Source organism: Halomicrococcus gelatinilyticus, from assembly GCA_024227995.1.
Taxonomy (GTDB): domain Archaea; phylum Halobacteriota; class Halobacteria; order Halobacteriales; family Haladaptataceae; genus Halomicrococcus; species Halomicrococcus gelatinilyticus.
Map to the genome: position 1 here is coordinate 1,371,644 of CP100465.1, position 109,707 is coordinate 1,481,350.

General features: G+C 69.4%; 119 protein-coding genes (1 of these 119 running past the window's edge). 63 read left to right on the plus strand and 56 right to left on the minus strand.

Annotated features, from left to right (window positions below):
• Window positions 1-66: 66 nt before the first annotated feature.
• On the minus strand, window positions 67-294 hold the full coding sequence (locus NKT36_RS07310) for a hypothetical protein (protein ID WP_327053300.1): 228 nt from the start codon (window positions 292-294) through the stop codon (window positions 67-69).
• 119 nt (window positions 295-413) lie between these two features.
• Between NKT36_RS07310 and NKT36_RS07315 the strand changes: the two genes are divergently transcribed.
• On the plus strand, window positions 414-623 hold the full coding sequence (locus tag NKT36_RS07315) for a hypothetical protein (protein ID WP_327053301.1): 210 nt from the start codon (window positions 414-416) through the stop codon (window positions 621-623).
• 14 nt (window positions 624-637) lie between these two features.
• Here NKT36_RS07315 and NKT36_RS07320 read toward each other — a convergent pair whose 3' ends face one another.
• The 3 genes from NKT36_RS07320 to NKT36_RS07330 all read right to left on the minus strand — a co-directional run bounded on the left by NKT36_RS07320 (window position 638) and on the right by NKT36_RS07330 (window position 2,379).
• Window positions 638-1,066, minus strand: coding sequence for a universal stress protein (locus NKT36_RS07320; RefSeq protein ID WP_327053302.1), 429 nt, complete (start codon window positions 1,064-1,066; stop codon window positions 638-640).
• A gap of 107 nt (window positions 1,067-1,173) precedes the next feature.
• Window positions 1,174-1,587 (minus strand): hypothetical protein, encoded by a 414-nt coding sequence (locus tag NKT36_RS07325; RefSeq protein ID WP_327053303.1) that lies wholly within the window; start codon window positions 1,585-1,587, stop codon window positions 1,174-1,176.
• A 114-nt stretch (window positions 1,588-1,701) separates the two neighbouring features.
• Window positions 1,702-2,379, minus strand: coding sequence for a TIGR00266 family protein (locus NKT36_RS07330; protein ID WP_327053304.1), 678 nt, complete (start codon window positions 2,377-2,379; stop codon window positions 1,702-1,704).
• 102 nt (window positions 2,380-2,481) lie between these two features.
• Here NKT36_RS07330 and NKT36_RS07335 point away from each other — a divergent pair, with 102 nt between their 5' ends.
• Entirely contained in the window at window positions 2,482-3,339 is an 858-nt protein-coding gene (locus tag NKT36_RS07335) for a YkgJ family cysteine cluster protein (RefSeq protein WP_327053305.1), read from the plus strand.
• A 203-nt stretch (window positions 3,340-3,542) separates the two neighbouring features.
• Here the strand turns inward: NKT36_RS07335 and NKT36_RS07340 are convergent, their stop codons facing one another.
• Window positions 3,543-3,716 (minus strand): DUF5786 family protein, encoded by a 174-nt coding sequence (locus tag NKT36_RS07340; RefSeq protein ID WP_327053372.1) that lies wholly within the window; start codon window positions 3,714-3,716, stop codon window positions 3,543-3,545.
• A gap of 160 nt (window positions 3,717-3,876) precedes the next feature.
• On the opposite strand from NKT36_RS07340, the gene NKT36_RS07345 reads away from it, so the two are divergent.
• The 5 genes from NKT36_RS07345 to NKT36_RS07365 all read left to right on the plus strand — a co-directional run bounded on the left by NKT36_RS07345 (window position 3,877) and on the right by NKT36_RS07365 (window position 9,000).
• Window positions 3,877-4,896, plus strand: coding sequence for a DUF5784 family protein (locus NKT36_RS07345; protein ID WP_327053306.1), 1,020 nt, complete (start codon window positions 3,877-3,879; stop codon window positions 4,894-4,896).
• 78 nt (window positions 4,897-4,974) lie between these two features.
• Window positions 4,975-5,286: a hypothetical protein gene (locus tag NKT36_RS07350; RefSeq protein WP_327053307.1), complete on the plus strand. Its 312-nt coding sequence runs from the start codon at window positions 4,975-4,977 to the stop codon at window positions 5,284-5,286.
• 67 nt (window positions 5,287-5,353) lie between these two features.
• Window positions 5,354-5,575, plus strand: a complete 222-nt coding sequence (locus tag NKT36_RS07355; protein WP_327053308.1) for a DUF7561 family protein — start codon at window positions 5,354-5,356, stop codon at window positions 5,573-5,575.
• A gap of 97 nt (window positions 5,576-5,672) precedes the next feature.
• Window positions 5,673-7,481, plus strand: coding sequence for an ATP-dependent DNA helicase (locus NKT36_RS07360; protein ID WP_327053309.1), 1,809 nt, complete (start codon window positions 5,673-5,675; stop codon window positions 7,479-7,481).
• A gap of 790 nt (window positions 7,482-8,271) precedes the next feature.
• Window positions 8,272-9,000, plus strand: a complete 729-nt coding sequence (locus NKT36_RS07365; protein WP_327053310.1) for a SagB/ThcOx family dehydrogenase — start codon at window positions 8,272-8,274, stop codon at window positions 8,998-9,000.
• A 15-nt stretch (window positions 9,001-9,015) separates the two neighbouring features.
• On the opposite strand, the gene NKT36_RS07370 is transcribed toward NKT36_RS07365, so the two are convergent.
• The 3 genes from NKT36_RS07370 to NKT36_RS07380 all read right to left on the minus strand — a co-directional run bounded on the left by NKT36_RS07370 (window position 9,016) and on the right by NKT36_RS07380 (window position 12,531).
• Entirely contained in the window at window positions 9,016-10,245 is a 1,230-nt protein-coding gene (locus NKT36_RS07370) for a mechanosensitive ion channel family protein (protein ID WP_327053311.1), read from the minus strand.
• Between the two features lie 154 nt (window positions 10,246-10,399).
• Complete coding sequence (locus NKT36_RS07375) at window positions 10,400-11,404, minus strand: class I SAM-dependent methyltransferase (RefSeq protein WP_327053312.1); 1,005 nt, start codon at window positions 11,402-11,404, stop codon at window positions 10,400-10,402.
• Entirely contained in the window at window positions 11,401-12,531 is a 1,131-nt protein-coding gene (locus NKT36_RS07380; RefSeq protein WP_327053313.1) for a 60S ribosomal export protein NMD3, read from the minus strand. Before NKT36_RS07380 ends, NKT36_RS07375 begins: the two co-directional genes overlap by 4 nt.
• Before the next feature lie 83 nt (window positions 12,532-12,614).
• Here NKT36_RS07380 and NKT36_RS07385 point away from each other — a divergent pair, with 83 nt between their 5' ends.
• Together NKT36_RS07385 and NKT36_RS07390 are read left to right on the plus strand one after the other, a co-directional pair.
• A complete protein-coding gene (locus NKT36_RS07385) occupies window positions 12,615-13,613 on the plus strand; it encodes a mannose-1-phosphate guanylyltransferase (RefSeq protein ID WP_327053314.1) in 999 nt (332 codons plus the stop codon).
• A 54-nt stretch (window positions 13,614-13,667) separates the two neighbouring features.
• The gene (locus tag NKT36_RS07390) at window positions 13,668-13,937 is read left to right on the plus strand and encodes a hypothetical protein (protein ID WP_327053315.1); all 270 of its coding nucleotides are present in this window, start codon (window positions 13,668-13,670) and stop codon (window positions 13,935-13,937) included.
• Here the strand turns inward: NKT36_RS07390 and NKT36_RS07395 are convergent.
• Window positions 13,934-14,605 (minus strand): Dph6-related ATP pyrophosphatase, encoded by a 672-nt coding sequence (locus tag NKT36_RS07395; protein WP_327053316.1) that lies wholly within the window; start codon window positions 14,603-14,605, stop codon window positions 13,934-13,936. The genes NKT36_RS07390 and NKT36_RS07395 overlap by 4 nt on opposite strands.
• A complete protein-coding gene (locus NKT36_RS07400) occupies window positions 14,605-15,390 on the minus strand; it encodes an SDR family oxidoreductase (protein ID WP_327053317.1) in 786 nt (261 codons plus the stop codon). The genes NKT36_RS07395 and NKT36_RS07400 overlap by 1 nt, the downstream gene beginning before the upstream one ends.
• 107 nt (window positions 15,391-15,497) lie before the next feature.
• Between NKT36_RS07400 and NKT36_RS07405 the strand changes: the two genes are divergently transcribed.
• A complete protein-coding gene (locus tag NKT36_RS07405) occupies window positions 15,498-15,737 on the plus strand; it encodes a hypothetical protein (protein WP_327053318.1) in 240 nt (79 codons plus the stop codon).
• 85 nt (window positions 15,738-15,822) lie between these two features.
• Here NKT36_RS07405 and NKT36_RS07410 read toward each other — a convergent pair whose 3' ends face one another.
• The gene (locus tag NKT36_RS07410; RefSeq protein ID WP_327053319.1) at window positions 15,823-17,814 is read right to left on the minus strand and encodes a DUF460 domain-containing protein; all 1,992 of its coding nucleotides are present in this window, start codon (window positions 17,812-17,814) and stop codon (window positions 15,823-15,825) included.
• A gap of 230 nt (window positions 17,815-18,044) precedes the next feature.
• Entirely contained in the window at window positions 18,045-19,715 is a 1,671-nt protein-coding gene (locus NKT36_RS07415) for a class I adenylate-forming enzyme family protein (RefSeq protein WP_327053320.1), read from the minus strand.
• Between the two features lie 276 nt (window positions 19,716-19,991).
• On the opposite strand from NKT36_RS07415, the gene NKT36_RS07420 reads away from it, so the two are divergent.
• From NKT36_RS07420 to NKT36_RS07430, 3 genes are all read left to right on the plus strand, one after another.
• Complete coding sequence (locus NKT36_RS07420) at window positions 19,992-21,149, plus strand: GNAT family N-acetyltransferase (protein ID WP_327053321.1); 1,158 nt, start codon at window positions 19,992-19,994, stop codon at window positions 21,147-21,149.
• 85 nt (window positions 21,150-21,234) lie between these two features.
• A complete protein-coding gene (locus NKT36_RS07425) occupies window positions 21,235-21,975 on the plus strand; it encodes an MBL fold metallo-hydrolase (RefSeq protein WP_327053322.1) in 741 nt (246 codons plus the stop codon).
• Between the two features lie 48 nt (window positions 21,976-22,023).
• Window positions 22,024-22,323 (plus strand): hypothetical protein, encoded by a 300-nt coding sequence (locus NKT36_RS07430; RefSeq protein WP_327053323.1) that lies wholly within the window; start codon window positions 22,024-22,026, stop codon window positions 22,321-22,323.
• Window positions 22,324-22,371: 48 nt separating this feature from the next.
• Here the strand turns inward: NKT36_RS07430 and NKT36_RS07435 are convergent, their stop codons facing one another.
• Complete coding sequence (locus NKT36_RS07435; RefSeq protein WP_327053324.1) at window positions 22,372-23,655, minus strand: adenosylhomocysteinase; 1,284 nt, start codon at window positions 23,653-23,655, stop codon at window positions 22,372-22,374.
• Between the two features lie 132 nt (window positions 23,656-23,787).
• Between NKT36_RS07435 and NKT36_RS07440 the strand changes: the two genes are divergently transcribed.
• Entirely contained in the window at window positions 23,788-24,948 is a 1,161-nt protein-coding gene (locus tag NKT36_RS07440; protein WP_327053325.1) for an SPFH domain-containing protein, read from the plus strand.
• Between the two features lie 22 nt (window positions 24,949-24,970).
• Here NKT36_RS07440 and NKT36_RS07445 read toward each other — a convergent pair whose 3' ends face one another.
• Window positions 24,971-25,411 carry a DUF2267 domain-containing protein gene (locus NKT36_RS07445; protein WP_327053326.1) on the minus strand — a complete coding sequence of 147 codons (441 nt, stop codon included), beginning with the start codon at window positions 25,409-25,411 and terminating at the stop codon, window positions 24,971-24,973.
• 109 nt (window positions 25,412-25,520) lie between these two features.
• On the opposite strand from NKT36_RS07445, the gene NKT36_RS07450 reads away from it, so the two are divergent.
• The 3 genes from NKT36_RS07450 (at window position 25,521) to NKT36_RS07460 (ending at window position 27,767) form a co-directional block, all read left to right on the plus strand.
• On the plus strand, window positions 25,521-26,507 hold the full coding sequence (locus NKT36_RS07450) for a tyrosine--tRNA ligase (protein ID WP_327053327.1): 987 nt from the start codon (window positions 25,521-25,523) through the stop codon (window positions 26,505-26,507).
• A 143-nt stretch (window positions 26,508-26,650) separates the two neighbouring features.
• Complete coding sequence (locus tag NKT36_RS07455) at window positions 26,651-26,935, plus strand: hypothetical protein (protein ID WP_327053328.1); 285 nt, start codon at window positions 26,651-26,653, stop codon at window positions 26,933-26,935.
• Window positions 26,936-26,939: 4 nt separating this feature from the next.
• Window positions 26,940-27,767, plus strand: a complete 828-nt coding sequence (locus NKT36_RS07460; protein WP_327053329.1) for an endonuclease/exonuclease/phosphatase family protein — start codon at window positions 26,940-26,942, stop codon at window positions 27,765-27,767.
• Window positions 27,768-27,862: 95 nt separating this feature from the next.
• Here NKT36_RS07460 and NKT36_RS07465 read toward each other — a convergent pair whose 3' ends face one another.
• A complete protein-coding gene (locus NKT36_RS07465) occupies window positions 27,863-28,066 on the minus strand; it encodes a DUF7470 family protein (protein WP_327053330.1) in 204 nt (67 codons plus the stop codon).
• An 80-nt stretch (window positions 28,067-28,146) separates the two neighbouring features.
• Entirely contained in the window at window positions 28,147-29,073 is a 927-nt protein-coding gene (rnz, locus tag NKT36_RS07470) for a ribonuclease Z (RefSeq protein ID WP_327053331.1), read from the minus strand.
• 220 nt (window positions 29,074-29,293) lie between these two features.
• Here rnz and NKT36_RS07475 point away from each other — a divergent pair, with 220 nt between their 5' ends.
• The 3 genes from NKT36_RS07475 (at window position 29,294) to NKT36_RS07485 (ending at window position 33,733) form a co-directional block, all read left to right on the plus strand.
• Window positions 29,294-31,495, plus strand: a complete 2,202-nt coding sequence (locus tag NKT36_RS07475) for a DUF7282 domain-containing protein (protein ID WP_327053332.1) — start codon at window positions 29,294-29,296, stop codon at window positions 31,493-31,495.
• Between the two features lie 132 nt (window positions 31,496-31,627).
• Window positions 31,628-32,641, plus strand: a complete 1,014-nt coding sequence (locus NKT36_RS07480; RefSeq protein ID WP_327053333.1) for an AAA family ATPase — start codon at window positions 31,628-31,630, stop codon at window positions 32,639-32,641.
• A gap of 93 nt (window positions 32,642-32,734) precedes the next feature.
• Entirely contained in the window at window positions 32,735-33,733 is a 999-nt protein-coding gene (locus tag NKT36_RS07485; protein ID WP_327053334.1) for a methyltransferase domain-containing protein, read from the plus strand.
• A 90-nt stretch (window positions 33,734-33,823) separates the two neighbouring features.
• Here NKT36_RS07485 and NKT36_RS07490 read toward each other — a convergent pair whose 3' ends face one another.
• From NKT36_RS07490 to thpR, 4 genes are all read right to left on the minus strand, one after another.
• Window positions 33,824-34,489 carry a translation initiation factor IF-6 gene (locus tag NKT36_RS07490; RefSeq protein ID WP_327053335.1) on the minus strand — a complete coding sequence of 222 codons (666 nt, stop codon included), beginning with the start codon at window positions 34,487-34,489 and terminating at the stop codon, window positions 33,824-33,826.
• A 4-nt stretch (window positions 34,490-34,493) separates the two neighbouring features.
• Window positions 34,494-34,772, minus strand: a complete 279-nt coding sequence (locus tag NKT36_RS07495; RefSeq protein WP_327053336.1) for a 50S ribosomal protein L31e — start codon at window positions 34,770-34,772, stop codon at window positions 34,494-34,496.
• A complete protein-coding gene (locus NKT36_RS07500; protein ID WP_266079873.1) occupies window positions 34,772-34,924 on the minus strand; it encodes a 50S ribosomal protein L39e in 153 nt (50 codons plus the stop codon). Before NKT36_RS07500 ends, NKT36_RS07495 begins: the two co-directional genes overlap by 1 nt.
• A 175-nt stretch (window positions 34,925-35,099) precedes the next feature.
• The gene (gene thpR / locus NKT36_RS07505) at window positions 35,100-35,654 is read right to left on the minus strand and encodes an RNA 2',3'-cyclic phosphodiesterase (protein ID WP_327053337.1); all 555 of its coding nucleotides are present in this window, start codon (window positions 35,652-35,654) and stop codon (window positions 35,100-35,102) included.
• A gap of 123 nt (window positions 35,655-35,777) precedes the next feature.
• Here thpR and NKT36_RS07510 point away from each other — a divergent pair, with 123 nt between their 5' ends.
• Window positions 35,778-36,161 (plus strand): hypothetical protein, encoded by a 384-nt coding sequence (locus NKT36_RS07510; RefSeq protein WP_327053338.1) that lies wholly within the window; start codon window positions 35,778-35,780, stop codon window positions 36,159-36,161.
• A gap of 27 nt (window positions 36,162-36,188) precedes the next feature.
• Here the strand turns inward: NKT36_RS07510 and NKT36_RS07515 are convergent, their stop codons facing one another.
• From NKT36_RS07515 to NKT36_RS07535, 5 genes are all read right to left on the minus strand, one after another.
• Complete coding sequence (locus NKT36_RS07515) at window positions 36,189-36,701, minus strand: dihydrofolate reductase (protein WP_327053339.1); 513 nt, start codon at window positions 36,699-36,701, stop codon at window positions 36,189-36,191.
• Complete coding sequence (thyA, locus tag NKT36_RS07520) at window positions 36,701-37,696, minus strand: thymidylate synthase (RefSeq protein WP_327053340.1); 996 nt, start codon at window positions 37,694-37,696, stop codon at window positions 36,701-36,703. The genes NKT36_RS07515 and thyA overlap by 1 nt, the downstream gene beginning before the upstream one ends.
• Before the next feature lie 51 nt (window positions 37,697-37,747).
• Window positions 37,748-38,704 carry a DUF5787 family protein gene (locus NKT36_RS07525; protein ID WP_327053341.1) on the minus strand — a complete coding sequence of 319 codons (957 nt, stop codon included), beginning with the start codon at window positions 38,702-38,704 and terminating at the stop codon, window positions 37,748-37,750.
• 46 nt (window positions 38,705-38,750) lie between these two features.
• Window positions 38,751-39,026 (minus strand): hypothetical protein, encoded by a 276-nt coding sequence (locus NKT36_RS07530; RefSeq protein ID WP_327053342.1) that lies wholly within the window; start codon window positions 39,024-39,026, stop codon window positions 38,751-38,753.
• Between the two features lie 134 nt (window positions 39,027-39,160).
• Window positions 39,161-40,093: a winged helix-turn-helix domain-containing protein gene (locus NKT36_RS07535; RefSeq protein ID WP_327053343.1), complete on the minus strand. Its 933-nt coding sequence runs from the start codon at window positions 40,091-40,093 to the stop codon at window positions 39,161-39,163.
• 314 nt (window positions 40,094-40,407) lie between these two features.
• On the opposite strand from NKT36_RS07535, the gene NKT36_RS07540 reads away from it, so the two are divergent.
• The 18 genes from NKT36_RS07540 (at window position 40,408) to NKT36_RS07625 (ending at window position 54,262) form a co-directional block, all read left to right on the plus strand.
• Window positions 40,408-41,640: a translation initiation factor IF-2 subunit gamma gene (locus NKT36_RS07540; protein WP_327053344.1), complete on the plus strand. Its 1,233-nt coding sequence runs from the start codon at window positions 40,408-40,410 to the stop codon at window positions 41,638-41,640.
• Window positions 41,641-41,658: 18 nt separating this feature from the next.
• Complete coding sequence (locus NKT36_RS07545) at window positions 41,659-42,018, plus strand: DUF188 domain-containing protein (RefSeq protein WP_407652210.1); 360 nt, start codon at window positions 41,659-41,661, stop codon at window positions 42,016-42,018.
• A 1-nt stretch (window position 42,019) separates the two neighbouring features.
• On the plus strand, window positions 42,020-42,592 hold the full coding sequence (locus NKT36_RS07550) for a DNA-directed RNA polymerase (RefSeq protein ID WP_327053346.1): 573 nt from the start codon (window positions 42,020-42,022) through the stop codon (window positions 42,590-42,592).
• Between the two features lie 2 nt (window positions 42,593-42,594).
• Complete coding sequence (gene spt4, locus NKT36_RS07555; protein ID WP_327053347.1) at window positions 42,595-42,792, plus strand: transcription elongation factor subunit Spt4; 198 nt, start codon at window positions 42,595-42,597, stop codon at window positions 42,790-42,792.
• A gap of 46 nt (window positions 42,793-42,838) precedes the next feature.
• Entirely contained in the window at window positions 42,839-43,345 is a 507-nt protein-coding gene (locus NKT36_RS07560) for a GTP-dependent dephospho-CoA kinase family protein (RefSeq protein WP_327053373.1), read from the plus strand.
• Between the two features lie 135 nt (window positions 43,346-43,480).
• Complete coding sequence (locus tag NKT36_RS07565) at window positions 43,481-44,134, plus strand: DUF7504 family protein (protein WP_327053348.1); 654 nt, start codon at window positions 43,481-43,483, stop codon at window positions 44,132-44,134.
• Between the two features lie 145 nt (window positions 44,135-44,279).
• Window positions 44,280-44,603 (plus strand): 30S ribosomal protein S24e, encoded by a 324-nt coding sequence (locus NKT36_RS07570; RefSeq protein ID WP_327053349.1) that lies wholly within the window; start codon window positions 44,280-44,282, stop codon window positions 44,601-44,603.
• Window positions 44,603-44,737, plus strand: coding sequence for a 30S ribosomal protein S27ae (locus NKT36_RS07575; protein ID WP_327053350.1), 135 nt, complete (start codon window positions 44,603-44,605; stop codon window positions 44,735-44,737). Before NKT36_RS07570 ends, NKT36_RS07575 begins: the two co-directional genes overlap by 1 nt.
• Window positions 44,738-46,360, plus strand: a complete 1,623-nt coding sequence (locus NKT36_RS07580; protein ID WP_327053351.1) for a bifunctional N(6)-L-threonylcarbamoyladenine synthase/serine/threonine protein kinase — start codon at window positions 44,738-44,740, stop codon at window positions 46,358-46,360.
• A gap of 44 nt (window positions 46,361-46,404) precedes the next feature.
• On the plus strand, window positions 46,405-47,841 hold the full coding sequence (locus tag NKT36_RS07585; RefSeq protein WP_327053352.1) for a class I adenylate-forming enzyme family protein: 1,437 nt from the start codon (window positions 46,405-46,407) through the stop codon (window positions 47,839-47,841).
• 22 nt (window positions 47,842-47,863) lie between these two features.
• On the plus strand, window positions 47,864-48,118 hold the full coding sequence (locus tag NKT36_RS07590; protein ID WP_327053353.1) for a hypothetical protein: 255 nt from the start codon (window positions 47,864-47,866) through the stop codon (window positions 48,116-48,118).
• Between the two features lie 99 nt (window positions 48,119-48,217).
• Window positions 48,218-48,586, plus strand: coding sequence for a hypothetical protein (locus NKT36_RS07595; protein WP_327053354.1), 369 nt, complete (start codon window positions 48,218-48,220; stop codon window positions 48,584-48,586).
• Window positions 48,587-48,654: 68 nt separating this feature from the next.
• Window positions 48,655-49,344, plus strand: a complete 690-nt coding sequence (locus NKT36_RS07600) for a type 1 glutamine amidotransferase (protein ID WP_327053355.1) — start codon at window positions 48,655-48,657, stop codon at window positions 49,342-49,344.
• A 116-nt stretch (window positions 49,345-49,460) separates the two neighbouring features.
• A complete protein-coding gene (locus tag NKT36_RS07605; RefSeq protein WP_327053356.1) occupies window positions 49,461-49,889 on the plus strand; it encodes a DUF7344 domain-containing protein in 429 nt (142 codons plus the stop codon).
• A 199-nt stretch (window positions 49,890-50,088) separates the two neighbouring features.
• Window positions 50,089-51,252 carry an acyl-CoA dehydrogenase family protein gene (locus NKT36_RS07610; protein ID WP_327053357.1) on the plus strand — a complete coding sequence of 388 codons (1,164 nt, stop codon included), beginning with the start codon at window positions 50,089-50,091 and terminating at the stop codon, window positions 51,250-51,252.
• Window positions 51,253-51,788: 536 nt separating this feature from the next.
• Window positions 51,789-52,757 carry a phosphotransferase family protein gene (locus NKT36_RS07615; protein ID WP_327053358.1) on the plus strand — a complete coding sequence of 323 codons (969 nt, stop codon included), beginning with the start codon at window positions 51,789-51,791 and terminating at the stop codon, window positions 52,755-52,757.
• A gap of 98 nt (window positions 52,758-52,855) precedes the next feature.
• Complete coding sequence (locus NKT36_RS07620) at window positions 52,856-53,956, plus strand: S1C family serine protease (RefSeq protein WP_327053359.1); 1,101 nt, start codon at window positions 52,856-52,858, stop codon at window positions 53,954-53,956.
• A gap of 171 nt (window positions 53,957-54,127) precedes the next feature.
• Window positions 54,128-54,262 carry a DUF7503 family protein gene (locus NKT36_RS07625; protein WP_327053360.1) on the plus strand — a complete coding sequence of 45 codons (135 nt, stop codon included), beginning with the start codon at window positions 54,128-54,130 and terminating at the stop codon, window positions 54,260-54,262.
• Here NKT36_RS07625 and NKT36_RS07630 read toward each other — a convergent pair whose 3' ends face one another.
• The 3 genes from NKT36_RS07630 to serB all read right to left on the minus strand — a co-directional run bounded on the left by NKT36_RS07630 (window position 54,263) and on the right by serB (window position 57,867).
• Window positions 54,263-56,341 (minus strand): hypothetical protein, encoded by a 2,079-nt coding sequence (locus tag NKT36_RS07630; RefSeq protein ID WP_327053361.1) that lies wholly within the window; start codon window positions 56,339-56,341, stop codon window positions 54,263-54,265.
• Window positions 56,342-56,346: 5 nt separating this feature from the next.
• Entirely contained in the window at window positions 56,347-57,045 is a 699-nt protein-coding gene (locus tag NKT36_RS07635) for a DUF7504 family protein (protein WP_327053362.1), read from the minus strand.
• A gap of 186 nt (window positions 57,046-57,231) precedes the next feature.
• The gene (gene serB / locus NKT36_RS07640; protein ID WP_407652209.1) at window positions 57,232-57,867 is read right to left on the minus strand and encodes a phosphoserine phosphatase SerB; all 636 of its coding nucleotides are present in this window, start codon (window positions 57,865-57,867) and stop codon (window positions 57,232-57,234) included.
• A gap of 249 nt (window positions 57,868-58,116) precedes the next feature.
• On the opposite strand from serB, the gene NKT36_RS07645 reads away from it, so the two are divergent.
• Together NKT36_RS07645 and serA are read left to right on the plus strand one after the other, a co-directional pair.
• Window positions 58,117-58,752: a hypothetical protein gene (locus tag NKT36_RS07645; protein WP_327053363.1), complete on the plus strand. Its 636-nt coding sequence runs from the start codon at window positions 58,117-58,119 to the stop codon at window positions 58,750-58,752.
• A gap of 413 nt (window positions 58,753-59,165) precedes the next feature.
• On the plus strand, window positions 59,166-60,749 hold the full coding sequence (gene serA, locus NKT36_RS07650; protein WP_327053364.1) for a phosphoglycerate dehydrogenase: 1,584 nt from the start codon (window positions 59,166-59,168) through the stop codon (window positions 60,747-60,749).
• 62 nt (window positions 60,750-60,811) lie between these two features.
• Here the strand turns inward: serA and NKT36_RS07655 are convergent, their stop codons facing one another.
• Window positions 60,812-61,444 (minus strand): SWIM zinc finger family protein, encoded by a 633-nt coding sequence (locus NKT36_RS07655; protein ID WP_327053365.1) that lies wholly within the window; start codon window positions 61,442-61,444, stop codon window positions 60,812-60,814.
• A 318-nt stretch (window positions 61,445-61,762) separates the two neighbouring features.
• Between NKT36_RS07655 and NKT36_RS07660 the strand changes: the two genes are divergently transcribed.
• A complete protein-coding gene (locus NKT36_RS07660; protein WP_327053366.1) occupies window positions 61,763-61,966 on the plus strand; it encodes a DUF7472 family protein in 204 nt (67 codons plus the stop codon).
• Here the strand turns inward: NKT36_RS07660 and NKT36_RS07665 are convergent.
• Window positions 61,963-63,018 carry a DNA primase large subunit PriL gene (locus tag NKT36_RS07665; protein ID WP_327053367.1) on the minus strand — a complete coding sequence of 352 codons (1,056 nt, stop codon included), beginning with the start codon at window positions 63,016-63,018 and terminating at the stop codon, window positions 61,963-61,965. The genes NKT36_RS07660 and NKT36_RS07665 overlap by 4 nt on opposite strands.
• A 134-nt stretch (window positions 63,019-63,152) precedes the next feature.
• Between NKT36_RS07665 and NKT36_RS07670 the strand changes: the two genes are divergently transcribed.
• Entirely contained in the window at window positions 63,153-63,740 is a 588-nt protein-coding gene (locus NKT36_RS07670; RefSeq protein ID WP_327053368.1) for a DUF7474 family protein, read from the plus strand.
• A gap of 125 nt (window positions 63,741-63,865) precedes the next feature.
• Here NKT36_RS07670 and NKT36_RS07675 read toward each other — a convergent pair whose 3' ends face one another.
• A complete protein-coding gene (locus NKT36_RS07675; RefSeq protein WP_327050459.1) occupies window positions 63,866-64,609 on the minus strand; it encodes a DNA polymerase sliding clamp in 744 nt (247 codons plus the stop codon).
• 510 nt (window positions 64,610-65,119) lie between these two features.
• Between NKT36_RS07675 and NKT36_RS07680 the strand changes: the two genes are divergently transcribed.
• The 3 genes from NKT36_RS07680 to NKT36_RS07690 all read left to right on the plus strand — a co-directional run bounded on the left by NKT36_RS07680 (window position 65,120) and on the right by NKT36_RS07690 (window position 68,774).
• Window positions 65,120-65,596 (plus strand): NAD-binding protein, encoded by a 477-nt coding sequence (locus NKT36_RS07680; protein ID WP_327050460.1) that lies wholly within the window; start codon window positions 65,120-65,122, stop codon window positions 65,594-65,596.
• Entirely contained in the window at window positions 65,596-67,752 is a 2,157-nt protein-coding gene (locus NKT36_RS07685; protein WP_327050461.1) for an amino acid permease, read from the plus strand. Before NKT36_RS07680 ends, NKT36_RS07685 begins: the two co-directional genes overlap by 1 nt.
• A gap of 263 nt (window positions 67,753-68,015) precedes the next feature.
• Window positions 68,016-68,774 (plus strand): 23S rRNA (uridine(2552)-2'-O)-methyltransferase, encoded by a 759-nt coding sequence (locus NKT36_RS07690; RefSeq protein ID WP_327050462.1) that lies wholly within the window; start codon window positions 68,016-68,018, stop codon window positions 68,772-68,774.
• Window positions 68,775-68,801: 27 nt separating this feature from the next.
• On the opposite strand, the gene NKT36_RS07695 is transcribed toward NKT36_RS07690, so the two are convergent.
• The 4 genes from NKT36_RS07695 to NKT36_RS07710 form a co-directional block, all read right to left on the minus strand.
• Window positions 68,802-69,005, minus strand: coding sequence for a hypothetical protein (locus tag NKT36_RS07695; protein WP_327050463.1), 204 nt, complete (start codon window positions 69,003-69,005; stop codon window positions 68,802-68,804).
• Between the two features lie 82 nt (window positions 69,006-69,087).
• Window positions 69,088-69,804, minus strand: a complete 717-nt coding sequence (locus NKT36_RS07700; RefSeq protein WP_327050464.1) for a queuosine precursor transporter — start codon at window positions 69,802-69,804, stop codon at window positions 69,088-69,090.
• Entirely contained in the window at window positions 69,797-69,970 is a 174-nt protein-coding gene (locus NKT36_RS07705; RefSeq protein WP_113274720.1) for a ribbon-helix-helix domain-containing protein, read from the minus strand. Before NKT36_RS07705 ends, NKT36_RS07700 begins: the two co-directional genes overlap by 8 nt.
• Window positions 69,971-70,082: 112 nt before the next feature.
• Window positions 70,083-73,118, minus strand: a complete 3,036-nt coding sequence (locus NKT36_RS07710) for a twin-arginine translocase subunit TatC (protein WP_327050465.1) — start codon at window positions 73,116-73,118, stop codon at window positions 70,083-70,085.
• Between the two features lie 93 nt (window positions 73,119-73,211).
• Here NKT36_RS07710 and tatC point away from each other — a divergent pair, with 93 nt between their 5' ends.
• Complete coding sequence (tatC, locus tag NKT36_RS07715) at window positions 73,212-74,069, plus strand: twin-arginine translocase subunit TatC (protein ID WP_327050466.1); 858 nt, start codon at window positions 73,212-73,214, stop codon at window positions 74,067-74,069.
• Between the two features lie 257 nt (window positions 74,070-74,326).
• Here the strand turns inward: tatC and larE are convergent, their stop codons facing one another.
• Window positions 74,327-75,202 (minus strand): ATP-dependent sacrificial sulfur transferase LarE, encoded by an 876-nt coding sequence (larE, locus tag NKT36_RS07720; RefSeq protein WP_327050467.1) that lies wholly within the window; start codon window positions 75,200-75,202, stop codon window positions 74,327-74,329.
• A gap of 524 nt (window positions 75,203-75,726) precedes the next feature.
• Here larE and NKT36_RS07725 point away from each other — a divergent pair.
• The gene (locus NKT36_RS07725; RefSeq protein WP_327050468.1) at window positions 75,727-77,703 is read left to right on the plus strand and encodes a MutS-related protein; all 1,977 of its coding nucleotides are present in this window, start codon (window positions 75,727-75,729) and stop codon (window positions 77,701-77,703) included.
• A gap of 111 nt (window positions 77,704-77,814) precedes the next feature.
• Window positions 77,815-78,342 (plus strand): DsrE family protein, encoded by a 528-nt coding sequence (locus tag NKT36_RS07730; protein WP_327050469.1) that lies wholly within the window; start codon window positions 77,815-77,817, stop codon window positions 78,340-78,342.
• An 18-nt stretch (window positions 78,343-78,360) separates the two neighbouring features.
• On the opposite strand, the gene NKT36_RS07735 is transcribed toward NKT36_RS07730, so the two are convergent.
• The 7 genes from NKT36_RS07735 to hflX all read right to left on the minus strand — a co-directional run bounded on the left by NKT36_RS07735 (window position 78,361) and on the right by hflX (window position 84,213).
• Window positions 78,361-79,245: a ubiquinol-cytochrome c reductase iron-sulfur subunit gene (locus NKT36_RS07735; protein ID WP_327050470.1), complete on the minus strand. Its 885-nt coding sequence runs from the start codon at window positions 79,243-79,245 to the stop codon at window positions 78,361-78,363.
• 106 nt (window positions 79,246-79,351) lie between these two features.
• Window positions 79,352-80,233 carry a zinc metalloprotease HtpX gene (gene htpX / locus NKT36_RS07740; protein ID WP_327050471.1) on the minus strand — a complete coding sequence of 294 codons (882 nt, stop codon included), beginning with the start codon at window positions 80,231-80,233 and terminating at the stop codon, window positions 79,352-79,354.
• Window positions 80,234-80,330: 97 nt separating this feature from the next.
• Window positions 80,331-80,930 (minus strand): DUF7411 family protein, encoded by a 600-nt coding sequence (locus NKT36_RS07745; protein WP_327050472.1) that lies wholly within the window; start codon window positions 80,928-80,930, stop codon window positions 80,331-80,333.
• Window position 80,931: 1 nt separating this feature from the next.
• Complete coding sequence (locus NKT36_RS07750; RefSeq protein WP_327050473.1) at window positions 80,932-81,273, minus strand: DNA-binding protein; 342 nt, start codon at window positions 81,271-81,273, stop codon at window positions 80,932-80,934.
• Window positions 81,274-81,378: 105 nt separating this feature from the next.
• On the minus strand, window positions 81,379-81,834 hold the full coding sequence (locus tag NKT36_RS07755; RefSeq protein WP_327050474.1) for a 30S ribosomal protein S19e: 456 nt from the start codon (window positions 81,832-81,834) through the stop codon (window positions 81,379-81,381).
• Window positions 81,835-82,042: 208 nt separating this feature from the next.
• On the minus strand, window positions 82,043-82,852 hold the full coding sequence (locus NKT36_RS07760; protein WP_327050475.1) for an alpha/beta fold hydrolase: 810 nt from the start codon (window positions 82,850-82,852) through the stop codon (window positions 82,043-82,045).
• 74 nt (window positions 82,853-82,926) lie between these two features.
• Window positions 82,927-84,213, minus strand: coding sequence for a GTPase HflX (hflX, locus tag NKT36_RS07765; RefSeq protein ID WP_327050476.1), 1,287 nt, complete (start codon window positions 84,211-84,213; stop codon window positions 82,927-82,929).
• A 346-nt stretch (window positions 84,214-84,559) separates the two neighbouring features.
• Between hflX and NKT36_RS07770 the strand changes: the two genes are divergently transcribed.
• Window positions 84,560-85,993 carry an APC family permease gene (locus tag NKT36_RS07770; RefSeq protein ID WP_407652158.1) on the plus strand — a complete coding sequence of 478 codons (1,434 nt, stop codon included), beginning with the start codon at window positions 84,560-84,562 and terminating at the stop codon, window positions 85,991-85,993.
• A gap of 2 nt (window positions 85,994-85,995) precedes the next feature.
• Window positions 85,996-86,763, plus strand: coding sequence for a universal stress protein (locus NKT36_RS07775; protein WP_327050477.1), 768 nt, complete (start codon window positions 85,996-85,998; stop codon window positions 86,761-86,763).
• A 281-nt stretch (window positions 86,764-87,044) separates the two neighbouring features.
• Here the strand turns inward: NKT36_RS07775 and NKT36_RS07780 are convergent, their stop codons facing one another.
• From NKT36_RS07780 to NKT36_RS07810, 7 genes are all read right to left on the minus strand, one after another.
• Window positions 87,045-87,590 (minus strand): alpha/beta fold hydrolase, encoded by a 546-nt coding sequence (locus NKT36_RS07780; protein WP_327050478.1) that lies wholly within the window; start codon window positions 87,588-87,590, stop codon window positions 87,045-87,047.
• 9 nt (window positions 87,591-87,599) lie between these two features.
• The gene (locus NKT36_RS07785) at window positions 87,600-87,815 is read right to left on the minus strand and encodes an alpha/beta fold hydrolase (protein ID WP_327050479.1); all 216 of its coding nucleotides are present in this window, start codon (window positions 87,813-87,815) and stop codon (window positions 87,600-87,602) included.
• A 423-nt stretch (window positions 87,816-88,238) separates the two neighbouring features.
• Window positions 88,239-88,832 (minus strand): DJ-1/PfpI family protein, encoded by a 594-nt coding sequence (locus tag NKT36_RS07790; protein WP_327050480.1) that lies wholly within the window; start codon window positions 88,830-88,832, stop codon window positions 88,239-88,241.
• A 531-nt stretch (window positions 88,833-89,363) separates the two neighbouring features.
• Window positions 89,364-92,135: an alanine--tRNA ligase gene (gene alaS / locus NKT36_RS07795; RefSeq protein ID WP_327050481.1), complete on the minus strand. Its 2,772-nt coding sequence runs from the start codon at window positions 92,133-92,135 to the stop codon at window positions 89,364-89,366.
• 151 nt (window positions 92,136-92,286) lie between these two features.
• Window positions 92,287-93,972, minus strand: coding sequence for a hypothetical protein (locus tag NKT36_RS07800; RefSeq protein ID WP_327050482.1), 1,686 nt, complete (start codon window positions 93,970-93,972; stop codon window positions 92,287-92,289).
• On the minus strand, window positions 93,969-94,718 hold the full coding sequence (locus tag NKT36_RS07805; protein WP_327050483.1) for an ABC transporter ATP-binding protein: 750 nt from the start codon (window positions 94,716-94,718) through the stop codon (window positions 93,969-93,971). The genes NKT36_RS07800 and NKT36_RS07805 overlap by 4 nt, the downstream gene beginning before the upstream one ends.
• 159 nt (window positions 94,719-94,877) lie before the next feature.
• Window positions 94,878-95,900 carry a replication factor C small subunit gene (locus NKT36_RS07810; RefSeq protein WP_327050484.1) on the minus strand — a complete coding sequence of 341 codons (1,023 nt, stop codon included), beginning with the start codon at window positions 95,898-95,900 and terminating at the stop codon, window positions 94,878-94,880.
• Window positions 95,901-96,177: 277 nt separating this feature from the next.
• Between NKT36_RS07810 and NKT36_RS07815 the strand changes: the two genes are divergently transcribed.
• The 3 genes from NKT36_RS07815 (at window position 96,178) to NKT36_RS07825 (ending at window position 97,919) form a co-directional block, all read left to right on the plus strand.
• Entirely contained in the window at window positions 96,178-97,245 is a 1,068-nt protein-coding gene (locus NKT36_RS07815) for a polymer-forming cytoskeletal protein (protein ID WP_327050485.1), read from the plus strand.
• A gap of 93 nt (window positions 97,246-97,338) precedes the next feature.
• Window positions 97,339-97,536 carry a ubiquitin-like small modifier protein SAMP2 gene (samp2, locus tag NKT36_RS07820; protein WP_327050486.1) on the plus strand — a complete coding sequence of 66 codons (198 nt, stop codon included), beginning with the start codon at window positions 97,339-97,341 and terminating at the stop codon, window positions 97,534-97,536.
• Entirely contained in the window at window positions 97,533-97,919 is a 387-nt protein-coding gene (locus NKT36_RS07825; protein WP_327050487.1) for a GNAT family N-acetyltransferase, read from the plus strand. Before samp2 ends, NKT36_RS07825 begins: the two co-directional genes overlap by 4 nt.
• On the opposite strand, the gene NKT36_RS07830 is transcribed toward NKT36_RS07825, so the two are convergent.
• Window positions 97,841-98,404 carry a universal stress protein gene (locus tag NKT36_RS07830; protein ID WP_327050488.1) on the minus strand — a complete coding sequence of 188 codons (564 nt, stop codon included), beginning with the start codon at window positions 98,402-98,404 and terminating at the stop codon, window positions 97,841-97,843. The genes NKT36_RS07825 and NKT36_RS07830 overlap by 79 nt on opposite strands.
• Before the next feature lie 162 nt (window positions 98,405-98,566).
• Here NKT36_RS07830 and NKT36_RS07835 point away from each other — a divergent pair, with 162 nt between their 5' ends.
• Both NKT36_RS07835 and NKT36_RS07840 read left to right on the plus strand, forming a co-directional pair.
• On the plus strand, window positions 98,567-98,755 hold the full coding sequence (locus NKT36_RS07835; RefSeq protein ID WP_327050489.1) for a hypothetical protein: 189 nt from the start codon (window positions 98,567-98,569) through the stop codon (window positions 98,753-98,755).
• A gap of 272 nt (window positions 98,756-99,027) precedes the next feature.
• The gene (locus NKT36_RS07840; protein ID WP_327050490.1) at window positions 99,028-99,759 is read left to right on the plus strand and encodes a Type 1 glutamine amidotransferase-like domain-containing protein; all 732 of its coding nucleotides are present in this window, start codon (window positions 99,028-99,030) and stop codon (window positions 99,757-99,759) included.
• On the opposite strand, the gene NKT36_RS07845 is transcribed toward NKT36_RS07840, so the two are convergent.
• Window positions 99,756-101,159 carry a phosphoglucomutase/phosphomannomutase family protein gene (locus NKT36_RS07845; protein ID WP_327050491.1) on the minus strand — a complete coding sequence of 468 codons (1,404 nt, stop codon included), beginning with the start codon at window positions 101,157-101,159 and terminating at the stop codon, window positions 99,756-99,758. The genes NKT36_RS07840 and NKT36_RS07845 overlap by 4 nt on opposite strands.
• Before the next feature lie 215 nt (window positions 101,160-101,374).
• Between NKT36_RS07845 and NKT36_RS07850 the strand changes: the two genes are divergently transcribed.
• The 5 genes from NKT36_RS07850 to NKT36_RS07870 all read left to right on the plus strand — a co-directional run bounded on the left by NKT36_RS07850 (window position 101,375) and on the right by NKT36_RS07870 (window position 104,444).
• A complete protein-coding gene (locus tag NKT36_RS07850) occupies window positions 101,375-102,370 on the plus strand; it encodes a radical SAM protein (protein WP_327050492.1) in 996 nt (331 codons plus the stop codon).
• On the plus strand, window positions 102,367-102,567 hold the full coding sequence (locus NKT36_RS07855; RefSeq protein WP_327050493.1) for a hypothetical protein: 201 nt from the start codon (window positions 102,367-102,369) through the stop codon (window positions 102,565-102,567). The genes NKT36_RS07850 and NKT36_RS07855 overlap by 4 nt, the downstream gene beginning before the upstream one ends.
• Window positions 102,568-102,671: 104 nt before the next feature.
• Entirely contained in the window at window positions 102,672-103,139 is a 468-nt protein-coding gene (locus NKT36_RS07860; RefSeq protein WP_327050494.1) for a TRAM domain-containing protein, read from the plus strand.
• Window positions 103,140-103,198: 59 nt separating this feature from the next.
• Window positions 103,199-103,678 (plus strand): Tfx family DNA-binding protein, encoded by a 480-nt coding sequence (locus NKT36_RS07865; protein ID WP_327050495.1) that lies wholly within the window; start codon window positions 103,199-103,201, stop codon window positions 103,676-103,678.
• A gap of 139 nt (window positions 103,679-103,817) precedes the next feature.
• Window positions 103,818-104,444 carry a methyltransferase domain-containing protein gene (locus NKT36_RS07870; RefSeq protein WP_327050496.1) on the plus strand — a complete coding sequence of 209 codons (627 nt, stop codon included), beginning with the start codon at window positions 103,818-103,820 and terminating at the stop codon, window positions 104,442-104,444.
• 45 nt (window positions 104,445-104,489) lie between these two features.
• On the opposite strand, the gene NKT36_RS07875 is transcribed toward NKT36_RS07870, so the two are convergent.
• Both NKT36_RS07875 and NKT36_RS07880 read right to left on the minus strand, forming a co-directional pair.
• Window positions 104,490-104,954 carry a type IV pilin gene (locus NKT36_RS07875; RefSeq protein WP_327050497.1) on the minus strand — a complete coding sequence of 155 codons (465 nt, stop codon included), beginning with the start codon at window positions 104,952-104,954 and terminating at the stop codon, window positions 104,490-104,492.
• 27 nt (window positions 104,955-104,981) lie between these two features.
• The gene (locus tag NKT36_RS07880; RefSeq protein WP_327050498.1) at window positions 104,982-106,220 is read right to left on the minus strand and encodes a DUF7094 domain-containing protein; all 1,239 of its coding nucleotides are present in this window, start codon (window positions 106,218-106,220) and stop codon (window positions 104,982-104,984) included.
• A 154-nt stretch (window positions 106,221-106,374) separates the two neighbouring features.
• Between NKT36_RS07880 and NKT36_RS07885 the strand changes: the two genes are divergently transcribed.
• The gene (locus NKT36_RS07885) at window positions 106,375-107,496 is read left to right on the plus strand and encodes a helix-turn-helix transcriptional regulator (RefSeq protein ID WP_327050499.1); all 1,122 of its coding nucleotides are present in this window, start codon (window positions 106,375-106,377) and stop codon (window positions 107,494-107,496) included.
• Window positions 107,497-107,596: 100 nt separating this feature from the next.
• Window positions 107,597-108,853 carry an AI-2E family transporter gene (locus NKT36_RS07890; protein WP_327050500.1) on the plus strand — a complete coding sequence of 419 codons (1,257 nt, stop codon included), beginning with the start codon at window positions 107,597-107,599 and terminating at the stop codon, window positions 108,851-108,853.
• 36 nt (window positions 108,854-108,889) lie between these two features.
• On the opposite strand, the gene NKT36_RS07895 is transcribed toward NKT36_RS07890, so the two are convergent.
• Both NKT36_RS07895 and NKT36_RS07900 read right to left on the minus strand, forming a co-directional pair.
• Entirely contained in the window at window positions 108,890-109,495 is a 606-nt protein-coding gene (locus NKT36_RS07895) for an HdeD family acid-resistance protein (RefSeq protein WP_327050501.1), read from the minus strand.
• Between the two features lie 174 nt (window positions 109,496-109,669).
• A protein-coding gene (locus NKT36_RS07900; protein ID WP_327050502.1) for a DUF7091 family protein crosses the window boundary here: on the minus strand, window positions 109,670-109,707 show its 3' portion. 274 nt of this gene lie beyond the right edge of the window; the window shows 38 of its 312 coding nt (coding positions 275-312); its start codon lies beyond the right edge, outside the window — the gene reads right to left on this strand; it ends in the stop codon at window positions 109,670-109,672.

A 109,707-nucleotide genomic window follows, 5' to 3' on the forward strand; every position in this document is an offset into this window, starting at 1 on the left:
AGGTGGTAACACCTGGCATGGAAACGGTACGGACCCGGCCGGAACCGCCGCGGAACGGTACGGCGCTCACGCCGTCAGCGTCGCGAGCAGGAACGTGACCACGAGGACGCCGACGCCGAACAGCGCGACGAGGACGGTGCTGTCGACGGCGGCACCGGCGAAGACGGCGCCGAGCAGGCGGAGGAGTTCGAGCGAGACGAGCACGAAGACGACGACCCGCAGTCGGGTCACCGTGCGGCGGAGGTCGTCCACCGTCCCGTCCAGGTCGGCGACGTCGGGGGCAGGGTCGGCCATCGGGCGGCGGTTCGCACCGCCACCCCGTCAATCCTGTGACACGCGTCGGGCGTGCCTCTCTCGCTCGCCGCGCGCGGTGAACGACACCACTATGCCACTCCGGCGACTCGAATCGGTCGATGCGACAGCGGACGTTCACGCTCGCCGGCCTCGCGGCGTTGGCGCTCACGCTCGTCAGCTTCGTCCTCCTCGGGTTCGGCCGCCTCGTCCTCCCCTACCGGACGGCCCGCTACCTCTCCGCGCCGACGCTGTTCCTCGCGTTCGCGCTCGTCCTCGGCCTGCTCGGCTACTCGGCGCTGGTCGTCCTCGGCGTCGCGGACCTCGACTGACCTCACTCCCCCTGCTACGCTTCGCTGCCGCCTACCGGGACGAGCAGGACGGGAACCGGGCTCTTGCGCACGACCCGCGCGGAGACGCTCCCGAGCAGGACGCGGTCGACGCCCCGGCGGCCGTGGGTCCCCATCACGACGAGGTCGGCGTCCCCGGCGGCGTCCAGTATCGCCTTCGCGGGCTTGCCGTGGACGACATCGCCGTCTGCGTCGATACCGCGGTCCTCGGCGGCGTCGACCCCCTCGTCGACGGTCTCGGTCGCGACCGCGTCGAGACTGTCGAACAGGATGTCTTCGGCGACGTCGCGGGGCAGCACCTTCTCGTCGACGACCGAGAGGAGGTGGACGGTGGCGTCGGCGGCGTCCGCGAAGTCGAGCGCGTGGTCGAGGACGCGTTCGGACTCCTCGCTTTCGTCCAGCGGGACGAGGATGCGATCGTACATCACGTCCCTACTCGCCCGCGGCGGAGAAAGGGATGTCGGCGGGGACGGTCGGTCGGTGGACGTAGCTCCGGTAGCCGTCACGCGTCGCTGGCACGTCCCACCGCGGTTCACCCGCACCCGGCAGCGCTTTCGTCGTACGGCATGGTGAGCGCCCCGCCCTCCGTGATCTGGATCGCCACCACGTAGCAATCGCCGGGGCGCGCCTCGTTCGGGAACGTCTTCACGTACCAGTCGCCGCCCGTCAACCTCGCTTTGACCGTGAACGTCGACGGGTCGTCCATCCAGTCCTCGTCGATCACGGGCGCAGGGTTCTCGCTCGTCCCGAACTCCGAGCTGCGTCGAACCCTGATCTCGTCGTCGTACACCGCCGTCCCGTCCGAGAGGACCCGTATCGCCAGGGTGTGTGGGGCGTCGTCGAGGTTCGACACGGAAATATACTCGAGTCGCGCCCTGGAAGCGGAGAGAACCTGACAGCCCCCCAGCGCAGCGATGGCGAGCGAGAGGAACTTCCGTCGGTCCATACGCCGGACTCGACGCTCCGGAAGTAAATGGTATCGGAGACCAGGGTGAAAGATACGCGGTTCGTCATCCGTCGGGTAACTGACCGACACCTCGCCGACGGAACGCGCCGAGAGTCACTCGCGGTCCGGGAGGTTCGGACCGAGCCACGCGAGGAAGGCGTCGGGGCTGCGCGACTGTCGCCAGATGTTGCCAGGGCCCTCGAACTCGCAGACCAGCCCCTCGTCGTCCATCGCCGACGTCAGCCCGTCGACGCGCTGGACCTCGACGTCGACGCTGTCCTCGAAGGCGACGACGTGGCCGGTGTCGACGACGTGGCGCTCGCCCGAGTCGAGGCTCACCACCGAGACGGCACCGTAACTGGAGAGGAAGGTGAGGCCGGCCCCGACCAGTTCGAGCAGGAACGTGTCCCGTCCGCCGAAGAAGGTCCGCTCGCCGTCGAACGCCACGTCGAGGTCGACCGCCGCCTCCGCGGCGAGGAACGACGTCGACTGGACGTACAGCGACTCGCCGCGGAGTTCGTAGGGGGAGATGTCACCCGGGAACGGCGGCGCGAGCGTCAGCGTCGCCGGACCGTCCGCCTCGAACGTGTTCACGACGAACGAGTCGCTCAGCGCCGCGCGTTCCAGCCCCTCGAAGGGACCACGGTCCGCGTCCTCCTCGTCCCCGGACGCGACGCTCATCGACCCGGAGTAGCTGACCATCGACCCCGCCTCGGTCCGGACGGCGTCGCCGGCGTCGAGCATCAGTTCGAACTCCGCGAACGACGGCTGGTGGACCTTCTCGTAATCCATGCCGGCGTCCGGCACGCGACCCAGTCGCATATAGCTGGTCGCCGTGCCGGACGACCGCCGCCCACACGATTTAATCGACCGCGCGGCGTAGCGTGGCGGGTCATGGAGGTGAACTGCGAGGGCTGTGCGGGGTGCTGTATCGACTGGCGCGCCGTCGGCGACGGAGCGTCGGATCACGAACGTCGAGGAGCGCGACGGCCGCTCGACGACGCGTACAACCTCGTGCCGCTCACGCGCGACGACGCTCGCGCGTTCCTCGACGCGGGGCTGGCCGACGCGCTCACGCCGCGCCTCTGGCGGGCCGACGACGGCGCCGCCGTCGACGGCGTCGAGCTGGCCGCCATCGACGGGCAGCCGGTCTTCTTCCTCGGACTGCGGCAGACGGCGAAGCCGGTCGAGCCGTTCGGCACCGACGCGCACTGGCTGCCGACCTGCGTCTTCCTCGACCCGACGACGCTGCAGTGTCGCATCCACGACCGCGAGGAGTACCCGACCGAGTGCGCGGAGTACCCCGGCCACAACCTGGAACTCGACGCGGAGACGGAGTGTGAGCGCGTGGAGTCGGCGTTCGGCGGCGAACGACTGCTCGACGGCGACCCGCCGACGTCGCTCTCGGGACTGTTGCTCGGACCGCAGGCGGTCGGCCAGAAGGTGTTCGTCTACCCCGACCCGGACGACCTCGACGGGGTGGTCGACCGCGCACGCGCCGACGAACTCACGGCCGACGACCGGGCCCGGTTCGTCGCTGCCGCCGTCGCCGCGCGCCCCGGGACGACGGACGTCGACCGCGAGCGGTTCGAGACGGCGCTTGAGCGAGCGGCCGCCGCCGACTCGTGGGCGGGTCGTGCCGTCGCCGAGTGGGAAGCGACCGCCGGGACGACCGGCGACGAGGCTCCCGACCCCGACGTCGCCGAGCGGATCGAGGACGACCGCGGCGCGCCGTCGACCCCCGGCTGGTGACGGGCCACTGCCCTGGTTGGGAACGGTCTGCTCGCCGCACTCCAGCCACTCACCGCTCCCCGGTCGCTACGCTACGACGAAATCCTCGGTACGCGTCCGCAGTGCATAAAAGAGAAGCGGGGTCGCTGGCGGCGATAGCTGACCTGGTTCGAACGGAATCGGCGAGAAGCGAGCAATCCGGCGCTCTCCACTGGGGAGCCGACCTACTGCGACTTGATCTCCTCGAACTGCTCGAGCAGGTCCTCGGCAGACGTGCCGGAGTCGTACTCTACAGTCCCGTGATAGCTGGATCGCTCGTCGTCGAAGCTGGCGTCCACGGAACTGTTTTTCCGTTCACGGCGCTCGTGTTCGTCTTCGTCATAGGCACCCATTGACATGGCAACCACACCCATACTTGGCGGCTGTGCAGTATTAATGTAACGGATAATAACTGGTTTCCACGGAGCGGTTAAATCGTCAGACGCAAGGGGAGAACGCGCCGTACACACCCTCCCGGGTAGCACAAGGCGTAAAGCCCTCGAACGGATATCTGACGGTGTGGCAAGTCCGCTCCGGTTTCGCCGCTCCACGGAGCGGTGGAACGACGACCGAATCGACCGCGACATCTACGCACCCCTCGACGACAACCTCGGCGCAGAGCGCGTGACGCCCCACTACGTCGGCCCGAACGGCTACCGGACCCGGCGGTTCGAGATGGACAACGGGGACGTCGCGCTGTTTGCCTGGCGCGACGGCGACGACCCGGTGGCGTTCTGGCTCGGCAACACCGAGACGCCGTCGGCGCTGTGGAAGACGACGAAGTACACGTTCGACGAGGTACCCTATCCGGTCGCCCGGTGGGGCCAGCGCGAACTGCTGGGCGACCTCGAGGCCGAGACGCCGTGGCTCGCGGAGTACGACCACCTCTCGTGGTTCTTCCTCCCGGTACTGTTCTCGAAGGACGGCCGCGACAGCTCCCGGAAGTTCTTCCGGAACCACGGCGTCGGATTCCCGGACGCGACGCGCGACGAGGCGCTCGCGTTCTACGAGCGGTTCCTCTCGACGGGCGCGCTCGACGACTACCGCTACACGATGGCGTCGAAGCTCGGGACGAGCGAGCACGTCGACGCCGGCCGGATGAGTTCCGCGATGAGCGAGTTCACCGCCGCGAAGGTGCTCACCGACGCCGGCTACGACCTGACGCCCGAGATCGAGGTGACGACGGGGCACTCGCTGGACTTCCGGGCCGACCCCCCGGACGGCGACGGGACCACCCTCGTCGAGGTCACGCGACCGCGGCCGCCCAAGCGCCGCGACGCCGACCACCCCGTCACCGCCCTCCGGGAGACGGCGGCGACCAAGACCAACGGCCAGTTGCAGGAGCACGGCGGCGGCGCGGTCCTGTTCGTCGACTGCTCGGGCTTCCGCGACGACGAGTGGACCGCCATCGTCGGCGAGAAACCGGAGGTTCGCCACCGGCCCGCCGTGGTGTTCCGGGCGCGCCCGGACGGCAGCGTCGAGGGGTACGCCAAGGGGTCGGTCCCCCTCTCGCTCGACGGCGCGGTAACCTGGGTCTGAGCGGCGAGAAAGACGGGCGACTCTTCGATTCCGGAAACCGGAGAACGAGTTTTACGTCGCGAACGCCTACCGTCGGGTATGAGCGAGACGACCACCGACGGCGAGGCGGCGACCGAAACGGCGGAGACCCGGGTCTGGCTGGTCGAGCGGACCTACTCCGACGACGAGCAGAACCTCATCATCCTCGTGTACGCGACGCCGGACGGCGAGCGCTACTTCCGGAAGGAGCGCGCGCTGACCAGTTTCACCGGTGCGGCCCGCGAGACGCTGGCCGCCCTCGACGTCGCACCCGGGCAACTGGGGGCCGTCGACGACCCGGAGACCCGCGAGCGATACGCCGCGGAGGCGACCCGGATGGCCGAGAAGTACGACCCCGACGACCCCATCTGAGCGCGGTCGCCCGGTGGGATTCGACCCGCGACGCGGTCCTTTTTGACGCGCCACCCGTAGCGGGCGTATGACGACCGACCAGTGCGACGGGTGTGGCGCCGACGTGCCCATCGCGGGCGGCATCGCCAACCTCTGGAACACGGACCCGCAGGCGTCCGGCGGGATGACGCTGGAGTTCGAGGACGGCAGCGAACACTTCCTCTGCTACGCCTGCATCGACCGGTTGCCGGACTACCCGACAGCGGAGGACGTGGCGGCGCTGGACGAGGAAGCGCGGGACGAGGAGTGATCGCCGGCCGGTTCGCTCGCGTCCGCTCGGTGCGTCGCCGACGCGCCGTCGCCCCGGACCGTCAGGTTTTTCGCTCCCGGCTTTCGTCGAAGAAATCGTGAACCCCGAGCGGATTTTCGAGGAGTTCCCCGCTCCCTCCTACCGCGGCAACCAGCGCGACGCGCTCGCCGACGTCCGCGACGCCTTCGAAGACGGCAACGACGTGGTGCTGGTGCGCGCGCCCACGGGGAGCGGGAAGTCGCTGCTCGCCCGCGCCATCGCGGGCTGTGCCCGGCGGCCGGACGAGGCCGCACCGAGCGACGCCATCGGGGCGTACTACACGACGCCGCAGGTCTCCCAGCTCGACGACGTGGCGGCCGACGACCTGCTGGACGACCTGAAGATCATCCGCGGGAAGCGCAACTACACGTGCATCCTGCCGGGCGAGGGCGACACCCCCGTCGACCGCGCGCCCTGTGCCCGGGAGAAGGGATACGACTGCTCGGTGAAACACCGCTGTCCGTACTTCTCCGACCGCGCCATCGCCAGTAACCGCGAGATCGCCGCGATGACGCTCGCGTACTTCATGCGCACCGCCGGCTCGGAGGTGTTCCGCAAGCGCGACGTCGTCGTCGTCGACGAGGCCCACGGCCTCGCCGAGTGGGCGGAGATGTACGCCGCCATCGACCTGAACCCCCGGACCGTCCCCATCTGGGAGGACCTGCAAGTGCCCGAGGTCGACCGCGTCGAGCGCGCCGTCCAGTACGCCGAGCGGCTCTCGAACGTCTGCTCGCGCCACAAGGACGAACTCCTGGCGCAGAAGGAGCTCTCGCCAGCCGAGGCTGCGCGCCGGGACCGTCTCCAGGAGCTCATCTCCGAACTCGACTGGTTCGTCGACGACTACCGCGACCCCGACAGCGCGACGGAGTGGGTCGTCGACCAGGACGGCGCTGGCGGGTCGGGAGACGGCGGAGGTCCCATGACCATCAAACCGATGAACCCCGAGCGGTACCTCGCCCACACCGTCTGGGACCGGGGGAACCGGTTCGCGCTGCTGTCGGCGACCATCCTGAACAAGGAGGCCTTCTGTCGGCAGGTCGGCCTCGACCCGTCGAACGTCGCGCTCGTCGACGTCGGCCACACGTTCCCCGTCGAGAACCGGCCGCTGTACGACGTCACGCAGGGGAAGATGACCTACGAGCACCGCGACGACACCCTGCCGGACATCGCCCGCACCGTCGTCCGCGTCATGCAGGCCCACCCCGACGAGAAGGGCATCGTCCACGCCCACTCCTACGCAATCCAGGAGAAACTCGCCGACATGCTCGACGACTTCGGCGTCGGCGGCCGGGTGCGCGCCCACGACCGCGAGACCCGCGACGCCGACCTCGAAGCGTGGAAGGCCACCGACGACCCGGACGTGTTCCTCTCGGTGAAGATGGAGGAGGCGCTGGACCTGCGCGGCGACCTCGCGCGCTGGCAGGTGCTCTGCAAGGCGCCGTTCCAGAACACCGGCGACTCCCGGGTCGCCCACCGCCTGGAGGACGGCCAGTGGGCGTGGTACTACCGGGCCGCGCTCCGCACCGTCATCCAGGCCTGTGGGCGCGTCGTCCGCGCGCCCGACGACCACGGCGCGACCTACCTCGCCGACTCCAGTCTCCTCCAGCTGTTCGACCGCGCCCGCACGGACATGCCGGCCTGGTTCGAGGAGCAGGTCGACCGGATGTCGGTCCCCGACCTCCCCGACTTCGACCCCGGCGACGCCGGCGGCGGCCCCGGCGGGCGGACCCGTCGCTCACGGCGCGGTCGACGGACGAGCGGCGGGGGAACCAGCGGAAGCGGCGGGACGTCCGACGCCGGCGGGTCCAGCGGCTCCAGCACCCGCGAGCGCAAGAGCCCGATGGCCGACGTGTGGGACACCGAGTAGTCAGAAGAACGATATCGAGTACGCTATCCCCGACCCGAGCATCAACAGGACGAAGAACAGCGATATCAGTTTCTGTCGAAGGTTCTCCATGTCTGTTCCGGAGGCGGCGACCGACATAACCGTTAGGGTCACGACGGCGGGGGGTTCGACCTGGAATGGGTTCACCTCGAAAGCCCCCATCCGCTCGCCGCCTGCGACTCGCTGCGCTCCTCACTGCGTTGCGGTGGTTGCGTCGTCTCGGCAGCCGAGCGGACGGCCCCTTCCAGTCCCGCCCAGCGGTAGTCGGTCGGGTAGCCGAAACGGACGGACTGAACGGGACGAGTCGCTGAGAGACGGTGACCCACCGTCGGCGCGTTCGTCACCGGCGCGCGCGAGCAACGCGCGCGAGGGACGAGCATCGCAGGCGGGAGCCCAGCGAGCGCCGAGACGCGCAGGCGGCTGGGGAGGGCGAGGCGCGGTGCGGGGCGGGGCGGACCGTGGCGGATGAAGGGCGAGCGAGCACCGCAGGTGCGAGCGAGGGCTTCTCTACTCAGAGGCTCAAGCGGTAGCTAGCCGCGTGGAACGCACGCAGTCACTGGCCGTGCGGAGTACCCCGCAGCAGGTCGTCACGAGCGACGAACGCGGAGCGAGCACCGCAGGTGCGAGCGAGGGCTTCTCTACTCACAGGCTCGAGCAGTAGCTAGCCGCGTGGAACCGCAGTTAGTCGTCGCAGAAGGCGAACGGGAACGCGCATCAGAGACAGGGAGGGACGGCCGCAATCCTGAACCTGGCGCACAGCGAAGCGCGTTCGATGACGGCTCGCAAGCGACTGTCACGGCGGATGCTCGTCTCGGCTGCCGGCGCGTCGTTGCTCGCGGGGTACGTCGCCGAAGCGCGCGGTCGCGGCGTCGGACGACAGGAGGACGAGGGGGAGACGGTCGCCCTGCCGTCGCCCGACCGGGAGGGCGACCTCGCCGTCGAGGCGGCCATCGCGAACCGGCGGTCGCGGCGCGAGTACGCCGACGAACCGCTCTCGACCGCCGAACTGGGGCAACTGCTCTGGGCCGCCCAGGGCGTCACGGAGCCGTCGACCGGCCACCGCGCCGCGCCGAGCGCGGGGGCGACCTACCCGCTCGAACTCTACGCCGTCGTCGGCGAGGGCGGCGTGGCGGACCTGCCGGCGGGCGTCTACCACTACCGGCCGAAGTCCCACAGCGTCGAGCGGACGCGACGCGGGGACGTCCAGGCCGAGTTGCGGGACGCGGCCGTCGACCAGGAGTGGGTCGGCGCGGGCGCGGTGGACGTGGTCGTCACGGGCGTCGACCGGCGGACGGTGCAGCGCTACGGCGCGCGCGGCCGGCGGCGGTACGTGCCGATGGAGGCCGGCCACGCCGCGGAGAACCTCTACCTGCAGGCGGAGGCGCTCGACCTCGCGATGGTGACCATCGGCGCGTTCGCGGACGACCAGGTGGTCTCGCTGCTCGACGCGCCCGAGCGGAACCGGCCGCTGTCCATCAATCCCATCGGCAAGCGGCCGTAGAAGGAGAACCCAGCGTCACTCGGGTTCGACGCGGCGTTTCGACTCCATCGGGTCGGGGGCGTCGCGGGCGTCCGGGCCGTCGCGGGACCCCTCGCTGACGCGCAGGCCGCCGGCTTCCTCGCGGCCGCCGAGTTCGCGCTGCGGGAACGGAATCTTGACGCCGGCGTCGTCGTAGGTCGCCTTGACCGCCCCGATGACGTTCGCGAGGGCGCGGGCGCGGCGGCGGGCGCTGGGCTTCTCGATCCAGAACCGGAGTTCGAGCACGACCGCCGAGTCGCCGAAGCGCTTGGGGTAGGCCTCCGGCGCCGGAACGCGCATCACCTCGTCGACGTCCGTCATGGCCGACTCCGCGAGGTCGACCGCACGGTCGACGTCCGCGTCGTAGTCGACGCCGACGTCGAGCCGCAGGCGGATGCGCCCCTTCTTCGTCCGGTTGATGAGCGTGCTGTCGCCGACCCGGTCGTTGGGGATGACGACGAACTCGCCGTCGAAGTTCTCGATGCGGGTGTTGGTGATGGTGATGTCGGTGACGATGCCCTCGTGGTCGCCGATCTCGATCCAGTCGCCGATCTCGAAGGGTCGGGAGAACATCAGCACGAACCCGGCGATGAGCGAGCCGAGCGTCTGTCGCGCCGCCATACCGACGACGATGCCGAGGAACCCCGCGCCGACGAGCAGGCCGCTCAGGTCCACGTTCCAGATGGAGAGGACGACCAGGCCGGCCGACGCGAAGATGACGAGCTGGAGGACGCGGATGGAGATCTCCTCCTGATGTTTCGTCAGCCGGTCGGAGGTCTCGCCGAACCGCTTGAGCCAGTCCTCGAGGATGCCTGTACCGACGTAGGTCCCGCCCAGCAGGCCGACGGTCAGCCCCACCTGCACGAGCCGCGGGACCGACTGGTCGAACAGCGCCAGGATGGTGGCGAGCAAGCCGAACCGCCCCCAGACGGCCAGCACCGCCAGCCCCGTCAGCGCGACGATGACGGTCTGCAGCGTTCGGACGAACAGCCAAACGGGGACGCGCAAGGGGACGTACTCTGCAATCAGGTCGGCCAGCTCCTCGACGTGACCGGTGACGACCCGCTCGGCGACGAGGTCCCGGAGCGACCGCACGAGGAACGGCGCGACCACGTGGCTGGCGACGACGCCGCCGATGACGAGCGCCGCGCTGGCGACCAGTTGCATCTCGGTCGTCGAGATGTCCTCCAGCAACGCCAGCGTCCGCTGCGGCCACGGGAGTCCCATTTCCCTTGGATTCCCAGACCAGCGACTATTGAAACTTCCGCATGCTGTAACGTTCGTCACGCTCCGTAACCACGGGACACAGCGGCATCTATCGCCAGAACCCGACGCCAGCAACCAGTTCGCTGATAGCTCCGGGGGCGACGAGCGGCCACCGTCAGTCGACGCGCGCGTCGACGACGACGTGGAAGACGCCCTCGCTGTGGCTCTTGACGCGCCGGCGGTCGAGCACCTCGACCGTCCGGTCGCGCTCGCTCGCCGCGTCGCGCAGTCGTCCGACGGGGCGGTCCCAGAGGCGCGCCTCGGGCGTCGCTTCGTGGAAGTGGACGACGCCGCCTGGGTCGAGCGCGGCGAGCGCGGCGTCGAGGTACTCGTAGGCGTCGTAGTAGCCCATGACGACGCGGTCGACCGACGCCTCGACGTCCCGGCAGTCGGCGCGGTAGGCGTCGACGCGGTCCTGGACGCCGTTCATCACGGCGTTCTCCAGCAGGAACTGGAACGCGGTCGGGTTGCGCTCGACCGCCGTGACCCGGGCCCCGGCACGGGCCATCGGGAGCGTGAAGTAGCCGATACCGGCGAACATGTCGAGGACGCGCTCGCCCTCGGCGACGACCTCGCCCATGCGGGCGCGCTCGCGCTTGTTGCCGGGCGAGAACATCACGGACGCGAAGTCGAGGGCGTACTGCGTGCCGTGCTCGGTGTGGACCGTCTCGGTGTCGCCCGCGCCGGCGACGACGGTCACGTCGGGTTCGCGGTGCTCGCCGGCGACGCCACCGCGGGCGAGCACCGTGTCGGCCTCGCCGTGGAGGTCGAGCAGCGCCCGGCCGACCGCCTCGCGGCGGCGACACTCCCCGAAGTCGACGAGCACGACGGTCCCGACGACCGCCCACGACCCCGGCGCGCGCTCGATCTCCTCGTCGGTGAAGCCGCGGTCGCGGAGGTGGGCGTCGAGGTCCGGCAGGCGACGCTCGGGGTCGTCCTGTTCGACCACGTCGAGAACGTCCGTCTCCTCCGGGCGGGCCGTGACGGGGAGTTCGACCGTCTCGTCGTCGCGTTCGCGCACCGCTCGCGCGTCGTCGTAGACGCCCTCGGCGTCGAGCGCCGCGATGGCGTCCTCGGCGCGCGGCTTTGCGACCACGGCGGCGAGCGCGTCACTGCTCACGCCTCGCCACGTGGCGACCCGTCGGGCACCACGTGCAGTCCCGCGCGACTCTTGAGTACCCGAACGGTGTCGGCGTCCGGGTCGAGGTAGTCCGGGCGGGATATCGTCTTCGTCTGGTAGGTCTCGGGGTCGAGCACCTGGACGGCGTGCTCGTCCTCGACCGAGACGAGCGTCGTCTCCTCGGCGTCGTCGACGGTCCCGAGTTTGCGCGCGTCCGGCGCGTCGCCGTCCTCGGGGCTCGCCTCGTACTGCTCGCCGGTGGTGAGCCGGCGGCCCTTGAGGTTGCCGCGGACGCTCCGGACGAGGACGGGGCCCTCGCCGTCGTCGAGGTCGACGACGTCGCCGGGCGTGAACGGTGGCAGGCGGACGGAGTAGGTGACGCGGTACACCTCGTCGCCGTCCTCGTCCTCGGTGACGAGCGTCTCGGAGTCGTCGAAGTCGCCGCCGAACTCCTCGACCAGCTTGCTCGCGATCTTCTTGCCGATGTTCGTCGTCGAGACCTTGATGTTGAGGCCGCCGTCGGTCTCGCCGACGTCGGTGACGAAGGCGTCGCGGTCGCCGGTCGCCTCCATCGCCTCGACGGTCTCGGTCGCTATCTCGCGGGCGCGGTCGGTCTCCTCGGCGGTGGGCACGCGGTCGACCGCCCGCACCTGGACGGTGCTCGCGTAGTAGTCGCCCGCGATGCGACCGCAGCGCGTGCAGGTCTCGCGGGAGATCTTCACCGGGACCGTCACCGTCTCCTCGACGAGGGTGTCCCGGACGACGCCGGAGAAGTGACAGTGCATCCGGATGGTGTTCTGGTCGACCTGCTCGGGGTCGACCTGCCAGGAGACGTCGCGGGCGTCGACGTGGACGCCGAGTGCCTCGCTGACCTCCTCGATGGCGACGTCGGTGTAGTCTTGCGCGCCGACGTCGACCCATCGCTTGCCGCGGTGGATGGCACCGCACTGCGCGCAGACCCGCACCTCGATGCGGTCGGGGGCGTCGACCAGGTCGAAGCGGTCGAAGTAACAGGAGTCACAGAGCTTCCGCTCGCGCCGGGTGGCGGCCCCCGGGTACTGCCGTTGCTCGCGGTCGACCGCTATCGGGTCGCCGCACCTGGGGCAGAACTCGCCAGACTCGGTCATCGGCGGATGTAGGGCGCTCTCGCTTTTAAACCTGTAGAACCGGAACCCGAGACGACTTTAGGCACCGCCCCGTTGCGGCGGGCATGGACCGCCCGCTCGTCGCGCTCGTGATGGCCGGCGGCACGGGGACGCGCCTCTACCCCGCGAGCCGGAGCGACCGCCCCAAGCAGTTCCTCCCGCTCGGCGACGGCGACGACTCTCTCCTCGCCGAGACCGTCTCCCGCGCCGGGTTCGCCGACGAGGTCTTCGTCGTCACCGGCCCGGAGCACGCCGACCGCGTCCGCGAGCACGTCCCGGAGGCCGGCGTGCTGGTCGAACCCGACCCGAAGGACACCGGCCCCGCGCTCGTCTACGCCGCCCACCGCGTCCGCGAGCAGGTCGGCGACTGCGTCCTGCTCGTGCTCCCCAGCGACCACCACGTCGCGGGCGACTTCGCCGCGACCGCCCGCCGCGCCGCCGCGGTTGCAGTGGAAACCGGGGGGCTCGTCACGGTCGGCGTCGAACCGACGCGCCCGGCGACCGGCTACGGCTACGTCGAACCGGGAACCGACCACGGCGACCACTTCGACGTCGCGCAGTTCCGCGAGAAGCCGGACCGCGGGACGGCCGAGCGGTTCGTCGACGAGGGGTTCTACTGGAACGCCGGGATGTTCGCGTGGACGCCGGAGACGTTGCTCCGGGAGGCCCGCGATTCACCACTCGCGCCGCTGGTCGACGCGCTCGACGACGGCGACCCCGAGCGCGGATTCGACGCCGTCGACCCGGTGAGCGTCGACTACGCCGTGCTGGAGCGCACCGACGACGCCGTCGTCGTGCCCGCGACCTTCGAGTGGGACGACCTCGGGTCGTGGGACGCGCTCGAACGCATCGCGGACGGGGCGGACGGGAACACCGTCGTCGGCGACGCGCTGACCGTCGACGCCACGGGGAACGTCGTCGCGACCGACGGCCACGTCAGCCTCGTCGGCGTGGACGACCTCGTCGTGGCGGCCTACGACGACCGCGTGCTCGTCGTCCCGAAAGCGGAGGCCCAGCGCGTGCGCGAGGTCGTCGCCGAGCTCCGCGAGACGGACGACTTCTGACGGTCGCGAGCGCTGGCCATCAGCTTTCTCACCGTCCCTGACGGCCATTCGACCATGGGAGACACACCGACCGTCGACAGCGTCGAGACGGAGGACGAGTACATCCACGTCCGGTTCCGCGACCCGGACGAGTTCGACACCATCCGGACGCCCGACTGGGCGGCCCACGCCGCCCAGGACGTCTCAGAAGGGGCGGAGGTCAGGACCGGCAAGCGCAAGGACGGCGACGACTGGGAGGTCCAGAGCGTCCTCATCGACAAGTACGCCGGCGAGGACACGACCCGCGACGAGGCGAAGGAGATCGTCGAGAAGATCGAGTCCTAGTCCTGCGCGCGCCGCAGGTCGCAGTAGTGGAAGACGCCGTCGCCCATCTCGCGAGCGACGACGTCGCCGGTCGTCACCGGGACCGGTTCCTCGAAGACGGGCCCGTCGTGGACGAACGTGTGGAACGCGCCGTGCTCGCCGCAGGGGTCGACGTCGTCGGGGAGCGCCGCCAGGAACTCGGTGTCGAACGCGCGGCCGGCGAACGACGGGTCGAGCGCGGCGCCGTCCACCGCGACGACCGTCGCCCGGAAGCCGGCGTCGAGGAACGCCCGCGCCTGTTCGGCGGTGTCACGCCCCCAGAGCGGGAAGGCGGCGTCCACGTCGGCGTCGGCGAGGCGCTCCTCGCGGTACGCCCGGACGTCGTCGAGGAAGATGTCCGCGAACGCCAGCCGGTCGACGCCGCGCGCCTCGTAGTCGGCGACGACGGCCGCCATCCGTTCCTCGTACTCGTCGTTCGACGGCGCCTCGGGGAGGTCGACGAATCGGATGGGGACGCCGAGCGCCGCGGCTTGCGCGGCGTACAGGTCGCGATGCACGCCGTGCATGCTGGAGCGGTCGTTCACGCCCAGCGTCGTCAGCAGTTCCACGGGGTCGTCGCCGGCCCGCCGGAGTACCCACAGCGCGAACGCGGCGTCCTTGCCGCCGCTCCACGAGAGGACCGTCGCCATCAGCTCCGGAGCCGGCCGCCGTCGACGGGGACGGCGGCGCCGTTGACGAAGCTCGCGCGGTCGCTGGAGAGGAAGGCGACGGCGTCGCCCAGCTCCATCGGGTCGCCGACGCGGTCGAGCGGGATGTCGCTCGCCCAGTCGGCCAGCCCGTCCTCGTAGGAGTCGTACTGGCCGCGGTCGAGCGCGTCCTCGACGAGTTCCTGGATGCGCGGCGTCTCGTGCGCCCCGGGCAGTACCGCGTTGGCCCGCACCTCGGGGGCGAACTCGCGGGCCTGCGTCTTCATCAGGCCGATGACGGCCCGCCGGACGGCGTTCGAGAGGACGAGGCCGTCGATGGCCTCGCGCACGCTCGTCGACGTGATGGTGACGAGGGTGCCGGCGTCGCTCTCGACGAGGTGGGGGCGCGCCGCCTTCGTCGCCCAGACGACGCTCATCACGAGCAGGTCGTAGGCCTGGTACCACTCGCGCTCGGTCGTGTCGACGAACCGCCCGCTCGGCGGCCCACCCGCCGAGGTGACGAGGTGGTCCAGACCGCCGAACGTCTCGACCGTCTCGTCGACCAGCGCCGCCACCTCGTCCGGGTCGGTGATGTCGGCCGGCACCGCGAGCACGTCGCCGTCGCCCATCTCGTCCACTTCGGCTTCGGCGTCGGCGAGAGCGTCCTCGCCGCGCGCACAGATGGCCACGTCTGCGCCCTCGCGAGCCAGTGCCTTCGCGCTGGCGAGGCCGAGCCCGCTGGAACTCGCCGTCACCAGCGCCGCGTTGCCTTCGAGTCCAAGGTCCATGTTACAGGGTTCGCGGGCGACGATAAAACGTCTAGGGGACGCGACGGCTCCCGAGGCGCGGAGACGTAGCCCGGAACGAACAAGTCCCCCTGCAGAAAAGAAGGGATATGAACGCGACGCGCGTCGGCCTCTGGCTGTTCGTGGTCGGCCTGCTGCTGTTCGTCGGCGCGGCGGCGACGGCCCCGACGGGGGCCTGTCCGGCCGTCGAGTCGGCGAACGACGTGGTGGACTGCGCGGGTGAACCCGGACTCGAACTGGTCTACGGCGGCCTGGGTCTCGCGGCCGTCGGCGGCCTCGTCTGGACGGCCGGCGTCGTGGCGACGCTCGTCATCGACTTCTCGATCTAGCTCGACTTTTCTCGGAACGAACGGGTAGCGATACTGGAGTTCGACGCGACGGGACTGCTGGCGGAGCGGTGGGTCGAGAAGCGACTCAGGGGCTCGAACTCCGGCTGTCGTGGCGGCGCTCGGCGCGGTGTTCGCTGATGAGGCGGTCGAGCTGGTCGGACTTCCGTTCGAGCCGGCGCTGTTCGGCGCGGTCGTGCCAGTCGTCGACGACCGCCTCGACCTCGCTCTCGCGGGCGACGGCGAGCTCGTCGACTTCCTGCAGCGTCACGTCGTCGGCCGGGCCGACGGGGATCTCGTGCTCGAACAGCACGTCGTCGGCGACGTCGGAGATGCCGCCCTCCTTGAGCACGACGCGGGGATTCACCTCGGCGAGACGCTCGGCGGTCGAGCGGCCGGCGCCGCTGGCGTCCCGGAGGTAGACCACGTCGTCCTCGGCCAGCCCGTAGTCGTCGTGGGCGCGCCGGATGGCGTCCTTCGTGAACTTGTCGACCGGTTTGACCGGGACGAGGTCCTTCTTCTGGGCGGCGACGTCGGTGAAGTTCGAGTGGTCGAGCTTCCAGAGCTGCTTGAGCCGCGCGAGCTTGTCCTCCAGTTCCGCGATGCGCTCGTCGCGCTCGTCGACCTCGCGTTCGAGGCGGTCGGTCTCGCGTTCGAGCCGCGACACCTGGCGGCGCTCGCGGGCGTCGCGGCGCTCCTCGCGGCGCGCCTCGGTGAGTTCGTCCTCCAGCTCCGCGATGCGGTCGTCCTTCTCCGAGACGGTCTCCCGGAGGTCCTCGACGTGCGACTGCAGGCGGTCGACCTGCGATTCGAGCTGCCTGATGCGCTTCTCCTCGTCGGTGAGCTCCCGGGGCGCGTGCTCGGTCTCCTCGTCCTCCTCGTCCGGTTCCTCCGTCAGGTCGGCGAGCGCCGCCTCGACGCTCTCCTCGCCGGCGACGACGCGGGCGGTCACCTCGCCGCGCGAGACGCCCGCCGGCACCTTCCGGGCGATGCGCCGGAACTGGTCCTCGTGGCGGTCGAACGCGTACAGCGCGGCGGCCATCGCGTCGCGCTGGTGGTCGTTGTCGTAGTCGTGGTCGCGCGTGCGGTGCTGCTTCTCGTCGACGGGAAGGTCGCGCTCGGGCGTCCATCCGGCGGCGTCGAAGCTGCGCCGTATCTTCTCGACGGTCTCGGGCATCGGCGTCACGTCGGCCGCGACGACGACCGGCCGGCCGCGCGAGATGATCCACTCGATGACCTCGGCGGTGTCGGCCGTCCGGGTGCTCCAGACGTCGAGCAGGGTGCCGTCGAGGTCGACGAGCGCGACCGCCGTCGTCGTCCCGGGGTCGATGCCGACGAGGACGTGGTCGCGGCGCTTGGCCAGCGGTTCGAACTCGATGCCGTCCCGCTGGAGACGCTCGACCTCGATGCGGACGTCGCCGGAGCGCCGCGCGGAGACGGGGATGTCCTCCGGGCGCGCTTCGACCTCGAACACGGCGTTGGCGTAGCCGCCGTACTTCTCGGTCACCTCGCGTTCGTAGTCGAGGTTCGCGCCGTCGAGGCTCGACTCGACGTCCCGGGCGGCCTCCTTGACGGAGCCGTGGATGCGGCGCGTGTAGCGGTCCTCGCTCCAGCCGCCCTTGCCGGTCGAGCGACCGCGGGCGACCTTGACGCGAGTCGTGTCGGTGAACGCCGACACCTCCTGGCCGACGTTCGTCGCGGCCAGCCGGGCCGCCGCCTCGGCCTCCTGCATCGGGTCCTTGCCGTACGGGACCCCGTGCCGGGAGGCGACGCGGGAGAGCGGTTCCGGTCGCTCGTCGCCGGTCACCTGGACCAGTCGCGTCCCGTCCGGCAACTCGCGCAGGAAGTGGACGAGCGCGTCCTTGTCCGCGGCGAGTTCGTACATGTTGTCCGTCGCCACGAGCGCCGGTTTCTCGCGCTCGATGCGGCGCAGGAGCTTCCGGTGGGTGACCACGTCGCGTTCCAGTTGCTCCCCGTCGTAGACGACGAGCGCGTAGGAAGGAGCGTCGCCCCGCACGTCCCCGCTCTGTACGTCGACGCCGAAGACCAGCGCGTCGAGGGCGCTCGTTCGCTCGCTCACGGGACGGAGTAGGGCCCTCCGAAATATAAATCCGGCGCGCAGTTCGCTCTGCCGAACCGTTCGCCGGTGGCCATGCCAGCCGATGGCGGACGTCGTACTGTCGCGCCGGTGACCGGTCGCGGGTGTTCTCCGGCGCGATGACGAAGGGCGTCGGCGCGACTCGCGCATCGTCGTGCGACCGGGCGCGGCCGACGGCCGGCCACGGCGCGTTTTCCACCGGTTCGCTCCCGTCAGTCGTCGCCGCCGCTCGCCAGCTTGAACCGCTGGACCTTGCCGCTGGTCGTCCGGGGGAGCCGCTGGACGAACTCGACCTCGCGCGGATGCTTGTACGCCGCCATGTGCTCCAGGCAGTGCTGCCGGAGGCGCTCGGCGTCCGGGTCGGTCCCGTCGGCCGGGACGACGAACGCCTTCACCGTCTCGCCGCGGCGGTCGTCGGGGACGCCGGCGACGCTCGCGTCCTCGACGCTCGGGTGTTCGTGGAGCACCTCCTCGACCTCGTTCGGGTAGACGTTGTACCCGGCGGTGAGGATGACGTCCGACTTGCGGCCGAGCACCTCGTAGTAGTTGTCTTCGTCCCGGCGGACGACGTCGCCGGTCCGGAGGTAGCCGTCGTCGGTGAACGCGTCGGCCGTCTCGTCCGGCCGGTCGTGGTAGCCGGCCATGACGTGCGGGCCGCGAACGAGCAGTTCGCCGGACTCGCCGGGCGACACCTCCTCGCCGTCCTCGTCGACGACCTTGCAGTCGGTCGCGCGGAACGGCTGGCCGACGGTGCCCGGCCGCGGGCCGAAGGTGGCGTTGATGCCGGCGTGGGTGCCGCCGCCGGTCTCGGTCAGGCCGTACGCCTCGAACAGGTCGACCTCGGCCTCCGCCTCGAACCGCTCCTGGACGGCGACCGGCATGTCCGTGCCGCCCTCCATCGCCTCCGCAAGGCTGGAGAGGTCGTACTCGCCGAACGACTCGTGGTTGATGATGTCGACGTACATCGCGGCGACTGCGCCGAACTTGGTGATGGACTCGGCCTCGATGGTCGCCATCGCGGCCCCGGGGTCCCACTCCTGGGGGTCCCGGAGGTACACCGACGCGCCGCGCACCAGCGGTTGCCACGTCCGGTTGACGAACCCGGCGATGTGCGACAGCGGCAGCACCGAGAGGAACCGCTCTTCCTCGGCGTCGAGCGTCGTGCGCTCGAACCCGACGAACGACTGCGCGCGGAGGTTGCGGTGCGTGAGCAGGACGCCCTTCGGCTCGCCGGTCGTGCCGCTGGTGTACGGCTGCATGGCGACGTCGTCGCCGTCCCGGCCGGCGACGAACGGTTCGCCGTCGACGTCGACGAACCGAACGTCGGCCGCGGTGCGGTCGTCGCCGGCGGAACCGTCGAGAACGCCCCGCGCGTCGTCGCCGGTCTCGCTCCGCGGCGCGCCGTCCGCGTGGACCACGACGGTCGGGTCGGCGTCGAGCCCGTCGAGCGCAGTCTCGAGGGTTCCGAGCAGCGATTCGTGGACGACGACCGCGGCGGCGTCCGCGTCGTCGAGCCGGTAGGCGACCTCTCGCGGGCGGAACTGGGGATTGAGCGGGACGAACGGGGTGCCGGCCTTGATCGCGCCGAGCGCGGCGACGACGAACGCCGGGCGGTTCGGGAGGAACACGCCGACGCGGTCGCCGGGCGTCAGACCGAGGTCGCGCAGTCCACCGGCGAACCGCGCCGACCGGTCGCGCAGGTCTGCGTGCGTGTACGTCGTCCCTGAACGGCCACCAGTTGCACCGTCCGCCTCCCCTGTCCGCTCGCCGGTCGCACTGTTCGTCTCGATAGCGAGCCTGTTCGGATGGGTCGCGGCCGTCTCGTCGTACAGTCTCCCGACGTTCCCCGACCGGGCCGTCGCCGAGAACGCAGCGGATTCCATGCCTCGCACGCCGACGACTGCGGGAAAAAAGCAGGGGAACCGTTCACTGACGTAGACGTGGCGTATCCGGACGGCGACGGGTCGGATGGAAGCGGCTATGCGGTGTTCAGGGCGAGCGACTTCGACGGACGGAACGGACTAACCACCGGTACAGACGGCCTACGACCGCGGTCCACGGCACCTAACGGCGACGACTCCACGACCGCGCGGTTTCCCCGACCGTTACGCGGCGAACGGTCGAGCCGATTTAACCGTCGCGTCGGCGAAGCCGCGACGATGGCTGACCGAGCGACGCGACCGGGCTCGCGGTCGACGGACGACGCGTACACGATCCGCCGGTACGTATCCGGCGACCGCGACGGCGTGCTCTCGCTGTACGAGACGGTGTTCGGCGACAGCCGCGGCGGAGGGGAGTGGTTCGACTGGAAGTTCGTCGACAATCCCTACCATCCCGACGTCCCCATATTCGTCGCGGAGCGCGACGGCGAGGTCGTCGGCGCGCGGCCGAGCCTGCCGCTCCCGCTGTCCGTCGGCGGCGAGCGGGAACTCGCGCTCGTGCAGGTGGACCCGATGGTCCACCCCGACCACCGCCGACGGGGGCTGTTCACCCGCCTGGCGGCGGCGGTCTACGACCACTACGGACCGCGGGAGCCGTCCGTCGTCGTCGGGTTCCCGAACGAGGCGGTGAAGGGCGGACTGGAGAAGCTCACCGAGGAACTGTCGCTCGACGAGGGGATACTCGAACGGTTCCCCGAGTACTACCGGGTCCAGAACCCCGCTGCACTGGTCGACGCGGCGGAGACGGACCTGCTGAAGCGCCTCGCGACCCGGCTCGGGGCGGGCGTCGAGGGGTACCTCGCCGCCCGCGACCGGCTCGGGAACGCGACGGCGGAGGGACGCGTCGAGCGCTACGCGGGGACCCCCGCGGCGCTGCTCGCCGAGGTCGCGGCGCACCGCCCCACGCCGCACGCGACCGCGGTGCGGAACCGACAGTTCGTCGAGTGGCGGTTCCGGAACCCACGGTACTCCTACGCGACGTACGTCCTGCGACGCAGCGGCGTCCCGGTCGCTGCACTGGTCGTGGGCGAGCAGCGCGACGTCGGACCCGACGTCGCCCACGTCTCGGACGCGCTGCCGGTCGGCGGCGGTCGGCGTCGCAGCGACCGGCTCTCGACGCTGCTCGGTCGGGTCGTCAGCGACTACGCCGACGCCGACCTCCTCGCCGCGGCCGGCCGGACGATTCCCCGGTCGGTGCTCGCGTCGCACGGGTTCGTCGGGAACGACCGCTTCCCGCTCTCGCGATTCACCGCGACCTACTGGTTCAGCGCACGCCCGATCACCGACCGCGGCGTCGACGAGTGGGTCCTCAACGGTCACCACCTCGCCGACTCGGACGCCTGGCGGCTCTCGTTCTGCGAACTGGAGGTCGGGTGACCGGGGAGCAGGGTGCCGACGGCGGCGTGCCGGACGCCGGGAATCGGCACGTCCGCTTATCACCGGCGCGCCACGTTGGTCGACCGTGGGAACGAGATTCACCCGCCTCGATTCCGGGACGACGAACTGCTACCTCCTGGAGGCCGACGAGGGATACCTCCTGATAGATACGGGGTACGAGGAAGACTACGACGGCTTCCGCGAGGAACTGCGCGAGCGCGACGTCGCGGTGTCCGAGGTCGAGCACCTGCTGTTGACCCACCACCACGACGACCACGCGGGGTTCGTCGCCGACCTGCTGGCCGACACGGACCTGGAGATCATCGCCCACGAGGCCGCCGAGGAACTGCTCAGGACGGGCGAGAACGACAGGCAGCACGGCGGCGGCTACCTGAACCGGCGCATCTACTACCTGGCGAAGCTGCGCAAGCTGCTGAACCCCGGCTGGGACCTGACGTTCCCGCCCGTCGAACTTCGGCCGGACGACGTCCGGGTCGCGGGCGACGACGACGAGGTGCTGCGCGAGCGCGGCATCGAGGGGCAGGTACTGTACACGCCGGGCCACACCATCGACTCCATCTCGGTGGTGCTCGACGACGGGACGACGTTCCCCGGCGACGCGGCGATGAGCTGGCCGCTGTGGGCGGGCATCCGGTACTGTCCCGTCTTCGTGACCGACGTCGACGAGCTGTACAGGAGCTGGGAGCGACTGCTGGACGCCGGCGCGCGGACGCTCTACCCGGCGCACGGCGACCCGTTCGACGCCGAGAGGCTCCGGGAGAACCTCGGGGCGTACGACGACGACTCGCTGGTCGAGTTCTTCTGACCGTTCGGGTCAGAACATTGAAATGGCCCCCGGCCGTCAGCACGTGGTATGTCATCAGACACCACGTCCGCGCGGATGGCGGGCGACAAGGTGCGCCGGTTCGCGGGCGGCGTACTCGTGCTCGTCGGGTTACACTTCGTCGCCGAACTGGCGCTCGGGGCGGTCCATGCAGTCCCCGGGAACGGACTCGTGAGCCAGGCGTACGCGCTGCTCGCGGCCGCGCTGTTCGTCGGCGTCGGCGGGACGATGCTGGCGAAGGGACGGCTGGCCGACCGGCGACTCGAATGGGTCGGCGCGGCGCTGGCCGTCGTGGTGGCCGCGCTGGTGCTCGCCCCGTACCTGCTGTAGCTCGCCGGCGCGCAGAAGAGAGATTCGGACGGGACCGTCGACCCGGGTCTACGTCCCGTGCTGCCAGCTGTCCATGTACTCCGCCTGCTCGTCGGTGAGGTCGTCGTACTCGACGCCCTCGGCGTCCAGCTTTATCTCGGCGATCTCTCGGTCGAGGTCGTCGGGGACGTCGTGGACGCCCGCCTCGTACTCGTCGCCGTTCTCGACGAGTTCGCGGACGCAGGCGGCCTGCACGCCGAAGCTCTGGTCCATGACCTCGACGGGGTGGCCCAGCGCGACGGGCGCGGCGAGGTTGACGAGGCGGCCCTCGGCGACGACGTTGAGCCGGCGGCCGTCCGCCATCTCGTACTCGCGGACGCCCTCGCGGGCCTCGCGCTCGGCGACGGCCATGTCGGAGAGTTCGTCGAGGTTGACCTCGACGTCGAAGTGGCCGGCGTTGGCCAGCAGGACGCCGTCCTTCATCCGCTCGAAGTGCTCGCGCGTGACGACGTCGCGGTTGCCCGTCGTCGTGATGAACACGTCGCCCTCGGCGGCGGCCTCGTCCATCGGCATCACGTCGTAGCCCTCCATGTGGGCCTCGAGCGCACGCCGGGGTTCGACCTCCGTGACGACGACGTTGGCGTTCTGGCCCGCCGCCTTCTTCGCGACGCCCTTGCCGCAGTAGCCGTAGCCGCCGACGACGACGGTCTTGCCGGCCCACGAGAGGTTCGTCGTCATCGCGATGCTGGCGAGCGACGACTCGCCGGTGCCGTGGACGTTGTCGAACAGGCGCTTCATCGGCGTGTCGTTGACGGCGAAGACGGGGTACTCCAGTGCGCCGTCCTCGTCCATCGCGCGCAGGCGGTGGACGCCGGTCGTCGTCTCCTCGGCACCGCCGACGATGGAGTCGATGAGTTCGGGGTAGTCCTCGTGGATGGCGGCGACGAGGTCCATCCCGTCGTCGACGGTGACGGTCGGTTCCAGGTCGATGACGGCCTCGATGGCCGCGTAGTACTCGTCGTCGTCGACGCCGCGCTTGGCGTAGGAGGTGATGTTCTCGTGCTCGTCCAGTGCGGCACTCACGTCGTCGTGGGTCGAGAGCGGGTTGCAGCCCGTGACCGCGACCTCCGCGCCGCCGTCCGCGAGCGTCTCGACGAGGACGGCCGTCTTCGCCTCGACGTGCATCGCCATGCCGATGCGCTCGCCGGCGAGGGGCTGGTCGTCCTCGAACTCCTCGCCGATGGCGGTCATGATCGGCATGTGCTCGCGCGCCCAGTCCATCTTCCGGTGGCCCTCTTCGCGAGCGCTCTCGACGTCGTCGAGTTGCTCGCTGATGGCCGGATACTCCGTCATACCTCGGAGGTTGGCGACCGCGCCCAAAACGGTACCGAAGTCGGCCATCGCGACGACGGCCACCGCGGAGGACGACCAATCGAGGGTCACCCCCGCAGAAGCGTTAAGCGACTGGTACCACTCTGTACGAGTATGCAGCACCCGTTCTACGCCCTGGGGAAGTTCTCCCGGCGGGTGGGTCTCGGGAGAGCCCTCCTCGCCCTCGTGTTCGTGGCGGTCGCGCTGTTCGCCCTCCCGGCACTCGACCCCCTGACAGTTGCGGGCCTGCTCGTGCTCGCAGTGGTCGTCGCGGGAGTCAACAGCGCCGTGGAGATCGTCGACGCGACGGAGAAGCGGGCGCTGACGGTGTTCGGCGAGTACCGCGGCCTGCTCGAACCGGGGCTGCACTTCGTCCCGCCGTTCGTCAGCCGCACCCACACCTTCGACATGCGGACGCGGACGCTGGACGTGCCGCGCCAGGAGGCCATCACCCGCGACAACTCGCCGGTCAGCGCGAACGCCGTGCTCTACGTCCGGGTGATGGACGCCGAGCGGGCCTACCTCGACGTCGACGACTACGAGCGCGCCGTCGCATTCCTCGGGCAGACGACGCTCCGGGCCGTGCTGGGCGACATGAAGCTGGACGAGACGCTGAGCCGGCGCGACCGCATCAACGCCCGCATCCGCGAGGAGATCGACGAGCCGACCGACGGCTGGGGCGTCCGCGTCGAGGCCGTCGAGGTCCAGGAGGTGATGCCCAGCGGCGGCGTCGTGGCGGCGATGGAGCGCCAGACCAGCGCCGAGCGCAAGCGCCGCGCGATGATCCTCGAAGCGCAGGGCGAGCGCCGCAGCGCCGTCGAACGCGCCGAGGGGAAGAAGCGCGCGAACGTCATCAGGGCGCAGGGCGAGAAGCAGAGCCGGGTGCTCGAAGCGCAGGGTGGTGCCGTCTCGACCGTCCTCGGCGCACGGGCCGCGGAGTCGATGGGCGAGCGCGCCGTCGTCGACCGCGGGATGGAGACGCTGTCGGCCGTCGGCGAGGGCGAGGCGACGACGTTCGTCCTGCCCCAGGAGCTGTCGTCGATGCTCGGCCGTTACGGCCGTCACCTCACCGGCAGCGACGTCGCGACGGACGGACCGACGCTCGACGCCCAGGAGTTCGACCCCGAGACGGAGGCGCTGCTCGGTCTGGACGACGTCGAGGCGATGCTGTCGGGGTCGGAGGCGTCGGCCACCGAGTTCGAGGACGACGCGGCGCGCTGGGAGAAAGAAGAAGACGACGACCGGGAACTCGAACCGGTCGAGGAACAGGAGTAAGCGGGCGGTCCGCGACCGTTCGTCAGCCCGCCTCGCCGAGACGCTCGCGCCAGCCCGGCCCCCACACCTCCTCCGGGTCCACGCCTTCGAAGAGGCGTTCGTAGTCTCTCGTCAGGTACGACAGCACGTCGTCGCTCTCCCGGGAGGTCACGGCGTCGAGCAGGACGGCGATCACCGCCTGCGCGTGCTCGACGGCGGCGTCGCGCTCGTCGATCTCGGTGACGGTCTCGCGTTCGAGGACGCGAGCGACGAACTCGTCGAAGCCGAACGAGGTCGATCCGTCGGCGATTGTGAGGTATGAGCCGACCTCGGTCGGGAGTTGGGAGGCGAGGTCCTGGGCCTCCTGGTCGGGAATCCGCTCGCTCAGCGTCACCAGCGTCGCGCCGACGGCGTCGTCGGCCTCGTCGGCAGTCGACAGGTCGGTGCGCTCCTCGACCGCCCGGATGAAAGCCTGGTACTCCATGGTTCCCGCCGACGACGGCCAGCGTCTTAACCGGAACGGCGGCGGGGTCAGCGACCGGACGGCGACCCATGACGTAACGCTAAAGCACGCGAGGAGTCTTTTTGCGCGCATGGACGCCTACGAGCTAATCGCTCGCAACGCCGCGGAACTCGTGACCGAAGAGGAGGTGCGGGAGCTCGCCGAGTCGCCCGAGGGGAAGCGGGCGTACGTCGGGTACGAGCCCTCCGGCGTGCTCCACATCGGCCACATGCTCGGCGCGAACAAGCTCATCGACCTCCAGGAGGCGGGCTTCGAGGTCGTCATCCTGCTGGCGGACGTGCACGCCTACCTGAACGACAAGGGGACGTTCGAGGAGATCCGGGAGACGGCCGAGCGGATGAAAGAACAGTTCATCGCCTACGGCCTCGACGAGGCGAACACCGAGTTCCGCATGGGCTCGGAGTTCCAGCTGGACGACGACTACGTCCTCGACCTCCACGCGCTCGAACTGGAGACGACGCTCAACCGCGCGAGTCGCGCGATGGCCGAGATCCAGAGCGGCGAGTCGACGAAGGTCTCGCAGGCGGTCTACCCCCTGATGCAGGCGCTCGACATCGAGTACCTCGACATCGACCTCGCCATCGGCGGGATGGAACAGCGCAAGGTCCACATGCTCGCCCGCGACACGCTGCCGAGCATCGGCTACGACGCGCCGACCTGCCTCCACACCCCGCTCATCGCCGAACTCTCCTCCGGCGAGGGGAAGATGTCCTCCAGCGAGGGCGTCACCATCTCGATGCAGGACTCGACCGGGGACGTCGAGGAGAAGGTCAACGGGGCGTTCTGTCCGCCGACCCGCGACCCCGAGGGTGACCTGGAGAACCCCGTCCTCCAGGTCTTCGAGTACCACGTCTTCCCGCGCTTCGACCGCGTCGTCGTCGAGCGCCCCGAGCAGTACGGCGGGGACCTCGAGTACGACGACTACGAAACGCTGGCCGAGGACCTCGAGAGCGGCGAACTCCACCCCGCGGACGCCAAGTCCGCGCTGGCGGAGTACCTCGACCGCCTCATCGAACCCGGCCGCGAGAAGCTCGCAGAGTTCGACGGCGAGAGCTGATCGGCTGGCCCTCGTCCGACCGACCGACCGCTCTCCTGCGGAGCTCCATCCGATCTATTCGACGAACACCCGCCGTCTCCGCCGCTCGCGACCGCCTGCGAGCGGCCGGTAACGGCATTGCCGTCGCCGCCCTGGAGTGGCGTATGAAAGAGCACGAGCGGAAGTTCCTGGAGGACACGGTCACCCACCTCGCGACGAGTATCGCCAACAACCTGCGAGAGGAGTACAGGACCGACGAGATAATCGAGGACAAGAACACCCTCACCGACTACGGCGAGATGTGGGTGCGGGGATACCTGATGGGCCGACTCACGCTCATCCGCGGCTGCTCCACGGGGAATCCGAACGTCTCTCCCGACGACATCACCGAGATCGGAAGGCTGGTCGACGAGCACGAGGGACGGATAGCGAGCACGGTGTACTCGTAGTCTCATGGCGGTCGACCTCCGCGTGATGTCGTACAACATCCGGTACGACAATCCCAACGACGGCGAGAACGTGTGGCGCGAGCGACGGGACAAGATCGCCAACGCGATCCGCTTCCACAAGCCGGGCGTCGTCGGGCTCCAGGAGGCGCTGCACGCCCAGCTACAGGACCTGAGCGAGCGGCTACCGGGATACGAGTGGCTGCCGGCCGGCCGGAAGGAGGTCGAGAACGCCGGCGAGTACGCCGCCATCGGTTACGACCGCGACCGGTTCAATCTGGAGAGGGAAGGGATATTTTGGCTGTCGGAGACCCCCGACGAACCGGGAAGCGTCGGCTGGGATGCCAACCTGCCGCGACTCGCCCACTACGTCGAACTCCGCGAGCAGTTCACCGACGTGACGTTCTGGCACTTCAACACCCACTTCGACCACGCGGGCGAGGAGTCGCGGCTGAACGCCGCGAAACTGCTGTTGCATCGCATCGACGGACTGGTCCCCGACGACCCCGTCGTCATCACCGGCGATTTCAACTGCCGCGCGGGGTCGCCGCCCTACGTCCGACTGACCGGTCGCACCCAGTCCAGTCGGGGGCGCACCCTGCGCGACAGCCACCGCTACTCGAAGTACGGCCACCATGGCCCCGAGACGTCGATGACCGACTTCTCCAACCTCATCCCGGACAAGAAGATCGACCACGTCTTCGTCAGCAGCGACGTGGAGGTCGTCCTCCACGGCATCCTGAGCGACGCCTACGCGAGCGGGCGGTACGCGTCCGACCACCTCCCGGTCGTCGCGGACGTCTCGCTCCCGGAGCTGAACGACACGTCGAGGTGAGAGAATCGGCCGTCGGCCCTCGTCGACGAGAGTCCGAGCAGGACGTCAGTGGTGGTCGGTGTTCGGCAAGGCGATACGAACCGGACGGACGCGGCTTACTCGAACCCGCCGCCCATCATCGCGCCCATGCCGAAGCTCTCCATCAGGCCCGAGACGAGGCCCCACGCCACCAGCACGACGCCGACGACGACGAGACCGATGCCGGCCGCGATGAGGATGTTCTCCAGCGCGATGACGGCGACGCCAGCGACGAGCACGAGCAGGCCGACCAGCCCTTTCGCGCCGAGTTTGTCGAACATGGTCCGGTCTGCGTCCGGGCGTGACTTAAACCTGCCACTTGCGTTCGAGGCGAGGTCACCCGGCCGGAAGGCCGACCGCGTCACTCGTCGGGGTACGGCACCTCGACGACCTGACCGTCGTCGGGGACCAGCACCTCACCGTCGAACGCTTCGTTGGCCTCGCGGCGGTGGGCGGACGTGTCGTTGGCGTAGCGTGAGGAGACGTGGGTGAGCGCGAGGCGAGCCGCGCCGGCGCGGCGGGCGACGTCGCCGGCCTGTGCCGCCGTCGAGTGGGCGGTCTTGGCGGCGCGGTCGGCCCGGTCGCTCGCGAAGGTGGCGTCGTGGACGAGCAGGTCGGCGTCCTCGGCGACGGCGACGACGTTCTCCGACGGACGCGTGTCGCCGGTGTAGACGAACCGCCGGCCGGGGCGGGGGTCGCCGACGACCTGCTCCGGGCGGACGACGGTGCCGTCGTCCAGTTCGACGGGCTCGCCCTCGTGGAGCTTCGAGAACTTCGGGCCGACGGGGACGCCGAGCTCCTCGGCGCGCTCGCGATCGAAGCGCCCCTTGCGTTCGTCCTCGACGAGCGCGTAGCCGACGGCGTTGGCGTCGTGGTCGACGCGGAACGCGCGCACCTCGTAGTCCTCGCGGCGGACCGCCGTCTCGCCGGGCGTGACCTCGGTGACGCGGACGGGGAACGAGGGCCGGTTGCCGACGGCGTGCACGAGGGCCTCGATCTCGTCGCCCGTTCCGCGGGGCGCGTGGATCGTCAGCGGGTCCTCGCGCTCGTTGAACTCCATGGTCTGGACGAGACCGGGGATGCCGAGCACGTGGTCGCCGTGGATGTGGGTGACGAACAGGTCGGAGACGGCGAACCCGGTGCCGAAGCGCATCATCTGGCGCTGGGTCCCCTCCCCAGCGTCGAACAGCAGGCGGTCGCCCTCGCGGTTGACGAAGATGGCGCTCGGGTTGCGGCTCGTCGTCGGCACTGCCCCGCTCGTTCCCAGGAAGGTGACGCGCATCGACATCGGTCGTCCAACGTTGTGGTCCGGACGGCTAAACCGGCTTCGAAACCGCGTCCCGGTCTCCCGAGGGGGACGAAATCCGAACCTAACGCACCGAGTAGGTGAAGGCGGACCGGCCGAAGGACCGGCCTAACTGCACCTTCCTCGACAGTTGGTCGTGAACGGTCTGGCGCGTTTATCCGGAAACTCGTCGTTCGCTTCCTCTGCGGTTCAGGAGGGAGATATGACACGCAATCAGAGAAAGATAAGCAGTGCCGTCATGGCCGTTCTCCTGGTGCTCGCCAGCGGAACAGCAGTATCACTGGCAGCACCGGGGGCGTCCAGCGCGGCAACAGATGCGCAACCGTCGAGTCTGACACAGGAGGAGATTCCTAACGAGACAAGCATCACGTTCGACGAACAGGAAACGACCGGAGAACAAATCGTCGTCGAAGAGGTGACGATGTCCGAGGGTGGGTTCGTCGCCATCCACAACGAGAGCCTGCTCGAGGGTGACGCCGTCGGAAGCGTCATCGGCGCCTCGGTGTACCTCGAACCGGGTACGTACGAGAACCTGAGCATCACGCTCGCCGAACCCATCAACGAGAGCCAGACGCTCATCGCGATGCCGCACGAGGACACCAACGACAACCTGGTGTACGACTTCGTGATGGGCGGGGGCGACGTTGACGACCCGTACACCGAGAACGGTGAGGCGATCACCGACGAGGCGAACGTCACCGTCGTCGAAGAAGAGGAGATAGCGCCCGAAGAGCCGGCCGAGAACGAGTTCACGTTCCGCGTCGAGCAGATGACCATCGACCAGTGGTCGTTCGTCATCGGTGACGGCGAGCCGGAGCGCACCGTCTCGGTCAGTGGCTTCGACCTGCAGGACGAGCAGGTCGACGTGAACCTGACCAAGCTGCTCGGCGGCGCAAGCGTCGAAGACGCCGTGAGCCGGACCGACGAGGAGGACGTCCAGGCAGCCGCCGAGGAGGCCGAAGAAGCCGCCGAGGACGCCGACGTCACGATGGACGGGCAGCTCCAGACGACCCAGATCGTCGTGAGCGACGTGACGGTCGAGAACGTCACGTTCAACGTCGAACTGCCGCCGGACGCACAGCTGCCGGCGATGCCCGGGATGACCGACGGTCCCGTCCAGAACGAGACGGGTGAGCCAAGCGACGCACCGCTGGCGGCGAACGTCACCTTCGAGAACCAGACGACCACGGGCGAGACGGTCACCATCGACTCGGTGAACATGTCCCGTGGCGGCTTCGTCGTCGTCCACGACCGGAGCCTGCTCCAGGGTGACGCACTCGGGAGCGTCGTCGGCGCTTCCCAGTACCTCGAGCCTGGGGTGCACACCGACGTGACGGTGACGCTGGACGAGCCGCTCGACGAGACCCAGACGCTCATCGCGATGCCGCACCTGGACAGCAACGACAACCAGGTGTACGACTTCTCGACCTCGAACGGGACCGAAGACATCCCGTACGTGGTCGACAACCGGGTCGTCATCGACCCCGCGCTGGTGACCGTCGAGGCGGGCGAGACGACGGCCGCAGAGACGACCACCGCTGCCGAGGAGAACACCACGGTCGAAGAGACGACGACCGCCGCAGAGACGACCACCGCAGTCTCTGAGGAGACCACCACCGCCGCAGAGACGACGACCGCGGTCTCTGAGGAGACCACCACCGCGGTCGCTGCAGAGACCACGACCGCTGCCGAAGAGACGACGACGCCGATTGAAGAAGAGACCACGACGCCGGTCGAAGAGACGACCACGACGGCTGAGGAGACCACCACGACGGCCGCGGAGACGACGACCGCTGCAGAGACCACCACGGCCGCAGGTGAGGTCGAGGACGTGACCGACCTGGGTCCGTCGCTCGACGTCACCGATCTCGAGGCGCCGCTGAACGCCACGGTCGGTGAGACGCTGCTGGTCAACGCGACCATCACCAACCCGACCGACCAGACGCTCACCCAGCCCGTGGACTTCCGGCTCCAGGGTGACGTCATCCAGCGCAAGAACGTCTCGCTCGGTCCCGGCGAGAACACGTCGATCACGTACGAGATCGACACGTCGGCAGTCGGTCCGGGGACGTACACGCACGGCGTCTACGCGCGCAACTTCGGCGAGATAGCGGCGATCACGCTGGAAGCTGCCGAGACGACGACGCCCGCCGAAGAGACCACGACGGCGGTCGCCAACGAGACGACCACCGTCGCCAACGAGACGACCGCTGTCGAGACGACGACCGCAGTCGCTGAGGAGACGACCACTGCCGCCGTCGATGAGACGACCGCCGCGGTCGCTGACGAGACTACCACCGCAGTCGCTGAGGAGACGACCACTGCCGCCGTCGATGAGACGACCGCCGCGGTCGCTGACGAGACTACCACCGCCGCCGACCAGGGAACTACGACGGCAGCGTAATCGGTCCCCCGACTGACGCTCGGTAGCCATCCTTTTTCGTGGTGCACGACCGGGAGTCGAATCGCCGCCCCGGCGGCCCGGCACGTCCAGCAACCGACCGATTCATACCCGGCGACTTCGTAGACGCGCCCGATGGACGCGCCGCTGTGGACCGAGACGCACGCGCCCGAGCTGTCCGACCTGCCCCAGCCGGAGGTGCGCGAGTACCTCCAGAAGGCGGTCGAGGAGCCGATCAACCTCGTGCTCTACGGCCCACGGGGGAGCGGCAAGACGGCTGCCGTGCGGGCGCTGGCGCGCGAGGCCCACGAGGACCCGGACAACGACCTCGTGGAGATCAACGTCGCCGACTTCTTCCAGATGACAAAGAAGGAGATCAGCGAGGACCCACGTTTCGCCTCCTTCATCGACTCCAAGCGGCGGCGCAACTCCTCGAAGGCCGACCTCATCAACCACGTCCTCAAGGAGTCGGCCAGCTACTCGCCCGTCTCGGGCGGGTACAAGACCATCGTCCTCGACAACGCCGAGGCCATCCGCGAGGACTTCCAGCAGGCGCTGCGCCGCGTGATGGAGCGCCACCACGAGACGACGCAGTTCGTCGTGACGACGCGCCAGCCGACGAAGCTCATCCCGCCGATCAAGTCGCGCTGTTTCCCCGTCGCGATGCGGGAGCCGACCGAGGAGGAGATCGTCGCGGTGCTCGAACCAATCCTCGACGCGGAGGGCGCGGAGTACGACGACATGGGCCTGCAGTTCGTCGCGGGGTACGCCCGCGGCGACCTCCGGAAGGCCATCCTCGGCGCGCAACTGCTGTACGAGCAGGAGGGCGCGGTGTCGACCGACGCCTACGAGGTGCTCCGGGAGTTCGGCGTCCGCGGCCGCGTCGAGGAGATGCTCGAGGCCGCCGAGGACGGCGAGTTCACCGACGCGCGCAAGACGCTCGACGACCTCCTCATCGACGAGGGGTACAGCGGCGGGGAGGTACTGGAGGAGATGCTCGACGCCATCTCGCGCTCGAACCGCTACACCGGCGACCGCCTCGCGAAGGCCTACCGGCTCGCCGGCGAGGTCGACATGGACCTCGCGGAGGGCACCAGCGACCGCATCCACATCTCCCACATGCTCGCGGAACTCGGCGCGAGCGAGTAGCCTTCTATCGAGTGGCAATCGCTGCTACCACCGACCAGAGAGCGACGCGTTCCGGAACGCAAAAGAGCGGCCGAGCCAACCCGGAAACAGGACGTGTACGTACTGGAACTCGGCGGAGAGGACGATGCGTTCGCCGCCCGCGAGGCCGCTAGCGCCGCGACCGACGTGGAGCGGGTCGCGCCCGGTCTCGCGCGAGCGACGGCGTTGACCGACCGCGTGCGCCACCTCGCGTACACCCACCGCGCCAGCGAACTGGTCGGCGAGACCGACGCCGACCCGGCGAGCGCCCGCGCGCTGCTGGAGGCCGCACCGATAGAGCGGGAGGGCACCGTCGCCGTGCGGGCCCGGGACGTGCGCAACACCACCGGCGTCGACACCCAGCAGGTCGAGCGCGACCTCGGGCAGGTGCTCGTCGACCGCGGGTTCGCCGTCGACCTCGACGACCCCGACCACGAACTGCGGGCGCTGTTCAGTCGCGAGCCGCCACGCGGCTCGGACGACGACGTCTGCGTGCTCGGCTGGCTGACTGCCGAGAGCCGCCGCGACTTCGGCGAGCGCAAGCCGACAGACCGTCCGTTCTTCCAGCCCGGGAGCATGGACCCGCTGCTCGCCCGCGCGCTGGCGAACGTGGCCGGTGCGCGCTCCGGCGCGACGGTGCTCGACCCGATGTGCGGCACGGGCGGCGTGCTCGTCGAGGCCGCGCTCGTCGGCGCGCGCGCCCTCGGCGTGGACGCGCAACGGAAGATGGCCCGCGGCGCGGCGGAGAACCTGGCGGCGTACGTGCCGGACGCCGACTGGGCGACGGTTCGGGGCGACGCGACCCACCTCCCGTTCGGCGACGACGCGGTCGACGGCGTCGTCTTCGACGCGCCGTACGGCCGCCAGTCGAAGATCGCGAACCTCGACCTGGACGACCTCGTGGCTGGCGCGCTGGCAGAAGCGCGACGGGTCGCCCCCCGGGCCGTGGTCGTCGGCGACCGCTCGTGGGCCGACGCGGCCCGCGACGGCGGCTGGACGGTTACCGACACCTTCGAGCGGCGGGTCCACCGGTCGCTGACGCGGTACGTCGTCGTCCTCGAAGGGGACGACTGAGAGTATCGCTCGCTGGTGACGCCGGTCGCTAGCGGTGACTTTCGCTGGCGGCGCTAGGGCAGGGTGACAGCGTCGCAGAAGGGAGAGTGGTCAGTCGATGTAGCCGAGCGCGTCCTCGATGCGGCCGAGTTCCGGACCGGTCGTGTCCTGCCCGACGACGTAGCCGTGGGCGTTCGCGATGAGGCCGGAGCCGACCAGCGGCGCGCCGTAGTTGATGGTGCCGATGTCGGCGGGCACGTCGAGGACGTCCTCCAGCGCGTCGAGTTCGTCGTCCGTCGCCTTCGGGTGACAGAGGACGCCCGAGTTCGTCGCGACGGCGGCGGTGCCGACGGTCCGGACGCCGGCGAGCGCACCGCGTTCCACGGGCACGTCGAGCGCGTCCGAGACGGTCCGGACCGCCTCGTGCGAGAGGTCCGAGTGGACGTACGCACCGCTGTCGTTGGCGAGCACGACGTTCCCGGCGGCGTTGATGCGTCCGGGCAGTTCGGTCACCTCGACGTCGGTGGCGTCCTCGATGCGGTCGCGCTCGCGGTCGGAGACGCGACTGCTGACGAGCAGGCCGTTCTCGTTACCGACGGCGAGCGCACCGACGGTCGACGACCCGCCGACGGTGGTCCTGACGGCGTCGACGCCGAGTTCGTCAGCTACGTCGGTGACGAGGTCGTCGTCGGTGTCGGGACGGACGAGGAGATACTCGTCAGTGCTGCGAGCGTAAACGCCGACGTACGACGAACCGTTGAAGGCGGCGCGGAGCAACGCTCTACTCTTCGTACTCTGCTTCGACGACCGCTTCGCCCTCCTCCTCGAAGCGGGCGGCGTGCACGCGAAGCTTGCTCGGCGGGTTCTTGCGCCCCTGCGACCAGATGGCCTCGTTGATGGAGGGGTCGAGACGGACGTCCACCTCGTCCACCTTGAAGTGCTGGGCGAGGTGCTCGCGCACGATGGTCATCGCCTTGTCGGCGCGCTTGTGCTTCGGTTCCGCCTTGGCGTCGCGGAGCGGGACGGTGACGACACGCTCCTCGAAGTCACTCGCGCTCATTATTCGTCGGTGTCGCTACGCCGCCAGCTACGGCGCTTCGGGTTTCGCATCACGTCACGGTCGGTCTTCATGATGACCCACGCCGGGACGCGGCTGTTCTGACGCTCCAGCTTGGAGAGTCGCTTCTTTTTGGCCTTCGACTTCTTGCCCATAGTGGTAGGCTCTTCCCCGTCGTCGCATAAAATCTTGTTCTTTTGGTGGAGCGGTAGGTTCCGGCGGCGCTCCCCGGCCGCACTACCGCCAGACGGCCGCGCTGGGGGCGAGCGGCCGCGTTCGCCGTCCGTGTGATCCGCCCACGTACGGCCGGCCGGTCCGTCGTCGCCGTCGTCAGAGGTCGAACGTCTCGACCGTCGAGTACACCGGCCCGTCCGCGGTCAGTTCGCTCTCGGTCAGCCTGACCTGGTCGACCGCCATCGGGCCGACCGTGGGGTCGCTCTCGCGGACGACCTCCTGGACGAGCTCCTTCCCGCCGGCGTGCTCCATCCGGGCGAGGGTGACGTGGGGCGTGAAGTCGTGCTCCTCGGGCTCGAACCCGAGGTCGTAGACCCGCGGTTCGATCGCCTCGTGCAGCAGCGTCATCGCCTGGCTGCCGTCCCGGACCCCGAGCCACACCACGCTGATGTAGTCGAGGCTGGGGAAGACGCCGAGGCCGCCGAACTCGGCCTCGAACGGCCCGAAGTCGACGTCGTCGACGGCCTCAGCGATGGCGTCGGTGATTTCGGGGACGCGCTCGGAGTCGGTGTCGCCGAGGAACTTCAGCGTGACGTGCGCCTGCGCGGGGTCGGTGAAGCTGAGCCCGCTCGCGTCCGCGAACCGCTCCTGGATGCCCGCGACGGCCTCGGTCAGGTCGTCGTCGAGGTCGATGCTGACGAACAGTCGCATGTCGGAACAGTGGCCGGCCGGCGGCTTGTAGGTTGGCGCTCCGCGGGACGAAGTTCGACGTTCGTGGGGTCGCGGCGTGCGAACCGGGAGAAAGCGTATACCGCTGGCCGGGAACGAACGAACATGGTCTCCCCGAACACACTCGAACGAGCCGGCATCGTGGTCGGCAGCGCCCTCCTGGTCGGGCTGCCGACCAGCGTACTCGTCTCTCCCTTCGTCAGCGGCATCACCGACTGGCAGGCCGTCCTCCTGTGGCTGCTCCCCGGCATCGTCGTCGGGACGCTGGTCGCTACCGGCCGGCTGTCGGTCGCCTACCGGCAGGTGTGGCTGTTCAGCCTCGTGAGCTGGCTCGCAGCGCTCGCGTTCTGGGCGGTGCTCGACGTCGACCCGATCGACGGAACGACGGTCACGCCGACCACGCTCGGCGCGGGCGTCCTCGCACTCCTCGTCGGCGCGCTCGTCGCGTGGGCGAACCCGGCGATTCAGTGGCGCGGTAACGCGAGCTAGAATAGCAGGGTCGGCGCGGCCGGCGAACTATCGGCGCTCGTAGCGCACGAACGAGAGTTCCTCGCGGTCGTCGCGCGCCACTTCCTCCCACCCGTCGGCGGTCCAGCCCGCGCCGTCCTCCCACTCCGGGAAGCAGGTGTCGCCCGCGTAGGAGTCGTGGATCTCCGTGAGCACGAGCGCGTCGGCGCGCGGGAGGAACTGCTCGTAGACGGACGCGCCGCCGACGACGTAGGCGGTGTCGACGCCCAGTTCGTCGGCTGCGTCGGCGGCCGCGTCGACCGCATCGTCGACGCTCTCGACGACGGCGACCGCCTCGTGCACGTCGGGGTCGCTCGTCGAGAGGACGACGTTCGCGCGGTCGGGCAGCGGGCCGTCGAGTTGCGCCGCGATGCTCTCGTAGGTCGTCCGCCCCATGACGACCGGGTGGCCGGTCGTCGTCTCCTTGAAATGCGCCAGGTCCTCGGGGTAGTGCCACGGCATCTCGCCGTCCCGACCGATGACGCCGTTCGCCGCGACGGCGGCGACGAGGACGAGGTCCATCACTCCGCCACCCCGAAGCTGAGCCCGGGATGGGGGTCGTACCCCTCGACACCGACGTCCTCGTAGGTGAGGTCCGCGAGCGAGTCGGCGTCGACGCGGAGTTCGGGCCGCTCGTTCGGCTCGCGGGAGAGCTGGGTCAACAGGTTGGGGACGTGGTCCATGTCCCCCTCGTTGTCGCCCGGTGCCTCGCGGGTGAGCCAGTCGCGAACCGCGAGGAAGCCGTCGCGGTCGTCGACGGCGGCGACGCGCTCCTGGAGTTCGTCGAGGGTGTCGCGGTACCACTCGCCGCGCTCGCCGTCGCCGCAGTAGACGTGTGCGTCGACGACGGTGTGGGCGAACGACCCCACCTCGAGGCCGGTCTGGCGCGCGATCACGGTCGCGAGGAGGGCGTACGCCGCGACGTTGAACGGGATGCCGAGCGCGACGTCGCCGGAGCGCTGGGTGAGGTGGAGATTGAGGCGGTCGCCCTGGACGTTCAGGACGAACGTGTAGTGACAGGGCGGCAGGGTGCTCACCGCCGCGTTGGCGGGGTGCCAGGCGTTGACGACGATGCGGCGCGACTGGGGGTTCTCCTGCAACTGGTCGACGGCGTACTGCACCTGGTCGAACGTGCGCTCGTCGTCGTTCATCCAGCGGTGGTCGTCGTCGGGCCACGACTCGCCGGGCAGCCCCTCCTCTGGGACGGGATAGCGCCGCCAGAAGCGCCCGTACGCGGTGTCGAGGTGACCCTCCTCGTCGGCCCACTCGTCCCAGATGCCGGTCTTCTCGCGCAGGTTCCGGACGTGCTCCTCGCCGGAGAGGTACCACAGCAGTTCGTGGATCATCGAGTCCCAGCGGAAGCCGTCCATCTTCTTCGTCGTCAGGAGGGGAAAGCCCTCCTGGAGGTCCACCTCGTAGTGCTGGCTGAACGTCGAGAGGGTGTCGACGCCGGTCCGGTTGGGCTTGTACGTCCCCTCCCGGAGCACGGATTCGACGAGTCCGAGATACTGCTCCATGCGCGACCGTTCTCGCTGCACCTCAAAGGAGTATCGGATATCCGAACGGCCCTATCCGAACCGGTCGAGTCCCGCCTGCCGTCGCGCCCGACCCTCGGGGTCGGCGACCCAGGGCGAGCGCGCGTCTCGCTCTGCCTCGCGGTCGAGGGCGGGCGGGTCCGCGGGGTCGTGGCCCGGGCAGTCCGGCCCGCAGTTCCGGGGGTCGACGACGCGGTCCTTCCACGTGCAGTGGGGGAGGCCGCCGTCGCGCACCGCGGCCTCGGCACACGCCGGGAGGTCGTCGGGCCGCCAGCCCTTGCCGTAGGCGCGCTCGGCCATCCGGCGACGCTGGCGGGCCTTCGCCGCGGCAGAGGCGACGCGGACGTCCGCCCGACCGGGGTGGACGTCGAGCAGTTCGAGACCCGACTCGTCGGCCGCCAGCGGTGAGGGCTCGCGGACGACCTCGCGCTCGCCCGTCTCGGGGTCGAACCGCCAGATGCCGACCGCGTCGGGGACGCGGTTGCGGTGGGCGCGGGTGACGTAGCTCTCGGTCGCCAGCACCACACTGTCGACGAGCGCGAGGCTCACGTCCTTGCGGAGCTGGGTGCGGAGGTCGCCCGGGTTGCCGAGGTCGGGCTTGTTCTCGACGCCGACGAGGCGGCCGACCCAGTCGGGGTAGCGGGCGGTCTGGCGGACGAACTCCCGCCCGCCGCGGCGCTCGCGCTCGAAGAAGCCGACCTCGACCGCCCGGTCGACGACGCGGCGAGCGTGCTCCGGCGAGGCGTCGACGGCGTCGCGCCAGTGGCGCGCCCGGCCGACGCCGACGTCGGCCTCGATGGCGGCGTCGGGGATGGTCCCGCTCGCCAGCGCGGCGCGCTCGTCGAACTCGGGACCGGGAGCGACGCAGAGCACGTCGAGCACCCGGTTCGACGGCGCGTGGACGCCCGCGCCGACCTGCCGCGCGACGACGTGGTCGGTCGACGCCTCCAGGTGCGCACACAGCGCCAGTTCGAACGGGTACTCTCGCACGGCCGGAGCGAGGGAGTCGCCGGCAAAAAAGCGTTCGTCGTTCGTCTCAGCGACCGAGTGCAACGAACAGCGTGGCGACGACGCGGACGACGGCGAACGGAGCGACGACGACGCCAGCGACGCCGATCGCCCACGCGCCGAGGATGACGGCGACGTCGAGCGGGATGGCCGCGACGACGGCGACGAGTTCGCCGACGACGACGACCGTGCCGACGAGCAGCAGTGCGGCCAGCACGGCCGCGAGCGCGATACGGAGCGGAAACGCGTGGTCCGTTACCGGCGTCGGCCGCGTCCGGTCGGACCGGATCGGTTCGAAGTTCATGGTGGCTCTCCTCGTCTGAACGGAGGGCCGCCACCCCGTTAAGTGTTAGCTGAAGAACATTTGTGTTGGACGAGATACCGGAATCGATTCTGGTGAACTGGATGTCACGTCGACGCTGGTGGACTCGACGGTTCTCACGTCGACGGTTCGGCGGTCGCGTCCGCCGCTGCCGTCCCGGCGACGCGCTCGGTGTCGAGCACTGCCAGGTCGCCGTCGAGGGTCACCCGCAGTCGCTCGTCGTCGAGCGGGATGGTCACCTGGATCTTCCACGGGTCCTCCGAGAGGACGGTCGTGAACTCGTCGCTGACGCACCAGCCGAGCGCCCAGTACGGCTTCGTGCAGAGGTCGACGCCGTGGTCGCGGTGGAAGGTGACGACCTCGGACTCGTCGAGCAGCGAGAGGCCGACGGCGGAGTAGAGCTGGTGGTGGCACTGCTGGCAGCGGTGGTCGACGCGCACCTGCAGTTCGAGCAGGTCCTCCGCGTCGTGGGTGATGGTCGTGTCCATCTTCCCGTTGCACTCGTGGCAGACGCCGTCCGCCGCGAGGCAGTGGAGGTGGCGCACGCGCTGGTTGAACGCCTCCATCACCTCGTCGTCGGTCCGGTCGTTGAGTCCGCCCGGCGGGAACGGGTAGCGGCCGTGGGACTTGCCACAGTCGAGGCACTCCACGCCGAGCGTCTCGTCGCGGTAGCTTGCGCGGAGCGTCGCTCCGCAGGCGGTGCACTCCTCGTCCAGGTCGATGGGGTCGACGTGCGGCCGCTGGTTGAACGACCCGGCGAGGACGGCCTGGACCACGTTCTTGCCGGCCTGCCGGAAGTCGTAGCCCGCGTCCGTCTGGACGACGAAGTGGTCGGTCAACTGCTGGAGGTGGTAGTTGAACTGCGCGCTGTCGCGCATGTCCACCTCGCGACGGAGGTCCGAGAAGCTGACCGGCCGCTCGGGTGCCTGCCAGAGGGCCTCGAGGATGGCCAGTCTCGTCTCGTTGGCCACGACCGAGAACGCCTCGGCCGGGGCCAGACAGTCCTCGCAGTCGTTGATGCTCGCGTTCGGCCCGCTGGTCTCGCTCATGTCCGAATGTCAGCACCTCGACCAGCTAAAGCGTTCGCTTAAGCGCGGTTTGGTAGGACGTTTGTCACGTTTGCCGCTCACCGCCGCGTACCGCGTCACCGCCGTCTGTAGCGCCACCGCCGTCTGCAGCGCCACCGCGGTGAGACGGAAGTGGATCGGCGCATGATCCGGACTGATACTCGTCCGGGCGCGACCAGCGCTCGATGCGGCGACTGCCGGGAGAAGAATGCGGTGGGAACCGTCCCGAACGAGAACAGCAACTTTATCAGTCGTTCGGAGCGAATCTACACCAAATTACTCTCAGGAGGTCAACGTTGACTGAAAAACACAATCAACCGGAGGTGAACATCGGACTCGTCGGCCACGTCGACCACGGAAAGACGACGCTGGTCCAGGCGCTGTCTGGCGAGTGGACCGACCAGCACTCCGAGGAGATGAAGCGTGGTATCTCTATCCGTCTCGGCTACGCCGACGCGACGTTCCGACGCTGTCCCGACCAGGACGAGCCGGAATGCTACACCGTCGAGGACTCGTGTCCCGACGGCGGCGACAGCGAGCCGATTCGAACGGTGTCGTTCGTGGACGCGCCCGGCCACGAGACGCTGATGGCGACGATGCTGTCCGGTGCGGCCATCATGGACGGCGCGGTGCTCGTCGTGAGCGCCAACGAGCCGGTGCCCCAGGCACAGACCGAGGAGCACCTGATGGCGCTCGACATCATCGGCATCGACAACATCGTCGTCGCCCAGAACAAGATCGACCTGGTCGACCGCGACCAGGCCGAGCGCAACTACGAGCAGATCAAGGAGTTCGTCGAGGGGACCGTCGCGGAGGACGCGCCCATCGTCCCGATCAGCGCCCAGCAGGAGGTCAACGTCGACCTCCTCATCCAGGCGGTCGAGGAGGAGATCCCGACGCCGGACCGCGACCCCGACGCCGACCCGCAGATGTACGTCGCGCGGAGCTTCGACATCAACCGGCCAGGCACGACGTGGGACGGCCTCGTCGGCGGCGTCCTCGGTGGCAGCCTCGTCCAGGGCGAACTCACCGCGGACGACGAACTCCAGCTTCGACCCGGGCGCGAGGTCGAGGAGGGCGGCCAGACCGAGTGGGAACCCATCGAGACCGACGTGCGCTCGCTTCAGGCGGGCGGCGAGACGGTCGACGAGGTCACGCCGGGCGGTCTGCTCGGCGTCGGCACTGGCCTCGACCCGAGCCTGACGAAGGGCGACGCGCTCGCCGGCCAGGTCGCCGGGACGCCCGGAACGCTCCCGCCGACGTGGCGGCAGTTCACGATGGAGGTCGACCTGCTCGACCGCCTCGTCGGCCTCGACGACGAGGACGTCGACGAGATATCCACGGGCGAACCGCTGATGCTGACCGTCGGCACGGCGACGACCGTGGGGTCGGTCACCAGCGCGCGACAGGGCGAGTGCGAGGTCGCGCTCAAGCGGCCCGTCTGCGCACCGGAAGGCGCGAAGATCGCCATCAACCGGCGCGTCGGCGCGCGCTGGCGGCTCATCGGCATCGGCACGCTCAAAGAGTAGATGGTCCGGACAGTCGCCATGGACACCAGCGCGCTCATGATGCCGGTCGAGAGCGGCGTCCGGGTGTTCGACGAACTCGACCGCGTCGTCGGCGAGTACGAGTGCGTCGTCCCCCGGGCCGTCGTCGACGAACTCGGCAAGCTCTCGCAGGGCGGTGGCGCGGAAGCCACCGCGGCGAGCGTGGGCGCTGACCTGGCGACGCGATGCCGGACCGTCGACCACGAGGAATCGTACGCCGACGACGCGATCGTCGAACTCGGTCCCGAGTTCGACCTCGTCGTCACGAACGACGCACCCCTCCGCGAACGCCTGCTCGACGCTGGCGTACCGGTAATCCATATAAGGGGTCGGAACAAACTGGCAATCACTCAACCATAGCATGTACAAACGGGTTAGACTGAAAGATACGGTCGAGGTACCGCCCCAGTTCCTGGCGGACGTCACGCCGGGACTGGTGCAGCGACTCCTCCAGGACAAACTGGAAGGCAGGATGGACGAGGACGTGGGGAGCGTCGTCAGCGTCACCGAGGTCCACGACATCGGCGAGGGCGCAGTGCTCCCGAACCGTCCCGGCGTCTACTACGAGGCGGAGTTCGACGCGGTCACGTTCGACCCCAAGATGCAGGAGGTCGTCGACGGGGAGGTCGTCGAGGTCGTCAACTTCGGCGCATTCGTCGGCATCGGCCCGGTGGACGGCCTGCTGCACGTCTCCCAGATCTCGGACGAGTACCTCGCGTTCGACGAGGAGAACCAGCAGCTCGCCTCCCGGGAGTCGAACCGCACCCTCGGCGTCGGCGACAGCGTCCGGGCGCGCATCGTCACCAAGAGCATCGACGAGCGCAACCCGCGCGAGAGCAAGATCGGTCTCACGGCCAAGCAGGTGGGGCTCGGCAAACACGGCTGGCTGAAAGAGGACCGCGAGAAACGCCAGGCGACCACCGAAGGTGAGTGAGTATGGCCGGTGACCGTCTCGCGTGCCGGGAGTGCCACGCCGTCGTCGACCCCGACGAGGAAGTGTGCACCATCTGTGGCTCGTCCAGCCTCACCGAGGACTGGAGCGGCTACGTCGTCATCGAGCACCCCGAGGAGAGCGATATCGCCGACGAGATGGAAGTGGACACGGCGGGCAGCTACGCACTGAAGGTCCGGTAGCGTGACCGGGGAGGAAGACGACGTCGTCGTCACGCTCCCGACCGCGATGCGCGGGGAGCTGAAGGAGCCGCTCGGCCCTGTTTTCACCGACGCCGAGCGACTGCTCGACGTCGCGGGCAGCCCGCTCGTCGCGGTCGGGGACGTGGTCACGTACCACCTCGAGGAAGCCGGCGTGACGCCGGACGTGGCGCTCGTCGACGGGTTGACGAAGCGCGAGACGGTCGACGAGGAGATACAGGCCGCCGTCAGCGACGACGTGCGGCGCGTCACCGTCACGAACCCGGCCGGGACGCTCACCGCGGACCTGCTCGACGCGCTCGTCGAAGCAATCGACGCGCCGGAGGAGACCGTCCTCGTCGTCGAGGGCGAGGAGGACCTCGCGGCGCTGCCGGCGGTGGTGGCCGCGCCCGACGGCGCTAGCGTCGTCTACGGCCAGCCGAACGAGGGGATGGTCCACGTGGCCGTCGACGACGACGTCCGGGCGGAGGCGCGCGACCTGCTCGAGCGGATGGACGGCGACGTCGACCGCCTCGACGCACTGGACCGGACGTGACGGCGTCCGGGGACGAACGGGCTGACCGTCGTGGCGCTCCTCGACGCCGCTGAGCCACGGGGGATACGACCGCGAGTAAATACCTGTATCCGAACTAGAAAAATTTATGTCGGGCTGGATGCCGTCCTTTGGGTAATGGGCGACCCGAGCGTCGAGGCGGAGTTCACGCGGACCCTCCAGCGTCTGAAGCGGCGGGGCTGCAACCTGCTGCTCGTCGGGGGCGTCTCCGACGGCGTGTTGACGGCGGCCAGCCGGAAGCTGCTCGGCGACGCGAGCGAGCGTCGCTACCGGCTGGTGGTGCTCGCGGGGATGGCGCGCGCTGACGGCAGTCGTCTCCCGGGTGACGACGCGGAAGGCGCAGCCCGGGTCGTCACGCACGGGACGCAGCCGCGCGGAGCCGACGACGTCACGGCCGACCTCGCGAAGCGCCACGTCGACGACGACATCGGCGAGCTCGGGTCCGCCATCTCCGAGACGATAACCACGTTCGGGGACGAGGGCGACGGGTTGAATCCGGGCGAGTTGCGCGTCTGCCTGGACTCGCTCGACTCCCTGCTGTCGCGGTACGACGGGCCGGTCGTCCGGCAGTTCCTCGGCATCGTGACCGGTCAGATCCGCGGCGCGAACGGGATGGGCCACGTCGTGCTCCCCTACGACTACGAGCACGAGACGGTCCAGGAGTTCGCGCCGCTGTTCGACGCCGTCATCGAGTACCGCGTCGACGGCGGCGGCCAGGAGCGGTGGCACTTCACCCGGCGCGACCTGCAGTCGCCGTGGCTTCCCGTCTAGATTTCCGGGACCGGTACGAGAAAGCTTCACACCGTCGCGAGGTAGCGCGAAGCACGCCAGTGCGTCCGTCTCGCCGGCAGAATCGACCACTTCGAAATCCTTTTACACGCTTCGGGGAGAAACACAGTACAACTGAGTGTTACACATGGAAGTCGAAATCCTCTCACAGGAGCAAAACCCCATGCTCCACCGGACCGAAGTGCGGTTCCAGATCGTCCACGACGACGCCACGCCCTCGCGCCTGTCGGTGCGCGACAGCCTCGCCGCCAAGCTCGACAAGGACGCCGACGAGGTCGTCGTCCACGAGATGAACACGAAGTTCGGGATGCGCAAGACCGTCGGCTACGCGAAGGTGTACGACAGCCCCGAGCACGCGCGCGACGTCGAGCAGGACCACATGCTGGACCGCAACAAGATCACTGCCGAGACCGAGGCCGAGGGCGAGACCGAAGCCGAGGAGGCCGAATAATGGCGCGCTACGAACTCTACGGCGACGACGGCTCGACCGAGAGCGAGCAGTGCCCGCGCTGTGGGGACACGTTCCTCGCGGACCACGGCGACCGCCTCCACTGCGGCAAGTGCGGTTACACCGAGTGGAAGTAGATGCGAATCCTCGGCGTCGAGGGCACCGCGTGGGCGGCCAGTGCGGCCGTCCACGACACCGAAACTGAGTCGACTTTTATCGAGACCGACGCCTACCAGCCGGACAGCGGCGGCATCCACCCGCGCGAGGCCGCCGAGCACATGGGCGACGCCATCCCCGCCGTCATCGAAACAGCGCTCGACGAAGCGGACGGTCCCATCGACGCCGTCGCCTTCTCGCGCGGTCCAGGGCTCGGCCCCTGCCTGCGCATCGTCGGGACGGCGGCGCGGTCGCTGGCCCAGACGCTCGACGTCCCGCTCGTCGGCGTCAACCACATGGTCGCCCACCTCGAGATCGGTCGCCAGCGGTCGGGCTTCGACTCGCCGGTCTGCCTGAACGCCAGCGGCGCGAACGCCCACGTGCTGGGCTATCGCAACGGCCGCTACCGAGTGCTCGGCGAAACGATGGACACCGGCGTCGGCAACGCCATCGACAAGTTCACCCGCCACGTCGGCTGGACCCACCCCGGCGGGCCGAAGGTCGAGGCGGCCGCGAAAGAGGGCGAGTACGTCGACCTCCCGTACGTCGTCAAGGGGATGGACTTCTCCTTCTCCGGCATCATGAGCGCCGCCAAGGCGGCGTCCGACGACGGCACACCCGTCGAGGACGTCTGCCGCGGCCTGGAGGAGAACGTCTTCGCCATGCTGACGGAGGTGGCCGAGCGCGCGCTCTCGCTGACCGACCGGGACGAACTCGTCCTCGGCGGCGGCGTCGGACAGAACGAGCGCCTCCGGTCGATGCTCGCGGAGATGTGCGAGCAGCGCGGCGCGGACTTCTTCGCGCCGGAACCGCGCTTCCTGCGCGACAACGCGGGGATGGTCGCCGTCCTCGGCGCGGAGATGCTGCGGGCGGGCGACACGCTCGCCGTCGGGGAGTCGGCCGTCGACCCCGACTTCCGCCCGGACCAGGTCTCGGTCACCTGGCGGGACGACGCGGACGGGACGGCGGACGACCCGGACCGCGCTGACGCGACGCCGGACGCCGAGGAAGAAGTAACGGGCGCAGAGGCGACGGTCACCGTCGGCACCGAGCGCGTCGTGAAGCGCCGCCTGCCGAAGTCCTACCGGCACCCCGAACTGGACGAGCGTCTGCGCCGCGACCGGACGGTGCTGGAGGCGCGCCTGACGAGCGACGCGCGCCGCGCCGGCGTGCCGACGCCGGTCGTCTACGACGTCGACCCCGTCGAGGGCGTCATCGAGTTCGAGCGCGTGGGCGACGCCGACCTGCGGGACGGCCTGACCGCCGACCGGGTGCGCGACGTGGGCCGCCACCTCGCCGCGATGCACGCGGCCGGCCTGGTCCACGGCGACCCGACGACCCGGAACGTGCGCGTCGACGGCGACCTGACCTACCTCATCGACTTCGGCCTCGGCTACTACACCGACGACGTCGAGGACTACGCCATGGACCTGCACGTCTTCGACCAGAGCCTGGCCGGAACGGCCGACGACGCGGACCGCCTCCGGACGGCGTTCGAGGCGGCGTACGCCGAGGGCGAGGCGGCCGCCGGGGGCATCGGGACCGCCGACGTCACCGTCCTCGACCAGTTGCGCGAGGTCGAAGGACGCGGCCGGTACCAGTAGTGCAGGGCCTGAACGCCTAACCGCCGGGGCGTCGAAGGAGAGCCATGTCGCTGTCCGCCACGCGGTTGGGCGACCTCTGGGGGGACCGGACGGCGCTGGTCGACGAGCGGGCCGACGAGCGCGTCACGTACGCGGAACTGGCCGCGCACGCCAGGGACGCTGCCGGGCGACTCGCCGCACTCGGCGTCGAGTCCGGCGACGCCGTCGCGGTCGTCTCGCGCAACCGCGTCGAGTGCCTCGTCGTCCTGTTCGCGGCGCGTCGCCTCGGCGCGTCGTTCGCCCCCGTCTCGCACCGCCTGACGCCCGCGACCGTCACGGACCCGGTCGAGCGCATCGACCCCGCGGTCGTGCTCCACGAGGTGGCCCAGCGCGACCTCGTCCGCGGATTCGACGACACCTGTTCGTTCGAGGCGTTCCGCCACCGCGAGCGCGCCGACCACGACCCGTCGCCGCCCGCTCCAGGGGAGACGCTGGTGTCGCTCGTCGTCGACGGCGAGGAGCGGCGCGTCCTCGACCTGTCGCGGCGCGCCGTCGAACGCAACTGCGCCACGTCGGCGGCGGGGTGGGGACTGGGTCGACGGGACCGCGCGCTGACCCTGCTGCCGCTGTCCGACGCCGACGGCCTGTTGCGGTTCGTCTGCCCGCTGCTTTCGGTCGGCGGCAGCGTCGTCCTCCTGCGCGCGTTCGACCCGGCGGACGCGCTGGCGGCCGTCGAGCGCCGCGGCGTCACCTGCGCGACGGCGGGCGTGACGGAGTTCCGCGAACTTGCCGGCGAAGAGCACCGCGACGACCCGGACCTGTCGTCGGTGTCGTGGCTGGCGACGCGGACGCGGGTCGCGCCCGCCATCCGAGAGGCGTTCCCGGTGCCGCTCGTGCGCGCCTACGGCCGTCCGGCGGCCGGCGTCGACCTCCTCCGCGGGACGCCCGACGAACCGGAGACGGCGAGTCGGCCGTTCCCCGGCGTCGAACTGCGACTCGACGGGGGACAGGCGACGCCGGAGAGCGACGTCGGTGAACTGCTCGCGCGTCCGCCGGACGTCGAAGTGCCGGCGGACGCGTCCGGCGACGGCGAGGGCGTGGAGCAGTGGGTCGCGACGGGCGACCTGTTCCGGCGCGCGGACGGGCGCTACGAGCGCGTGGGGCGGGTCGACGAGCGGTTCGAGTACGAGGGGCGTTCCGTCCATCCCCGGACCGTGGAGGCCGTCCTGGAAGCCGCTCCGGGCGTCCTCGCTGCGGGCGTCTTCCCCGGCGACGACGGCGCGCCGCGGGCGGTCGTCGTGGGGGACGTCGCGGCCGACGAGGACACCACGGCCGACGACGAGGTGGCGACCGACGCGGTCCGCGAGTTCGCCGTCGAGCGACTCGCGGCCCACGAGGTCCCGCAGGCGGTGGAGGTCGGCGGCGCGCTCCCACGGCGGCCGACGGGCGACCTCGACCGGGCGGCGCTCCGGGAGCGGTTCGGCGGGGATAAAGATACTTAGGAAGACGTTTGCAGTAATATGTATGCCGATTTCCGACGAACCGATCGGCGCGCTTTCTGACGAACGAGCCGGCACGCTCACGATCGCGCTCGGCGTCCTGCTGCTCCTGAGCTCGCTCTACGTCGACCACCTTGCGCTCGGCGAACCGACGTACCGGTACGAGCGCGTGCAGGTGACCTACGTCGACGGCGAGGTGGAGTACAGGTCGCCCGGCGAGGACCCGTTTTTCCCCCTGCTAGAGGTCGCGGACGTCGCCTGCCTCCCCGGGAGTTCGTGAGCGTGTCAGTTCGAGCAGTTCCTCCTGGACGACGAGAACGCGACCGTATCGACGGACACGACGGGGCCGTCCCTGCGGGCCTACACGGACTACGAGTACGTGTACGTCCACCGGAACGACGAGGGGCAGTTCTACCGGCCCGACACGGTCGGCGACGACGAGAGCACGTGGCGGCTGACGCTCGAACCGGTGCCGGCGGAGAAGGCGCTCTCGGAAGCGGCGACGTTCTACGCGGAGGCACCCAGACCGGTCCGGCGCGCCGTCCTCACCGGGAACGTGACGACGCACCACGAGATAGCCGCGGCGAACGAACTGTTCGAGAAGGACGGCAACTACTACGTCCTGCACGAGGTCGGGTCGAGCGGCCCGGCGCGCGTCGAATGGCTGTTCCAGTACGTGCTCGTCGCCGGCGGCGTCGTGGTCGGGCTCCTGCTCGTCCTGCGCGGCCAGCGCCGCCGGGTGACGTAGCGCGGCGAGAAGCGGCGAAACTCCCGGGAGCGAAACCCACTTGGGCCGGGGCCCACTCCGTCGAATCGATGAGTCGACCGCGCATCGCCCTGCTGAACGCTGCACACGACGGCGAGGACACGCGACGCAACTTCCGCCGTGAGCTCGACGCGGACCTCGTCGAGTTCGACGCGACCGGCGGCCACCTGCCCGAGCACTTCGCGTTCGACGGCGCAGTCGTCACCGGGTCCCGCTCGTCGGTCTACTGGGAGGAAGAGTGGATACCGCCGCTGAAGGAGTGGGCGAGCGAGGCCGCCGAGCGGGGACTACCGATGCTGGGGGTCTGCTACGGCCACCAGCTGCTCGCGGACGTGCTCGGCGGCGAGGTCCGCGACATGGGCGAGTACGAGATCGGCTACCGCGAGGTGACCCATTCGGGCGACTCGCTGCTGTTCGACGGCGTCGACGAGCGGTTCGTCGCCTTCACCACCCACTCCGACGCGGTGGCGGAGCTCCCGCCCGGCGCGGAGCCCATCGCGGAGAACGACTACGGCAACCACGGCTTCCGGAAGGGCGACGTGTTCGGCGTCCAGTTCCACCCGGAGTACGACGTGGCGACCGCCGAGTCGGTGACGCGGGGGAAGGACCTGCCCGACGACCGCCTGCAGCGTGTCCTCGACGGCATCACCGAGGAGAACTACGCCGCGGCCTGCGAGGCGAAGCTCGTCTTCGAGAACTTCACCGACCACGTTCGAAACGTCCGGGGCCTGTCAGCCTGACGCCACCGTCGCGCGACCCCGTCGCCTGGTTCTCCGCAGCACGCCGCGGCGAGCGGCATAAAGAGCCTGAATATGTAACCACCAGAGTCACCCCCGGTCACGGCGTCGACCCCAACATGGGAAACAAGTCGACGGACGAGAGGAGTGGCGGCAACGCGACGCAAGGGACGTCGACGCCGCCCGAACCCGACCCTGACGTACCCCCCGTCTCACAGGAGGTGCTGTTCGACGCGCTCGCCTCCCGGCGGAGTCGCTACATCCTCCACTACCTGCGCCGCGAGGAGACGCCGGTGTCGGTCGGCAACCTCGTCGAGGCCGTCGCGGCCTGGGAGACCGACAAGGCCATCGACCTCGTCTCGAACGAACACCTGCAGAACGTCCGCACCTCGCTCCACCACACCCAGCTGCCGAAGCTCGCGATGGCGGGACTGGTCCAGTACGACGAGGACCGCGAACTGGTCGACCGCGGCGTCTACGCCGAGCAGGCGGACGCCTACCTCGACATCGCGGTGTCCCGGGACGACGCAGTGCCGAGCGGCGATTGACCCCGGCCACCCGGTCCGACGTAACCGGGTGGTCCGGCCGTCCCCGGCGGTCCCGCGCGACTCGAACGCGTCCGCGGTCGACGGCGTGACCTGCGCCGCCGCGACGAACCGCGGTGCCAGGACGCACCGCCGCGACCGCGTGCGCCCGCCGTGCTACCGAGTAGGAGTGTTTTTCACGTCCGGCCCCACAGTCGTACCCATGCTGGACTACGTCTCACTCGAGGCCGACCTCGACGAGGAGGAGCGGCTCATCCGGGACACCGCCCGGGAGTTCGTCGAGGAGAACGTCAAACCGGACGTCGGCGAACACTTCGAGGCGGGCACCTTCCCGGCCGAGATCATCCCCGAGATGGGCGAACTCGGGTTCTACGCGCCGAACCTGGAGGGGTACGGCCTGCCGAACGTCAGCGAGACCGCGTACGGCCTGCTCATGCAGGAACTGGAGGCCGCCGACTCCGGCCTGCGCTCGATGGCGAGCGTGCAGGGCGCGCTCGTCATGTACCCCATCCACGCCTACGGCTCCGAGGCGCAGAAGGAGCGCTGGCTGCCCGAGATGGGGACGGGCGAGGCAGTCGGCTGTTTCGGACTGACGGAACCGGAGCACGGCTCGAACCCGTCGGGCATGGAGACGCACGCCGAGAAGGTCGGCGACGAGTACGTCCTCAACGGCTCGAAGACGTGGATCACCAACTCGCCCATCGCCGACGTCGCGGTCGTCTGGGCGCGCGACCGCTCGGCCGAGGACGACCCCGTGCGCGGGTTCCTCGTCGAGACCGACCGCGACGGCGTGACGACGAACGAGATCACGGAGAAGCTCTCGCTTCGGGCGTCCATCACCGGCGAGATCGGCCTCCAGAACGTCACCGTCCCCGAGGAGAACGTCCTGCCGGGCGTCGAGGGCATGAAGGGGCCGCTCTCCTGTCTCACGCAGGCCCGCTACGGCATCGCGTGGGGCGCGGTCGGCGCGGCCCGCGACTGCTTCGAGGTGGCCCGCGAGTACGCCACCGAGCGCGAGCAGTTCGGCGGCCCCATCGGGCGCTTCCAGCTCCAGCAGGAGAAGCTCGCGGAGATGGCGACCCAGATCACGACCGCCCAGCTGCTCGCCCACCGGCTCGCCGAACTCAAGGAGCGCGGGGAGATGCGCCCCCAGCACGTCTCGATGGCCAAGCGCAACAACGTCCGGATGGCTCGCGACCAGGCTCGCGTCGCCCGCGAGATGCTCGGCGGCAACGGCATCACGACCGACTACTCGCCGATGCGCCACATGGCGAACATGGAGACGGTGTACACCTACGAGGGCACCCACGACATCCACACGCTCGTGCTGGGCGAGGATCTGACCGGGATTCCCGCCTACCAGTAGTACCTTTTTACTGCGGGTCCTCCTCGTGCGGCGCTGGCGCGCCGCACTCGTCGAACCGCTTGCAAAAAGCTACGCTAAAAAGGCCGGCGGCTCGCTCCGCTCGCCGCCGGTGAACCGCGCTCACTGCGTTCGCGCGGATGCTGGGGAGGACTCGTGGTTAGTGGCGCCGCATCTAGCAAGCAGCCGTTTCGCGCTGGGGAACACCCTCGTCCTGGCGGACTGAAAGGGCGAGTCCGTTCCGGGACGCAGGACGAAGCAAGGACCGCAGTGCGAGCGAAGCGAGCCACGAGGACCGCAGCGAGTCCCGCGACCGGAACGGACGAGGGCTTTCTACGTGTCCAACCCATTCTACGTGCTCCGAGCAGATGGTCGAGTGACAACAGCAGGTCCAGCAGCCCCGACGTTCCATTTGCCGGATGATTTAAATAGATGGTATCCACATCAACGGGTGTCCATCTTCTCGGCCGGAGCCGCAGCACTGCCACTCGATTCGAACTAGTTCCGGCCGGTCGCCGTCCGTAAACCGGCACGAACACATGAGCACCGAGACGGACGTTCACGACGCACTCGCATCGCATTCGGACGAGTACGAGGTACGGGGCCTGCTCCACGAGGTGCCGCCCCACGCCACCTACGAGGTCGCGCTCGACGGCCAACGCGCGGTCTGCAAGCTGGCGACGAGCGACGAAGGCGATCCGGCCACGGAGGCGCGACTCCTCCAGCACGTCGACCGGACGACGTCGATTCCAGTGCCGCACGTCCTCGCCGTCGGCGACGACCACTTCGTCGCGGCGTGGTCGGACGACGTCCCGGAGGACCCCTGTGACGTCGACGAGTCACGCGCCCGGACGATTGGCGCGGGGCTGGCGCGACTGCACGAGGAGACGGCGTTCGACGCGCCAGGGTTCTTCCGGTCGACGGACGAGGGGGTGGCGTCGAACGACGGACGGGTCACGGACGGACCGGCGCTCGACGCCCGCGAGTCGTGGCCGGCGACGGTCCGGGCGTTCCTCGAAGACCGGCGCGCGTGCCTCGCGGACCACGAACGGGGCCGGACGTACGTCGACGCTGCCGACGACGCGCTGGCGCTGCTCCGCGAGCGGCCGGAACTCCTCGACGGAGCGGGCGACCCCGTCCTCTGCCACGGCAACTACCTGCCGGAGCACGTCGGCGTCTACGACGGCGACGTGACCTGCGTCATCGACTTCGAGCACGCGCTCGCCGGGCCCGCGGAGTACGACTACTGGCGGACCGCACTGCCGCTGCTGGGCAACGAGGACGAGGCCGTCGAGGCGGCGTTCCGCGCGGGATACGAGTCGGTGCGCCCGCTCCCGGACGGCTTCGACGAGCGCGAGGAGGTCTATCGGCTGGTGAACACGGCGTCGTACGTCCGGTCGCTGTTCCTGCAGGGGAACGTCACGGGCGAGGAAGCCGAGCGCCGCGCCGACCGGATGACCGAGTACGTCCGCAAGACCGTCGACGCGCTGCGGGACGGCGCACCGTAGCGGCCGGGAGCAGGTCCACGCTGACGACGGAATGGCCGCTGCCGTCCGGACTGGTGGGCCACGACTTTCTTTGGTCGGCGCGTCGTCGAGAGACCGGGATGCAAAATCGACTCGTCACGCTGCTCGTGGTCGCGCTGGTGACCGCGAGCGTGGGAGCAGTGGCGACGGCCACGTCGACGAACCAGCAGAGCCAGCAACAGCAGGAGCGCTGCGACTTCGAGGGGTTGTACGACCGGAGTATCGACTCGGTCGTCTCGGTGCGCGTCGCCACGCAGGACGGCCAGTTCGGACAGGGGTCGGGGTTCCTCTACAGACAGAGCCTGATCGTCACGAACCAGCACGTCGTAGCCAACACGTCGAGCGTGGAGGTTCAGTTCGACCGCGGCGAGTGGCGGACGGCGCGCGTCGTCGGGAGCGACCCCTACAGCGACCTCGCCGTGCTCCGCGTCCAGAACGTGCCGGGGTACGCCGAACCGCTGCCGCTGGCCGAGCAGCGCGCCGAACCCGGCGAACCGGTCGCCGCCCTGGGAAGCCCGCTCGGTCTCCAGGGGTCAATCACCCAGGGGGTCGTCAGCGGCCTCAACCGCACGATCCCGAGTCAGCGCGGGTTCTCGATTCCTGACGGCGTCCAGACCGACGCCCCGATCAACCCGGGTAACAGCGGCGGACCGCTGGTGAACTGCGCGGGGCGCGTGGTCGGGGTCAACACCGCCGGCATCCAGGGTGGCGAGAACCTCGGGTTCGCCATTCCGACGGAGGTCATCCGCCGGGTCGTCCCCTCGCTCGTCCAGAACGGGAGCTACAGTCACGCTTTCCTCGGCATCTCCTCGCTAGAGGTGTCGCCCATCGTCGCGCAGGCGAACGACCTGCAGCGCGCCCAGGGCGTGCTCGTCGTCAATACGCTACCGAACGGCCCCGCCGGCGGCGTGCTACAGGGGAGCCAGCAGACGCAGATGGGCGACGGCACACGGGTCCCGGTCGGCGGCGACGTCATCGTCAGCGTCGAGGGGACGCCAGTGCAGTCCGGCGAGGACCTCTCGAGCGTCCTCGCGGAGCGGCGACCGGGTGACACGGTGTCGATGACCATCGTCCGCGACGGGGAGCGCCAGACGGTTCGGGTGACGCTCGGCGAGCGACCGCCGCCGAACGCGACAGCGACGACGGGTGCTCGGGACCTGCCGGTCGAGGCGGCGCGCTGACGGGGACCGACCGCGGGACCCCGTCGAAACACCGGTCGTCTACCGCGAAGCGCGTTCTCTCCGGGGCCCCAGCCCTTTGCGAGATTCCCCGCCGCGATTGTATTTATGTTTGATTGTGAAACAATATTAAGTTAAATATAATCTATTGCGAATAGAAATTCGGATCGGATCATGACCCGAAACGAACTCGCGGAACGACTGGCGGAGCACCCCCGACTGATCGGCGCGCTGTTCACGGCGATGCTGCTGCTGGCTAGCTGGGGAATGGCAGCGGCGAACAATTACGCGGCGACGAACGGAACGTAATCAGACATCTGATGGCGTGAGAGCATCCGACCAGCGGAGTTCCCCGTCAACCTCTACCGGAAAGACTCCGTCGTCAAGGAACTCCTCGAACTCACTCCGGTCGAGGACGACCTCGTCGAGAGCACCGGAGCTGATGTACTGAACGTCCGACTCGTAGTACGTCAACGTCATCATGGAACCTAGTCCGTACTTCCCCGTCGGGTACGCGATCGGCTGTAGTTCGAACTTGTCGGATTCCAGGCGACGAACTTTCGTATACACCACCAGCCCACTCTCGTTCTGCACCAGCGTCAGGCCGCCGTCGCCGATGGTGCCGTAGCGGAAGCCGGTGAGGACCTGGTCGCGGGCGATGGCGAGCGCGACGCGGAGCGAGAAGCCGTAGTTCAGCAAACGGGCCAGCGGTCGGCCGAGCTTCGTCGCGATGCAATTGGCGACGTCCGAGAGGGTGACGACGCCACCGAAACTGCCGGCGTCGACCAGCGCCTCGCCCTGCTCGTACGATCGGCAGGCGTTCAGCAGGAACGCCTCGACGCCGACCGATTCGAGCGTCCCGGCGTCGAGGTGGCCGTCGGCGCAGTGGATGCCCTCGTCGTCGACGTGGCCGATGTAGTGGAGGAAGTTCGCGGGAGTCTCCAGCAGGTCGCGGAGTTCGGCGACCGAACAGTCGTAGTGGACGTCGACGTCGAACGAGAGCATGTCGCGGTCGCCGTAGTGGTCGGCGACGACGTCCTCGTCACGCATCTGCTCGTCGTTGCAGACGACGTGGACCGAGATGTCGGTCGAGTCGCTGTTGTCGCGCTGGAGTCGACGTCGTCGCGCGTCCGGCGTCGTCTTGTTGGCTCCGAGCGGATAGCCGTCGCCGACCCAGGCGTGCTCGACGGTGTCGACGGCGGTCGGCTGGAACACGTCGTCGAGGTCGGCTTCGATGACGTCGGTGTCGTCCGTGCTTCGGGTGAACTCGGCCGGGTCGGTGCGGAGGAACTCGGCCTGGGCGTCCAGCGTCGGTTCGACGGACGCCTCCGTCGGGGAGGGCGGACAGCGCACGAGCGCGAGGTCGTCCGCGACGAACGGGAGGACGCCGACGTGTTCCGGCCGCGGCATCACGTGCGTCGTCAGGTTCCACTCGGGGACGTAGTCTGCGACGGTCGCGTACGGTACGCCGAGGTAGGCGACCAGGCGCTCGGCGGGCGAGGCGTCGTACAGCGCAGCGAAGTCGAGGTCGAGGTGGGGTTCGACCTGCCGTCGTTCGTGGAGGTCCACCTCGTAGTGGCCCTCGGTCCGGGTCAGGCAGTCGAGGAAGAACGTCTGCCGGAGCACCCGGTGGACGGCGTCCTCGTACTCCGCCAGCGGGTACTCGAAGCCGTCGGCGACGATGCGGGGCGAATCGCCGGGGACGACGGCCGCGCCGAGGTAGTAGGCCAGCGGCGCGGCCGGGTAGACGTACTCGTACTCGGGCGGGACGACGAGTTCGATGCCCGTATCGGGCCGTGCGAGGCCGTCGGGCACCTCGAAGGCGTCGCCGCGCTCGACGAGCGGCGGATGGCCGCGGTGCGTCGGGAACGCGCGTTCGGGACTCGTCGTCTTCAGCGCGGACCCGAACAGCGACATCGCCCGCAGCACGTCCGTCGGGTCGTCGGTCACCGTGACGGTGCCCGCCGGCCGGTCGTGGAACGACCGCGCACCGACGCGGACGGTCGACGGGGCGTCGAAGGAGACGACGACCGCGTCGTCCGTATGCTCGAAGGCGAGTCTGCTCTCGACCGCGAGGTAGAGCTTCATCGGTGCGGTGGTGAGTTCGAGCAGGTAGTCGTCCACCGGGAGAGCAAGGTCGGTCCGGTCGGTGTTGTCCGCGACGAGCGACCCGTCCCGGCGGCGGACGAACACGTTGCCGAGTTTCGGGATCTCGATCCGTCGCGCCTCGACGCCGACGGCGTGGTCGACCGGAAAGTAGAACGCGTCGGGGTCGGCCGGCGTCGGATCGACCGGCGTCCCGGTGTACAGCGCGAACCGCGCGCTCTCGACGGGGTCGACGACCTCGATCCCGTTCCGGTCGGGATGCGAGACGAACGTTGGCTGCATGGCTGTCACAACCCCGTCCAGACGGTCGTCAGGTCGTGTCGCGGGACGTGCCAGCGCTGCTCTGGCGGGGTCTGTCCCCGCTTGCGGAGTTCGATGCGCGCGTCGAACAGCGGCGAGAGGTCACGGACGACGTCGTGGTCGTCCGGGAACGGGAGGCGGACGTGCCCCATGCCGCCGACGCCGTGGACCAGCGCGACGACCGCCCGCAGGAACCGCACCACCGCCGGCCGTCCGTTCGCCGCGAGGAGATAGTCGAGCGCGGCCACGCCGACCCGCAGCTCGGCCGGGTCGAGGCCGTCGGTGGCGTCGTCGAAGAACCCGACGGCCTGGACGAGTTCCTGCCGCAGGCGACCGAGGTCGCTCTGGTCGGCGTCCCGGGACGGGAGTTCGACGCCCGTCGCGCGGTCCGGTATCTCACGTCGCTTCGCCTCGGGGTCGACGATCCACACGTCGGGGTCGTCCCGTGCGACGCCGACCGGGAGACAGTGGTCGACGTGCTCGACGGTGGCACCGGTGAACGCCAGCACGCGCTTGCGGTCGCAGGCCGGGTCGCCGAGCAGGCGCCGCGTCGCCAGCCCCGAAACCGGTCCGGAGACGTCGCCGGTGACGAGGAGCGTGCACCCTCGCTGCTTCAGTCGTCGCAGCACCGAATCGATGTCCCGCAACGACTCCTCGCTACGGAACGTGGCCTCCAGGAGCGACATTCTCATCGTATCAACTATTGATAGTAATAAAATTTTTTCGGGTGAGAAAATAACCGTGATGCCGACCACGTAGCGGCGAAGCGGCCGGAATGGCCGAAGTGGCCAGAGTGGGCGGAGCAGTCGGAGCGGCCGGAGCAGCCAGAGTGGCCGAAGTGGCCAGAGTGGGCGGAGCAGTCGGAGCGCCGCTCAGATGGCGTTCCGCTCGGCGAGCACGTCGTGGAGTTCGGTCATGTCCGAGACGACGACGTCGCAGGCCGGTTCCACCGCCGGCTTGGGTTCGAAGCCGACCGAGAGCCCGGCGACCTCGAGCATCGGCAGGTCGTTCGCGCCGTCGCCGACCGCGACGGTGTTCACGACGTCTGCGCCCTGCTCGTCGGCGAGTCGTTCCAGCGCGTCGTCCTTCGTCCCCTCGATGAGCGGTCCCTCGACGTCGCCGGTCAGCGCCGCCCCGTCGTCCGGCAGTCGGTTCGCGACTATCTCGTCCACCGCGACGCTTTCGCGCTCCAGCGCCGCCTGCACGCCGGTCTCGAACCCGCCGGTGAGGATGGCGACGTAGGTCCCCTTCTCCGCGAGCGCGTCGATGACGTCGGCCGCGCCGGGCCGCAGCGCCACCTCGGAGTAGGCGTCCGCCGCCGACTCCAGCGAGAGGCCGTCGAGCAGCGCGGCGCGGTCGCGCAGGCTCCTCGCGTAGCTGATCTCGTCGTTCATCGCCCGCTCGGTGATGTCGGCCATCTCGTCGGCGACGTCCATGCGCTCGCCGAGCAGGACCGTCATCTCTGACTCGGAGAGCGTACCGTCGAAGTCGAACGCGACTACCTTCATTCGGTTCGAGCGTTTCGTCGCCGACAGGTTAAATGGGCGTGTTCGCGGCAGATGTCCGGCAGTCTGTGTCCGCCCCGGACACGTCACCGACCGTCCCGACGGACGTTCCTCTCGGCCGCACGACCCGTCGGTCGTTCGAACGAGCGTCACGTTCGAGGACTGTCAGAAACAGCGCCGTCAGGGCGTACTTTGCCGATATCCGTCGTATCCGTGCGAAGGTATAAGGTGGTACTGGTCACCAGTTCGCATATGTCGGACGCAAGTGACACGCCACAGACGGGGGACGACCAGCAAGCAGTCGCGGGCGAGACGGTCGCCGCCCAGGGTGGGAGGCCGCAGGCGGAATCCATCTCGGACATCGTCGCCCGGCCGACGGTCAAAGAGCAGGTGAAGCTCCTCACGGCGGCGTTCGCCGTCGTCGGCGGCGGTATCGGCCTGGCGGTCGTCCTCCTGGGCGTCCTCGGCAAACCGCCGTTGCTCACGGAGGACCTGGCCAAACAGACCGGCGAGAACGGCGAACTCGCCGCCTCGCTCGGCACGTCGTTCGTCAACCTCACGGCGGCCCTCGCCATCTACACCTCGCCGGTCGTCGCGGCCGTGACGGCGCTCGGCGCCGGGGCGTACACTGGACTCACCCTCGACGGTTCGGACAAGACGGCGTGGGTGACGGCGGGCCTCGGCTCGCTGGCCGGCACCGTCGCGCTCGTCGTCCTGACCGCCGTGCTCGCGTCGTCACAGATGAAGACCACCAGCGACTTCGGGATGAACTACACCTGGTTCGGCACGAACGTCCAGTTCACGCCGCTCGTCGTCGACGCCGTCGCGGTGGGCGGCGCCGTCGCGTTCGTCGGCGCCGCGAGCGCCTACCTCGTCCGGAGAGCGTAGCGTCCGGACCCGTCGAGGGTACCGTCGGTAATCCGTACTCGAAGGGGACAGCTTCCCGTCGCCGCACCGCCGTTCCGTCGTTAGCCCTGTCGTGGGTGGGATTGCTCGGCGGTACTCGTCGGTGGGACCAAGCTGTCGGTGGGGAACCCCCTCGTCAACGCGGTCCTCGTCGGAATCGCGGTCGCCGCACTCTCGGCCGCCGCCGTCTACGTGACGCGCTACGACGCCCCCGAAGCGTAACGCCCTCAGCTGCCGTCCTCCCGGTTCCACCGGGTCCGCCCGCACCCGGCGCGGGAGGCGACTGGCCCCGCTCTTCACCGCACTAAAAATTCCGTTTCCATAGTTTGTGAAAACTACTGGCAATCTTCGCAGGCAGAGAAAGGGTTAACCCGATGAATCTACCCATACCTGCTATGAAGGTACTTGTAACGGACCCCATCGCCGACGCGGGCCTCGAACGGTTCCGCGAAGCGGGTCACGAGGTCGAGACGGCCTACGACGTAGAGGGCGACGCGCTGCTGAACGCGGTCTCCGACGCCAACGCGCTGGTCGTCCGCTCGGGCACCGAGGTGACCCCCGAAGTGTTCGAGGCCGCCTCGGACCTCGTCATCGTCGGTCGCGCGGGCATCGGCGTCGACAACATCGACATCGAAGCGGCGACCGAGAACGGCGTCATCGTCGCGAACGCGCCGCAAGGCAACGTCCGAGCCGCCGCCGAACACACCGTCGCCATGGCGTTCGCCGCCGCGCGCTCCATCCCGCAGGCCCACGCGCGCCTCAAGGACGGCGAGTGGGCGAAGGGCGACTACCTCGGGACCGAGCTGAAGGGGAAGACGCTCGGCATCGTCGGCCTGGGGCGCGTCGGCCAGGAGGTCGCGCGCAAGCTCGACGGCCTCGGGATGGACCTCGTCGCCTACGACCCCTACATCAGCGAGGAGCGCGCCGCGCAGATCGGTGCGGAGCTCGTCGACCTCGGCGACTGCCTCGACCGCGCCGACTTCCTCACCGTCCACACGCCGCTGACCCCGGAGACGGAGGGGCTCATCGGGGCGGACGAGCTCGAACGCGTCGGCGGCTACCTCGTCAACTGCGCTCGCGGCGGCGTCGTCGACGAGCCCGCGCTCGCCGAGGCCGTCGAGAAGGGCGCTCTCAAGGGGGCGGCGGTGGACGTGTTCGCCGACGAACCCATCTCGCCGGACAACCCGCTGCTCGACGTCGAGGACGTGGTCGTCACGCCACACCTCGGCGCGAGCACGGAGGCGGCCCAGGAGAACGTCGCCACCAGCACGGCCGACCAGGTGCTCGCGGCGTTCCGCGAGGAGCCGGTCGTGAACGCGCTGAACGCGCCCTCGATCGACGAGAGCGCGTTCCCCCGCGTCGAGCCGTACATCGAGATCGCCGAGACCGCGGGCAAGATCGCCACCCAGCTGCTCGACGAGCGCATCGAACGCATCGAGGTGAGCTACGAGGGCGACATCAGCGAGGAGGACGTCGAACTCGTCACGGCCAGCGCCCAGAAGGGCGTCTTCGAGCCGCTGGAGTGGCAGGTCAACGCCGTCAACGCGCCCCAGATCGCCGACGAGCGCGGCGTCGAGGTGACCGAGAGCAAGACCCGGCAGGCCGCCGACTTCCAGAGCCTCGTCGCGGTCACCGTCGCCGGGACGGACGAGGAGATCACCGTCGAGGGGACGCTGTTCGCGGGCGAGGACCCGCGCATCGTCCGCATCGACGGCTACCGCGTCGACGCCATCCCGCACGGCCACATGCTGGTCGCGCGCAACCGCGACGAACCCGGCGTCATCGGCTTCGTCGGGACCGTGCTGGGCGAGCACGGCGTCAACATCGCGGGCATGTTCAACGCCCGAGAGGCCCACGGCGGCGAGGCGCTGTCGGTGTACAACCTCGACGACGCGCTCACCGACGAGGCGAAGCGGGCGCTGGAGACGGACGAGCGGATGATGGAAGTCCGGGACATCGAACTGAACGGCACCGCGTAATCGCGACCGACCGGCGTCGCACGCCGTTCGAACCGGTTTCTCACGCGCTTTCGAACCGCTCGTTAGCGGTAGCGCCGCTCCAGCCGCGAGATGGGGAACGAGTAGGGCCGCAGGTGGTGGGGTCGCACCTCGTCGGCTGCCATGCCGCTCGGGAGCGGGTACAGCGCCTCGACGACCGGATCGTCGTCGGGGTAGCGCTCGTTCTTCGGGTACTCCGCGACGGTGCAGTCGTGGCCGGGCACCTGGACCTCGTCGGCCCGCCGGTCGGTGGTGCGGACGACGACCAGCAGGTCGTCCGATTCGGCGTCCACGACCGTCTCGCCGGGCGCCAGTTCGCAGTGCTCGCAGCAGTACGGGCCGTCGTCGCGCTCGTCGACGAAGAGGGTGGTGTCACAGACCGTACAGTCGACGGCCATCTCGCCCGGCGGCGGGACGCGACCCTCGTCGACCTCGATGGCGACCCGGCGGAGGTGCTTGCACCGGGTGCCGCGGTACATGTGGTCCGGGCAGGTGCAACGGCTACCGGGCAGGTCGACGAAGTACGTGTGGCCGCTCTCGCTGTCGACCTCGTAGACGCCGCCGCCGATCGGCGTGACGGCCATCCGCTCCGCTCTGGCGCGCCGGGAGCGCGCGTCCAGGTCGTCGGTCCGCCGCGGGGCGAGCGATGCTTTCCTGGAGGTGGTTGTTTTCGGCATGGGTGGTCCTCCTGTGGGGCGTCCCGGGCGGCGAAACGAGCGGCGTTCGCCACGCCGGACGTCGGTTCCACGTACCGATACGTAGGTGCCGGAGACGCCTAAGACTTTCACCGCCAGACGAGCTCTCGCGGCCGTTACCGGGCGGTAACGGCGCATCGAAGGACGGTAACGGCGGCGTGAACCGACCGACCGACGGACGCGGCGGGGCGCGGCGGCGCTTCCGGGGCGACGTCGGTCGTCGTTCGGCAACGGCGTCTCGCCGTCGAGCGTCGGCTACGAAACGCAGTGTTTTTGAGACCACCGCGGGAACGGACGTCCATGAACGTCGAGGGCGAGACGCTCCGCGATATCGTCGTATCCGTCGGTGCTGTCGGGTTCTTCATCGTCGGCACGCTGGTCGTCGGGTCGCAGTTCGACAGCGGCGGCCTGACCGAACAGGGAGCGCTCGCGCTCGTCGCCGTCATCGTGGCCTTCATCCTGCTGATGACCGTCCTCGGCTACTGGCTGGCGAACCAGCACTAGCGCTCGCGCCAGTCGGTCACGTCGCCGCTCTCCGCCAGCGCGTCCTCGTAGTAGGCCATCGGGTGCGTTATCGTCTCGCAGCGACCGTCCTTCTCCACGCAGTCGCCGTACGCCGCCATCGTCGCACAGCTCGGCGGCGCGTACTGCGCGCTACCGTCGTCCGCCAGGCGCTCGACGCGGTAGCGCAGGCGATCGGCCAGCGACGGGGAGTCGACCTCGCAGAACGACAGCACGTCGTCGGCGTCGAGGCCGATGCCGGTCAGGAACGCGACCAGCGAGAACCACGAGTGCGACGGGAGCCGGTCGTCGCCGCGCGCCCGCTCGACGAGCGCCTGCATGCACGGGGGGAACAGCGACGGCGCGAGCGTGTCGATGTCGTGTGAGAAGTCGGCGTCCGTGAACGACGACTCGAGTTCGTCCACCTCCGCGGCGAGGCCAGCGGCGAGTTCCTCCGGCACGTCGAGCGGGAGGTCGGAAGCGACGCGGCGCTCGACGGCCTCGCGCAGCAGTTCGTGCAGTTCCGCCTCCGAGACGGTGACCCGACCGTCGGCGAGGCGGCGCGACGCGAGCCGCCACTCGTAGGCCGGCAGGTCGGCGGCCAGCGAGAGGTAGGTGCCGACCGCGACGGCGTAGCTCTCGCGTCGCCGCTCGACGTCGTCGCCGAGGTCGAAGTCGGCGAGTAGCGCGTCGAGCGAGATGGTCTCGCGGGTCCGGTCGTCCTGGTGGTCGAAGTCGTAGGTGAACGTGTCGTACGCCGTGTCGGCCTCCGCGCGGGCGTACTTGTCGACCGCGCCGGGGGCGTCGAGCAGCGAGACGAGCAGGCGCGCGACGGGGTAGGAGAGCAGTTCGGCGCTCGTCCCCCAGCGGCGGCCGTCCTCGGGCGGGCGGACCGTGCCGTCCATCAGCGCGCGGCGCACGCGCTCGACCGCGCGCTCGACGGCGGGGTGGCGGTCGCCCTCGCGCGAGACGACGGCCGCGACGTCCACGTCCGCCTCCCTGACCGCCTCGCGTGCAGCCGACAGGAACGGGTACCGGGCGTGGAGCGCGTTCATGCTTTCCCGTTCCGGACCGGTCCCCGATAAACGCGACGGTCCCGGGTAACGGGCGATTTCCCTTCGGAAACGCGCCGTTTCCCTCGTCGGCGCGAACCCAATCGGTTATTACCGGGGCGTTCGAACGCCGGTCCGTGCCACGCTTCGAGTACCCCTGTCCGGACTGCCGGACCACGACGAACCTCCACGGCCCGGACTGCCGGTTCGACGGGGAACCCTGGGCCGACATCGAGAAGGCCTACGTCGACGTCGTCGCCACCCTCTCGGGGGACGCCCGGACCGAGCGGGAGATACGGGACGACGTTCACGGCAACTGGGACGCGCTCCACGAGGCGGCGCTCGACCGCCTCCAGCACGAGCAGCGCGTGGTCGAGACGGACGGGGCGCTCCGACTGCTCTCCGCGGAGGAGTTCCGCGAGACCGTCTCGGAGCCGACCATCGAGCCGATGCAGACCATCTACGAGAAGGGGAGCGTCCCCGGCTGTCACGACAACGCCGTCTTCGCCATGGTCGCCTGGTACGAGATGGTCGGCCTCTCGTGGGAGGAGACGCGAGAGAACGTCGTCGAGTGGCTCCACGACAGTGGGACGTGGGCGCGCGGCGGCTTCGAGGAGTCCTCGCCCGGGGAGCTGGTCGACAACAAGCGCCACGTCTACGAGACGGGCTACGGCTGGAAGGAGAAGGCCGAGGCGGCGAAGTCGGTCATCGACCGGAACCTCTGAGAACGGCGGCGCTGGGGGCGGTTCTGACGAGGCGAAATGCGCGATAGAACGGTCGACGGAGCGCAGCGACCGCTCGCGGGCCGGGAGACGGTGAAGAGAGGGGAGTTCGCGAGAGCCCGGACGTCTCAGTCGCTCTGGATGCGCGGCGCGAGCATGTAGGAGACCTCGCCGAGCCCCTCGGCGGTCTCGAAGTGGAGCTTGACGGGGAACTCCTCGCCGAGTTCGACGGAGACCTCGCCGTCGTTCGGGATGGCCTTGTTCATGTCCTTCAGGTAGTCGAGGCTGAACAGGGAGTGGGCGGGACCGGCGGTGAGGTCGATGAGGTCCTCGCGAGTGAGTTCGAGGTGGACGTCGTCGGTGTCGCCCTCCGCGTCGACGTAGAAGAGCTCGTCGCCCTCGTCGACGCCGAGCGCGATGTGGTCGGAGACCATGTCGGCGGCGGTGACGGCGCGGTCGATGTCGGCACCCTCGATGACGACGTTCGCGGGGAGGTCGAGGTCCGGGATGTCGGGTTCCTGGCGGATGGAGTCGGGGTCGATGAGCGCGAGCGTGTACTCCAGGCCGTCGATCTGGATGTGGAGCTTGCGGGTCTCCTCGTCGAGTTCCATCTCGACGAGTTGGTCGGCGTTGGCCATGCCCGCGATGCTGTCGAGCCGGTCGAGGTTGACGCCGATGACGCCCCCGTCGGCCTCGTAGGACTCGAACGCTTCGGCGGCGAGTTCGAGGTCGACCATCCCGACGTTGGCCGGGTCGACGGCCTTGATGGAGAGGCCGTCCTCCTCGAGGTGGATCTTGCACTCGTCCACCAGCACGCTCACGGAGTCGATGGTCGTCCGGAGCGTGTCGGCACTCACGATAGCCTTGAACATGTTGATGAGGGCTACGAAACCCCGCCATAAAAAGTCCCCGTTCGCGCGCGCGTCGCGTACGAGGACACCAGTTTCGCGGTCGGCAGCGATGTTTCGCGGTCGGCAGCGATTTCGGAGGCTGGGCGACGGGCGGAGAGCGTACCGTGAGGAGCGGGAGACGGCCGCGTACACCGCGACGACGGCACACGGCGGCGAGCGAAGCGTGTGAACGCCCGCGCTGGGCCACCCGGGGAGGTGAACGGCAACCATCGCTCCTCTCGGCCTGTCGAGACGACCGGCCGGACGGGCTCGCCACACACCGCCGGACTGTACTCCGAAGAAACGATACACGCACCGGCACAGCAACCACCACCATTCAATTTCCGAGGATATTTTACCATCCTCGGAACTTTGCCCCGAATTTAATTTGAAATCTTCCGATTTTACCGGGCGGCTTATGTTCCCAGGGAGAGTACTGGTGGTAGCCACCGGTCGTCGCCCTCGGAGGGGTGGCTCGGGGCCATACCAGATATGACCCAGGAAACACTCGTTCTCGGGGGCGGGCCGATCGGCCTCGAGTTCGCGACCGAGCTAGCGGCACAGAACCAGCCAGTCGCCATCGTCGACGGAGAGCCGACGGTGAGTCGCGCACGCGAGGCTGGCCTGACTGCCCACGAGTCGACACTCGAGACCGCCACGTTACCCGCCGACCGTTCGGCGTCGACCGTCGTCGTCGCGACGGCCTCCGACGCACGGAATCTGTTGCTCGCGACGGCCGCCCGGCGCGCGTCCGACGCCGACAGGGTGGTCGCCCTCGTCAACGACCCCGACAGGCGGGCAGCCTTCGACGACGCCGGCATCGAGACGGTCTGCGTCTCGCGGACCGTCGCCCGTGCGACGGCCGACTCCGTTGCCGTCGAGGAATCTGCAGACTCCGTCGCCGTCACGGAATCGACGCTCACGGACCGAGCGGCCGAGGCCGACGAGCGGGCGAGGATCGAAGAATAATGGCGAAAGGACTCGAACGCGACCTCGGACTCGCGAGCGTCGTCGCCATCAGTATCGGTGCCATGGTCGGGAGCGGCATCTTCATCCTGCCCGCGCTGGCCGTCGGCATCGCCGGTCCAGCGGTCGTCCTCGCGTATCTCGTCGCCGGCGTCCTCGTCCTCCCCGCGGCACTCTCCCAGGCGGAGATGGCGACGGCCATGCCGGAATCGGGGGGCTCGTACGTCTACATCGAGCGCGGGATGGGTCCGCTGCTCGGCACCGTCGCCGGGGTCGGGACGTGGTTCTTGCTGTCGTTCAAGGGCGGCCTCGCGCTCGTCGGCGGCGTGCCGTACATCTTCTTGCTCGTGTCGGTGCCCGACTCGTGGATACTGCCGCTGACGCTCGGCCTGGCCGCCGCCCTGGTGCTCGTCAACCTGGTCGGTGCCAAACTCACCGGGCGGCTCCAGGTGGGCATCGTCGCCGTCATGCTCGCGGCGATGGTCTGGTTCGTCACGAGCGGCACCGCCGACGTGAGAGGCGCCAGCTTCGCCGGGTTCTTCCGCGAGGGGCCGGGCGGCCTCCTCGCCGCCACGGGACTCGTGTTCGTCTCGTACGCGGGCGTCACGCAGGTCGCCAGCGTCGCCGAGGAGATCGAGAACCCCGACCGGAACATCCCGCTGGGCATCCTCGGGTCGCTCGCGTTCACGACCATGCTGTACGTCCTGATCGTCGCGGTCATGGTCGGCGTCGCCGACCTCTCGACCGTCGGCGACACGCTCACGCCGATGGCGGACGTCGCCGCGATCACGCTCGGCCCGGCCGGCGTCGCTGCGGTCGTCGTCGCGGCCGTCCTCGCGCTGGTCTCGACGGCCAACGCGGGCATCCTCTCGTCCTCGCGCTACCCGTTCGCGATGGCGCGGGACCGACTCGCACCCGCGAGGCTGGGGGCCGTCCACGACGGACTCGGGACCCCCGCGACCGCCATCTCGCTCACCGGTGCCGTCCTGTTCGCGCTCATCGCGTTCGTCCCGATCATGGAGATCGCGAAGCTCGCGAGCGCGTTCCAGCTCCTCGTGTTCGTGCTCATCAACGCCGCCGTCGTCGCGTTCCGCGAGGGCCACGCCGAGTACGAGCCGAGCTTCCGGTCGCCGCTCTACCCGTGGATGCAGGCCTTCGGCGTCGTGACGGGGCTGGCCCTGCTGACACAGATGGGAACCGTCCCGCTGGTCGGCGCCGTCGTCATCAGCGCCGCCGGGGGGGCGTGGTACTTCACGTACGCCCGCCAGCGGGTCGAACGCGAGGGGGCAGTCGTCGAGGAAGTCCGCCGACGCATCGGCGAAGACCTCGTCGGAGATACCCGTGCGGCGCTGTCCCAGCCCGGCTACGAGGTGCTCGTCGGCGTCGACGAACAGACCACCACGGAGCGCGCACGGGCGCTGGTGCGCGTCGCCGCCGACGTCGCGCGGGCACACGACGGCGGCGTCTCCGTCGTCCGCTTCGACGTCGAACCCGACCAGGTACCGCTCGAGTACGCCGCCGAAGTGCAGTCCCCTGGTGACGAGGCCTTCGAGGCGTTCACCGAACGACTGGCCGCCGAGGTCGACGTCCCGATCAGTTTCGGGGAGGTCGTCAGCCACGACGCCGCCCACGCGGTCGTCAACGTCGCCGACGGGCACGACGCCGACCTCGTCCTGCTCCCCGAGGACGACGCCAGCTTCGACGGGGGACTCCTTCGGTGCGGAGTGGAGTGGGTCCGCAAGCACGCCCCGTGTGACGTCGGGACGCTGTCCGACGGCGACGTCGACGACGTGGCAGACATCCGCGTCGTCACCGGCCGCGGGCCGTACGACCCGGTCAAACTGGCGCTGGGCGACGCGCTCGCCGTCGGCAACGAGGCACGCATGCACCTGGAGTACCGCATCGGCCGCCGCACGACCGACCGGCGCGCGGACGCCATCGACGTCTACCAGGGCGACATCCGTGACGTCGTCGCGAGCTCCGGGACGACCGTGGTCGCGCGTCCCGACGGCGGCCGCGTCGCTGCTCCCGACCTCACCCTCGTGAGCCCCGGCGACCCGCTCGACCGCGACCGGCCGGAGCCGGTGCTCACGGTCCACGTCCACGACCGGAACAGGCCGGGTCGCCTGCGACGGCTGCTGGAACGCCTGACGTTCTGACCGCCGGTGCTCTCGTATCGCCGTCGCAGCCCGCGTTTCGAGCGCCGTTTCCCTGGCGTCCGGAACCGGACTGGTGCCGTTCGTCGGGTCGCCGTTTCGAGCCGGTCGAGACGAAGCCGGAGCGACGCCGGCGAGCGAGCGGCGAGCGCGGTTCGGCTGCTATCCGATGTGCCTTTCCGGGTCGACCACGTTCCACTCGATATGAACGCACGTTCGTCGGTCGTTCCCGCGTGGAACACGTCACGGAACCGGGTGAGGGACGCATGACGGGGCGAGACCACTACTACAACAAGTCGAAACAGGAGGGGTACCGCTCCCGGGCGGCGTACAAGCTCCAGCAGCTGGACGACGCCGTCGACCTCCTCCACGACGGCGCGACGGTGGTGGACCTCGGGGCGGCCCCCGGCGGCTGGCTCCAGGTCGCCGCCGAACGCGTCGGCGACGAGGGCACCGTCGTCGGCGTCGACCTCCAGCGCATCGACCCGCTCGACGGCGTCGAGACCGTCAAGGGCGACATGACCGACGAGGAGACCCGCGAGGCGGTCACCGAACTCGTCGGCGACGCCGACGTGGTGCTGTCGGACATGGCGCCGAACATGACCGGCGAGTACAACGTCGACCACGCGCGGTCGGTCCACCTCGCGCGGCTGGCGTTCGAGACGGCGCTCGACGTGCTCGACTCCGGCGGCGACTTCGTCGTGAAGGTGTTCCAGGGCCAGGACCTCGACGACTTCCGCGACGACGTCGAGGCGGAGTTCGAGTACGTCCGCACGATGAGCCCGGACGCCTCCCGCCAGGAGTCCTCCGAGGTGTACCTCGTCGCCCGCGGTCGGCTCACCGCGCCGGTCCGCGAGGGCGACCGCCTGGAGGTCACCATCGAGGGCGTCGGCAGCGAGGGCGACGGCGTCGCGAAGGTCGAGGAGTACACGCTGTTCGTCCCCGGCGCCGAGGAGGGCGAGACGGTCGAGATCCGCGTCGACGAGGTCAAGCCCCGGTTCGGCTTCGCCGAGCGCCTCGACTGACCCGCTCGTTCTCCCCGGCACCCGTTCTCACCGCGATAGCCAGCAGTACGTCTGCACGCTACCGAACAGAACAGCGAGCGCCGCGTTCTCGACGAGCAGTAGCGTGCTGTCCGGACTGGTCGTCCGTATCGCGACCGCGAAGACGCCGAAGGCAGTGGCGAGCACGAGGTTGTACCTGGCGAGCGCCGACCAGCACGACTGGTCGAGTTCGACGAGCCCGTCGCTACCCATTGCGGTGCTGCGGTGAGGAGCGGCAAGGAAGCGACGGCGGCCGAGAAGGGAATCAGTCCGCGGCCCGCGGTCGACGGCGGTCTCAGTCGGCCGCTCGCGGTCGGACGGCGCCGTGGCCCTGCGAACGCAGGTAGCCGACGACGGCGTAGACGAACGGCGTGTCGACGACGGCGATGAGCAGCTTCAGGATGTACTGGCCGACGACGAGCGAGAGGATGACCTCGTTCTTCAGTTCCGGCCCGATGCCGGCGTAGGTCGGCAGGAGGTAGAAGCCGATGCCGACGAAGATGACGGTGTCGATGGCCTGGCTGGTCGCCGTCGAGCCGATGTTGCGCGCCCAGAGGTGGGAGCCGTGGGTGAGCTCGCGGAGCTTGTGGAAGACGAGGACGTCCCAGTTCTGGCTCACGAGGTAGGCGGCGAGGCTGGCGACGACGATGTTCGTGCTCGCGCCGAGCACCGCGCCGAACCACTCGGGGTTCACGCTCGACCGGGCAGCGGGCGCCTCGATGGTCGACCAGACCAGCGCGAGCATGACGAAGTTCATGAAGAAGCCGACGTTGACGAGTCGCTGGGCCGGCCGGCGGCCGTACAGCTCCGCGTAGCAGTCCGACGCGAAGAACGTCAGCGCGTACGCCAGCGCCGCGCCGGGCATGACGAGGGTGCTGCCGGTCACCGGCAGCGAGTACGGGATGGAGAACGCGAGCACCTTCGACGCCGTCAGCTGTGCGGTGACGAGCGCCGTCACGAACAGCGCGACGATGGCGAGCTGGCTCGTCGCCAGTTCGCCACGGTCAGTCATCCTCGAGCCTCCCGTGGCGCTCGTCGATCTCGTCGAGGATGTCGAGCATCTTCCGGACCGACGCCCGGATGGCCTCGCTGCGGTTGACGAACTTGCCGTCCTCGCCGACGTGGTCGTCGAGGTCCGAGAGGAGCTCGTCGGGCACTTCGACGCTTATCTTGGTCATACTACGAGAATATCGGAGGGACGGCATAAACCGTTCGAACGGTCCGTCGGCGGCGCACGCACCTGAACTGGCGACGCGAGAGGCCGCGCCGGCAGCCGGGTCGCCGCGAGGGTCAGTTGGTCGTGGTCGTCGTCGTATTCGTGGTGGTCGTCGTCGTATTCGTGGTGGTCGTCGTCGCGTTGGTCGTAGTTGTCGTCGCGTTGATCGTAGTTGTCGGCGTGGTCGTCGTCGGTGTCTCAGTGGTCGTGGTAGTCGTCGGCGATGTCGTGGTGGTCGTGGTCGGCGTGCTAGTCGTCGTGGTGGTTGTTTCTGTCGTCGGCGGCGGCGTGGTGGGAGTCGTCGCCGCGGTAGCCGTCATCGCCGTCGTAGCGGCCGCTGTCGTGGCCGTGGTCGGCACGGGAGACGTGGTGCTCACGGTCGACAGCTGCGGCGTCGTGGTCGTCGTGGCGAGGACGACGCCGGGCGCGGTGGCGTTGGTCGAGTTGTTCACCGCCGGGGCGGGCGGCGACCCGGTGGTCGCCATCCCGATGGCGGTGGCGGCCACGAGGGCGACCAGCAGCAGTCCGCCGAGGACGAGCAGGACCTGGTTGCGCCGGCTCTCCAGGCTCCGCACGGCGTACGCGAACATGCCGGCGAGGAACGAGACCATCGCCACACCGGTGGCAGCGATGCCGATGGCGACGAAGGAGGAGACGCCCAGCAGGCGTTCCACGTACGGGAGCGAGGCCGGACGGACGGCCGACGGGAGCATCGGGAGGACCGTCTGGTTCAGCCACGGTCCACCGCCGGCGTAGAAGAACACCCACGCCACGCTGAAGCCGGCCACCGCGACGACCATCAACTGGGCGAACTTCGTCCGGGCCGTCCGCGTCGACCAGAGGGTGCCGAGACCGAGTCCGTAGGCGAGCGAGGCGGGAATCGCGACCAGGAACATCGTGTAGAGGCTGTCGGGCGTCACGAGGCCGGCGACCGCGAACGTGCCGACGACGAAGACCCGCCAGCGACTGCGGAAGGTGTCGTAGGAGACGATGTCGCCGCGCTCGAACAGCAGCATCGTAACCGGAACGTTGGCCAGCAGTCCGATGCCGACGGTGGTGGCGAACACCAGCCAGAAGAAGTTCTTCACGCGGTAGGCGATCTCCATGTTCGCCTGGTGGGCGTCGACGACGAGCCAGGAAATGATGTTCGGCGCGACGAACGCGTAGCCGACGAAGCTACCGGCGAACAGTCCCAGAACGAGCGCGCCACCCCAGACGAAGAACACCCGGCGGTCGCCGCTACTCGACGTGATGCCGCGCTCCTTGATGGCCGGCCAGGCGTAGTACAGGACCATCGGGAGAACGGCCACCGCCGCGATGAGCGTACTGATCTTCACCTCGAACACGAGCGCCTCGACGGGGTGGAGGGTGACGACTGGCAGCAGCGACTCGCCGTCCTGGGCCACCTGCTCGACGACGGTCTGGGGGACGCGGCTGGTGAAGTCCTCGTTGATGACGCCGATGCCGCCGCGGTAGAGCGCGACGAACACCGACGCGAGCACGAGCATGAAGACCCCGACGATGCGGAACATCTTCGAGGTGAGGCTCTGGAAGATGAAGGCGAGGTCGTAGTAGTAGCCGCCGACGTCGTCCTCGGTGGTCTCCTCCTCCGTGAACGCGTTCGCCATCCCGGCGGCCGTGCTCTGGAAGACGTTGCCGTCGTCGTCGGGCTCGGTCGCCGCCTCGCCCGCCATCGGCGCGTCCTCGTCCTCGCCGTCGGCGTCGTCGCCCGCCGTCGTGGCGGTCGCCACCTCCTCGTTCGCCTCGTCGAAGCGGTCGAGGATGGCCTGGGCCTTCTCGGGGTCGTCGTCGTCCATCGCCGCCTGGGCGTGCTGGAGCGACTGCTCCTCGGTCATGCCCGCGAAGACCTCCGGCGGGGCCGCCCTGACGCCCGCGGCGTCGAGGTCGTCCAGGCCGATCTCCGCCGGCGCGCCGGCCGACGGGGCCGCGGGGTCGTCGGCCGTCTGCGCGTCCACCGTGACCGCCCCGGTCGCGTCGTCGACCTGGGCCGCGGTCGCCTCGACCGCCTGGAAGAGGTAGTACAGGACCGCCAGCACGAGCGCGACCAGCGCCGCGCCGACGGCGACGACGAGGACGGCCGTCCCGCGAGGGAGTCCGAGCACCGCCTCCACCGGGGGCACCGTCCCCGGGCGGTACGCTCCGGGGACCATCGGGAGCAACTGCTCGTTGACGAGACCGCGTCCGCCCTGGGTGACGAAGCCGTACGCCGCCGCACCGGCGAGCAGTCCGACGCCGAGGACGGTGTTCCAGTTGCGGCGGACGGTCCCGCCGAGGCTTACCCCGCCGCTCCCGCGCCGGATGGTCACGACGAGCTTCGTGAGATAGAGGCTGAAGGCGTAGAGGATGACGAGCGGCGCAGCCCACATGAGCTGCGTGAACGGGTCCGGCGGCGAGAACATCGCGCCGAAGGCGAAGATGGCGAGGACCGCGTACCGCCACTTGTCGCGGAACGTCTCGTACTTCACGATTCCGGAGTAGCCGAGACCGCTCATGATGAGCGGCATCTCGGCGGCGATGCCGAACGACGCCGAGAGGATGATGACGAACTGGGTCCACTCGACGATGCCGTACTTCGGACTGAACCCGGCGTTGACGGCGTTCTTCGCCAGGAAGTTGAACATCAGCGGGAAGAACAGCGAGTAGCCGTAGAAGAGGCCGCCGACGAACAGGCCGACGGCGAGAACGACGAACGCGGCGATCTTCCAGTAGGACACCGAGACGTCGGGATACCAGCTCTGGTCCCGGATCGACTCGCGACCGAGGAAGAGCAGGACGGGGACGGCGAACAGCACGCCGGCGACCATCGCCACCTTCGCCTGCAACAGGACGACGTCGAACGGCGTCACCGCGATGATCTCGACCTTGTCCATCACCTCGGCGGGCATCTCCGACGTGGTGATCTCCTTGAGGAACGGCCAGACGATCGCCGACATCCCGTAGAACGTCCCGATGAACCCGACGACGAAGACGACGAACACCTTCTGGAGTTCGGTCTGCAGCGTCGAGAGCATCGCTCCGATGGTCTCTCGACCGCTGGCGACCGTCTTCGCGGTGTCCTCGTCGATGACGTTGCTCCCGGATGTCGACATGCTTCGTCGAGCATAACCGCGTGCCAGTTATCAATCTTCCCGTCTCCCAAGATGAAGAAAGCCTATAAGAACTGCTGCGCTACTGCGTGTTGAATGGGCGAAGAACCGGAGGCGACGCCCGGTAGCAACATCTCGACGTCCTCGTCGGCCGACGAGTCGCCGGAGCCGCCGGACGAGACCGAGATGTACGCGCCGGAGAACCCGGAGGACGTCATCGACGACGGTCCCGCAGAGCCGCTGCAGGACGAGGAGATGCCGCTCGCGGACCACATCGAGGAGATGATCAAGCGGCTCGCCGTCGTCCTCGTCGTCGCGGGGACGGTGAGCGTCTTCGTCTTCCCCGTCGCCGAGACCGTCATCAACTTTCTCTGGAACTCCATCCTGCCGGTCGAGGAGGCCCGCCCCAGGCTCTTCCACCCCCTGGCACTGGTGCTGACGGAGCTGAAGGTCGCCAGCCTCGCCGGCCTCGTCGTCGCGCTACCGGTGATGGTGTACGAGACGTACCTCTTCATGAAACCGGGCCTCTACCCCCACGAGCGGCGGTACTACCTGGCGGCGGTACCGACGAGCCTCGTGCTCGCGTTCGTCGGCCTCTCCTTCGCGTACTTCCTCGTCCTGCCGGCCATCTTCACCTACTTCCTCAGCTACACCCAGAGCGCCAACATCGCCATCGCGTTCGGGCTGACGAAGACGTTCAACCTCATCCTGATGATGATGGGCGTGCTCGCCGTCGTCTTCCAGATTCCGTTGCTCATCATGCTCGCCATCATGATGGGGCTGACGACCCGCCGGTGGCTCGCCGCCCGCCGCCTCTACTTCTGGGGTGGCTTCCTCGGCTTCGCGTTCCTGTTCAGCCCCGACCCGACCGGGATGGCCCCGTTCATGGTGGCGCTCACCATGGTCGGCCTGTTCGAGGGGACGCTGTTGCTGCTGAAGTGGACCGGCAGGTAGTCGTCCCGGCCTCGTTGCCCGCCGGCCGGCGGGCACAATGGACGCTTTCCTTCACTGTAACCGGCGTATAACTAAGGGGGACCGGCGCATACGTGGTAGTAGCGTTCGCGCCTGCCTTAGCTCGCGTGCCAGCAGCTACAGACCGCAGTTCGCGTGCCAGCAAACTGCCACCCTTTCGGGTGCGAACGCCATCCGATTTCCTGCTTCCGTCACGCGACCGGATAGCGACAGTCGTCCTGCGACGGAAGCGCCGCGTCCTACGTCCTCTCGGTCGGGTAGTCCGTCTCGAACACGTCCTCGACGAGGGGTTCGTCCTCGGCCGACTCCGAGTCGGGACTCACGCTGCCGGTCTGGTAGCCGTGCAGGTCGAGCGTGACGTGGTCGAACCCGACGTCGGTGAGGTGGTCGCGAGCGGCGGCGACGAACTCCTCGTCGAGCGCTCGCGACAGTTCGTCGCTGTCGACCTCGATGCGCGCGAGGCCGTCGTGGTCGCGGACGCGGAACTGCGAGAACCCCCACTGGCGAAGCATGGCCTCGGCCTGCTCGATGCGCGACAGGCGGTCGTCGGTCACGTCGAGGCCGGTCGGGATGCGCGAGGAGAGGCAGGCCATCGACGGCTTGTCCGCGACCGAGAGGTCGTAGTGCTCGGCGAGTTCGCGGACCTCGTCCTTGGTGACGTCGTGCTGGAGCAGCGGCGAGTAGGCGTCGAGTTCCTCGACCGCGCGGAGTCCCGGCCGGTGGTCGCTGCCCACGTCGTCGGCGTTCGTGCCGTCGCAGACCACGTCGATGCCGAGACGCTCGGCCGTCTCGAACATCTTCCCGAGGCGCATCGTGCGGCAGTGGTAGCAGCGGTCCTCGTCGTTGGCGACGAACGCAGGGTCGTCCAGTTCGCTGAAGGTGACCAGTTCGTGGCGGATGCCGATCTCGTCGGCGACGCGCTTGGCGTCTTCGAGTTCGGCCTCCGGCAGGGTCTCGCTCCGCGCGGTGCAGGCGACGGCGTCGTCGCCCAGCGCGTCGTGTGCGATGGCGGCGACGACGCTGGAGTCGACGCCGCCGCTGAACGCCACGAGGACGCCGTCGCGTTCGGCGAGGTCGTCTCGGACCGCGGCCAGTTTCTCCTCGACGGTCGGCATGTCCATCCGTTCCCGCCGGACGGGGAAAAGTGACTCGCGTTCGCGACCATCAGCATTTGAACGCAATTTTACGGCGACAGCGACGGACGAGAATGAGACCACCAAGAACACCTCGAAAGCCCCCGCGTGCTCGACTCCCGGGGCTCGCTGCGCTCCTCGGTCTTCGACCTGCGGTGCTTGCGTCGCCCGGGTACGTCGAGCACGCGGCCCCTTTCAGTCCCACCCGGTATCGCTTGCCCGGCCAGCCGAAACGGGTGGGACTGAAAGGGGCTGGCGGCTCCGGGAAGACGGGCGACGTCGTCGTGAGCGAAGCGAACGACGGCTCGGCGAACTCGTTCGCCGGTGTAAGCACGCGACCGGAGGGAGCGCGCGCAGCGAGCGCATCGACCGGAGCCGCCAGGGGCTTTCGAGGCCGTCACGACCGTAGTAGAGCAACTGGCCGAGACAGTACCTCAATCGCAAACACCGGACGCCACTCCAACCCAGGGAACGTTTTTTAGGAGTGACGTGAGAACTCGCCCCCGATGGAGTTGGAGGCGATACCGGGCGTCGGAACGAAGACGGCGGCGGCGCTCGCGGAGCTGGACGACCCCGAGCGGGCGCTGAAGACTGGCGACGTGGCGGCGCTGGCGCGAGCGCCGGACATCACGGAGGGGCGCGCGGCGTCCATCGCCCGCGCCGCCATCCGGACCGAGCACGACGACCCGGGCGGCTTCCTGGCGACCGACCGGGCGCGGGAGATCTACCGCGGCGTGCTCGCGCTGCTGCAGGAGCGGACCGTCACGACCTACGCCGAGAAGCGCCTGGAGACGTTCTACCCGTCACCGCGCTCGTCTCGCATCGAGGAGGTCCGGGAGTTCGCCGAGCGGGCGCTGGAGCGCGACCCGGACCCCGCCGTTCTGGAGGCGCTGGACGGCGTCGAACCGCTGTCTGCGCCGCGGGACGTCGCGGTGCGGGACCGCTGTCTGGCGACGACGGACGCCGAGACGTACGCCGCCGCGCGGGACGCCGTCCCCGAACTCCCGGTCGAGGTGGTCGACGACGCCCGCGAACTCGCCGAACTCGCCCGCGGCTACTCGACGGTCGTCGCGCTCGACGAGGCGTTCGCTGGCGTGGCGGTCGAGGGCGACGTGCGCGTCGAACCCGACGCGCTGGACCGGCCGGCCGAGGTCGTCCCCGAGCGGCCGCTGGCGTTCTTCGCCGCGAACCGCGACTGTCTGCTGGCGGCCGCGGCGGTCCACCGCGCCGCCGACCTCGACGCGCCGCTCGACCTGGACGAACTGGCGGCCGCGCTCGAACGGGTCGACGAGGACGGCGCGGTGGCGGGCGACGCGGAGCTAGACAGGCTGACGACCGCGCTGGACGACCTCGACGCGGCCGTCGGGGCCGCCGAGAGCGTGGCGAACGACCGGATGCGCGAGGCCATCCGCGAGCGCGACGTCACCATCGAGGGGTCGGACCTCCTCTCGCTGGTCGAACGCGGTGCCGGCGTGGACTCGCTGCTCTCGCGCGAACTCGCCGACGAGTACGACGCGGCGGTCGCCGCGGCCCGCGACCACCTCGTGGACGCGCTCGACCTGGACGAGGGCGAGGCCGAGGTCGCCCGGCGGGCGTTCCCCGACGAGCCGACGTTCCCCGTCGAGCGCGAGGAGGACGTGGTCGCGCGGTTGCGCGAGCAACTCCAGACCGCGAAGGCCCGCCGCGCCGAGCGCCGCAAGCGCGAGCTCGCGGGGACGCTCGCGGACCACCGCGAGGCCGCGGAGCGACTGGTCGACGCCGCGCTGGAACTCGACGTGGAACTCGCCGTCGCGCGGTTCGCCCGCGACTTCGACTGCACGATGCCGACGTTCGACGGCCGCGGGTTCGAAATCGAGGGCGGGCGGTCGCCCCTGCTCGACGTGCCCGTCGAGGAGGTCGACCCCGTCGACTACGGCGTCTCCGGGGTCGCACTGCTTTCGGGCGTCAACAGCGGCGGGAAGACGTCGACGCTCGACCTCGTCGCGGTGGTGGTCGTCCTCGCCCAGATGGGCCTGCCCGTGCCGGCCGATTCGGCCCGCCTCCAGCGGTTCGAGCGACTGCACTACCACGAGAAGACCCAGGGGACGCTCGACGCCGGCGCGTTCGAGTCGACGCTGCGCGAGTTCGCGGACCTGACCGACGGCGCGTCGGACCGCCTCGTGCTCGTGGACGAACTCGAGAGCATCACGGAACCCGGCGCGAGCGCGAAGATCGTCGCCGGTATCCTGGAGGAACTCCACGAACGGGACGTCACCGGCGTGTTCGTCTCCCACCTCGCGGCGGAGATACGCGACGTGGCCGACTATCCGATCGCCGTCGACGGCATCGAGGCGACTGGGCTGGTCGACGGCGAACTCGTCGTCGAGCGCTCGCCCGTCAAGGACCACCTCGCGCGCTCGACGCCGGAGCTCATCGTGGAGAAGCTCGCCGACGGCGGTGAGAGCGGTTTCTACGGCCGGCTCCTGGAGAAGTTCGACCAGTGACGCGGCCGTGAGCGCACCGACCACCCCTTCTGCCCGGCTTACAGCGGTCGCCCTCTTCTGCCCGGCTTAGGTGCCGTTTAATAAAGAGGTGCGGACGACTCGTTTCGACCGATGAGTCGACACTCCCGCCGGCGATTCCTCGAACTGGCCGGCGCCGGAACCGCCGTCGCGCTCGCGGGCTGTTCCGCCGGGGACACCGGTGCGAACCCGACGACCGGCGACGCTGGCACCACGACGACGGACACCGACGAGACGGAGACGACCGACACCGAGACCACGGCCGACGACACCGAGACCACCATGAGCACCGTCTTCCACTTCAGCGGCGGCGAACAGGTACAGGGACACGCGATGGCCAACGTGGCGAACCTGCTTGGCGACGACTCCACGCCCGTCGAGGACGTCGCACTCGTCGCGAACGGCGCGGGCGTCAAGCTCGTCACGACCGATTCGACGGTCGCCGAACGGGTGCGGTCGCTCGCGGAGCAGGGCGTCAGGTTCGCGGCCTGCCGCAACAGCATGGACGCGTTCGACTACGCCGACGGCGACCTGCTCTCGGGCGTCGAGACGGTGCCGGCAGGCGTGGGCGAACTCACGAAGCTCCAGACCGACGGGTACGCTTACGTCAAGACGCCGTGACGCCGGCGCGAGAAGGAGCTACTCGCCACCCTCGTCGCTGTCCCCCTCGGTTCGCGGCAGCGCGACGAACGTGTACTCAGTCGGATTGAACGGATCGTACACCGACTGGTGACACGGACAGTAGACCTCGTTCGAGGCTCCGAACTTGGCGCTCTGGGCCGTCCCCTTGAACGAGGGGACACAGCAGAAGTGCGTGCACTTGTTGAGCCACGCGACGAAGTTCTCCTGCGTGCTCGCCTCCAGCCACTGCCCCGCGGACACGTTCGCCTGCATCTCCTCGAACTTGTCCGGCGCGACCCGGAGGACCTGGACGGGCAACGTGCCGGCCGGCGGCACGTCCTGGGAGCGCCACGTCCCCATCGCCGGCTTGCCGAGTCCGGCGGCACCGATGTCGTTGCCCCACGTCTCGTAGTCCTCGAAGTCGTCGATGTTCATCCGGTCGCCGGCCGAGACGTCCTCGTTCTGCCACTGGTACGGCGCGCTGTCGGCGTACCGGAAGTAGTTCTCCTGGTCGGCGTCGGGCCTGACGCCCGGGTACGTCTGGACGCCGCAGTACTGGAACCACTCGGACGAGTAGGTGATACCGCCGATCTGCGTCCGGGCGACCTGGACCTGTCGACCCTGCTGCTCGACTGTCTGGGGCTCCGGGAACACGCCCCTGAGGTACCCCTCGTCGTCGATCTCGACGGGTATCTGTGGCATCCCGTTCGGCGCGGGCCCCGAGACGATCTCGATGCCGAAGAACTGCGTGATGCCGCCACCCCTCCCGGTCGGCGAGGTCGACAGGTTCAGCGTGGCGGCGCTGCCGACGCCGATGGTGGCGAGCGCGGCGCTACCGACGACTCCCTTGACGAACCGTCTACGTCCGGTCTCCTCTGGATACTTGTCGCTCTCGTCAGGCACTGTTACCCCCGACAGGGTATCGGGGCCGAGAGAAGATGTGTCTGCGGGTCGCGTTCGCCGGTGGAGCAGAAAAGTTGACGACAGGTGACGGCCGACGGGAACCGCGTCAGGCCGACTCCATCTGGCGTTCGAGTTCGCGGAGGCGCTCGACGCGGGCCTCGGTGCTCGGGTGCGTGCTGAACAACTTGCCGATGATGCCGCTCTTGATGGGGATGATGAAGAACGCGTTCATCTCGGCCTCGTCGCGGAGGTCACGCTTCGGCACCTTGTCCATGCGGCCGTCGATGGTCAACAGTGCGGAGGCGAGCGCCGACGGCTTGCCCGTGATGCTCGCGCCACCCCGGTCGGCCGCGAACTCGCGGTACCGCGAGAGTGCCCGGATGAGGATGTAGCTCACGATCCACACGACGAAGGAGGCGAGGATGGCGACCCACACCGACGGCTGGCCGCGGTCGTTGTTGCCGCCACCGCCGAACAGCCAGCCCCAGCGGACGACCATGAACGCGATTGTCGAGAGGAACGACGCGATGGTCATCACCATCATGTCGCGGTTCTTCACGTGGGCGAGTTCGTGGGCGAGCACGCCTTCCAGTTCGTCGCGGTTCAGCGCGTTCAGCAGCCCGGTCGTCACGCAGACGGCGGCGTTCTTCTGCGACCGGCCGGTGGCGAAGGCGTTCGGCACCTTGCTGTCGACGACGGCGACCTTCGGCTTCGGCAAGTCCGCCTGCTGGGAGAGTCGCCCGACCGTCCCGTGCAGTTCGGGATACTCGTTCTCGCTGACCTCCTTCGCGCCCATGCTCCACAGCGTCAGCTTGTCGCTGAAGAAGAACTGACCGAGAGAGAAGCTCCCGAACACCAGCGCGACGAGCAGGATGCTGCCGTCGGTGTAGACCAGCAACGCCCCGACGAAGACGATGTACAGCGCGAACAGCAGGAACATCGTCAGGCCCATCCGGGCCCGGAGCCCCCAGTCTGCTTTCCATTTCATGTGCGCATCTAGGGATTGAGACCGTTTAAACGTTCTTCAGCGAACGGTGCGCCCGTGAGCGGTTCGGAAGGTGAGCGACGAGCGTGGCCGACCGGACCTATCGGTCGGCGAGAAAACCGGTGACGTAGGTCTGTTCGTGGTCGGGGAACACGTCTTCGACGGCGTCCACGCCGTGTTCGCGCGCGAGCAGCGCCCGGAGTTCGGCCTCGTAGTCGGCCTTGCGGACCTCCTCGCTCGGTCCCGACTCGACGGCGAGGGTCGCGTCGACGAGGCGGTCGACGGCCCCTCGTCCGAATCCGGCCAGCGGGACGATGTAGTCGACGTCGTACCGGTCCTCGAGGCTCTGGGCCTGCGCGCGGGAGATGGTCGGGACGCGGTCGTCGCGGCGCGTCCCGTCGGCGACCGCGTCGAACCCCATGTCGGCCACGGTCTCCAGGGCGTGCTGGTGGACCTGCTGGATGCCGTTGCGCGGATAGCCGTCTTCGAGCATCTGCTCGACGGCCGAATCCGCGGCGTCGGCGTCGAGTTCGACCGTCTCGAAGGGGAAGTCGACGGTCTCGGCGGTCTCCCGGGCGTGCTGCCAGTCGTCGGTGACGCCGAAGTGAGCGGTGACCAGCGTCACGTCGTAGAAGTCGTCGAGCAGGAGTGCGGCGAGCGTGGAGTCCTTGCCGCCGCTGTAGAGGAGTCCGAGGTCCATCTCAACGACGACGGATGTTGAAGCTCTTCTTGTCGGGTTTCAGCTCGCGGAGGATCTCTTTCATCTTGTCCTCGTCTATCTTGTCGGCGATGCGGCCGCTCTGGGCGAGCGCGACGACCTGACGCTCGACCTGTTCGGCGAACTGCGGCTTGCTCATGCGGACGGAGTTGAGACGCTTGCGGGCACCGTCGGTGAGGTGCTGGCGAAGCAGCGCCTGCTTCTGGGCGTCGGCCTGCTGCTGGGCCTGCTGCTGGGCCTCCTCCTGGCCCTGCTGGTCCTGCAGCTCCTCCATCTTCTGTTTCCGGAGTTCTTCGAGTCGTTCGTCGTCGGGACTGCCGCTCATGGCTCTACTTGTGGTTTACTCTCCACTGGCAAAAACAATTACGGAGCGGGGTATCACGGCGCACTCGGGCGCGAGCCGGCGCGGCGAAGCGAGCGGAGCGTCGGCTTACGCGTAGCGTTCGAGTTCCGGCCGGTCGAGGTCCTCCATGACCTCGCCCGCGGTGTCGTCGAGGAGGCTGCGGCCCTCGGCCGTGATGCGACGACCTTCGCCACCGGCGGTCTTGACGAGGTCCTCGTCTTCGAGCTGCTGGAGGATGGTCCGGATGACCTTCCGGCTGCCGTCGGCGCGGTGCTCGGGGGCGACGCGGTAGCGCGTCGAGCCGCCCTTCTTGCCGCCGTACTCGGTGGCCAGGCGCTCGACGCCGACCGGCTCGTTGGTCGCGACCTTGCGCAGGAGGCTGGCGGCGCGGGTCGCCCAGAAGTCCTCCTGTTCGGGCGGCAGCTCTCGCTGCTCGCCGGTCTTCACGAATTCGGCCCAGTCGGGCTGGTCGAGTCGATCCTCGAGGTCCTCGGCGAGCGCGTCGATGAGCGCATCCGCCGGAACGTCGTAGAGCGTCGTCATACGACTGATTTCCCCGCGGCGGCGTTTAAAGCCATCGTTACGGTATCGTTTCGGCCGTCGGGCCGTTCGGACAGTGAAGCCGCCGGAAACCGCCGTTCCACCACCGCACTCGCGGCGGCCGCCGTCGACCTCGGCGACGCGACGACCGACCGGGAGTCGTTGACGACCGGGGGCGGTCGCGTCGCCGACCGTCGTCGTGGTAGCCCCGTCAGTCCCCGTCGAGCGCGGTCTCGGCGTGCGATTCGAGGAAGGCGAGCAGTTCGTCGTTGACCGTCCTCGACTGCTCGACGAACGCGAGGTGCGGCGCACCCTCAAGCTCCCGGAGTTCGCCTCGCGGCAGGTTCGCCGCGAGCAGGCGGCCGTTCTCGACCGGGACGACGCGGTCGTCCGTGCCGTGGAGCACGAGCGCCGGCACCGTTATCTCGTGGAGGCGGTCGGCGACGTCGAAGTCGTCCATCGCAGCGAACTGCGCCCGCTGGGCGTCGGGGGCGGCGTCCTCGGCCAGCCGCCACTCCACGATCTCCGCGGGGTCGGCGGCGAAGAACTCCTCGGACAGCACGGGGCGGAGCGACTCCCGCATCGCTTCCTCGGTCTTCTCGTCGACGAGCAACTGCTCGCGGACGTCCTCGGGCGTCGGAACCGCCTGCGGTCCACCGGGCGACGTGCCGACCAGGGCGAGCGTCCGCGCCCGGGAGTAATCGAGCGCGTACTGCAGCGCGACCATCCCGCCCAGTCCCGCGCCGACGACGTGGGCGCGGCGGACGCCGTGGTCCGCGAGGACGGCCTCCAGGTCCGCCGCCAGCGCCTCGACGCTGTAGGGGCCCGGCGGCGCGTCCGACCGACCGGTGCCGCGGAGGTCCCAGACCAGCGACTCGAACGGGCCGGCGACGGCGGCGTGCTGCCAGCCCCACTGCCACGCGCCGTAGCCGACGTCCGCGACGAACGCGACCGCGTCGCGGTCGGACGGCCCCTCGGCGTCGTAGTAGAGTTCGACTCCGTCGTGTGTAACGGTCGGCATCGATTCTCGGTGGGAGTTCGACGCTCGACCGCTTCAATGGCGGTGGTTCGACGCGGCGAGACGGGATGGCCGCCCTACTCCGCGACGTCCTCCGCCTGCGACCGGACGCGCTCGACCACGTCGGGACGGCCGCGGACCGAAAGCGACACCGTCCCGTCCGCGTAGCCGACCCGTTCGACGGTCGCGTGGTCGTACGCCCACGAGACGACGCTCATCGCCGCGTCGCAGTTGGTCATCGTCAGCGCCGCCCGCTCGGTCGGCAGGCGCTCCCGGACGGCGGCGACCAGTCGGTCGACGTTCGTCCCCTCGACGACGCTGACGGGGACGACGGCGGGTGCGGCGTCGGCCGCGGCGGCCACCCGGCGCTCGCGTTCGGCGTCGGCGAGCAGGTCGACCTTGTTCAGCGCGGCCACGACCCGCTCGCGCTCGACGCCCTGCGCGTCGAGCACGTCGAGCGACACCGAGAGCTTCGACTCGAACTCCGCGACGGGGTCGCTGGCGTCGACGACCAGCACGACCGCGTCGGCCGCCGCGGCCTCCGAGAGCGTCGTCGAGAACGACTCGACCAGCCAGTGGGGCAGGTCGTCGACGAATCCGACGGTGTCGGTGACCAGCGCGGGTCGGTCGCCGAGCGTCGCCCGCCGGGTCGTCGTCTCGAGCGTCTTGAACAGTCGGTCCTCGACGGCGGCGGTGGCGTCGCGGTCGGGGTGGTCCGGTTCGGCGTCCATCGCGAGGTCGTCGGCGAGGCGGTGCAGCAGCGTCGACTTGCCCGCGTTCGTGTAGCCGGCGAGCGTCACGAGGTCGAACCCCTGCTCGCGACGCTGCTCGCGGTGCTGTTCCGCCGGGTTCGGCAGGTCGTCGAGCTTCCGCTCCAGTTCGTCGATGCGGTCCCGGACGTCGTACAGTCGCGTTCCCGACTCCGACCAGCGGTTGAACAGCCCTTCGTCGCTCTCCTCGCGGATGCGTGGCAGTTCGTACTTCAGTCGCGCGAGTTCCACCTGCAACTGCGCGCGACGCGTGCTCGCCTGCTCCCCGAATATCTCGAGGACGAGGCGGTAGCGGTCGGAGACGGCGGTCCCCTCGGGTAGCGCGTCGCCGAGCGCCGTGTGCTGGCCGGGCGTCAACTGCCCGTCGACGATGGCCCGCCCGGCACCTGTCTCGGCGGCGCGGTCGGCGAGTTCCTCGACCTTGCCAGCCCCGAGGTAGGTGCCGGGGTCCTCGGGCCGGGCCTGCGTCACCGCCCCGACGACGTCGTAGCCCGCCGCCGCGGCGAGCGCTCGTATCTCGTCCGTCTCGACCGGGTTCGCGTCGGCACGCCGGGCGACGACCGCCGGCGTACCGGTTCCTGAATCCTGTTGCATTCGTGCTGTGAGCGTGGTATCGGCTAGCGAGCGACACCGACGGACGGACCGACGGCTCCGGTCCGGCCGAAGAACGAAGAGACCGGGCGGTCGCTACGGTTCCGGCACTCCGGAAGCGAGGCGAGCGACCCGGCTCAGTGGAAGGATAGGGTCTCCATGGGCCTCAACCGAACTGTCGGTCGGGTCACGTAAAAACGTTGTCCAGTTCCCGGGCCGTGGACGCGGGAGTCGAGAGAAAGCGTACTAGTCCGAGTGTTCCTGCATAACCGGGAACTGGCCGCCCGGTCCGCCGACGTCCACCACGTGGAAATATAGGGGTTCGGTTTCCATCCTCCCCTATCAGCGAATGAGTGGACAAGAACGAGAATTGAATTTATCGAGATTCGGGTCGGCGGAAGAGGAGGCCCCGGACGTCGCGGACGAAACAGGGGACGGGATGGTGGTCTCCGAGGAAGTGGTCGAACTGGAGCGGACGATAGATCTGCCCGGCGGCATCGCGATCGGCGTCGGGACGATGATCGGTGCCGGAATCTTCGTCTTTCCCGGACTCGCCGCTGGACGCGCCGGACCCGCGGCCGCCCTCTCGTTCGCTCTCGGAGCGGTCGTCGCGCTCCTGGTCGCCCTTCCGACCTCCGAACTGGCGACGGCGATGCCCCAGAGCGGCGGTGGCTACTACTTCATCTCTCGCGGGATGGGGAATCCGTACGGCGCAGTGGTCGGGCTGAGCATGTGGCTCGGGCTCATCTTCGCCTCCGCGTTCTATCTCGTCGGGTTCGGCCAGTACGCTGCGGCGATATTGGCCGAGGCCGGGACCTCGGTCGGAACGACGGGCGTCGCCTCCGTCCTGGCGGTGCTGGTGGGAGGCGGATTGACGGCCGCGAGCGTCGTGGGGACGGAGAACACGACGAAGCTGCAGAACACCGTCGTCGCCCTCCTGATCGGAATCCTGTCGCTGTTTCTCGTCTACGGTGGATTGGACGCGCTCGGCCTCTTCGGGCGAGAGACGACCCCCGAGGCCGTCGCGCCCTTCGGGGTCCTCCCGATCCTGACGACGACAGCGTTCGTGTTCACCGCCTATCTCGGCTTCGCACAGGTGGCGACGGTCGCAGGCGACATCAAGGAGCCAAGTCGGAACCTTCCCCGCGCGATGGTCGGTTCGGTCGTGCTAGTCGCGATATTCAACGTGGCGACGGTGCTCGTCGCGACCAGCGCGTTCCAGAGCACGACGCTCGCGACGTTCGGCGAGACAGCGCTCGTCGAGGTCGCACGGAGTTTCGTCGGCAACGGCGGCGCAGTCACGATCCTCGTCGCAGGGCTGCTCGCGACCGTCTCCAGCGCGAACGCGTCGATCCTGAGTTCGTCGCGTGCGCTCTACGCCCTCAGTCGTGACGCACTGGTTCCCGAGCAGGCAGGAAAGCTCAATCGACGGTACAACACGCCGCACGTGGCGCTAGCCCTCGCGGGCGGTCCCATCCTCCTGCTGGTCGTGCTGGGTCGTGTCGAGGTGCTGGCGGAGGTAGCGTCGTTCCTCCACCTCCTGATGTACGGGCTGATGTGTGTCACCCTCGTCACCCTCCGGCGACGCTCGCCGGACTGGTACGACCCGGACTATCGAAGTCCCGGCTATCCCGCGTTACCGGTGCTCGGCGCGCTCGCGAGCTTCGGACTGCTCGCGTTCATGCAACCGCTCTCGCAGGGCATCGGGGTCGCCGTCATGCTCGCAGCAGGGGTGTGGCAACAGTACTATGCCAGCGACGTCGAACTACGGGGGAGGCTGTGACGATGACCGGAACGAACGACGACGAGATGACAGTCCTGGTCCCCGTCGAGGTTCTTGACGGTGAGCAGGTGCCGGCGGCGCTAATCGACGTACTCGCGTCGGTGCGCGTGGTGCTGCTCGGCTATCACGCGATCCCCGACCAGACCGCACCGGAGCAGGCCCGAGCGGAGTTCGGAGAGCAGGCCCGGGCGGAGTTGAACGACCTCGTGACCGCGTTCCGAGATGCTGGTGTGGCCGTCGAGGCGCGATTCGTCTTCACTCCCGACCCGACCCAGACCTTCGAACGCGTGGCACTGGAGGAGGAAAGCGACGCCATTCTCCTGCCGAACCCCGCACCGAGTGTGGACCGGATTCTGGTGCCACTCAGCGAAGACATCAACGTGGACCGCATCACCGCGGTTACGGCCATGCTGACGTCGGATTCGGACGTCACGGTGACGCTGACCCACGTGGCGCCGTCCGAGGAGGAGCGAGCGCGCGGAGAGCGACTGCTCGACGAGGCGACCAAGTCGCTCGTCGGGAAGGGGGTAGCGGCCGCGGCTATCGACCGGGAGGTGACCGTCAGCGAGACGCCGATCAAGGCCATCACAGAGGTTGCGTCGGACGACACCGACCTCGTTATCATCGGGGAGAGCCGTCCGTCCGTCCGCGAACTCGTCTTCGGGGAGCCGTCGGAGCGCATCGCGGGACGCACGCTCGCCCCGGTGCTCGTGGTCCGCCGACTCCCTATCATCGAGGAGGAGTCCGACGCGCCGGACGACGCGTCGTAGACCGTCGAACGAATCCTCCCCGGGCCGCGCGTGACGCTGACGCAGGTCCGACAGGCGAACGGCACACGACCACGAGCGTCGTCCAGCCAGTGCCCTGAACGCAGGGACGACCGCCAGCGACGGCACCACGACTGTTGCTCCGAACGAAGACGTTCCGGAACAGACGTCACGCGTCGATACCCGCGTTTCGTATCGCAGTATCTACTTTATCGTCGAGGTTCCGAGACCGAATCGACCGCCCCGTCTCGACCATCCCGGGGACCTGACATCGTTCGCGTCCGTTACGACGGCCGGGTCTCGCGCAGGAACGACCGCACCTCGTTCGCCACAAGTTCGGGCGCTCGGGAGATGCCGCCGTGACCGACGCCGTCCAGTTCGACGAGTCGGCTGTCGTCGAGCGCGTCGTCGAGCGCCTGGGTCGCCGCGCGGAGGTGTTCCGGCCCCTCCTCGCCGGTCAGCAGGAGCGCCGGTGCCGAGACGTCGAGGTCGTCGTCGAGGCAATACGCCTCGATGGCGCGGTTCTCCCGGACCATGGTCTCGACGAGGGCGACGCAGTCGGGCCAGATCGGCCACTGCTCGACGTCGTCGGTCCCGTCGGCCACCCGGAAGTACAGCTTGACGGCCTCTTCTCGCTCGCCCTCGTCGAGGAATTCTTGCATCCGGGCGGCGAGACCGGTGTCCTTGCGGTGCTCCCCGACCAGGATGGCCGGTTCGTAGAGGATCAGCCGGTCGACCGACGCTCTCCGGGCCGCCTCCAGCGCGACGAGGCCGCCGGAGGAGTGACCGAAGAGCACGCGGTCCCCCGTCGACGGCGTCGATGACGGCACGGACGTCGGCTACCTCCCGTTCCGGGGCGTAGTCGTCGGCGTCGCCGCTGGCGCGCGGCAGCGGCGGTCGGGGACCAGGAGTTCGCCGTCCGCTGTGAGGTGCGGGCGGAGTTCGCCCCAGTAGTGCCGGGTCATGGCCCCTGGGTGGACGAGGACGAACGGTCGTCCGTCGCCCTGCTGTTCGTACGCGATCTCCGTTCCGTCGTCGGAGGTGACTGTCTTCATCCGTCGAGTCACACCTCGGGAATGCGTCCGGGTGAGCGCTTCCTTCACTGGTTAAGCCATTTAACAGACGGCGCAGAGTCGGACCATTCGTCGTTTCGCCCGGCACTACGGATGTCCGCGGTCGCACACGCGTAGCGCCATCCGGCAATCGCGGCGGAGTCCCGGCAGTCGCGACAGAGCGCAGCGCCGACCTGACAACTGACGCCGCCCAGACGCCGCATCGACAGCTCTGGCGTCGCTTTCCGCCAGAGGAGCCAGCCAAGCACTGAACGCCCCATGAACCACATACTGCTATAGCAAATTGTCGGGGTGAGCCCGCTCGACGGGCGCGGGAACAGCGAGGTTCGTGGACGGAGCGACGCCGCGAAACCGACGAGCGGCGCGGCTACGCGGCGTCTGCGATAGAATCGGAGGCCGAGGGTGCTAGTACACGTCGCCGCGCGACTCGTACTCCATCTCCTCGCACACCCGGTCGGCGACGCCGCTCCCGAACTCGCGGTCGACGAGGTGGACGGCGAGGTCCAGGCCGGACGTGACGCCGCCCGCCGTCAGCACGTCGCCGTCGTCGACGACGCGCGTCGTGACCACCTCGGCGTCCGTCTCGCGGAGGTCGTCGAGCGCGCTGGCGTGGGTCGTCGCCGGGCGGCCGTCGAGGACGCCGGCCCGCGCGAGTAGCATGCCGCCGGTGCAGACTGCCGCGACCGCCGCACCGTCGGCGTGGGCGTCGGCGACGGCGTCCGGGACCGCGCCGCGCTCGGCTTCCGTCCACGCGCCGGGGCTGTCGCGGTCGTTCCACCCGCCGCCGGGGACGACGAGCAGGTCGGGCGCGCAGTCGTCCAGGGTCGCGTCCACGGCGACCGTGAGGCCGTGGCTGGCAGTGACGCGCTCGCTATCGTCGAGCGTGCACAGCGACACCCGGACGTCGGCGCCGGCGCTGGCGGCGTTCTCGAACACCTCGTACGGACCGATTGCGTCCAGTTCGTCGAAGCCGTCGTAGAGCAGGACAGCGACGTGCATACCGTCGCCGTCGGGCGGGGGCGAGAAAAGCGTTCCACCTCCTGTCGCCCAACTAGCCAACCGACACGGGTGGGACTGAAAGGGGCTGGCGGCTCCGGGAAGACGGGCGATGAAAGCACTGCAGCGAGCGACCAGCGGAAGCGAGCGAAGCGCGCAGCGAGCGCATCGACCGGAGCCGCCATGAGCTTTCGAGGTGTTCGTGACGGTACTATTCAAACAACATCGCGAACGGCCACGGAGACGGCTGGAAAGCCCTCGGCCGGCTTGACCCCCGCGGCTCGCTGCGCACGCTCGCTCCCTGCGGTCGCTCACGTGCTTGCGTCGCCGGGGTTCGCCGGACGACGAGCACAGCGAGTCGTCCGAGCCATCCGCTCGCTACGCTCGCGGAGACGCCAAGCCGCCCTCGCCCTTTCAATCCACCAGGATGTCGGCTGGCCAGCGTCGCAGTGCCAACGGTGGGCCAGGCCTTATCTGAACACCACCGTTTGTGATCGTCGCGAAAACGTCAGAACACCAGAGAACGGGCGATGGTCAGGCGTTCTGGACCTGCTGGAGGACGTCGGGAGCCTCGTCCAGCGCGTCGTCGAGGGCGCTTTCGTCGGGGCCGCCGCCCTGGGCGAAGTCCGGCGGGCCGCCGCCGCCGCCGCCGACGCGGCTGGCGAGTTCGCTGACGACCTCGCCGGCGTTGACGGCGACGCCGTCGGGGACGGCCACGACGAACTGCGCGCCGTCGGCACCGCTGCCGATGACGGCGATCTTGCCCTCCTCGGCGAGCGCGTTGGCCGTCGCGCGGAGTTCGTCCATGTCGGCGTCGATGCGCTGGACGACGGCGGTCGCGTCGCCGACGGCGACCTCCTCGCCGCCGCCACCGCCGCTGGCGCGGGCCTCGGCGAGTTGTTCTTTCAGGTCCTCGATGGTCTTGCCGCGCGCCTTCCACTCCTCGAAGAAGCGCTCGGCCGTGTCCGGGACCTCGTCGGGCGAGACGTCGAGGGTCTCGGCGGCCGCGCGGAGGTCGTCCTCCATCTCCTGGGTGGCCTCGATGGCAGCCTCGCCGGCGGCGAACGTGAGCCGCTCGACGCCGTCCTGGACGCGCTCGGTGTCGAGAATCTTGATGGCGCCGACGTCGCCCGTCCGGCGGACGTGGGTGCCGCCGCAGGCCTGGACGTCCTCGGCGACGTGGATGAGCCGGATGTTCGTCCCGGCGGGGATACCGCCCTGGTAGAGGTCGAAGCCGAACTCCTCCTCGGCCTCGTGGCGGTTGGGCCACTCCTGCTGGACGGTCGTGTTCTCCATGACCATCTCGTTGGCGAGGCGCTCGATCTCCTTGGCCGTCTCGCGGTCGATGCGCTCGTAGTGGCGGACGTCGATGCGGGAGCTGTCGAGGCCCTTCTGGGCGCCGGCCTGCCGGACGTGCTCGCCCAGCACCTGCCGGGCGGCGTGGATGACGAGGTGGGTCGCGGTGTGGTGGCGCATCAGCCGGCGGCGGCGCTCGACGTCGATCTGGCCGCGGACGATGTCGCCCTTGCCGATCGACTCCTCGGTGCGGTGGAGGATGACGCCGTCCTCGATCTGGGTGTCCTCGACCTGGACCGTCTTCTCGTCGGTCGAGAGCGTGCCGTGGTCGCCGGGCTGGCCGCCGCCCTCGGGGTAGAACATCGTCTGGTCGAGCACGACGTCGTAGCCGTCCTCGCGCTCGAACACGTCGAGGACGACCGCCTCGAAGTCTGTGCGGTACTGGTCCTCGTAGTAGAGGCGCTCGGTCTTGGGGAGGTCGTCGAAGCGGTCGTCCTCGGGCTCCTCGTCCTCGAACGCCTGGCCGCTGTCGTGGCGCTCGGCGACGATGCTGTAGAAGTCGTCGGGCACCTCGACGTCGACGTCGTACTCCGCGGCGATCTCCTCGACCATGTCGGGCTGGAGCCCGTGGGAGTCGTACAGTTCGACCAGCTTCTCGGTCGGGATGGGCCTGCCCTCGTCGGCGTACTCGCTGGCCATGCGGCGCACGCGCCGGCCGCCCTGGTCGAGCGTCTCGCGGTACTTCTCGACCTCGGTGCGGACGATGTCGCGGACGGTGTCGCGGTTCTCGTACCCCAGGCGGTCGGCCTGCATGTCGACGAGTTCGTCGAGCGGGGCGTCGACGCCGACGTTGTCGCAGAGGCGCTTGGTGCGCCGGAGAACCATCCGCGCGAGGTAGCCCGTGCCGACGTTGCTCGGGACGATGCCGTCGCCGAGCATGTAGGCGAGAGTGCGACAGTGGTCGGCGATGGCGTAGATGTCCTCCAGCGGTTCGAGCAGGCCTTCGAGGCGGCCGGTGGAGACGTCGAGCTTGTCGGCGATGTTGTCGCGGGCGGCCTCCATGTCCTCGGCCTCGTCGATGTCCATGTGGCCCGCGAGCTTCGAGGCGCGGTGGACGAGTTCGGCCTCCTCGTCGGTGTGGTCGATGCCGGCGTTGTCCTTGAGGAACGCGATCATCTCGGGGTAGATGGCCTCGTAGACGGTCGGGGTGCCCTGGGACATCCACGTCCAGCGCTCCAGTCCGTAGCCGGTGTCGACGATGTAGGTGTCCATCGGCGAGTAGCGGTTGCCGTCCTTCATCTCGTACTCGCCGTCGGGGTCCGCCTCCAAAGACATGAAGACGAGCGTGGCGAGTTCGGCACCGCGGTAGATGACCTCGATGGCGGGGCCGGCGTTGCCGCCGCCCACCCACGGGTCCTCGATGTAGGTTATCTCGTCGAGGTTCGCCCCCATCGACTCGAAGAACTCGTCGCAGTACTGGACCGTCTCGTCCTTCCAGTACACCTCGCCCTCGTAGGCGTACTCGTCGCCGACCTCCTCGCGGGCGTTGAACGCGTGGTGGGCCATCATCTCGAAGGCCATCGTGTGCCGGCCGGTCTTGCCCACGTTGTCGATGTCCTGCATCCGGATGCAGGGCTGGCTGATGGTCAGGGGGTTCGCCGGCGGCGGCGTCTCGCCCGACGTCACGAGCGGCTGGAAGTCGTAGATGGACGCCTGGGTCAGCAGGACGTCGTCGCGCCAGCGGTTCGCCGCGACGGGGTAGGGCTCGATGCGCTCGTGGTCGTGCTCCTCGAAGAACGAGAGGAACGTCTCCCGCATCTCCGAGAGGGACAGTTCCTCGTCGAAGCCCGGGTTGTCGATGAACCCGTACTCCTCGCAGGGAGGCTCACCGCACGTCACCCGGTCGTGGTCGCGCGTCCAGAAGTGGGCCCCGCACTCGGAGCACTCCTTTCGCACGAAGTCGTTGTCCTCGAAATAATCGAGGCGGTACTCCTCCTCGAGTTCGCTCATTCGTGATTGTCCCTCACCCGTCAGCGGGTAAAACAGTTCCGCAAGTACCGTCACCCCCGGATTGGCACGTCAACGAGGTCGTTCGACGCGCGGGCAGCGACGCCGGGACGGACCGGGTCCCGGCGACGAACCCCGGGTCGCCGTCCCGGTCTCAGAACACGTCGAACAGTTCCCAGCGGGCGTCGTCGCCGGCGTCGTCGAGCGTGAACCGCTCGAACCGGCTGACGGCGTGGCGGTACGCCACCGGCGGCGCGACGACGCCGAGCAGGACGGCCGTCGCGCCGGCGGCCAGTCGCACCGTCGACGCCGCGAGGTCGACGGGGAAGCCCGCGAGCGAGGTGAAGAAGCCGACGAGGGCGGCGACGCCCTCGGGGAAGCCGGAGACGATGGCGACGGCCGCACCGCCGAAGCCGAGGACGACGACGAGCGAGTAGAGGGCGAACGCGGTCTTGCTCGGGACGACGACCTCGCGACTCCGGGTCACCCTGACCTCGCTGAACCGCGGGAAGGCGGTGCCGACGCCGAGCGCGACGACGCTCCCGGTGACGGTGACGACCGCGCTCGCCGCCGTGAGCGCCACCCAGCGCTGCGTGGAGAGAGGACTCAACAGGCCGGTGACGGCGGTCGCGACGACGACGAGCGGGAGGCCGACCAGCGTCGCGGCGAGGACGTGCCCGCGGACGAACTGGCCGCCGTCGATGCCCGACGTGATGGTCACCGGCAGCATGGCGCCCTCGTCGCCGAGCGGGTTGAGCGCCGTCGCGCCGACGACCCAGGTGCCGTAGAACGCGACGAAGACGGGCAGCGACGTCGGGACGCTCCCCGACTCGACGGCGCCGCGGAGCGGCGTGATGAGGAAGAACAGCGGGTAGGCCGCGTAGAGAAGTCGGAGCGGCGACCGCTTCGTCCGCCGCCAGACGGTCGCGGTGACGGTGCGGGTCCGGCGAGGGACGACGCCGGCGAGGAAGTCGGCGTCCGAGTCCGACGACGACGAGGAACGGGACTCGGGGTGGACGCGGTCGGCGTACCAGAGGCGGGTCGCGACCCGCACGTCCACCGCGAGCAGGACGGGGACGGTGACCGCGACGAACGCCACGGCACCGCCGGCGCGGACGAGCGAGGGGGCGACGCCGGGCGTGCCGACGAGCAGCGCGTCGCCGAACCACGCCATCGGCGTGTCCCGGAGGACGTTCCCGAGGTACAGCATCACCTCGCCGAGCGCGTCGGAGGTGATGGCGGCCATGTAGACGAGGAAGGCGAGCGCGAACACGACGGTCCTGTAGCGGGCGAGCAGTTCTGACTGCGCGAACGCGATCTTCAGGAGCATCCCGACGATGTGGCCCGCGAGCACGGCCGTCGCGAGCAGCGCGAGGACGGTGAGCGGAGCGGCGACGACGGTCGCCGGCGCTCCGAGCGCGACGGCCCAGGCCGCGCTGATGGCGAGGACGGGGAGCGCCGCCACGGAGGCCATGCGAGCGAGTTCGGTCAGCACGAGGCCGCCGAGCACGTCGCGGGCCGGCACCGTGGTCAACATGGCGCTCTCCTGGTCGATGCGTCCGGTCTTCCCGACGGTGCGGGCGGTGGCCATGACGGCGAGACCGATCCACGCGACGGCGGTCCCGCCGCGCGCGGCCGAGAGCAGCGGCAGGTTCGCCCGTATCTCCTCGCCGAACTCCAGGACGGCCCACGCGCCGCCGACGGTCGGCCCGCCGACGAACACGAGCAGGAAGAACCCGAACGCGAGCAGCTGGACGGGGTTGTCGGCGATGCTGCGCAGCAGTCGGCGGTACTCGACGCGGGCGATGCGGGCGCTGTGACGCGGCGTCGGCCAGTTCATCGTTCGACCGTCGCCGGCTCCTCGCTCGTCACGTCGAGGAAGACCTCCTCGAGGGACCGCTCGGACTCCGCGCGGTGGGTGAGCCGTTCGGGCGAGTCCTCCGCGACGAGGTCGCCGTCGTGGAGCACGCCGACGGTGTCGGCCAGTTCCTCGACGACGGGCAGGATGTGCGTCGAGAGAAAGACCGTCATCCCTCGCTCGGTGAGTTCGGCGATCAGGTCGCGCACCGTGCGAGCGGCGCGCGGGTCGAGCCCGGAGGTCGGTTCGTCGAGGAAGACGACGTCGGGGTCGTGGAGGATGGCCTGGACGAGCGCCGCCTTCTGCTTCATCCCCTTCGAGTAGGTGCCGACGCGGTCGTCGGCGTCGTCGGTCAGGTCGAAGCGGTCGAGGAGGGCGTCGATGCGTTCGTCGGCCGCGTCAGCGTCCATGTCACGCAGACCGGCGACGTAGCGGAGTTGCTCGCGGCCGGTGAGTTCGTCGTACAGCGGCGGCTCCTCCGGCAGGTAACCGACGTGGGAGACGACCGCCTCGCGGTCGGCGACCGGGTTCCCGACGATTCTGGCGGTGCCGCTGGTCGGCGTCGACAGCGTCGTCAGCATCCGCATCGTCGTCGTCTTGCCCGCGCCGTTCGGCCCGAGGAACCCGTACACTGACTCGGTGGGGACGGTCAGGTGGAGGTCGTCGACGACCGTCGTCTCGTCGAAGCGCTTCGTCAGCCCCTCGGTCTCGATGGCCGGCGCGGTCATGGCTTTCCCTCCCGGGTGCTGTGCAAACGCGAAGTGGGGACTGGACGGACCATAACACGACGCACGCCCTCGTCCATAAAAAGAACACCTTTCGGCAGGCTATACCGCTCCAGAGCGCCTGGAACGCTCTCGAAGAAGTGGATTGTCGGTGTCGGCGCGTCAGGGGTCGAGTGCGAGCGAGGCCAGCATCGCCTCCAGCTGGACGCGCTCGTTCGCGCCCTCGGTGATGCGGTAGTCGGCCTCGCCGACGCGGTCGAGCACGCGCACGGCGTCGCTGTCGTCGAGGTCGAACTCCCAGACGGAGCGATGGATCTGGTCGATGACGTCGCCGCCGGCCATCCCGCGCTCGGTGAGCAGTTCGTCGAGGGTCGCGCGGGCCTTGCCGAAGTCGCCGGCGAGCGCCGTGCCGACCATCTCCTCGATGTCGTCCGGACGGGCGGTGCTGGTGATGGTGAACACGGCCGACTCGTCGACCGTCTCGCCCATGACGGCGGCCGCCTGCAACGCGTTGATGGCCTTGCGCATGTCGCCGTCGGCGGCGTAGACGAGCGCGTCGACGCCGTCCTCGGTGGTCTCGATGCCCTGGTCGTCGGCGATCTCGCGGACGTACTCCGCGATGGCCTCGTCGGAGAGGGGACCGAACCGGAAGACGGCGCACCGCGACTGGATGGGGTCGATGATCTTCGAGGAGTAGTTGCACGAGAGGACGAACCGCGTGTTGTGCGAGAACTGCTCCATCGTCCGGCGGAGCGCCGACTGGGCGTCGTTGGTCAGCGAGTCGGCCTCGTCGAGGAAGATGATGCGGTAGTCGTAGCCGCCGAACGACGAGCGGGCGAAGTTCTTGATGCGGTCGCGCACCACGTCGATGCCGCGCTCGTCGGAGGCGTTCAGTTCGAGGAAGTTGTCCCGCCAGTCGTCGCCGTACACCTCGCGGGCGATGGCGAGCGCGCTGGTCGTCTTGCCGACGCCCGCCGGCCCCGAGAACAGCAGGTTCGGCAGGTCGTTCTGCCGGATGTAGCTCTGGAGTCGGTCCGTGATGTCGTCGTGACCGGCCACCTCGGAGAGCGCCTGCGGTCGGTACTTCTCGACCCAGATGTCGCCGCGTCCGGCGACGGCCTCCTCGTCGGCCTCCGCCGCTTCTTCGGCGTTCACCCCGGCCTCGTCCGCGTCAGCCTCGCTCATGTTCCAGGGAACGCACCTGTCGGTCTTAAAGCCCGCGAGACGCGTGGCGCTACGGGCCACGGAACGCGTGGCGCTACGGGTCACGGAACGCGCGGCGCTACGGGTCACGGAACGCGCGGCGCTACGGGTCACGGAACGCGCGGCGCTACGGGCCGCGGAGAGAAAACGGCGCTGCGGGGTAGGCAACGATTTCGCCGGAGATACGGCTCCGAAACCGGCGGTTCGCGGCCGACAACGACTCAATTACTTTCCGTGGTCTCGCCGTCGGCCGGAACACATGCGAACGCGCGTGCTCGCCGCAGCCTTCGTCGCGGTCGTCCTCGTCGCGTCGGTCCCCGCGACGGTCGCGGCACAGGGAACCAGAACCGGCGGCACCGTCGTCGTCGAGCAGGGGGAGGTCGTCACCGAGGACCTCACCGTCGCCGCCGGGAACCTGGTCGTCCGCGGCACCGTCCGGGGGGACCTGACCGCGCTGTCCGGCAACGTCAACGTCCCGGGACGTGTCACCGGCGACCTGACCGCGCTGGGCGGCAACGTCCGCGTGACCGGCACCGTCGGCGGGGAGGTCAACACGCTCAGCGGGAACACGTTCGTCGAGAGCGGCGCGCGGGTCGGCGAACTGGAGTCGGCCAGCGGCACCGTCGTCGTCAACGGGACGGTCGCCGGCGACGCGACGCTCGGCGCGGGGTCGATAACGCTCGGGCCGAACGCGGTCGTCGCCGGCGACCTCCGGTACAGCGGCGACCTCGAGCGAACGCCCGGCGCGCAGGTGCAGGGCGTCGTCGTCGAGGAGGAGGAGGTCCGGGTCGAACCGGTGCCGGCCGTCCCCGGCTGGCTGTTCGCCGCGTACGGGTTCCTCGCGAACCTCCTGCTGGGCGTCGTCCTGCTGGCGGTGTTCCCGTCGTTCTCCGGGAGCGTCGCCGACCGGGCGCTGGACAGCCCACTCCGCTCGGGCGGCGTCGGGCTGCTGTCGTTCCTCCTCGTCCCGGCGCTGCTCGTCGTGTTCGCGATCACGATCATCGGCATCCCCATCTCGGTGCTCGGCGCACTGGTGTACGCCTTCGCACTGTGGGCGGCGGCGGTGTACGGCGCGTACGCAGTGGGGACGTGGCTGCTGTCGCTCGCCGACGCCGACAACCGCTGGCTGGCGCTCGTGGTCGGACTCCTGGCCGTCGCCGTGGTGTCGCGGGTGCCAATCCTCGGTGGCCTCGTCCAGTTCCTCGTCCTGCTACTCGGCCTGGGCGCGCTCTCGCTCGCGCTGTGGCGACGGTACCGCGGTCGCCGGGAACGGCGCGCGCAGCGACCGGTCGCGGAGGAGACGGACGACGAGGAACCGACCGCCTGACGCGGGCGCGTCGGCGGACGGCGCGACCGTCAGGAGCGGTCGAACCGACCCAGGGACGACACGCTCAAGGCCGGACGCGCGCAACCGGCGTACATGAACGTCACCGTCGAGGTGGTCGGCGAGGACACCCACGAGTTCGAGGTGGAGGAGGCGACGTACGCCGACCTGCTCGCGAAGGTCGACCTCAGCCCGCACGAGGTGTCCGTGATGGTCGACGGCCGTCCCGTCCCCGAGGACCGGCAGGTGGACGCGACGCACGTGAAGGTGCTCCGGCTCATCAAGGGCGGATGAGGGTCCGGGTCGCGGAGGCCGACGACCACCTCGCGGTGATGAACGTGCTCGACGCGGCGATGCTGGCGGCAGACGCCGCCGAGGTCCAGGAGCGCATCGACGCGGACGACGTCCTGGTCGCGGTCGACGACGAGCGAGTGCTCGGCGCTATCGTGCTCGACCCTCGGGACGACGGCGCGTTCGTCGAGAGCGTCGCGGTCCGGCGCGCTCGGCGCGGACAGGGCATCGGGACCGCGCTGGTCGAACGGGCGGGCGGGCGCTACGGTCGGCTCACGGCCGAGTGCGACGAGCGGGTGCGGCCCTTCTACGCGTCGATGGGCTTCGAGATAGAACGAGCGAGCGACGACCGGTTGCGGGGGTCGCTGTCCGTCGCGGACCGCTGACCGCCCCCGTCGCTCTCGGCCACCCGGCCGCCGGCACCGTCGGCGACCGTCGTGCGATTGCGGACGATGACGACGTCGTAGGCGTCGTCGGAGGCGACGTTCGTGCCGACGCTGGCGAGCGTGGTGACGATTCGGCCGGCGTCGTCGCTGCCGACGAACACCATCGTCGCGGCGGCGTCCTTCGCCACCTGGCGGACGCGGCTGGCGATGGTTCCCGCCGGGGCGTAGCGGTTGACCACCTCGAACCGGAAGTCGGCCGCCTGCGAGACCGACGCGACCTGCTTCCGGAGCCGATCCACCACCTCGGCGAGGTCGAACGCCTCGTGCTCGCCGATCCAGTCCCGTTCGCGGGCGTACTCCACGTTTCCTTTCGGGACGACGCTCACGGCCAGCACGCCCTCCGCGAGCGCGCGGTCCACCTCCACCGCTCGCCGGAGCGCCGCCACGGACAGGTCCGAGCCGTCGAACGGGACAACGAGGGTCATATCTGTGACTTGTACTGTCGAACGGATAACGCTCCTTCCAGTTCCCAGTCTCCGGGAACGCTATCGGGCGTGGACGGCCGAGACAGCACTCGGCTGCCGTCGAACGGCCGCGCCAGCAGCGTGAATCCAAACACTGACCCGAATCGCCACCCAACGCCGCCCATGGACGAGACGAAGCGCCACAGACTGGCAGCCATCTGGATCGCGTTCGCGCTGCTCGTCGCCTACGTCAGGCTCGTCGACGGGTTCACGCTCGGCGTCGGCGACGTGCTCGGCCTGCTCGTGAGCCTGCTCGGACTGGGCCTCGGCGTCGCCTACTACCGCGGCGACGTCGGCCTCGACGCGTCGTGACCAACGCAACGTTTATTGCTCGTCGGACGACAGGTCGACACGAATGACGCCCGACTGCGTGCGCGCCGCGACGCCGTGCTGGCCCCGCCAGCGCGTCGCTCGCGCGACGGGCACGCAGCGGAACGCCGCCAATAATGCGCCTGCCACGTAGCAGGCGCACCACCACCACTTCCTTCTCGGCCGGTTCGCCCGACGGCGAGCCACGGTATCGTGCGGCGAGCGACAGGACGACCATCCACGACGTCACGACTCCGACGACAACACGACACACCATGACGCACATCATCGCTATCGGCGGCGGCGAGATAGCGGACGGCGAGACGAAAGGTATCGACCGGCGTATCGTCGCGGCGGCGGACGGCGAAACGCCGACCGCGCTGTTCGTTCCGACGGCGAGTGGCGACGCCCGGGGCTACCGCGAGACGTTCCACGACTACTACGGCGGCGAACTCGGCTGCGAGACCGAGGTGCTTCGACTGGTCGACGACCCCGACGACGACGCGGCGATCGAACGCAAGATAGCGGCAGCCGACCTCGTCTACGTCGGCGGGGGCGACACGCTGTCCATGCTCGACCGCTGGCGCGAACGCGGCGTCGACGACCGACTCCGGCAGGCGGCGGAAGACGGCACCGTCCTCGCGGGACTCAGCGCCGGCGCGCTCTGCTGGTTCGAGGGCGGCCTCAGCGACGCGCACCCGGACGAGAAGTACGCGCCGCTCGAGGCGCTGGGGTGGGTCGAGGGGCTGCGGTTCACGCCCCACGCAGTCCCCGAGCGACGGCGGGCGTTCGCCGACGCGCTTCGAGGGACCGGCGCGACGGGGCTGGCGCTCACCGACTGCGCGGCCATCGAGGTGCGGGACGGGAAGTACAGGATTCTGACCGACGGCGACGACGCGGCCGCGTACGTCCTCGCGGACCTCGGCGACCGGGTCGTCCGCGAGCGCGTCGACGCGACGTCGCTCCGGCCGCTCGGCGACCTGGGCTACCGGTTCGGCGCGGACTAGACCAGCGGTTCGACGAGCGACCGGCCGGCGTCGAGCAGTTCGTCGACGCGGGCGTCGCTGTCGGCCTCGGCGTAGACGCGCATCTTCGGTTCCGTCCCGCTCGGGCGAACGAGCAGCCACGACCCGTCGTCGAGGAGTATCTTGAACCCGTCGGCGGTCACCACGTCGTCGACGGACTGGCCCGCGACCGCGTCGGGCAGTTCCGCTTCCAGGTCGGCGAGCACGCGCGCCTTCTCCGCGTCGGGGCAGTCGACGCTGACCTTGCCCTGGTGTATCTCGCCGAACTCGGCGAGGAGGTCGTCCACCCGGTCGTCGAAGGGGCGCTCGGCCGCGGCGGCGGCCGCGAGCAGCGCCACGAGGACGCCGTCCTTCTCGCGGACGTGACCGCGGACCGAGAAGCCGCCGCTCTCCTCGCCGCCGACGAGGGCGTCGTGTTCGGCCATCGCGTCGGCGACCCACTTGAACCCGACCGGCGTCTCGACGACGTCCTCGCCGTGGGCGTCGGCGACGCGGTCGATGAGGAAGGTGGTGGAGACGGTGCGGATGGCCGGGCCGCTGGCCGTCTCCAGCAGGTGGTCGTACAGCGCGGCGAAGAAGAGGTTCTCGTCGAGGAAGCCCCGTTCAGGGGTGACGACGGCGATGCGGTCGGCGTCGCCGTCGTTGGCGACGCCGAGGTCGGCGTCGCGCTCCCGGACCGTCGCGGCGAGGTCGGCGAGGTGGTCGGCGTTCGGTTCCGGCGACGACCCGCCGAACCCGGGGTCGCGCTCGCAGCGCAGGCGCTCGACGTCCGCGCCGGCCTCGGCCAGCAGGCGGTCGGTGACGCCGCGGCCGCTGCCGTGCATGGCGTCGTAGACGACCGAGACGCCCGAGAGGTCGAGTTCCTCGCTCCCCGACCGTTCGGCGACGAGGTCGAAGACGCAGTCTGTGTAGGGGTCGACGAAGTCGACCTCGCGGACCGCGCCGTGCTCGCTCTCCGGGAGCGGGGCGGGGTCGGCGAGTCGCGCCTCGATCTCCTCGGTGACCTCCGGGAGCGCGGGCGCGCCGTCCGCCGGGATGAACTTCACCCCGTTGTACTCCGGCGGGTTGTGGCTCGCCGTCACCATCAGACCGCCCGCGAGGTCGCGGTCGGCGATGGTCCAGGCGAGCAGCGGCGTCGGGGTGTCCCGCTCGGGGACGATGGCGTCGAACCCGTTCGCCGCGAGCACGCGACAGAGGTCCTCGGCGAACCCGCGCGACGTCTCCCGGGCGTCGTAGCTCACGGCCACGGTGTCGCCCTCGCGGCCCTCGACCTCCCGGAGGTAGTCCGCCACTGCCTGCCCGACGATGCGCACGCGCGGTGCCGTGAACTCGTCGAGCGTCGCCCGCCAGCCGTCGGTTCCGAACGAAATCGGCGTCTCCATACTCCTACCCTCATCTCCGCCGCCGAAAAAACCTCCGCGTGACGTGGCACGTTGACGATGCACGCAGGAGACGAACGGCACGCGGGGGACGAACGACCGAAGGCGGCATCGGTGGAAGACGACGAGGTCAGGCCGTGCAGGCCAGTGCCGGACGAGGTCGGCGAGAGCCGGTTTCGCACGCTTTTTGAGGCTCGACGGCGAACCGGGAGCAACGAATGATCTCGAAGGGCTGCGAACAGTGTGCCGAAGGGGGGAAGATGGTGCTGTTCGTCTACGGCTACTGTGACCAGCGCGACTGCTTCTACTGCCCGCTCGGCGAGAACCGCAAGAACGTCACGGACGTGTACGCCAACGAGCGCCTCGTGGAGGACGACGAGGACGTCGTCGAGGAGGCGAAGCGCATGGACGCCCTCGGGACCTCCATCACCGGCGGTGAACCGCAGGAGGCGATGGCCAGGACGACGCGGTACCTCTCGCTGCTGAAAGAGGAGTTCGGCGAGGACCACCACACCCACCTCTACACCGGCATCACGGGCGGCCGTGAGAACATGCGCCGCCTCTCGGAAGCAGGGCTGGACGAGATACGGTTCCACCCCCCGTTCGAGCAGTGGGGCGACCTCCACGGTACCGAGTGGGAGGACATCCTCTACGTCGCCCGCGAGGAGGGGCTGACGCCCGCGTTCGAGATTCCGGGCATCCGCGCCGAGGAGGAGTTCCTGGAGTTCCTCGACGAGGGCGCGGCGGAGTTCTGCAACGTCAACGAGTTCGAGATGTCCGACGGCAACTACCGCCGGATGCAGGAGGCGGGCTACGAACTCCAGGACGGGCACATGTCCGCCGTCGACGGCTCGAAGGAGGAGATCCTCGACGTGATGGGCGACCACGAGCGCGTCTACTTCTGCACCTCCGTGTTCAAGGACGCCGCCCAGCACCGCAACCGCCTGAAGCGCATGGCACGGAACATCCGCCGGGAGTTCGACGACGTGACCGACGACGGCACGCTCGTCTACGGCAAGACGTGGGCGCCGGTGGAGCGACTGCAGGAGCTCGGCGTCCCCGAGGAGTTCTACGCGGTCAAGTCCGAGCACGTCGAACTCGCGTGGTGGCTGCTGGAGGAGATGGTCGAGGAGGGCGACGTCGACCGCGGCGAGATCGTCGAACAGTACCCGACCTACGACGGGCAGGTCGTCGAACGAACGCCGCTAGCATGACGGGACGGAGCACGACGGGACAGATACTCGAGATCGGTCTGTTCGCCGGGTTCTGCGCTGTGCTCGTCGTCGCGCTGGGGATGCTGGGGATGCTGACGGTCGGCCTCCCGTTCGTCCTGCTGTACGGCACCAGCGGCGCGTACGTGCTCTGGAAGCGCGGCCCGGCGCTCGACGAACGCGGAGCGACGCACGGCTAGCTGGCGTCGCGAACCGCTTCTCCGATTCACTCGACGGTATCGGGGCGCTCGACCCGAAACGACGGGTCGGAAGTGTTTAGACGGGGGGAACACAAGAGATAGCCATGGCGGACTGTCCACTCGCCGACGAATGCCCGAGTTTCGAGGAGCGAATCGAAGGGATGGGATGTCACCACTACGGTGACCGCGGCGGGGCCGAGTGGTGCAACCACTACAACCAGCCGATCCGCGACCTCAAGACCGCTCCCGTCCAGCCAGGCGAGGAGGTCGTCGTCGACATCGACGACATCCACGAGAGCGGCGCCGGCGTCGGCCGGACCGAGGACGGCTTCATCGTCATGGTCGACGGCATCCTCCCCGACGCGCGCGCCAGGGTGGAGATCGTCAGCGTGAAGAGCAACCACGCCCGCGCCGACCCCATCGAGCGCCTCCCGATGGACGAGGACGAGGAGGAGGAGGAAACCGAGACGGACGAGGACGAAGCCGGGGAAGCGGCCGACGACGGCGAGTCCGACGACGGGGACGAGCGACCGCCTCAGCTCGGCAGCCGCGACAACTTCTGGGGCGGATAGACGGCGACGTCGACGGGAAGGACAGTCCCTTTTTTCGTTTTCGGCACATATCGGTCGGTATGACCCATCGACCCGACGCCGACGAACTGCTGCGGCAGGCCGGGTTCGACGCCGACGAGAGCGTTCTCACCCGCCGACAGGCCGAGGTGCTCGCGCTTCGCGAGCGCGGCGTCTCGCAGGCGGCGATCGGCGACGCACTCGGCACGTCGCGCGCGAACGTCTCCAGCGTCGAGGCCAGCGCACGCGAAAACGTCCGGAAGGCGCGCGAGACGGTCGCGTTCGCGGCCGCGCTGCAGGCACCGGTCCGCATCGAGGTCGACGCGGGAACGGACCTCTACGACGTCCCCTCGCGCGTCTACGAGGCGTGCGACGACGCGAGCGTGAAGGTCTCCCACGCCGCGCCGGAGCTGATGAAGTACATCAGCGACGCGGCGGGCGACGCCGTCGACGGCCGGGCGGTGCGCGAACCGCTGCTCGTCGGCGTGACCCACGACGGCGAGGTGACGGTCCGGAGGCCCAGCGAACCGTCGCAGGACTGAGCCGCTGTCGGACGGCCGCCGCAGGACCGAGCGGTACCGGGCAGGCCGAGCCGCTCCCGGACAGGTGTCGACGGCGTGCCGACCGCCGACGGAGGCGAAACGGTGGGATTGATGAGCGTCGGCCCGTAACGGCGGGATAATGGGCATCCTCGAAAACAAGCGTCGCGCCAGGGTCTTCTACAAGTACCTCTCGAAGGTGTACGACACGGTCAACCCCTTCATCTGGAACGAGGAGATGCGCGCGGAGGCGCTCGCGATGCTCGACGTCGACGCGGACGACCGCGTGCTCGACGTCGGCTGTGGCACCGGGTTCGGCACCGAAGGACTGCTCGAACACACCGAGAACGTCCACGGCCTCGACCAGAGCGTCCACCAGCTCGAGAAGGCGTGGGAGAAGCTCGGCAAGCACGACCCGGTCAGCTTCTACCGGGGCGACGCCGAACGGCTCCCGTTCAGGGACGACACCTTCGACGTCGTCTGGTCCTCGGGGTCCATCGAGTACTGGCCCGACCCCGTCGCGACGCTGCGGGACATGCGTCGCGTGACCAGGCCCGGCGGACGGGTGCTCGTCGTCGGCCCGAACTACCCGAAGACGGGCGTCATGCAGAAGGTCGCGGACGCCATCATGCTGTTCTACGACCGCGACGAAGCCGACCGGATGTTCCGGGCGGCGGGCTACGAAGACGTCCGCCACCGCGAGATGGGACCGAGCTACGACCCGGACGTCGCCATCACCACCGTCGCGCGCGTCCCCGGGTCGGAGTAGCTACCACCGCGACCACCGCAGTTTCTCTTAGCGCCCTCGTCTCTCTCACTCCGCCGTCGTCCGCACCGCCACGAGGAGTCGCCCGTCCAGCAGTATCCGTACCGCGACGCTGTCTCCCGGTTCAAAGAGCGGAGCGTTCGTCCCGGCGAGTCGAACGCTCGTCCGTTCGCCCGCGTCCCACGTCTCGTTCGCCGCGCTGTTGAACGGCCCCGTGGGGCCGGAGCGGAACCCCGTCGCGGCGAAGAAGGGAACCGGCGGCTGGTGGGCGAGCGGCGTCCCGTCCACCCGGACCACGACCGTGAGGCGGTCGACGGGTAGCGAGTCGCCGGCGCGGTGGACGAAGGTGAGCCGGTCGGCGTCGGCGTCGGCCGAGACGGTCACCGCGGCGTGTGACGGCGGTCGAACCGAGGTCGATTCGAGCGCGACGGCCCCGAGCGTCCCGGCGAGGACGACCGTCACGACGACGAGGAGGGCCGTTCCGACGACGGGCGAGAGGGCGCGAGACGACACGCCACGGAGTGGTCGCGGCTCCGTACTTCAGGATTCGGGCGGGGCGACCGTCGAGTTGACCGGCGTGACGCCGTCGGGGGTGAGGGTGACCGAGACCGTGTTCAGCCCGCGTCGCGCCGAGACGGTGAAGGTCTCGCCCGGTGCGACCGTCCAGAGTTCGCCGTCGTCACCGGTCGTCCCGACGGTCCTGCCGTCGACGGAGACCGGTGCGTCGACTGCGTTCCCGTCCGAATCCGTCAGGGTGACGTGCAGCGGACCACCGGGATACGTCCGGTTGACGGCGATCGAGATTCCGGTCGTCGCGTTGCGAATCGGTTCGCCGGTCGGGAACGCACCCAGGCGCTTGCGCTGTATCTCGCCGAATATCTTCCGGGTGCCGACGTCGACGTGGGCCGTCAGCGTTCCCTGTTCGTGATGGATCGTCGTCGGGTAGAAGTTCAGTGGACTGTAGATCCCCGAAGACATCCTGGTACGGTTCTCCATCACCCACGGATACTGCTCTGTGAGTACCTGCCGGCCGACCTCGTATATCGTCCCGCTCGAAGTGCGACTGAGGTTCCGGTTGTCGCTGCGGTACGCCTCCCGGACGTACCGGCCGTCGGCGATCATCGACAGGGCCGTGCCGACGTCCGACGTCCCCACGTAGATGCGGGTCGAACCGGTGCGACCCCGCACGACGTCGTCGACTCGCTCGGTCACCGGGCCCTCCAGGGTCTGGACGGTGGCGTTCATGTTCCGCGTGTAGAAGGAGAGTCCCGAGATGCGCTCGGAACTCGACTCCAGGCGACCGATCGAGTCCCGCAGTGCTTCGGCCTCCGCGTCGACCGCCGCGAGCCCGTACGCGTACTCCCGGGGGGAGAGCCGGCCGTCGTTGAACTCCTGCCGGAGCGACTTCCGGTAGTTCTGGAGCGCGGACAGGCGCGACTCGACGTGGTACTTGTACTCCAGGACCGTCTGCTCCTTCTTCGCGCTCGACTGCTCGGCCGCGAGTCGCTCCTCGAGCGTGTACTCGGCGAGCTTCGACTCCATCGCGGACCCGTCCATCGACAGTGCAGCGCCGACGCCGACGGACGGGTCGACGACGGCCGACCTCCCGGCGTCGACGTGCAGGTGGGCGGTCGTGTCGTTGACGCCCGGGAGCGTCACCGTTTCCGTCGCCCGTGCGGGCGCCGACTCACCGGCCCGGGGAGCGTCGGCCTGGAGGGCGACCCCGGGCGCGGAGACGAGAAGGAGGAGCGCGGCGAGAAGCGGGAGGGCGCGTCTCATGGACGTTGCTTACGAAGCAGACCATTAAAATATAGGGGGTATCACGGGAGGATAGCGAGAACGGACGAGACAGGGTGAGACGATTTACACGCGCCGCAGACGTTTTATCGCAGGTATGGAAAGAATTTTCTTGCACGATTGACGACACAGGTATATGCGGCCACACCCCGCCCTCCTCGTTGCCCTCCTCTCCCTCCTCGCCCTGGGCGTCGTCGCCGGTACGGGCGGTGCACACCAGGGACCGCCGGCCAGCGTCGGCACCACCGTCGCGGACCGGACGGCGAACGGGTCGCACCTGAACGGCACCACAATCTCCCTGACGCCGCAGCGCGACGGCGACGTCCGCTGGAACGTCACGACCCGGTTCTCGCTCGACACCGAAAACGAGACGGCGGCGTTCGAGCGTCTCCGCCGCGACTTCGAGCGGGGACGCAGCGACGTCCGCTACTCTGTCGACGCGTTCCGGGCCGCGGCGGAACTTGCCCAGCAGGAGACGGGACGCGAGATGGAGATCCGCAACGTCGAACGGACCGCCGGCACCGGTAACGGGACGGGCCAGCTTTCGCTCACGTTCGTCTGGACGAACTTCTCGCGGACGTCTGGCTCCCAGGTCGTCATCCACGACGCGTTCCTGCTCGACGGCGGGAACTCGACGTGGCTCTGGGAGCTCAAGGACGACCAGCGCCTCGTCATCCGGAAGCCCGACGGCTACGAGTTCCTGAGTTCGAACGGCGGCCCGGAGGTCAGGGCCGGGACGGTCTACTACGAGGGGCCGAAGACGTTCACCCCCGGCGAGATCGACGTGACCTACAGGCACGACAGCACCACCGGGCCCAACGGCCGCGACGGGTTCGAACTGGTGAGCCTGCCGGGAGTCGTGGGGCTGCTGCTGGTCGTCGGCGTCGGCGGCGCCGGCGTCTACGTGCTGGCACAGCGTCGGACCGACGACGGGACGGTGGACGCCGCGGCGGCGGAGGACGTGCCGCCGGCGGAGGACGTGCCGCCGACGCCGGGCCCGGCGCCGGGGCCCGACGACACCGACGAGCGCGACCTGGAACTGCTGTCCGACGAGGAACGGGTCGAGCGCCTGCTGCGCGAGAACGGGGGCCGGATGAAGCAGGCCGACATCGTCACCGAGACGAACTGGTCGAACGCGAAGGTGTCACAGCTACTCTCCTCGATGGACGAGGAGGGCCGCGTCGACAAGCTCCGCATCGGGCGCGAGAACCTCATCACCCTCCCCGACGAGGACGTCACCGACTTCGACGACGAGTGACCGGCGGGACCGTCCGCGCGGAGAGCGAGCCGTCTGCGTAGAGAGCGGGCCGCCGTCCACGCTGGGAGTTTTACCGCTGGGAACCGTCACGTGAGAGGACGTGACAGGGTCAGACGACCGGTTCCGCCGCGCGTGGTGGGTGCTCGCGGTCGCCATCGCGGCCATGCTGGCGTACGCGGCCTACCGCTACGTCGGCACCTTCGCGTTCGCCGTCTTCCTCTACTACGTCGGGCGACCCATCGCGCGCCGCGTCGAGTCGGTCGTGGGCAGCGCGGGGATGGCGGCGTCGCTCACCATCGCCCTCATCATCCTGCCGTTCGTGGCCATCCTCGCCTTCGTCGCCGCCGTCGCCGTCGAGCAGGTGCTCGCGCTGACGGCGGCCGACTGGGCCCGGTTCGCGGCCCTCGTCGACCCGTACGCCGACCTCTCGCTGCTGTCGACGTCGCCACGCGAACTGCTCCCGGTGCTGGCCGGGGAGGTGGAGAACGGGGAGGTCCTGTTCCGGGGCGCGCTGGACGCGCTGGCGTCCGCCCTGCGGCTCACGTTCCACGTGACGCTCGTGTTCGCGTCCGTGTTCTTCCTGCTGCGGGACGACCGCCGGGCGGCGCGCTGGTTCCGGGAGCGCGTCGCCGACGAGGAGACGGCGGGCTACCGCTTCCTCGCCGCCGTCGACCGCGAGCTCGACGCCGTCTTCTTCGGCCAGATGCTCACCATCTTCGCCGTCATGGTGCTGGCGTGGGTGCTGTACAGCGCGCTGAACCTGCTCGCGCCACCGGGCGTCGCGATTCCGCTCCCGCTCCTGCTCGGGTTGCTCACCGGCGTCGCGACGTTCATCCCGCTCGTCGGTCGGTCGCTCGTCTACGTGCCGCTCGGCCTGTACCTCGCCGCGCTGGCGGTGCAGGGCGACCCCGTCGACCTCTGGTTCGCCGCGGTCGTGCCGCTCTCGGGCTGGTTCGGCATCGACCCGACGATACGCTATCTCGTCCGGCCCGCGTTCACCGGCCGGCGGACGGGCACTGGACTCATGCTCGTCGCCTACCTGCTCGGTGCCGCAACCTTCGGCTGGTACGGCGTCTTCCTCGCGCCCATCCTGCTCGTCGTCACGCTGGAGTTCGCGCGGCAGGTTTTCCCGGCGCTCGTGCACGGCGACCCGGTGCTGGCGACCCAGCGTGGCGAGCGAGCGGAGAACGACGGCGAGAGCAGCGACGGGAGCGCGGGCAGTGACGAGGGCGTGGAGCGAGATGGACGCGGGGCGCACGTCGACGACGGAAGAGACGAGCGGCACGACCAGGGGAGAAGCGAGGGACGTAACGACAGGAGAAACGAGGGGCGCGACGACGAGACGGGAACGTCGTGACTGACGGACGGAACGGAATCGAAAACGGTGGACAGTTCAGGCGCCGCGCGGTTCGGCCTCCGGCGGCTTGGTGGTCGTACGGGCCGCCTCGCGGCCGCCCATGGCGACGAACACCATCGAGATGCCGGTGAACAGCAGGTTCACGCCGAAGAGCAAGCCGACGGCCCAGGCCGCGCTGCTCGGGAAGCTGGCCCAGACGAGGCCGGCGAGCACGAGGGCCAGCAGGCCGCTGATGACGAGGCTCCCCCAGCTCTTCTCCGGGCGGATCCGGACGCCCATGACGATCTCGAAGATGCCGTCGACGAACAGGAACGCGGCGACCAGCACGGTCAGCGTCGCGAGCCCGACGACCGGGTTGGCCATCAGCGAGATGCCGGCGACGGCGTAGACGACCGCCAGCAGTCCCTGGACGACGAACCCCTTCCAGCCCGGGCCGGAGAAGGCCGACGCGAGGTGGACGAGGCTCCCCACGACCAGCGCCGCTCCGAGCAGTATCGACAGCGAGACGCCGGTGACGAACGGGAAGACGACGGCCAGGATGCCGAGAACGGCGACGACGACGCCCCCAACCATCATCCCGCGCCACGATTCGGCTGCAGTGTTCTCCAGCAGTTCAGCTTCACGTACAGTTTCAGTGCTCATGATAATTCCTCACGTAGAGAGTACGATGGGCGACATGATAAGCTATGTTGACGATTTCCGAGATTTTCCCAGTTACAGGCCGTTAGTCGGGCGTCTTCGAGGAGTTCGCGACAGACGGCGGTGAACCGACAGACCGGGTCGCTGTGCGGGCGTCGACCGGAGGCGCTCGACTCCTCACCACGTCTCGACGCGGCCCGCGCGCACGTCCTCGG

Coding starts and splice junctions, on each gene's coding strand:
- NKT36_RS07320 (WP_327053302.1), bottom strand. CDS start 1,066: ATGTACGATCGCATCCTCGTCCCGCTGGACGAAAGCGAGGAGTCCGAA.
- rnz (WP_327053331.1), bottom strand. CDS start 29,073: ATGTCGATGCGCGTCACCTTCCTGGGAACGAGCGGGGCAGTGCCGACG.
- NKT36_RS07590 (WP_327053353.1), top strand. CDS start 47,864: ATGCCGATTTCCGACGAACCGATCGGCGCGCTTTCTGACGAACGAGCC.
- NKT36_RS07370 (WP_327053311.1), bottom strand. CDS start 10,245: ATGGGACTCCCGTGGCCGCAGCGGACGCTGGCGTTGCTGGAGGACATC.
- NKT36_RS07730 (WP_327050469.1), top strand. CDS start 77,815: ATGAGTCGACACTCCCGCCGGCGATTCCTCGAACTGGCCGGCGCCGGA.
- NKT36_RS07380 (WP_327053313.1), bottom strand. CDS start 12,531: ATGACCGAGTCTGGCGAGTTCTGCCCCAGGTGCGGCGACCCGATAGCG.
- NKT36_RS07660 (WP_327053366.1), top strand. CDS start 61,763: ATGAACGTCGAGGGCGAGACGCTCCGCGATATCGTCGTATCCGTCGGT.
- NKT36_RS07825 (WP_327050487.1), top strand. CDS start 97,533: ATGAGGGTCCGGGTCGCGGAGGCCGACGACCACCTCGCGGTGATGAAC.
- NKT36_RS07810 (WP_327050484.1), bottom strand. CDS start 95,900: ATGAGCGAGGCTGACGCGGACGAGGCCGGGGTGAACGCCGAAGAAGCG.
- alaS (WP_327050481.1), bottom strand. CDS start 92,135: ATGAGCGAACTCGAGGAGGAGTACCGCCTCGATTATTTCGAGGACAAC.
- NKT36_RS07600 (WP_327053355.1), top strand. CDS start 48,655: ATGAGTCGACCGCGCATCGCCCTGCTGAACGCTGCACACGACGGCGAG.
- NKT36_RS07710 (WP_327050465.1), bottom strand. CDS start 73,118: ATGTCGACATCCGGGAGCAACGTCATCGACGAGGACACCGCGAAGACG.
- NKT36_RS07775 (WP_327050477.1), top strand. CDS start 85,996: ATGACCGGAACGAACGACGACGAGATGACAGTCCTGGTCCCCGTCGAG.
- NKT36_RS07340 (WP_327053372.1), bottom strand. CDS start 3,716: ATGTCAATGGGTGCCTATGACGAAGACGAACACGAGCGCCGTGAACGG.
- samp2 (WP_327050486.1), top strand. CDS start 97,339: ATGAACGTCACCGTCGAGGTGGTCGGCGAGGACACCCACGAGTTCGAG.
- NKT36_RS07835 (WP_327050489.1), top strand. CDS start 98,567: ATGGACGAGACGAAGCGCCACAGACTGGCAGCCATCTGGATCGCGTTC.
- NKT36_RS07570 (WP_327053349.1), top strand. CDS start 44,280: ATGGAAGTCGAAATCCTCTCACAGGAGCAAAACCCCATGCTCCACCGG.
- NKT36_RS07630 (WP_327053361.1), bottom strand. CDS start 56,341: ATGCAGCCAACGTTCGTCTCGCATCCCGACCGGAACGGGATCGAGGTC.
- NKT36_RS07330 (WP_327053304.1), bottom strand. CDS start 2,379: ATGGATTACGAGAAGGTCCACCAGCCGTCGTTCGCGGAGTTCGAACTG.
- NKT36_RS07705 (WP_113274720.1), bottom strand. CDS start 69,970: ATGACCAAGATAAGCGTCGAAGTGCCCGACGAGCTCCTCTCGGACCTC.
- NKT36_RS07675 (WP_327050459.1), bottom strand. CDS start 64,609: ATGTTCAAGGCTATCGTGAGTGCCGACACGCTCCGGACGACCATCGAC.
- NKT36_RS07420 (WP_327053321.1), top strand. CDS start 19,992: ATGGCTGACCGAGCGACGCGACCGGGCTCGCGGTCGACGGACGACGCG.
- NKT36_RS07610 (WP_327053357.1), top strand. CDS start 50,089: ATGCTGGACTACGTCTCACTCGAGGCCGACCTCGACGAGGAGGAGCGG.
- NKT36_RS07665 (WP_327053367.1), bottom strand. CDS start 63,018: ATGAACGCGCTCCACGCCCGGTACCCGTTCCTGTCGGCTGCACGCGAG.
- hflX (WP_327050476.1), bottom strand. CDS start 84,213: ATGCAACAGGATTCAGGAACCGGTACGCCGGCGGTCGTCGCCCGGCGT.
- NKT36_RS07855 (WP_327050493.1), top strand. CDS start 102,367: ATGACGGGACGGAGCACGACGGGACAGATACTCGAGATCGGTCTGTTC.
- NKT36_RS07635 (WP_327053362.1), bottom strand. CDS start 57,045: ATGTCGCTCCTGGAGGCCACGTTCCGTAGCGAGGAGTCGTTGCGGGAC.
- NKT36_RS07575 (WP_327053350.1), top strand. CDS start 44,603: ATGGCGCGCTACGAACTCTACGGCGACGACGGCTCGACCGAGAGCGAG.
- NKT36_RS07550 (WP_327053346.1), top strand. CDS start 42,020: ATGTACAAACGGGTTAGACTGAAAGATACGGTCGAGGTACCGCCCCAG.
- NKT36_RS07655 (WP_327053365.1), bottom strand. CDS start 61,444: ATGCCGAAAACAACCACCTCCAGGAAAGCATCGCTCGCCCCGCGGCGG.
- htpX (WP_327050471.1), bottom strand. CDS start 80,233: ATGAAATGGAAAGCAGACTGGGGGCTCCGGGCCCGGATGGGCCTGACG.
- NKT36_RS07445 (WP_327053326.1), bottom strand. CDS start 25,411: ATGGAGTACCAGGCTTTCATCCGGGCGGTCGAGGAGCGCACCGACCTG.
- thpR (WP_327053337.1), bottom strand. CDS start 35,654: ATGCGACTGTTCGTCAGCATCGACCTCGACGACGACCTGACCGAGGCC.
- NKT36_RS07605 (WP_327053356.1), top strand. CDS start 49,461: ATGGGAAACAAGTCGACGGACGAGAGGAGTGGCGGCAACGCGACGCAA.
- NKT36_RS07530 (WP_327053342.1), bottom strand. CDS start 39,026: ATGAACTTCGAACCGATCCGGTCCGACCGGACGCGGCCGACGCCGGTA.
- NKT36_RS07845 (WP_327050491.1), bottom strand. CDS start 101,159: ATGGAGACGCCGATTTCGTTCGGAACCGACGGCTGGCGGGCGACGCTC.
- NKT36_RS07475 (WP_327053332.1), top strand. CDS start 29,294: ATGACACGCAATCAGAGAAAGATAAGCAGTGCCGTCATGGCCGTTCTC.
- NKT36_RS07335 (WP_327053305.1), top strand. CDS start 2,482: ATGGAGGTGAACTGCGAGGGCTGTGCGGGGTGCTGTATCGACTGGCGC.
- NKT36_RS07390 (WP_327053315.1), top strand. CDS start 13,668: ATGGGAGACACACCGACCGTCGACAGCGTCGAGACGGAGGACGAGTAC.
- NKT36_RS07745 (WP_327050472.1), bottom strand. CDS start 80,930: ATGGACCTCGGACTCCTCTACAGCGGCGGCAAGGACTCCACGCTCGCC.
- NKT36_RS07885 (WP_327050499.1), top strand. CDS start 106,375: ATGCGGCCACACCCCGCCCTCCTCGTTGCCCTCCTCTCCCTCCTCGCC.
- NKT36_RS07695 (WP_327050463.1), bottom strand. CDS start 69,005: ATGGGTAGCGACGGGCTCGTCGAACTCGACCAGTCGTGCTGGTCGGCG.
- NKT36_RS07365 (WP_327053310.1), top strand. CDS start 8,272: ATGACGGCTCGCAAGCGACTGTCACGGCGGATGCTCGTCTCGGCTGCC.
- NKT36_RS07895 (WP_327050501.1), bottom strand. CDS start 109,495: ATGAGCACTGAAACTGTACGTGAAGCTGAACTGCTGGAGAACACTGCA.
- NKT36_RS07440 (WP_327053325.1), top strand. CDS start 23,788: ATGCAGCACCCGTTCTACGCCCTGGGGAAGTTCTCCCGGCGGGTGGGT.
- NKT36_RS07680 (WP_327050460.1), top strand. CDS start 65,120: ATGACCCAGGAAACACTCGTTCTCGGGGGCGGGCCGATCGGCCTCGAG.
- NKT36_RS07465 (WP_327053330.1), bottom strand. CDS start 28,066: ATGTTCGACAAACTCGGCGCGAAAGGGCTGGTCGGCCTGCTCGTGCTC.
- NKT36_RS07415 (WP_327053320.1), bottom strand. CDS start 19,715: ATGGAATCCGCTGCGTTCTCGGCGACGGCCCGGTCGGGGAACGTCGGG.
- NKT36_RS07770 (WP_407652158.1), top strand. CDS start 84,560: ATGAGTGGACAAGAACGAGAATTGAATTTATCGAGATTCGGGTCGGCG.
- NKT36_RS07645 (WP_327053363.1), top strand. CDS start 58,117: ATGTCGGACGCAAGTGACACGCCACAGACGGGGGACGACCAGCAAGCA.
- NKT36_RS07385 (WP_327053314.1), top strand. CDS start 12,615: ATGGACCGCCCGCTCGTCGCGCTCGTGATGGCCGGCGGCACGGGGACG.
- NKT36_RS07785 (WP_327050479.1), bottom strand. CDS start 87,815: ATGAAGACAGTCACCTCCGACGACGGAACGGAGATCGCGTACGAACAG.
- serA (WP_327053364.1), top strand. CDS start 59,166: ATGAAGGTACTTGTAACGGACCCCATCGCCGACGCGGGCCTCGAACGG.
- NKT36_RS07500 (WP_266079873.1), bottom strand. CDS start 34,924: ATGGGCAAGAAGTCGAAGGCCAAAAAGAAGCGACTCTCCAAGCTGGAG.
- NKT36_RS07480 (WP_327053333.1), top strand. CDS start 31,628: ATGGACGCGCCGCTGTGGACCGAGACGCACGCGCCCGAGCTGTCCGAC.
- NKT36_RS07350 (WP_327053307.1), top strand. CDS start 4,975: ATGAGCGAGACGACCACCGACGGCGAGGCGGCGACCGAAACGGCGGAG.
- spt4 (WP_327053347.1), top strand. CDS start 42,595: ATGGCCGGTGACCGTCTCGCGTGCCGGGAGTGCCACGCCGTCGTCGAC.
- NKT36_RS07395 (WP_327053316.1), bottom strand. CDS start 14,605: ATGGCGACGGTCCTCTCGTGGAGCGGCGGCAAGGACGCCGCGTTCGCG.
- NKT36_RS07860 (WP_327050494.1), top strand. CDS start 102,672: ATGGCGGACTGTCCACTCGCCGACGAATGCCCGAGTTTCGAGGAGCGA.
- NKT36_RS07400 (WP_327053317.1), bottom strand. CDS start 15,390: ATGGACCTTGGACTCGAAGGCAACGCGGCGCTGGTGACGGCGAGTTCC.
- NKT36_RS07405 (WP_327053318.1), top strand. CDS start 15,498: ATGAACGCGACGCGCGTCGGCCTCTGGCTGTTCGTGGTCGGCCTGCTG.
- NKT36_RS07310 (WP_327053300.1), bottom strand. CDS start 294: ATGGCCGACCCTGCCCCCGACGTCGCCGACCTGGACGGGACGGTGGAC.
- NKT36_RS07750 (WP_327050473.1), bottom strand. CDS start 81,273: ATGAGCGGCAGTCCCGACGACGAACGACTCGAAGAACTCCGGAAACAG.
- NKT36_RS07430 (WP_327053323.1), top strand. CDS start 22,024: ATGTCATCAGACACCACGTCCGCGCGGATGGCGGGCGACAAGGTGCGC.
- NKT36_RS07830 (WP_327050488.1), bottom strand. CDS start 98,404: ATGACCCTCGTTGTCCCGTTCGACGGCTCGGACCTGTCCGTGGCGGCG.
- NKT36_RS07700 (WP_327050464.1), bottom strand. CDS start 69,804: ATGACTGACCGTGGCGAACTGGCGACGAGCCAGCTCGCCATCGTCGCG.
- NKT36_RS07725 (WP_327050468.1), top strand. CDS start 75,727: ATGGAGTTGGAGGCGATACCGGGCGTCGGAACGAAGACGGCGGCGGCG.
- tatC (WP_327050466.1), top strand. CDS start 73,212: ATGGGCGAAGAACCGGAGGCGACGCCCGGTAGCAACATCTCGACGTCC.
- NKT36_RS07685 (WP_327050461.1), top strand. CDS start 65,596: ATGGCGAAAGGACTCGAACGCGACCTCGGACTCGCGAGCGTCGTCGCC.
- NKT36_RS07580 (WP_327053351.1), top strand. CDS start 44,738: ATGCGAATCCTCGGCGTCGAGGGCACCGCGTGGGCGGCCAGTGCGGCC.
- NKT36_RS07325 (WP_327053303.1), bottom strand. CDS start 1,587: ATGGACCGACGGAAGTTCCTCTCGCTCGCCATCGCTGCGCTGGGGGGC.
- NKT36_RS07615 (WP_327053358.1), top strand. CDS start 51,789: ATGAGCACCGAGACGGACGTTCACGACGCACTCGCATCGCATTCGGAC.
- NKT36_RS07790 (WP_327050480.1), bottom strand. CDS start 88,832: ATGCACGTCGCTGTCCTGCTCTACGACGGCTTCGACGAACTGGACGCA.
- NKT36_RS07840 (WP_327050490.1), top strand. CDS start 99,028: ATGACGCACATCATCGCTATCGGCGGCGGCGAGATAGCGGACGGCGAG.
- NKT36_RS07565 (WP_327053348.1), top strand. CDS start 43,481: ATGGGCGACCCGAGCGTCGAGGCGGAGTTCACGCGGACCCTCCAGCGT.
- NKT36_RS07510 (WP_327053338.1), top strand. CDS start 35,778: ATGGTCTCCCCGAACACACTCGAACGAGCCGGCATCGTGGTCGGCAGC.
- NKT36_RS07460 (WP_327053329.1), top strand. CDS start 26,940: ATGGCGGTCGACCTCCGCGTGATGTCGTACAACATCCGGTACGACAAT.
- NKT36_RS07625 (WP_327053360.1), top strand. CDS start 54,128: ATGACCCGAAACGAACTCGCGGAACGACTGGCGGAGCACCCCCGACTG.
- NKT36_RS07515 (WP_327053339.1), bottom strand. CDS start 36,701: ATGGACCTCGTCCTCGTCGCCGCCGTCGCGGCGAACGGCGTCATCGGT.
- NKT36_RS07545 (WP_407652210.1), top strand. CDS start 41,659: ATGGACACCAGCGCGCTCATGATGCCGGTCGAGAGCGGCGTCCGGGTG.
- NKT36_RS07760 (WP_327050475.1), bottom strand. CDS start 82,852: ATGCCGACCGTTACACACGACGGAGTCGAACTCTACTACGACGCCGAG.
- NKT36_RS07755 (WP_327050474.1), bottom strand. CDS start 81,834: ATGACGACGCTCTACGACGTTCCGGCGGATGCGCTCATCGACGCGCTC.
- NKT36_RS07815 (WP_327050485.1), top strand. CDS start 96,178: ATGCGAACGCGCGTGCTCGCCGCAGCCTTCGTCGCGGTCGTCCTCGTC.
- NKT36_RS07585 (WP_327053352.1), top strand. CDS start 46,405: ATGTCGCTGTCCGCCACGCGGTTGGGCGACCTCTGGGGGGACCGGACG.
- NKT36_RS07495 (WP_327053336.1), bottom strand. CDS start 34,772: ATGAGCGCGAGTGACTTCGAGGAGCGTGTCGTCACCGTCCCGCTCCGC.
- serB (WP_407652209.1), bottom strand. CDS start 57,867: ATGAAGGTAGTCGCGTTCGACTTCGACGGTACGCTCTCCGAGTCAGAG.
- NKT36_RS07620 (WP_327053359.1), top strand. CDS start 52,856: ATGCAAAATCGACTCGTCACGCTGCTCGTGGTCGCGCTGGTGACCGCG.
- NKT36_RS07865 (WP_327050495.1), top strand. CDS start 103,199: ATGACCCATCGACCCGACGCCGACGAACTGCTGCGGCAGGCCGGGTTC.
- NKT36_RS07690 (WP_327050462.1), top strand. CDS start 68,016: ATGACGGGGCGAGACCACTACTACAACAAGTCGAAACAGGAGGGGTAC.
- NKT36_RS07880 (WP_327050498.1), bottom strand. CDS start 106,220: ATGAGACGCGCCCTCCCGCTTCTCGCCGCGCTCCTCCTTCTCGTCTCC.
- NKT36_RS07850 (WP_327050492.1), top strand. CDS start 101,375: ATGATCTCGAAGGGCTGCGAACAGTGTGCCGAAGGGGGGAAGATGGTG.
- NKT36_RS07315 (WP_327053301.1), top strand. CDS start 414: ATGCGACAGCGGACGTTCACGCTCGCCGGCCTCGCGGCGTTGGCGCTC.
- NKT36_RS07870 (WP_327050496.1), top strand. CDS start 103,818: ATGGGCATCCTCGAAAACAAGCGTCGCGCCAGGGTCTTCTACAAGTAC.
- NKT36_RS07560 (WP_327053373.1), top strand. CDS start 42,839: ATGCGCGGGGAGCTGAAGGAGCCGCTCGGCCCTGTTTTCACCGACGCC.
- NKT36_RS07800 (WP_327050482.1), bottom strand. CDS start 93,972: ATGAACTGGCCGACGCCGCGTCACAGCGCCCGCATCGCCCGCGTCGAG.
- NKT36_RS07450 (WP_327053327.1), top strand. CDS start 25,521: ATGGACGCCTACGAGCTAATCGCTCGCAACGCCGCGGAACTCGTGACC.
- NKT36_RS07435 (WP_327053324.1), bottom strand. CDS start 23,655: ATGACGGAGTATCCGGCCATCAGCGAGCAACTCGACGACGTCGAGAGC.
- NKT36_RS07535 (WP_327053343.1), bottom strand. CDS start 40,093: ATGAGCGAGACCAGCGGGCCGAACGCGAGCATCAACGACTGCGAGGAC.
- NKT36_RS07355 (WP_327053308.1), top strand. CDS start 5,354: ATGACGACCGACCAGTGCGACGGGTGTGGCGCCGACGTGCCCATCGCG.
- NKT36_RS07805 (WP_327050483.1), bottom strand. CDS start 94,718: ATGACCGCGCCGGCCATCGAGACCGAGGGGCTGACGAAGCGCTTCGAC.
- NKT36_RS07455 (WP_327053328.1), top strand. CDS start 26,651: ATGAAAGAGCACGAGCGGAAGTTCCTGGAGGACACGGTCACCCACCTC.
- thyA (WP_327053340.1), bottom strand. CDS start 37,696: ATGGAGCAGTATCTCGGACTCGTCGAATCCGTGCTCCGGGAGGGGACG.
- larE (WP_327050467.1), bottom strand. CDS start 75,202: ATGCCGACCGTCGAGGAGAAACTGGCCGCGGTCCGAGACGACCTCGCC.